Genomic DNA, 114077 nt, shown 5'->3' with positions numbered 1-114077 from the left:
GCGGCGGCGGAGCCGACCTTGGCGGTGGTGCCCAGGGTCAGCGGTGCGGCCAGGCCGACGGACGTGCCGGCGTAGCTGCCGTCGGGGGCGGTGTGGATGACGAAGTCACCGCCGTACACCCGCAGGCCGTGGTAGGTCCGGGTGTACCGGGTGTGCGCGGCGCCGCTGGCGTCCACCTTCGTGCGGACCGCCCGGTAGGCCTCCCCGCTGGCGCCCTGGACGGCGCCGGGGTTGGCGCGGAGCAGGTTGTCCGCGCGGGCTGCGGCCGAGGATTCCGGGGCGGGGGCGCTGGGGGTTGCCGCTTGCGCCGGGGTGGCGACGCAGGTCAGCACGCCGCTGGTGAGCAGAGCTGCGCCGAATGCGGCGAGGGGTCTTTTCACGGGCCCTCCTGACGGGGGAAAGTTGTGACGGGGGTAGTCACGGATGTAGATATAGCGATACATCGAGGAAAGGGGAAGAGGGCGAGCGCTTTCCTGCCGGGGACACTGGCCGTTCGGGTGAGGCGGTCCAGGTGATGGGAACCGGGCGGCACCGTCGCGCGTCCGATCGGCATGAGATCGACCCCCGCCGCTGCGGCCACCGTCGCCGCCCTGCTCGCCGTTCTGAGCGGTTGCACGTCGACCGACCCGACGGTCGCCGACCCCTCGCCCGCGGCCACCGCCACGCCGACCGTCGCGACGCCGACCACCGCCCCGGCCACGCCGACCACTGGGGCCTCCCCCACCACGGCGCCCCCGACGACCGCCGGCACCCCGGGCACCCCGGCCACCGCCACCCGCGTGGTGCTGGTCCGCACCGGCGGCATCGCCGGCATGCGGGACACGGTGACCGTCGAGCCCGACGGCCGCTGGACCCGCGCCGACCGGGCCGGCGGCACCCGGACGGGGCGGCTCAGCACGACCGACCTGAGTCGGCTGCGGCAGCTCCTGGCCGATCCGCGACTGACGGCCGAGACGACGGCCACCGCCGACCCGGGTGACTGTGCGGACGCCTTCGCCTACCGGCTCACCGCGAACGCCCGGACCACCGGCTACGTGGACTGCGACTCCGGCCCCGACCGTCCGCCGGCCACCGCCGCCGTCGTGCAACTGCTCACCCGCGTCACCGGCTGACCGTCGCCCCGGGATCGGGCCAGCTCACCAGCCGCCAGCTGCCCCCAGCAGGGCGCGGCGTACCGCCTGCACCTCGCGTCGGCCGGCGGTCGCCGGCCGCCCTGCGAGGAAGAGCGTGTTCAGCGGGGGCACCGGCGGCGCGAGCAGCTCACGCAACGCGCCGGAGGCCAGCTCACCGCGGCACAGGTACGTCGGCAACACGGTCGCCCCGGCACCGGCCCGCACCGCCGCCCGGACCGCCCGCAGGTCCGCGACGACCAGGCTCGGCGTACGGGTGAGCCGGGTGTCGAAGACGGTGCGCCAGTACCGGCGCAGGATCGGGGCCTCCTCGCCGTACGCGACGAGCGGCACCTCGCGCAGCGCCTGCGGGGTCACCGGCTCGGGCAGCCGGTCCGCCCAGACCGGCGCGGCGACCAGCGTGAACTCCTCGTCGTAGAGCGGCTCGACGGCGAGCCCGCGACGGCGTGGGCGCACGCTGCTGACGGCCAGGTCCAGCCGGCCGGCGGTCAGGTCGTCGAGAAGCTGCTCCGGCAGCCCCGCGGAGGCCCGCAGCTCAAGGCCCTCGGCGACCAGGCCGGAGAGCGTCGGCAGGACCCGCTCGGCGAGGAGCTCGGCCGGCCCGCCGAGGAAGACCGTCCGGGGGTACGGCGTGCCCGAGTCCTCGGCGAGCACGGCGGCCAGCCGGTCCAGCGGTTCGGCGACCCGGCGGGCCAGCTCGTCGCCGGCCGCGGTGGGCACCACTCCGCGGGGCAGCCGGTCGAACAGCGGCCGGCCGACGATCTCCTCCAGCGCGCGCAGCTGGGCGGTGACGGTCGGCTGGGCCAGCCCGAGCAGTTCGGCCGCCCCGGTCACCGACCCCGACCGGTGCACGGCGAGGAAGCTCCGGAGCAGGTCCAACGACGCCTTCACATCAGCAAACCTATCGCCGGTGTGCTATTCGCCTATTGGTCAGCTATGGATCCGCGAGCCAGAGTGGTCGACATGACTCGTGCACTCATCGCTCTGACCAGTCACAGCAAGCTCGGCGAGACCGGCCGGCAGACCGGCTTCTACGTGGGCGAGGCCGCGGAGCCGTGGGAGGTGTTCCGGGCCGCCGGCTACGACGTGGACCTCGTCTCGGTGGCCGGCGGGCGGCCGCCGCTGGACGGCCGGGACGAAAACGACAAGACCCAGAACGATTTCCTCGCCACCGCCGGGGTGGAGCACACCCCGAAGGCCGCCGACGTCGACCCGGCCGGGTACGACATCGTCGTGTTCGCGGGCGGCCACGGCACCATGTGGGACTTCCCGGACAACCCGGACCTGGCCCGGATCGCCGCCTCGATCTACGAGCGCGGCGGCGTGGTGGCCGCCGTGTGCCACGGCCCGTCCGCGCTGGTGAACCTGAAGCTCTCCGACGGCTCCCACCTGATCGCCGGCAAGCGGGTGGCCGGCTTCACCAACGACGAGGAGGCGGCGGTCGGCCTGACCGACCAGGTGCCGTTCCTGCTCGCCGACAAGCTCACCGAGGCCGGCGCCCAGCACGTCCCGGCACCGAACTTCACCGAGCACGTGGTCGTCGACGGCCGCCTGGTGACGGGCCAGAACCCGCAGTCCGCCCGCGCCATGGCCGAGGCCGTCGTCAAGACCGTCCAGTCCTGACCCCCACCGCCAACTAGACGACGTAGTCCGGCGGCAGGCCGGTGCCGCGCAGCTCCGGCGGCAGGTGGGCCACGTCGTTGACGGCGATCAGGTTCGGCGGTCCGCCCGAGCTGTAGCGGATGACGGTCAGCCCGCAGTGGTGGTGGTTCAGGCCCAACCAGCGCCGCTCCGGGGCGTCCAGCGCGTGCCGGACGAACCAGGCGATCAGGAAGTTGTGCGTGATCACCAGGTCGCGGACGTCCCCGTCGGCCGGCGGCGTCGCGAACCGGGCCACGGCCTCCGCCGTCCGGCGCGGCCCGTCCGTCCGCTCGCGCTCATCGAAGCCGGCCAGGAGGTTCGCGTACGCCGGCGGCAGGCCGGCCGGGTCCGTGTCGTGCGGCAGGTGGTCCCCGACGATCTCCGTGGCGTGTACCGGCACGCCGGGCAGCGCGGCGGTGACCAGCTCGGCGGTCTCCACGGCCCGACGCAGCGGTCCGTGGTGGACGGTGTCGAACGGCAGCCGGCGCAGCCGCTCGCCCAGCAGGGTCGCCTGCCGCCGGCCCCGGTCGGACAGCCCGGTGTCCGGCGCCTCGTCCTCCGCGCGGCGCTGGTCACCGTGCCGGGCCAGGTAGAGCAACCGGCTCGCCATCGGTCACCTCACAAGATCGGGAGGCGTGAGCCTAGCTCGCGCCTCCCGATCCCGCCGACCTCAGACGTTCCGGCGGTGCTCCACCCGCCACAGCGTCGCGGTGACCCAGGCCCAGCCGACCGCCACGGCGAGGCCGAAGCCGACCATGGTCAGCGGCCCCGGCCGGGCGATCATGGCCACCCACGCCGCCCCGAAGCAGACCCCACTCGCCAGGCTGTACGCGGCCCAGCCGCGCTCGCCCCGCCGGGCGCCCCGGCGGGCGGCGGCCACCGCGGCGACGATCAGCGCGACGAAGCCGATCGCCGCCGCCAGGAAGTGCAGCCCACCGTGCCAGCTGACCTGGCCGGGGCCGCTCGGCGTACCGGTCGGGAAGCCGTCCGCCGGGTCGGCCCGGAAGATCCCGGCGAGCACCAGCCCGGTCCCGTAGAGGGCGAGCAGCCTCGGCAGCCACCGGGCGCCGAGGTCCCGGCGCCCGAGCGCGGCGGCGGCGCCCAGCACGAGCAGCCCGCTGGCGAGGAAGGTGGCGATCTGCACCCAGCCCAGGTCACCGTTGCTCAGCACGCTCGCCGGGTGCCGGCGGAAGTCGAAGCCGTCCTGGGTGAAGCCCTGGGCCAGCACGGAGCCGGCGAAGAGCGGGCCGGCGAGGACGCCGCCGGCCAGCAGCGCGGGGTCCCGCCCGACCGCGGCCGGACGCGCCCGGAAGGGAAGCGCCTGGGTCATCGGTCCGCCCCCTCAGCCCTGCGGGAACATCTGGCCGATGCGGATCCGGTTGCCGAACGGGTCCCGGATGCCGAAGTCGATGCCGTACGGGCGCTCGGCCGGCTCGTCGGTGATGTCCACGCCCTTGGCCACCAGGTCCTCGTACGTCTTGCGGGCGTCGTCGGTGGTGAGGCAGAGCCAGCCGCCCATCGCGCCCTTGGTCAGCAGCTCCCGGACCTGCTCGGCGGTGGCCGGGTCGAGGGCCGGCGGGCCCGGCTTCTCCAGCAGGATCTCGTGCTCCGGCTCGCCGGGGACGTTGACCGTCAGCCAGCGCATGAAGCCGAGATCCTGGTCGGTGTTGATCTCCAGGCCGAGCTTGCCGACGTAGAAGTCGAGGGCCTCGTCCTGGTCGAGGACGTAGATCTGGGAGCGGGAAATCGAGTTCATCGTCATGCCAACGACGCTAGACCCCGGCCCTGAGCTGGTGCTTATCCAAAACTGCTCGGCTCGCGGCCGACCGTTTTGCCGCCGGGTGCGCCGCCGCTGACGGGCTCAGCGGGCGGCGCTCGGCCGCATCCACGACTTCATGAAGCAGCTCGGCACGGCGGCCGCACCGGCCTTGCGCCGGCGATAGTCCGACGGGGACTCGCCGACGATGTCGCGGAACGTACGGCTGAAGGTGCCGAGGCTGCCGAACCCGATCGCGTAGCAGATCTCGGTGACCGGCTGGTCGGTCTGCACGAGCAGGTACATCGCCCGCTCGACCCGGCGGCGCTGCAGGTAGCGGTGCGGGGTCTCGCCGAAGGTGGCGCGGAAGGTCCGGATGAAGTGCGCCTCGGAGACGTGCGCGATCCGGGCCAGCGCCGGCACGTCCAGCGGCTCGGCGTACGACCGGTCCATGGCGTCCCGGGCGCGCAGCATCGCCCGGTTGGACTCCTCCACGGCGCGGCTCATCGCCGCCAGGTTACCGCTCGGGCCGGCGTCGCCGGTCAGTCCACGACCACGTCGAGAGCGCGGAGCTGGTCCGGTTCGGCCACCACCTCGATGCCGATGATGCGGTCGGTGACGGCGAAGCTGATCGCGATGCGGGTACGCCCGTCGACGACCACGACGGCGCCGGGCGCCGCGTCGATGAACGCGGGCAGCGCGCCCTGGGCGCGCCCGGAGAAGAAGCCCGCCACGACGGACGACCCGTGCATCGTGCCGGCGGAGGAGCCCAGCCGGGCGGCGACGGCGTCCGCCCGCAGGACGACATGCGGGTCGAGCAGGGTGAGCAGGTCCTCGAAGCGGCCGTCCCGGGAGGCGGCGAGGAACGCCTCGACGATCCGGCGCTGGCGGGCGGGGTCCGTCTCGGGCGCGGCCGAGCCGCTCTGCACCCGGCGGCGGGCCCGGCTGGCGATCTGCCGCACGGCGGCGGGGTTCCGGTCGACCACGGGGGCGATCTCCTCGAAGGAGACCGCGAACATGTCGTGCAGCACGAACACCAGCCGCTCGGTGGGGGCGAGGGTGCGCAGCACCACGTGGAGCGCCTGTCCCAGCGACTCGGACAGCAGCGCCTGCCGCTCCGGATCGTCCGCGCCCGGGCCAGTCGTCGCCGGCTCGTCCCCGGTCACGTCGGCGAGCTGCTCGTGCCGGGCGGCGCTGGCGCGCAGCCGGTCCAGGCAGACCCGGCCGACCGTCGTGGTCAGCCAGCCGGGCAGGTTCTCGATGGCGTCGACGTCGGCCCGGCTGAGCCGTAACCAGGTGTCCTGCACGGCGTCGTCGGCCTCGACCCGGGAGCCCAGCATCCGCTGGGCCACCGCCCGGAGCCGGGGTCGCTGCCCCTCGAAGCGCCGGGCCAGCAGGTCGGTCTCGCTCATGACCTTTCCCCCCGGGACCGAGAAGTGAGCGCCGTCACATCTGTCACACGACCGTCCCGACCACCGACATCCAGGCGACGGACGAGGACGGTACGGCACGGCGGACGCCGGCCAGCCTAACAGGACAGAATGGATGGAACGATCATGAAGGCACGGATGCAGAACCCGGCCATGGTGCTCCCCGACGCCGTGAAGGCGATCAACCTGCTCTACAAGGCCGCGCACTCCGCCGGCGTACCCACCACGACGCTGGAACTGATCCACCTGCGGGCCAGCCAGATCAACGGGTGCAGCGCCTGCGTCGACTCGGGCGCCCGCAACGCCCGCAAGGCCGGCGAGACCGAGGACCGGCTCTTCGCGGTGGCCGCCTGGCGGGAGACGTCGTACTTCACCGACGCCGAGCGGGCCGCGCTGGCACTCGCCGAGGCGGCGACCCGACTCGCGGACCGGGCCGACCCGGTGCCGGACGAGATCTGGGACGCGGCCGCCCGGCACTTCGACGAGAAGGAACTCGCGGCGCTGGTGCTCTGGCTCGCCACCACCAACTTCTTCAACCGGCTCAACGCCACGACCCGCCAGCTGGCCCCGCAGAACTGGGGCTGAGCGAGGACGCCGGGCGGGGGCGGATCGACGCCCTCGCCCGCGTCGTACGTGGTCGGACCGCCGGCCTGCACCTCCGTGGCGGGCACCGGCTCGTGACCCCGCCGACCCGGATCTGCGAACTTGACAGCAGACGAAGAACGGGGGCGAGCTTCGAATGCAGCACACGGTCTGGGCGTTGGCGGGGTCAGCATCGTCGTTTCAAGCTGACCGCCACGGCGGCGCTGGTTGACGCTCCCAGTCGCGGACCACGTCGGCGACCGCGATCCCGGCCAGGACTGCGGTGGCGGCCAGGGCGGCCAGCAACGGCGGCCCGAGCAGCGTCGCCGGCGCCAGGGCTGCCAGCACGAGCAGCCCGAGTGGCCGGTCCGGGGACACGTGGCGGAAGACCGCGTACTCGAAGGCCACACGTCCGAGCACGAATAGCGCTGGCCCGCCGAGGATGACGGCGATGGAGGATGGTTGTGTGTGCCCGAAGGGATGGGCGACGAGGAGTTCGTCGCCGACGGCGGTGACGACGATGCCGGCCACCATCAGCAGGTGAGCCATGAGCGCCGATCGGGCGAGGCGTTTCGGGTTGGGAGCTGCTGCGATGGCGTCAGCCAGTGATTCTCCGGCTCGATGGAGGTAGACCCGCCACAGCAGCACGGTTGTGGCGATCGACACCAGGAACGCCATGGTGCGGTCGGCGGCGAAGCCGCGGCTGCTGAGCGCCAGCCCTGTCACCAGGATGTCCTCGCCGAGCGCGATGATGAATACCTGTCGGTAGCGCTCGGCGAGGTGTTCACCTGCGACCGTCCCCTGCCATTCGGGGGAGCGGCCGAGTCCCGGCGTGGGATAGCGCAGTAGGCCCGCCGTGTAGTCCACGGCCACCGCGAGCGCCCACAGGGCTCCACGCGCGGCGTCCTCGGCAACCGCCCCGATGATCCACGGCGCCGCGGACACGAGGGACCAGACCACCACCCGCACGGCGGTGAGACGCAGCTCGTGCTCACGCAGGATGACCAGGAGGGTGGCGCCGCGGCCGACCTGGATGGCGACATAGGCGCCCGCGAAGATCAGGCCGGTGTCGCCGAACGCGTCTGGCACCGCGACCGCCATCACCAGGCTACCGACCATGGTGGCGATGACCAGGGCCTGTATCGCAGGTTGCTGCGGGTTCAGCCGGTCGGTGATCATCGCAGTCGCCGACCACACCCACCAGGCGGCCAGCAGCAACACCAAGGTCTGGAAGGCGCCGCTCCAGCTGAGGTCGTCGATCAGCCGGTGCGAGAGCTGCGTGAGGGCGAAGACGAACGCCAGGTCGAAGAAGAGTTCCAGGAAGGCCGGCCGCTGCGGATCCCTGGGGCTTCGCAGCAGCTCGGTCGACCTGTTCCTGGTCATCGACTCGCCTGTTCTGTCGGCTCGGCCAGCGTTGGAGCAGTCGTACCACGGCCTGGCGGCTGTCAGTGCCGACTGAGCGCCAACTGGCATAGCACCTGCTGTAGCGGGTATACCGCGCCGGCTTCAGGTCGGACGGGGTGTCGCGCAACCGGGCACGGTGGCGGAGTTCCGGCTGCGGGCCGTCACGTTGCGCCGGAGACAGTAGGGAGCCGGGAGGAAGGGGCACCGTGCACGGGAGCGATGGTTCCGCTCGGCGTCCGAAACCGGTGGCTGGGGAGTCCGCTAGGCATCGGCGGGGCGGCGAATGCCGGTCAGGGTGACGGAGTTGCGGGTGCACGGCGTGTCCGGCGACGACGCCGATGCCATGCTCGACCGGCCCCTCGTCTTCCGCGTCGCCGGCGATCGGAACGCCGGCTTCTACCGACCCCGCCCCGAGTACGGGGCCACCACCGGGCCGGGCGGCGTGACGCTGGAGGCGTACCACTGGAGCAATCTGACGGCCGGCACAGCAGTGCGGACATTGTCGTTGGTGCTGCTGCTGCCGTTCATGCTCAGCAACCTCGCGATCTGGATGCTGCCGAACGCGCCCTCGTCCCGGTCCGGCGCAGCCGCGAAGGCCCTGTGCCGCGTGCTCGCGGCCACCATCACCGCGATGGTTGCTCTCGCGTTCGTCGGCGTCTCGCTCGATCTCGTCGCCTGGCAGTGCGCGTCGTATCCCCGATGCCTCCAAGGCCGCCCATACCTGTCCTGGCTCGGCGACCTACTGCCGGGACAGCGTCTCGCGCTCCTCGCCCTCGTACCGATCGCCGTGATCGGCCTCGCCTGGTGGCTCGGCTCGCGCTCCTGGCGGTCGGCCGAACCGTTGGCTCCGACGGTCGTACGCGCTGACGGCAACCGGCTCGACGCGCCCGGCTACTGGGCCGGCAAGCCTCTCCTCGTCCGGCTACGGTCGATCCACATCGCGGTCGCGCTCGCAACGGTGGACACGAGCCTGCTCGCGGCCCTCGCGCCCCTCGACGTCGCGGTGACGGGCCACGCCCTCCTCGCGGCTGCGCTGACGCTGCTGGTGGCGTGCATTGTGCTGCTCTGCCTGCCGGAAACCACCGATCGGGGCAGCCAAGGCGCACGAATGGAGACAACCGCCTGCGCGGTTCGCGCCGTAGCCGGTGGGCTGACCGCTCTGTGCCTCGGGTACGCGGCGACCCGGGCCGCCGAACCTCCGGTGACCGGGCCCCTGCCCGGGTACGAGTCCATGGTCGCATGGATCTTCCTCGGGCAGGCCGCCCTGCTGATCGCGCTCGGGGCGGTCGTGCTGTGGCAGTGCCGGGGTCGACCCACGGCCCCGACGTTGCTCGGCGACCTGGGCGCCCCGGCGGTGATCGCCGTCGCGATCGGCCTGGCGTTGGCGTTCACCGCCGGACTGGTCTACCGCGTTGCCGACTTCCTGGACCGCGGCTCCCTCCCCAGCCCGGTCCGGCCGTTGCCGACCTACGCCCCGCAGCTCCAGCCGCCGGTCTCGTACCGGTGGTTGGTGCTGGGCTTCGGCGCCGCGGTGCTGCTGGCCATCCTCGTGGAACTGTGCTGGAGTCGGCTGACGCTGCCCCGCCGACGCCGGGCGGCAGCAGAGGTCGTCGCGCACGACTTTCCGGACGCCCCCACGCAGGCGAAGCCCCGCCTACGAGACGTCCGCGACGCGGTCGCGAAGGGACGGGTCACCGAGGGGCTGAGGCCGATGCGCGCCGCCTACCCGTTGGTCGCCGTGCTCAGCCTCGGCTCGGCCGGCTTCGCGCTGGCCGGCATCGCACCAGGCCAACTCGCCGCCCGGCTGGCCGGCGATCGGGCGAGGGCGGTGGTGGACCTCGCCACCGACCTCGGCGCGTACCTCATCGGGTTGTTCGTCGTCGGCCTCGCGGTTGCCGGGCTGCTCGCCTACCGGTCCTCGGCCATGCGGCTCGTCGGCGTGCTATGGGACCTGGCCACATTCTGGCCCCGCGCCGCCCACCCGTTCGCACCGCCCTCTTACGCCGAACGCGTGGTTCCGGACCTGGTGCGGCGGACCCGCTACCTCGCCGATCAGGGCGGGGTCCTGCTGTCCGGGCACAGCCACGGCTCGGCGCTACTGGCCGCCACCATCCTGCAACTGCCGCCGGAGACGCTACGCCGGGTGGCCCTGCTGACCTACGGATCTCCGCTGCACCCCATCTACGCCCGGCTCTTCCCGGCCTACGTCAACGACGACACGCTGCGCGAGGTGGGAGATCGGGTGGGCTGGCGTTGGCTGAACCTGTGGCGCGACACCGATCCCATCGGCGGTTGGATCTTCTCCCCCCACCGTCTCGGCGCACAACCCGCGGTCAACGGTCCACCCGGAGGCGTGGACCGGCGTCTGCGGGACCCGCGCGACGTGACCCTGGCGCCATCCGACACCGTCCCTCCCCCGATCGAGGGGCACTCGCGGTACCAGGCGGACGACCGGTTCGACGCTGCCGTGCGCGAACAGGTGGCGCGGCTAGACGCGGTGTACCCGTAGGTGTTCCGCGAAGGATTGGGTGTGTCCGCCTGCACGACCTGCGGCACACGGTCGTGTCGCTGCTGATGGAGCTGGGTTCCGCCGCACGTCGTCCAGGCCATCGCCCGGCATGCTGATGTGAAGATCACGCTGTCTACGCTCACGCCAACCTTGACGCGATGCGTCAGGCGCTCGGCGGGCGGCGCTCATGAACCGCGTTGCTAATGCGGCCGTCTCGCGGCGGCCACCGCCCCGAAACGCCTGGTGGAATTGGAGCCCCCGGCCGGGATCGAACCGGCGACATCTCGCTTACAAGGCGAGTGCTCTGGCCAGCTGAGCTACAGGGGCGCGTGCTTCGAGGTCAGCATAGCGACTGACGTCCGGATTTCCCGCTCGGCGGGCCTCCCGAGCACGGGAAACGTCAATTTCCCGACCCCTGCACCGACGGATCGACGCCGGAGGCCGTCCGGGACCGTGGAGGTTGATACCCGGGAGTGCCCGGGTGACCGGAATGCGCAATGCCGTCCGTCCCAACCGGCGCCCCTCGTCTTGGCAGGGTCGGAAAACCCGTTTACCGTGCAGTCACACGGACGACAGTCCGGCTGGCCTCGGCTGCCCGGGCAACGCCCGCTGGCCGGCACCGCACGGCGCCGGTCGCTCCTTCACTCGGATCGTCCGGCACGTTCCTGCCGGTGAAAGGAAGCGCTTCACCATGGCTACGGTCACCTATTCGAAGGCGTCCCGGATCTACCCGGGCACCGAACGCCCCGCGGTCAACCAGCTCGACCTCCAGATCGGCGACGGGGAGTTCCTCGTCCTGGTCGGCCCGTCGGGCTGCGGTAAGTCCACCAGCCTGCGGATGCTCGCCGGCCTCGAGGACGTCGACGACGGCGCGATCTACATCGACGACCGCGACGTCACCCACCTGCCGCCGAAGGCCCGCGACATCGCGATGGTCTTCCAGAACTACGCCCTCTACCCGCACATGACGGTGTACGAGAACATGGCGTTCGCGCTCAAGCTGCGCAAGACCTCGAAGTCGGAGATCGACCGGCGGGTGAAGGAGGCGGCCGGGCTGCTCCAGCTGGAGGAGTTCCTCAACCGCAAGCCGAAGGCGCTCTCCGGTGGTCAGCGCCAGCGGGTGGCCATGGGCCGGGCGATCGTCCGCGAGCCGCAGGTCTTCCTCATGGACGAGCCGCTGTCGAACCTCGACGCCAAGCTCCGCGTCCAGACCCGTACCCAGATCGCCTCACTCCAGGCCAAGCTGGGCATCACCACGGTCTACGTCACCCACGACCAGGTCGAGGCCATGACCATGGGTCACCGGGTCGCGGTCATGCTCGACGGCGTGCTCCAGCAGGTGGACACCCCGCGGGCGCTCTACGACACCCCGGCGAACGTCTTCGTCGCCGGCTTCATCGGCTCCCCCGCGATGAACATCAAGACCGTCCCGCTGACCGAGCAGGGCGCCGCCTTCGCCGAGATGCACATCCCGCTCACCCGGGAGCAGATCGCCGCGGCCCAGGCCGAGGGCGGCAACGGCAAGGTGACCGTCGGCTTCCGTCCGGAGGACTGCGACATGGTCAGCCCGACCGAGGGCGGCATGCCGGTCGTGGTCGAGCTGGTCGAGGACCTCGGCTCCGACGCCAACGTCTACGGCCACGCCGCGCTCGAGGGCCACAACGAGCGTTTCGTCGTCCGCACCGACCGCCGCAGCATGCCGAACATGGGTGACACCATCTTCGTCAAGCCGCGGACCGGCCAGAGCCACGTCTTCCACGCCACCACCGGCACCCGGATCTGACGTACGCGACACAAAGGGGCGGTCCGCTTCGGCGGGTCGCCCCTTTCGTCGTACCGGCGGTCGACCCGCTGGTTCCTGGGAGCCAGCCGGAAAGTGGCTCTGCAGGGTGATCCGGGACGGCGTACCCGGCTCATAGCGTCACGGCAGTTCCTGACGCCCGAGGAGATGCCGTGACCACCGTGACCGACGACGCCACCCGCCACCCGACAATGCTTTCCCGGTCGTACCGGACGGTCCGCCTGGCCGGCCGCAGCCTGGTCTACTGCGCGGCGCTGGTCCCGGTCGCCGTCATCGCCCTGGTGGCCGCCCCGCTCGGCCGGGCCGACGCAGCCGCGGCCCGGTGGCGGGCCCTGCGCACCGGGCTGCTCGCAGCGCCGCCGGTCGCCGGCCCCGGACGGCGACCGGGCCCGGTCGCCGTCACCGGCCACGCCCTGCTGAGCCTGCTGCTCGGCGTCACGGCGCTGGTGCCGCTCGGCGTCGAACTGCTGATGGTGCTGCGCGGCGTCCTGTACGGCATCGTCGACCCGGGCCCGTACACGAACTCGTGGGGTGGTCCGACCCGGGCCGGCGCCTGGCTGGCGCACTTCCTCGTCGGCCTGCCGCTGGCCGCCGCCGGCCTGGCCGCGCTGGTGGGGATCGCCGCCGTGCACCAGCGCCTGACCCGGGGCCTGGACGGGGCCCGGCCGGCGCCCTGGCTGATCCCGGTCACGCTGCTGATCGCGGCGGCCGGGGCGCTGCTGTTCGTCGCCTGGACCCACCAGATCTAGGAACGGCGGAAGGCCCCTTCCCCGGTGGGGAAGGGGCCCTCCGCGACGTCCTTACAGCTCCAGGGCGCGGCGGCGGGCGACCTCGGCGAGGGTGACCGCGGCGGCGACGCTGGCGTTGAGCGACTCGACGTCGGTGACCATCGGGATGCTGACGGTCAGGTCGCAGGTCTCCCCGACCAGCCGGGACAGCCCGCGCCCCTCCGAGCCGACCACCACCACCAGCGGCCCGACCGCGGCCTCCAGGTCGTACAGGTCGGTGTCGCCGTCGGCGTCCAGGCCGACCACCATGAAGCCGGCGTCCTTGCAGGCCTTGAGCGCCCGGGTCAGGTTGGTGACCTGGCCGACCGGCACCCGCGCGGCCGCGCCGGCGCTGGTCCGCCACGCGGTCGCGGTGATCCCGGCGGCCCGCCGCTCGGGTACGAAGACACCCTGCGCGCCGAACGCGGCGGCGGACCGGATCACCGCGCCGAGGTTGCGCGGGTCGGTCACCCCGTCCAGCGCGACCAGCAGCGGGGCGGGCTGCTCCAGCGCGGCGGCCATCATGTCCTCGAACGGCTCGTACGCGAACGGCGGCACCTGCAGGCCGACGCCCTGGTGCAGCACGCCCCCGGTCATCCGGTCCAGCTCGGCGCGGCTGATCTCCAGGATGGCGATGCCCCGGTCGGCGGCGGTCCGGATGATCTCGTTGACCCGGTCGTCGATGTCGATGCCCTGGGCGGTGTAGAGGGCGGTCGCCGGCACCTGGGTGCGCAGCGCCTCCAGCACCGGGTTGCGGCCGACCAGCAGCTCCGGGCTGTCCTTGGCGGGGTTCGACTTGCGGCCCGGCGCGACCCGCGGGCCGGAGCGACCGGTGGGCTTGCCGCCCCGGCCGCCGGCGCCCCGGGCCGCCGGGACGCCCCGACCGCCGCCCTTGCCCCAGGTGGTGTCCTTGCTGCCCGGCTGGCCGATCTTGGGGGCCCGCCCCTCCTCGGCCGCCGCGCGGCGCTCCTTGTCCTGCTTCCAGGCGGTGCGCTGGGGCAGCTTCTCGGTGCCCGAGTACGCCTTGTGCCAGGGGCGCTCGTCGGCGGGCAGGGTCTTGCCCCGGCCGGCGAGGGAGTCCTTGTTCTTGCCGCCGGAGCCCTTCGGGGCGCCCGCCTTCGGGGACAGTCGCCGGCCACGGCGCTGCGAGTTGCCGGCCATCAGTCCTGCTCTCCAATAGTCCAACGCGGGCCCTGGGGGGTGTCCTCGACCACCACGCCGGCCTGCTTGAGCTGGTCGCGTACGGCGTCCGCGGCGGCCCAGTCCTTGCGGCTGCGGGCCTGTGCGCGCTGCTCGAGGGCGAGCGCGATCAGGGAGTCCACCACGCCGCGCAGGTCGTCCGTGCGGCCGCCGCCGGTCCAGGCCGGGTCCAGGGGGTCGACACCGAGGATATCCAGCATCGCCCGCGCGGCGGCCAGGGTCGTGCGGACGGTCACATCGTCACCGATGGTCAGCGCGCTGTTGCCGTCCCGCAGCGTCCCCTGGAGCACGGCGAGGGCGGCCGAGGTGTTGAGGTCGTCGTCCATCGCCGCGACGAACGCGGCCGGCAGCTCGCCGGGCTGGCCGCCGCCGACCCGCTCGGCGGCCCGCAGCACGAAGCCCTCGATCCGCCGGTACGCGACGGCGGCCACGCGCAGCGCGTCCTCGGAGTAGTCGATGCGGGACCGGTAGTGCGCGGCGGCGTAGTAGTAGCGCAGCTCGACCGGGCGCACCTCGAGCGAGTCCACGTACGCCAGGTCGAGGGCGTTGCCGAGCGACTTGCCCATCTTGGCGCCGCCGATGCTGAGCAGCCCGTGGTGCACCCAGTACCGGGCGAAGGGCAGGTCGGCGGCCTGCGACTGGGCGATCTCGTTCTCGTGGTGCGGGAAGGTCAGATCCAGCCCGCCGCCGTGGATGTCGAACTCCGCGCCCAGGTAGCGCCAGCACATCGCCGAGCACTCGATGTGCCAGCCGGGCCGGCCCCGCCCCCACGGCGACGGCCAGTAGGCGTCGGCCGGCTCGTCCGGTTTGGCACCCTTCCAGAGGGCGAAGTCGCGCGGGTCGCGCTTGCCCCGCTCGGGGGCGTCCCCGGCGGACTGCATGTCGTCCGGCGACTGCCCGGACAGCGACCCGTACGCCGGCCAGGAGGCCACGTCGAAGTAGACGTCGCCGGAGCCGTCGGTGGCCGGGTACGCGTGCCCGGTGTCGATCAGCCGGGTGATCAGCTCGTGCATCTCCGGGATGTGCCCGGTGGCCCGCGGCTCGTACGTCGGTGGCAGCACGTTCAGCGCCCGGTACGCCGCGGCGAGGATCAACTCGTTCTCGTACGCGATCGACCAGAACGGGCGGCCCTGCTCGACGGCCTTGACCAGGATCTTGTCGTCGATGTCGGTCACGTTGCGGATGAAGGTGACCTCGAAGCCGGCGGCCAGCAGCCAGCGGCGCAGCACGTCGTAGTTCACGCCGGAGCGAAGGTGACCGATGTGCGGCGGGGCCTGGAGGGTGAGACCACACAGGTAGACCCCCACCTTGCCGGCTTCCCGCGGGACGAAGTCCCGCACCGATCGGGTGGCGGTGTCATACAGGCGTAGCGTCACCGTACAAGGGTAGCCTTCCGTGCATTTACCGGTCGGGCGGAGCCGGTCGTACGCTGCGTGCTGTGGACAAGGTGGCAGGCGGGGGTGAGGCGGCGGCCCGGCCCGGGGAGACCGCGCAGACCCTGGACCGGGGCCTGCGCCTGCTGCACCTGGTCGCGGACGCGCCGGGCGGGCTGACCGTCACCGAGGCGGCGAACCGGCTGGGCATCGGCCGGGCCGCGGTCTACCGGCTGGTCGGGGCGCTGACCGGGCACGGCATGCTGCGCCGCGACGGCGACGGCCGGCTACGCCTCGGCGCCGGGGTGCTGCACCTGGCCCGGCGGGCGCAGCCGCTGCTCGCCGAGGGGGCACTGCCCGCGCTGCGCCGGCTGGCCGAGCAGGCCGGCGCGACCGCGCACCTCACCGTGGTCGAGGGCGGCGAGGGGGTCGCGCTGGCGGTGGTGGAGCCGAGCTGGACGTCGTTCCATGTGGCGTACCGGACGGGGTCCCGCCATCCGCTGGAACGCGGGGCGGCGGGGCGGGCCATCCTGGCCGGGCGGGCGGGCGCCGCGGGCCCGGTGAGCACCAGCGGGGAACTGCAGTCCGGGGCGTACGGGGTGGCCGCGCCGGTGCTCGGCGTCCCCGGGCTGGAGGCGAGCGTCGGGGTGGTGTCGCTGGCGCCGCTCGACGTCGACGTGGTCGGCGCCCAGGTCACCGCCGCCGCCACCACGATCGCCACCGCCCTGTCCTAGTGTTGATCCACCGCCGACGGCGGCCCGGTCGGATCCGCTCACCGCTCGGTGGCCAGGGCCGGCTCGGCCGGTTGCCCGGCCCGCTCCGGCTCGGGCGTCGCGCGCAGTTCGTCGACGCGGACCAGGGTGACGCCGGCGACGATCAGCGCACCGCCGACGAGTTGCACGGCGGTCGGCAGTTCGCCCAGCACCAGCCAGGCGATGAGCACCGCGAACATCACCTCGGTCAGCCCGACGAACGACGACAGCCGCGCCCCGAGCAGTCGCGCCCCGGCGATGCCGGTGAGGTACGCGACCACCGCGGCGATCAGCGACAGGCCGGCGATGGGCACCAGCCAGCTCATCCGGTGCCCGGCGAAGCTGACGTCGGCGCCGCCGGCCCGCAGCGGCAGTACCCGGACCGCGCCGAGCAGGAGCAGGGCCAGGGCGCCGACGGCCATGCCACCGCTGGCCATCACCACCGACGGCAGGCGGTCGTCGACCCGGCCGGCGATCACGAAGTAGCCGGCCAGGCCCACCCCGGCGCCCAGGCCCCAGAGCACCCCGACCGGGTCGAGCCGGCTCGCGCCGGTGAGGTCCAGCACGAACACCAGCCCGCACAGGGCGGTGACCGACCCCGCCACGGTGAGCGCCCGGGGTCGCTGGCCGTGCACCAGCCACATCCAGCCGACCACGAGGACGATGCCGAGGTATTCCAGCAGCAACGCGACGCCGACCGGCAGGTAGCGGACCGCGTTGAAGAAGCACGCCTGGGCGAGGGCCACGCCGAGCAGTCCGAACACGACGACGGTGCCGCCGTTGCGGCGCAGCACGTCCCACCGGCCGCGCAGGGCCAGCAGGGCCGGCACGGCGAGGACCAGCGCGGCGATGCCGACCCGGGCCACCACCACCGCCTCGGCCGACCAGTCCCCGGTGATCAGGGGGCGGGCGAAGGTGCCCGAGGTGGCGAAGGTGAGAGCGGAGAGCAGGGCCAGGCCGAGGCCGACTCCGGGCCGTTCACGCATCGATACGCTCCTCGCTCCGGCGGCGGGTCATGAGTCAACAGGGGCTATGCTGATGACGCTAGACCGGACCGCCGACAGGAGTCAAGTTGCTGTTCGCTCATGACACCGATTGCGGATTGACCGCCGCCGCCGCGCTCGTGAACACCGCCGGCCGCGACGGCGAGCTGCTGCCGGACGTCGCCGCCCTGGCCCGGTTCTTCACCACCTACGGTTGGACCGGACGCCACGAGCAGAGCGAGGCGGAGCTACGGTCCGTCCGGGAGCTGCGCCCCCGGCTGCGCCGGGTCTGGCACGCCGGCGAGGACGAAATCGTCGCCATCGTCAACGGGCTGCTCCGCGAGTCGCACGCCCTGCCGCAGCTCATCCGGCACGACGACCAGCCGTACCACCTGCACGCCGTGCCGCGCGACGCGCCGCTCGCGACCCGGATGGCGGTCGAGGCCGCGATGGCGCTGGCCGACCTGGTCCGCAGCAGCGAGCTGAGCCGGCTGCGCGTGTGCGACCACCCGGACTGCGACAACGTCCTGGTGGACCTGTCGAAGAACCGTTCCCGCCGGTTCTGCGACGCCGGCTGCGGCAACCGCGCGGCCGTCAGCGCCTACCGGGCCCGCAAGGCCGCGACCCGCACCTGACCACCCGCGCACACCATCCGTCCCGCAGCGACAGCGACGCGCGTCCTCGTCACCGTGCCCGGCCGCTCAGCAGCCAACGCGTCACACCCACCCTGAGCAGGACGTAAGGCCCGTCCGGTCCGTCCGCCGAGATGTCCCAACCGGCGTACCGGTCGCGAAACCCCGCCACGATGTCGGGCCGGAAGGGCGGGCGGACCACGGTCGCCACGCCCTCCGCGACCACCGGCGCGCAGGGATCCGGGAGCGCCAGCGAGACCCGGGAATCGGCCAGGACGTTGCGTACCTTGACGTTCCGCTCGGCCGTGCAGATCCACCACTCGCCCACAACGAAGAGGAACCAGACCGGGGTCAGGTGCGGGGACCCGCCCGGCCGCAGGGTGCACAGCCAGACGGCCCGCTCCCGGTCGAGCCGGTCGAGGACGTCCGCGCCGGGCAGGCTGGTCACGTCAGCGCGGCGGCGACGCGACAAAGACCCGCCAGGCGTACGGGGAAACGGTGAGCACCGGACCGGTCGGGTCCTTGCTGTCCCGCACCCCGACCACGCCCGGCAGGTTCGCCGCCACGCAGTCGTTGTTCTGGGCGCCACGGCTGCCCTGCCGCCAAGCAGCGGAACGCCGCCACGGTCATCCGCCCGGCCACCATCCTCAGCTGCCCTCCCGCCCCGCGATGATCGATTCCAGTGCCGCGCCAGCCGGAGGAACCAGGGACGCAGGCTGTCTCCCGCAACGGGCGCAGCCCTTCCGACCGTAGTCGTGTCCTCAGCAAACTGTGAAGCGCGGGGCTGACCGCCTCATCCCCCGAGCGTCGGCGGCACCGCGGTGGGACCGCCCGCTCCCCCGGTCGGGTCGCACCCGCCCCGGGGGTGATGACGCAGACGATTCAGCTCCACAGGGAGGTCGCACCTGTGCCCCGGCCCGCCTTCACGCCTTCGGACCGGCAGCGGTCCCGACGCCGCACATCTGCCGCTGCGCCCGCTCTGGCTCTGCCGGGGCCGCGCCGCGCCCTGGCCCCGCGCAACGCCGGTCCCCGTCAGGGGTGGGTCATCCGGAGCAGGTCGAGGGCCTCGTCGAGCTGGGTCTCGGAGAGCTTGCCGGAGTCGACGTGGCCGCGGGCGATCACCACCTCGCGGATGGAGATCTGCTTCGCCAGCGCCTCCTTGGCGATCGAGGCCGCCTCGTCGTACCCGAGGTGGCGGTTGAGCGGGGTGACGATCGACGGCGACCCCTCCGCGTACGCGAGACAGACCTCGGCGTCCGCGACCAGGCCGACCACCAGGCGGTCCGCGAATAGCCGGCTCGACGCGGCGATCAACTTGATCGACTCCAGCAGGTTGCGGCCCATTACCGGGAGCATCACGTTCAGCTCGAAGTCGCCCTGCGAACCGGCGAAGGCCACCGTCGCGTCGTTGCCGATCACCTGCGCGCAGACCTGCCGCACCGCCTCGGCGACCACCGGGTTCACCTTGCCCGGCATGATCGACGAGCCGGGCTGGAGGTCGGGGATGCGCAGCTCCCGCAGGCCGGCGCGGGGACCGGAGCCCATCCAGCGGATGTCGTTGGCCACCTTGTACAGCCCGACGGCGATGGTGCGCAGCTGGCCGGAGGTCTCGACCAGCGCGTCCCGGGCGCCCTGCGCCTCGAAGTGGTTGCGCGCCTCGGTCAACGGCAGGCCGGTCGAGGCGCGCAGCTTCTCGATCACCTTCGCAGCGAAGCCGAGCGGGGTGTTGATGCCGGTGCCCACGGCGGTGCCGCCGAGCGGCAGCTCGGCCAGCCGGGGCAGCACCCCCTCCAGCCGTTCCACGCCGTAGCGGACCTGGGCGGCGTACCCGCCGAACTCCTGGCCCAGGGTGACCGGGGTGGCGTCCATCAGGTGGGTCCGCCCGGCCTTCACCACGGTCTCGAACTCGGTGGCCTTCTCCTCCAGCGTCCCCGCCAGGTGCTTCAGCGAGGGGATCAGATCCTCCACCACGAACTGGGTGGCGGCCAGGTGGATCGACGACGGGAAGACGTCGTTGCTGGACTGCGAGGCGTTGACGTCGTCGTTCGGGTGCACGGGACGACCCAGCTCCCGGCTGGCCAGGGTGGCGATCACCTCGTTGGTGTTCATGTTGGACGAGGTGCCGGAGCCGGTCTGGAAGACGTCCACCGGGAACTGGTCGTCGTACCCGCCGTCGGCCACGTGCGCGGCAGCGGTGGCGATCGCCTCGGCCACATCCGCGCCGATCACCCCCAGCTCGCCGTTGACCTGGGCGGCGGCGCCCTTGATCTGGGCCAGCGCCTTGATCTGGGCCGGTTCCAGGCCCCGCCCGGAGATCGGGAAGTTCTGCACCGCGCGCTGGGTCTGCGCCCGCCACAGCGCCTCGGCGGGCACCTCCACCTCACCCATCGAGTCGCGTTCGATCCGGTAACCCGCTGCCTCTGGAGTCGTCACGCGTACCATCCTGCCGCGCCCGCCGTCGACTCGCAGATGATCGCTCAGTCCAGCTCGGTCAGCAGCCGTTCCACCTCGTGCCGGTCCGGCGACTCGACCTGCCGGAACAGCGCAAGGGCCCGGATCCGGTGCGACCGGGCCGCCACCGGGTCGGTGGGGGCCAGACAGCGGCCGATGCCGTCGAGCGCCCGGGCCTGCTCGTAGCGGGCACCCAGCCGGGTGGCGTCGGCGAGCACCCGGCGGTGCAGGTCGAGGGAGCTGGAGGCGTCCCCCTGGTCGAGGATCGCCCGGGCCAGCAGGTTGCGCGAGGCGCACTGCCCGATCCGGTCACCGGCGTCGCTCATCGCGACCAACGCCTCCCGGTGCAGGGCTGCGGCCCGCTCGGGACGGCCCTCCTCGCGCTCAATCACGCCGAGTTCGTTGAGCACCTCGCCCACGCCGACGCGGTTACCCGTCCTGCGCTTCAGGCCCAGAGCCGCCCGCAGCAGCCGGCGGGCCGGACCCACGTCGCCCATCCGGTGCCGGGTCATGCCCAGATTCGCGACGGCGTGCGCCAGCTGTCGGGGGTCGTCGGCCTGACGGGACAGCAGGAGCAGCTGCCGGCCGGTGCGCAGCGCCTCCTCGTACCGGCCCCAGCCGAGGAGGGCGAAGCAGACGTTGTTCAGCAGGTTGATCGCTTCGTTCAACTCGTCCGGACCGACGATCAGGGCCAGGGCGCCGTCGAAGTTCTCCTTGGCCCGACGGTAGTCACCGTTGGCGGCATAGGAGGCGCCGAGGTTCCACAGCGTGCTGCGTACCTCCCGACGTAGCCCGAGCCGGCGGCGCAGGCCGAGCGCCACCTCCATCAACCGGATCGCCTCCGGGAACCGGGCCAAGCGGTAGTACGCGGAGGAGAGGTAGTTCAACATCACGGCCACCGCCGCGTCGTCACCGAGCCCCTCCGCGACGCGGAGCCCGATCGTGTGCGTCTCGACCAGCTCGTCCAGGTGCCCGCCGTCGAAGTTGGCTCGCCAGCAGGCCCGCGCGAGTTGCCAGCAGTGCCGCGGCATGCCCTCCGCCTCGGCCAGCCGCACGAGAGCGGTGAGGGTGGCCCGGTTCTCCTCGAACCAACCGAGCCCTTCGGGGACGATGGCCGCAACCAGGTCCGGTCGGGCGGGTGCGGTGAGTCGTAGGGAGCTGCGGCTGGCCACCGACTCGATCGTCCAGGCGATCGCGGTGGCCGCGTCCAGGTGATGATCGAGCAGCGGCTCCAGCGCGGCCCGGCGCTCGTCCGCCCGCTCGGGGTCGGCCAGCAGCACGCGGGCGTACTCCCGGATCAGGTCGTGCAGCCGGTACCGGCCCGGCTCCACCTCCTCCGCCAGGTGCGCGTCGACCAGCTCCTCCAGCACGTCCTGCACCTCGGACAGGGAAAGCTCCGCGAGCGCGGCGGCCACGCGATTGTCGAACCGTACGCCCGGATGCAGGCTGAGCAGCCGGAACACCCGCTGCGCGGACGGCGAGACCTGGGCGTACGACAGGGCGAAGGCCTGCCCCACCGAGCGCTCCCCGGCCACGAACTCCGCCAGTTGGTCACGACTCGAGGCCAGCCGGTCGGCCAGGTCGGCGATCCGCCAGCGGGGCCGGTGCGCCAGCCTGGCACCGGCCAGCCGGATGGCCAGCGGAAGGTGACCGCAGCGACGGACCACCTCGGCGGCGGCCTCCGGCTCGGCGGCCACCCGTTCCTCGCCGGCGACCCGGCCCAGCAGCTGCACGGCCTCGGCGGCGTCGAGCACCGGCAGGGACGAGGGCCGGCCCTCGTCCAGTCCGACGAGTCGGCGCCGGCTCGTGATCAGGACCAGGCACTCCGGCCCGTTTGGCAGCAGCGGCACCACCTGTGCCGTGCTGGCCGCGTTGTCGAGCACCACCAACGCCCGCCGGCCGGCCAGCTCGGTACGCCACAGCGCCAGCCGGTCGTCCAGGTCCATCGGCACCCGCTCCGCCGGCACGCCGAGCTGGCGCAGCAGGGTCGCCGCCGCCGCGCCCGGCGTCAGCGGGGTGCGCTCGCTGTGGCCGTGCAGGTCGATGAAGAGCTGCGCGTCGGGGTAGCGCGGCGCCAGGGCGGTGGCCAGGTGCACCGCGAGGGTGGTCTTGCCGCTGCCCGCCATGCCGTCGATCAGCTGGATCCGGACCGCGTCGTCCTCGATCTCCTTCACCAGTCGCGCCACCGTCTGCTGCCGGCCGGTGAAGTCGCTGATCGCCCGGGGCAGGCAGCGGACCGGCGCGAGGGGCGCCTCCTCGGCGCCCGTCAGGGCCAGATCGCCGGCGAGCACCCGCTGGTGCAGCTCCTGCAACGCCCCGCCGGGCTCGATGCCCAGCTCCTCGGCGTAGAGCCGGCGGCCCTCCCGGTAGACGGCGAGCGCGTCGGCCTGCCGGCCGACGGCGGAGAGGGCGAGCATCAGCTGGCCGCGCAGCCGCTCCCGCAGCGGGTGCGCCTCGACGCTCTCGGTCAGCTCGTCGATCAGGTCGGCCGCCTGGCGCAGCCGCAGCTCGACGTCGACGCACTCCTCCAACGCCGTGAGGCGCTGCGCGTCGAGGGCCTGCGCCCGGCGGCGCACGCTGCGGCTGGCGATCCCGCTCAGCGCGGGGCCCCGCCACAGGGCCAAGGCGGACCGGTAGTGTCGGCGGGCCTCGGTGGGCCGACCGGCGGCGGCCTCGGCCCGGGCCGCTTCGACGCCGCGGGCGAAGACCTCGGCGTCCAGGTCGGCCGGCTCGACCCGGATGCCGTACCCGACCGGATCCGTGACGATGATTTCCGGCGGCAGCCCGAGGCGGCCGAGCCGCTGTCGCAATCGCGACACGCAGATCTGGAGCTGGGCGCGGGCGGTGGCCGGGGGGCGCTCCTCCCAGACCGCGTCGACCAGTTCCTCGGAGGAGACCAGCCGACCGACGCGCAGCAGCAGCATGGCGAGCACGACCCGGTCCCGGCCTGCGGTGACGGTGGCCTCACCGCCGCCGACCCGCAGGGGTCCCAGGATCCCGAACCGCATCTGCGCCTCCGCCGTCTTGTGCAACTTCCAGCAGGGTAACCCGCCGGTAACCGACCGCCCCGAGCGGACGATAGCGATGTGATAGCGGATCGACAGCGCTGGAGTCGACACTCGTGCCGGGTTGTCGGTGACGACATCCGACGGGGGCGGTGCGCCCGACCGGCACCGCCGGGCCGGGCGCACCGATGTCGAATGAGCACCGGACGACGGAGGGGCGTCGGGCCTGCGGCCCGGCGCCCCTTTCGCGTACGTCGAAGGTCAGCGCCGCCCGACGGTGAGCACCGGCTTGGTGACCTCGGCGAAGAAGTCGTTGCCCTTGTCGTCGACGACGATGAAGGCGGGGAAGTCCTCCACCTCGATCTTCCAGACCGCCTCCATGCCCAGCTCCGGGTATTCCAGGACCTCGACGTGCTTGATGCAGTCCTGGGCCAGCCGGGCGGCCGGGCCGCCGATCGAGCCGAGGTAGAAGCCGCCGTGCTGCTGGCAGGAGCGGGTCACCTGGGCGGACCGGTTGCCCTTGGCCAGCATCACCTGGGAGCCGCCGGCGGCCTGGAACTTCTCCACGTACGCGTCCATCCGGCCGGCGGTGGTCGGGCCGAACGAGCCGGAGGCGTACCCCTCGGGGGTCTTGGCCGGGCCGGCGTAGTAGACGGCGTGGTCGCGCAGGTACTGCGGCATCGGCTCGCCCGTGTCCAGCCGCTCGGCGATCTTGGCGTGGGCGATGTCCCGGGCGACCACGAGCGGGCCGGTCAGCGACAGCCGGGTCTTCACCGGGTACTTGGACAGCTCGGCGCGGATCTCGTCCATCGGCCGGTTCAGGTCGACCCGGACGACGGTCTCGGTGTCCAGCGTCTCGTCGGTGACGTCGGGCAGGAAGCGGGCCGGGTCGGTTTCGAGGCGCTCCAGCCACACGCCCGACGGGGTGATCTTGGCGACCGCCTGCCGGTCGGCGGAGCAGGAGACGGCGATCGCCACCGGGCAGGAGGCGCCGTGCCGGGGCAGCCGGACCACCCGCACGTCGTGGCAGAAGTACCGGCCGCCGAACTGCGCGCCGATGCCGAAGTTGCGGGTCAGCTCCAGCACCTCCGCCTCCAGCTCCAGGTCACGGAAGCCGTGCGCGGTCATCGAGCCGGAGGTGGGCAGGCTGTCCAGGTACTTCGCGGAGGCGTACTTGGCGGTCTTCAGCGCGTACTCGGCGGAGGTGCCGCCGATGACGATGGCCAGGTGGTACGGCGGGCAGGCCGAGGTGCCGATCAGCCGCAGCTTCTCCTCCAGGAACTGCATCATCCGCGTCGGGTTCAGCAGCGCCTTGGTCTCCTGGTAGAGGTACGACTTGTTGGCCGAGCCGCCACCCTTGGCCATGAAAAGGAACTTGTACGCGTCGGGGTGCCCGTCCGGGTCCTCGGCGTAGAGCTCCACCTGGGCGGGCAGGTTGCTGCCGGTGTTCCGCTCGTCCCACATGGTCAGCGGGGCGAGCTGCGAGTAGCGCAGGTTCAGCTTCGTGTACGCCTGATAGACACCGCGGGAGATGGCCTCCGCGTCGGCGCCGTCGGTGAGCACGTGCCGGCCGCGCTTGCCCATCACGATCGCGGTGCCGGTGTCCTGACACATCGGCAGCACCCCGCCGGCGGCGATGTTGGCGTTGCGCAGCAGATCCAGCGCGACGAACCGGTCGTTCGGCGAGGCCGCCGGGTCGTCGATGATCGACCGGAGCTGGGCCAGGTGGGCCGGACGGAGGAAATGGGCGATGTCGTGCATCGCCTCGGCGGTCAGCGCGGTCAGCGCGGACGGCTCCACGGTGAGGAAGCGACGGCCACCCGGGCCGTTGACGACATCGACGCCCTCGTCGGTGACCAGGCGATATTCGGTCTGGTCCGGACCGGTCGGCAGCAAGGGGGCGTACGAGAACGCGGCGGCACTGCTCATGGACGAAAAGCCTAGGGCAGGCCGGTCGATCGGTGGCACCCGCCGGGTGGGTCCTGGGACGCCGCTCTCACCCGGCGCCGTCGGCTCAGTCGCAGAGTTCCCGCTTCGGGCCGCAACTGACCTCGTCCGACGGGGGCTGCCAGGTGCTGCCGGGGTTCGGGCCGGGGATGCCGCCCTCCTCGGGCGGGGGCGGCAGGGAACTGCCGGCGCCCCAGCGGACGTACCCGATCTCCCGGCCCTCCCCGATGATCATGCCGTTCGGGCCGACGGCCAGGGCGTTCGCCGAGGTCCGCAGGACCGCCAGCTCCCGGCCGGTACGCGGGTCGACCGCGATCAGCCGGGACGGCTTCTCCTCGGCGATCACCGCCGCGTACGGGGTGAGCGCCGCGCCGCTCTTGCCACCGGCGGCCCGGGTCCACCTGGTCCGGTCCACCGACAGCTCCCGCCCGAGGACGGACCGCTTGTCGCCGCTGCGCACCAGCGCGTACCGGTCGTCGACGGCGAGCAGCTTCTCCCCGTCGCCCCCGACCTGGAGCAGCCGGCCGTCGTACCCGTCCAGCACGGCCTCGCGGCCGTCCGGGCCGACCCCGATCAGCACGTTGCGGGCGCCCTGCGGGTCCTCCCGCTGCACGCACCCGGCGTAGTCGGCGGTCCGCAGGTTCAGCCCGGTACGCCGCCACACCTCCTGCCCGGTGGCCGGGTCCTGGGCGGAGACGGTGAAATAGCAGGTGCCGTCGCGGGAGGTGGCGGTGATCCGGAGCAGCCGGCCGCCGATCACCGCCAGCCGTTCCTGCCGGCCGGGCTGGACGTTCTGCAGCACCCGGCCGGTGGCGGTGTCCACCACGTGCACCCGCCCGTCGACCGGGAAGCCGAGCAGCGGGGGCACGGGCTCCGGTCCGGCCACCCCGCCGTCGATGCGCGGCGTGCTGAGCCGGCGGGTGCCGAGCAGGTCCGGGTTGTCGGCGAGCAGGCCGCTGTGCACGCCGGGCAGGAAGGCGGTCCACAGTGGCCGGGTGCCACGCGGGTCCCAGGCGCTCAGCGTGCAGTCGGTGGCCTGGGCGCAGCGGACGTCGAGGATCGCGTTGCGGTACGTCCAGACGGCCACCGCGTCGTCGTCCCGGCGGCGGATCGCCCCGGTGGTGGGGTCGAGCAGCTCGTACCCCTTGACCAGCAGCTTGCCCACGGCGACGACCGGGTCCCGGTCGCCCCCGGCCACCGCCGACCAGTCCGCCTTGCGCTCCCACAGTTGGGTGCCGGTGGCCAGGCTGCGCGCCTCGACCCGGGTGCGCTGCTCGACGATGACCGTGTCGCCGGCGATGGTGACGCTCTTCGGGGTGCCGCCGACCCGCTGCTGCCAGACCACGTCCGGCTCGGAGATCGGCTGGCTCCGGTCCACCCAGTCCCACACGGTCGGGAACGGGTTCCACACGCCGGTGGCGGCGAGCACGACCACGGTGACGAGCCCCAGCAGCAACCAGCCGCGTACGCCAAGGCCCTTCACACCGCACACGGTAGCGACGATCACCGGCCCGCCCGGCCCTCGACCGTCCGTGTCGCCCCGCTTTCTTCGCCCGACGCCGTGTTATGCGCCGGACGGCCCGCCGCGCACGGCCGAGCGGACGAGGGGCAGGGTGCGGTACGGGATCTGCTCGGCCAGCGCGATGATCGTGGAGGCGCGGGTGATGCCCTCGGACGAGACGATCTGGTCGATCACGCGTTGCAGGTCGGTGTTCGACCTCGCCACGATGCGGCAGAGCAGGTCGCTGGAGCCGGTGATGGTGTGCGCCTCCAGCACCTCGGGGATGGCGGCCAGGTGCGCGGTGACCGGGTCGTGCCCGTGCCGCTGGCTGATCTCCAGGGTGACGAAGCTGGTCACCCCGAAGCCGATCGCGGCGGGCGAGATGTCCGGCCCGAAGCCGCCGATCACCCCCCGGTCGGCCAGCTTGTCCAGCCGGGCCTGGACGGTCCCCCGGGCCACCGCGAGCCGCCGGGAGCACTCCAGCACCCCGATCCGCGGCTCCGCCGCGAGCAGTTCGATCAACCGCACGTCGAGCTCGTCGAGCTGTACATCCTGACCAGTGTTCACGACTGAACACCGTACCGATTGCACAAGCTGACCAGCAATAATGCGAAGGGTTGCCCAACCCGGCGGGGCACCGCGATCCTCGCCACAAGAGCAACCAACGGCGGCCCACGAGGCCGGCCGGTACGCAAGGGAGACCACCATGACCCAGGCGATCGACCGACCGACCGACGACGTCGACGTCGACGCGCTCGTCGGCGCCGTCGACCACGACATCAGCCGCGACCCGTTCCCGGTCAAGGGCCTCGACCACGTGCACTTCCTGGTCGGCAACGCCAAGCAGGCCGCGCACTACTACTCCACCGCGTTCGGCATGACCTGCGTGGCGTACCGGGGGCCGGAGCAGGGCTACCGGGACCACGCCCAGTACGTGCTGACCAGCGGCTCGGCCCGGTTCGTGCTGACCGGCGCGGTCCGCCCCGACGCCGAGGGCGCCGAGCACGTCGCCAAGCACAGCGACGGCGTCTCCGACATCGCGCTGGAGGTGCCCGACGTCGACGCCGCGTACGCGCACGCGACCGCCCAGGGCGCGACCGGCCTGGTCGAGCCGCACGACGTGAGCGACGAACACGGCAACGTCCGGATGGCGGCCCTCGCCACGTACGGCGACACCCGGCACACCCTGGTCGACCGGTCCCGCTACACCGGCCCGTTCCTGCCCGGCTTCGTCGCCCGCGGCCCGATCGTGGACCGGCAGCCGATGATCGACGCCGGCATCCAGCCGAAGCGCTTCTTCCAGGCCGTCGACCACGTGGTCGGCAACGTCGAGCTCGGCAAGATGGACGAGTGGGTCGAGTTCTACAAGCGGGTCATGGGCTTCAGCAACATGGCGGAGTTCATCGGCGACGACATCGCCACCGACTACTCGGCGCTGATGAGCAAGGTCGTCGCCAGCGGCACCCGCAAGGTGAAGTTTCCGCTGAACGAGCCGGCCATCGCCCGCAAGAAGTCGCAGATCGACGAGTACCTGGAGTTCTACCAGGGCCCGGGTGCCCAGCACATCGCCGTGGCCACCAATGACATCCTGGCCAGCGTCGACGCGATGCGCGCCGCCGGCGTCGAGTTCCTGGACACCCCGGACTCGTACTACGACGACCCGGAGCTGCGCGCCCGGATCGGCAACGTCCGGGTGCCGATCGAGGAGCTGAAGGCCCGCAAGATCCTGGTCGACCGGGACGAGGACGGCTACCTGCTGCAGATCTTCACCAAGCCGGTGCAGGACCGCCCGACGGTCTTCTTCGAGCTGATCGAGCGGCACGGCTCGCTGGGCTTCGGCAAGGGCAACTTCAAGGCCCTGTTCGAGGCCATCGAGCGGGAGCAGGAAGCACGCGGCAACCTGTAACACTGTCGGCGTGACGCAGCTTCCCCCGAACAGCACGCCGCCGCCCGCCGGGCCCCCGCCCGCGGGCGGCGGCTTCGCGCCGCCCACCGCCCCGACCCCCCTGCGGTACGCGGCGCCGGCGCAGCACGTCCCACCGTCGTACGCCGGGCTGCCGCCCTACCCGGGCCCCGGGCCCGGCTGGGCGCCGCATCCCGGCTTCGTGCCGCCGCCGCTGGCGCCGAACGGCCAGCCCCTCGCCAGTTTCACCGACCGGCTGCTGGCCTGGCTGATCGACACCGCGGCGGCGAGCCTGCTGGCGATGGTGCTCTTCCTGCCGTTCTTCGCGTGGATCTGGTACCGCATGTTCACCGAGATGGTGCAGGTCAACCCGGGCGGGACGATGACCGAACCCGACCCGGCGCGGATGATGGCCGACTTCGTCGTCCCGCTGCTGCTCGCCGAGGCCGGACTGTTCCTGGTCCTGCTCGTCTTCTACTGGCTCTACCACGTCGAGTACGCCCGCCGGGGCGGCCAGACGCTCGGCAAGAAGGCGATGAAGATCCGGATCGTCCCCATCGACCCGGCCGGCACCCTCACCCGGGGCATGCTGGGCCGGCGGTACCTGATCGAGTTCGTCGCCGGCTCGCTGGTTCCCTTCCTCAACTACGCCGACGGGCTCTGGCAGCTCTGGGACAAGCCCTGGCAGCAGTGCCTGCACGACAAGTTCGCCGGCACCGTCGTCGTTAAGGTTGCTGGGTGACTGTGCAACCTGGCTGGTACGTCGACCCCGCCGAGCCCGAGACCAGACGGTACTGGGACGGCGAGGGGTGGATCGGCGCGCCGATCCCGGTCGACGCCACCCCGCCCGCGGGTCCGCCGCCGCCCGAACCGGCGCCGGCGCCCGCCCCCGCCGCCGTACCGGCCGGGCCCGGCCCGCACCCCGGGCCCCCCACCGCCGGCCCCGGCCACCCGACCGGCCCGAGTTACGGGCCGCCGGGCTACGGGCCGCCCGGCCCGGGCTACGGACCGCCACCGGGGTACGGGCCGCCCGGAGCGGGGCGCCCGCAGGGCCCGCCACCGGGCTGGCCGTACCCGACCTGGCCGGGACGGCTCCCCGAGCCCCGGCCGCACGGGCTGCGGCTCGCCTCGTACGGCGTCCGCCTGGTCGCCCGCCTGATCGACTTCGCGATCGTGTTCCTGCTCAACGTGGCGGTGAACGGCTGGTTCATCTGGCACTTCGCCCTCGGGTACGCCCCCGCCTGGCGGGAGGGGTGGCGGCGGGTCACCACCGGTGACACCACCACCGAGCCGCTGCCGCCCCCCGGGGAGCAGACCACCGGCCTCCTGATCGCCATCCTGCTGATCGCCACCGCGCTGTGGTTCGCCTACGAGGTGCCGTCGATGGCGGCCCGGGGGCAGACCTTCGGCAAGCGGGTGATGCGGGTCCGGGCGGTGCCGGTCGAGGCCGACCAGCCGCTCGGCTTCGGCCGGGCCACCCGGCGGTGGAGCACCCTCGGCCTGCCCACCCTGCTCTGGTACTGCTGCGGTCTCGGCCTGCTGCTCCAGCTCGTCGACGCGATCTCCCCGCTCTTCGACCACCCGCTGCGCCAGGCGCTGCACGACAAGCGCGCGCAGACCGTCGTGGTGCAGGTCCCCCGCGCCACGACCGACACCCGTACCGCCCCGCGCGACCGCGCCAACCCCCCGGGAGACACCCCATGACCGACACCGGACGTCACCAGCCGCCGCTGCGGCTGACCCGCGCCGACCTCGACGCGCTCCCCAACTACGTGCCCGGCCGCAGCCCGGCCGACCTGGCCCGCGAGCTGGGCCTGCCCGAGGCGATCAAGCTGGCCAGCAACGAGGTGCCCTACGGCCCGCTGCCCGGCGTGGTGGAGGCGGTCGCCGAGGCGGTGGCCAACTCGCACCGCTACCCGGACATGGGCGTGGTGGCGCTGCGCCAGGCGCTGGCCGAGCGGTACGGCGTGGACGCCGACCGGATCGCCACCGGCTGCGGCTCGGTGGCGCTGGCCGAGCACCTGGTCCGGGCCACCTGCCTCCCCGGCGACGAGCTGCTCTACTCGTGGCGGTCCTTCGAGGCGTACCCGATCATCGCGGCCACCAGCGGCGCGACCAGCGTGCGGGTGCCCAACGACGCCGGGCACGGCCACGACCTGGCCTCGATGGCCGCGGCGGTGACCGACCGGACCCGCATGATCCTGGTCTGCAACCCGAACAACCCGACCGGCACGGCGGTCCGCAAGGCCGAGCTGGACCGCTTCCTCGACGCCGTGCCGGACGACGTGCTGGTGGTGATCGACGAGGCGTACCGGGAGTTCGTCACCGACCCCGAGGTGCCGGACGGCCTGACCTACCTCGACCGGCCCAACGTCGTCGTGCTGCGCACCCTGTCCAAGGCGTGGGGCCTGGCCGGGCTGCGGATCGGCTTCCTCGTCGCCGAGCCGACCGTGGCCGCCGCGATCCGCAAGGTGGTCACCCCCTTCTCCACCAGCATGGCCGCCCAGGCCGGCGCGCTGGCCGCGCTGGCCCAGGCCGACGAGGTGGAGCGCCGGTGCGCGCTGGTCGTCGCCGAGCGGGACCGGGTCACCGAGGCGCTGCGCAAGTTCGTCCCCGACGTGCCGTCCAGCCAGGCCAACTTCGTCTGGCTGCCGCTCGCCGAACGGGCCGTCGAGTTCGGCAAGGCGTGCGAGGCGCGCGGCGTGATCGTCCGGCCGTTCGCCGGCGACGGGGTCCGGGTCACCATCGGCACCCCGGCCGAGAACGACGCCTTCCTCGCCGCGGCCGAGTCGGCGCTGGCCTGACCGCCGGCTGCTCGCCGCCCCCGGTTAGGTGGCGGCGAGCAGCACCGGCTCGGCCATCAGGAAGTACGCCTGGTCGTCGGAGTCCGTGGTGGCGTCCTCCCGGACCCGCTCCAGGGCCAGGTAGCCGTCCGCCGCGTACGCCCGCCCGGGAACCCAGGCGATGCCGTCGCGGCCGATGTCCATCGGGAAGCGGGACCGCTCCGCGCCGGTGCTCGGGTCAAGGGTGACCAGGTCGTTCCGCTCGGTCAGCAGGTGCACCCGCCCGGGCTGCGTCGCGATGATCCGCACCGGGCCGAGGTCGGCCCGCCGCCACAGCTCCTCACCGGTCCGCGCCGACCGGCCGGTCAGCACCCCGCCGGTGCTGCCGACGACCCGCTCGCCGGCCAGTTGGGCGTCGGCCCCGTTCAGGGCGGGCGCGGCAACCGGCTCACCGGCGCCGACCAGCCAGCCCTGGCCGGGGTCGTCGCCCTTCCCGTCGGTCCGCAGCCCCCGGCACTCCGAGTGCCCGTCGGCGCAGCCCAGCGGGGTCACCGCCAGCCCTCGGCCGCCGCCCGGCGGGAGCCAGTGGGCACGGACCGCCCCGGTCGCCGCGTCCCGGAACTCGACCGTCGTCGGCATGGCGCAGGCGTCGACCCCGATCAGCTCGCCGGTCGCGGTGGTCCCCACGTCGCTACGGCAGCCCTCCGGCACGTCGACCCGCCAGAGTTGCCGGCCGTCGGCCAGTGCGTACCCGCCCACCTGCCGCTCGCCGGCGGCCACCAGCACCGCACGACCGTCGGCGGTACGGGTGACGTGCAGCCCGGCGGGGTCCCAGACCGTCGAGGCGTAGGTGCGCCGGGGCTTCGGCACCGGCCCCGGCTCCGGTCCGTCCGCCCGCCAGGCGACCCGCCCGGTCCGGGCGTCCAGCGCCACCACGGTCCCGTCGGACCAGCGGCTGACCAGGGTGGCGCCGCTGGCCAGTACGCCGACCAGCTTGGCCGGCCAACGCCGGTACGACCAGAACGGGGTGACCCGGTGCTTCCCGTCGACCGGCTGGTCGGCGTACACCTGGCGGGTGCCGGCGTAGACCCGGAGCCGGCCGTCCACGAGCAGCGGGGCCACCGGCAGCCGCCCGATCACCCCGACCGGCGGGCTGGCCGCGGCCGGGTACGCGCCCCGGGCGACCGTGCTCACCTCGGCGGGGGCGAGGACGCGGTAGACGATCGCGGCGGCGACGCCGACGGCGAGCACCGCCGCGAGCGCCGTCACGACCCGCCGTCGTCCCGTGGGGAACCCCATGCCGCACCTCCGCCCGGCACCCTACCCAGCGGAACCCCGGACCCCCCGGTCAGGTGGAAGCGGGTCGGGTCAGGCGGCCTCGGCGGAGGAGGCGGGGGCGACCGCCCGGGCCAGGTCGGCCAGGTCACGACGCAGGGCGCCCTCGACCGCGCGGGCGGCGAGGCCGCCGAGGATCAGGGCCAGGACCCGGCCGTACGGGGCGGTCGGCACGGCCTCCTGCTCGACGGTGACCTGGGTGCAGCCGCGCCGGCGCCGCTCGACCGTCCGCAGCGTCCAGGTGATCCGGTAGTCCACGCCGGCCCCGGGTGAGCTGAGCACCAGCCGGTGCGGGGCGGCGGCCTCCACCACGAGGAACTCCTCGGACTGCTCGTCGCCGCCGGGGCGGACCCGGGCCTCCCGCCAGGCGGTGCCGGCGGCGAAGGCCCCGGGGGTGAGCACCTCCACCGCGCCGACGGCGGAGAGCCAGCCGGCCCGGGCGGAGAGGTCGGTGAGGAGCCGCCAGACGTCGACGTCCTGCGCTTCGATGAACTCGGTAACCGTCACCGTCGACATGACACCTCCCGTGTCCTCCACGGTACGGCGCGTGAACGGGAAACGGGGAGCCCTCCGTGACATTTCCGCCACCGATGCCCCGGGCGGGGCATCGGGGGACGGGTCGGTTCAGCGCCGGAACGCCCCGGCGCGGATCGCGGTGACGAACGCCGTCCAGCCCGGTGGGCTGACCGCGAGCGTCGGCCCGGGCCGGTCCTTCGAGGCGTCGGAATCCGCGGCGATCAACGCGGAAAGCGCGATCGCCGGTCGCACAGCGGGTGCGACCGGGGACCGGCGGACGGCGGGCCGCGTCAGCGCGCGGGCAGGATGCTGCCGGTGACCTCGCCCAGGGCGATGGTGGTGCCGTCCGGGCCGGGCGCGGTGGCCGTGATGGTGACCGTGTCGCCGTCCTCCAGGAACGTGCGGCTGCCGCCGTCGGCGAACTTGACCGGCTCGGCGCCGCCCCAGGTCAGCTCCAGGAACGAGCCGACCTGGCCGCGGTCCGGGCCGGAGACGGTGCCGGAGGCGTAGAGGTCCCCGGTGCGCAGCGACGCGCCGTTGACGGTGAGGTGGGCGAGCTGCTGGGCCGGCGTCCAGTACATGGTGGCGAAGGGCGGCTCGCTGACCCGCTCGCCGTTCCACTCGACCGACAGCCGCAGGTCCAGCCCGAGGTGCGGGGTGTCGTGCAGGTACCCCTGCACCGGCGGGTCCTGGTCCGGGGCCGGCACGAAGGCGTCGGCCAGCGCGTCCAGCGGCGTCACCCAGGCCGAGACCGAGGTGGCGAAGGACTTGCCGAGGAACGGGCCGAGGGGTTGGTACTCCCAGGCCTGGATGTCGCGGGCGGACCAGTCGTTGACCAGCACCACGCCGAAGACGTGGTCGGCGAAGTCGTCGACCGCGACCCGGTCGCCCATGGTGCTCGGCACCCCGACCACGAAGCCCACCTCGGCCTCGATGTCCAGGCGTACGGAGGCGCCGGTGGTCGGGCCCTGCGCGGTGGCCCGCTGCCCGCAGGGGCGGACGACCGGGGTGCCGGATACCACGACCGTGCCGGCCCGGCCGTGGTAGCCGATCGGCAGGTGCTTCCAGTTGGGCAGCAGCGGCGGCTGGCCGGGGCGGAAGATCTGCCCGACGTTGGCCGCGTGGTGCTCGGAGGAGTAGAAGTCGACGTAGTCGGCGACCTCGATCGGCAGCAGCAGCTCCACCTCGCGCAGCGGCGCCAGCAGCGGCTCCACCGCCGGCCGGTGGCCGGTGTCGGTGAGCAGCTCGGTGACCCGCTGCCGGACGGCCGTCCACTGCGGGCGGCCCAGCGCCATGAAGTCGTTCAGCGTGGGCCGGCCGAGCGTCCCGGCGGCCAGCACCAGACCGGCCGCCTCCGCGCCGGCCAGGTCCAGCACGAAGTCCCCGATCCGGACGCCGATCCGCGGCTCGTGCCCGGCGCGCCGGAACACCCCGTACGGCAGGTTGGTCACCCCGTACGGCGAACCGTCGGCACCCGTCACCCAGCTCATGCCGGCACTCCGCTTCGCTCCATGCCGCCATGCGGCACCACCGCACTGAACCTGCTGATTCGCTCGCTGCGCTCGCTCATTCCTCGTACCCCCCGTTCACCAGCCCCAGCCGGATCAGATCGGTCAGTGGTTCCTCGATGCTGCACGAGCCGTACCCGATCCAGAGCGGGCGCTCCGCATGGCGGTCGGTCCGGGCCTGCTCGACCAGCCGGACCGGGTCGGTGGCGGCGAGCAGCTCGGCAACCGCGTCCACCTCGGCACCCCCGGTGGCGGCGAGCGTGGCAGCGAGCACGTTGACGAAGCCGTGGTGGGTGAAGCCGGTCTCCGGGTCCCGGTGCCGCACCGCGTGGTGCAGCCCGGCGGTCAGCTTGAACGGCAGCTCCCGGTCGCGGCAGGCGCAGATCACCGCGGCCAGCTCGATCGGGGTCGGGAAGAGCTCGGCGGCCAGCCCGCCGGTGCGGAGCTTCGCCGCGACCGGCAGGCCGCCGGCCCGCGCCTCGGCGACCGCGTCCAGCGCCCCCATCAGGCCGAAGGTCAGCGGGATCTCGGCGTGGACGGGGACGCCGTCCAGCCGCTCGGCGAGCTTGACCAGCTCGGCCAGGCCTGGCTGCGGGTCCTCGCCGCGCTTGGCGACGGCCGCCTCGACCTGCCGGACCGTGATCCGGGGGTCGGCTCCGGCGAGCGCCGCGTCGAGCTGACCGACCGGCACGTCACCGATGACACCGACGGCCACCGGCTCGTCCGGGTGGAGCAGGTCGGGCAGCTCCGGCAGCGTGGAGGCGGGCAGCAGCAGCGGGCCGACCAGGTCGGCGTACCAGGCGGTGCGGTGCCGCCGGTGGGCCACCACGGCGTCCGGCAGCGCGGCGCTGCCGGGCGGGAAGACGGCGGCGTCGTCGACGAGACCGGCGAAGAGTCGGGGCACCTGCGTTGACACGAGACAAGAATTTACGGGACGCTACAAGGAACGGACAACAGCGTCCGATTATCGGACGCCACTGACCGGAGAACGGGACATATCGGGAGGCGAGATGCCGTACTACCGCAGCGTCGGTGAGGTGCCCCGCAAGCGCCACACCCAGTTCCGCCAGCCCGACGGCAGCCTCTACGCCGAGGAGCTGGTCGGTCAGGAAGGCTTCTCCTCCGACTCGTCCCTGCTCTACCACCGGCACACGCCGACCGCGATCGTCGCCGCCGAGGAGTTCACCCCGCCCGCCTTCACCCGGGTGCCCAACCTGCCGCTCAAGCCGCGCCACCTGCGCACCCACAAGCTCGACGGGGCCGGTGCCGACCCGGTGCTCGGCCGGCAGTACCTGCTCGCCAACGACGACGTCCGGATCGCGTACGTGCTGGCCGACCGGCCGTCCCCGCTGTTCCGCGACGCCACCGGCGACCACTGCCTCTACCTGGAGTCCGGCTCGCTGCGGGTCGAGTCGCCGTTCGGCGTGCTCGACGCGGTGGCCGGCGACTACGTCATCATCCCCACCTCGACCATCCACCGCCTCGTGCCCACCGGCGACGAGCCGACCCGGCTGCTCGCCGTCGAGGCGACCGGCCACATCGGCCCGCCCAAGCGCTACCTGTCGGTCCGCGGCCAGTTCCTGGAGCACTCGCCGTACTGCGAGCGGGACGTCCGGGGGCCGGACGCGCCGCTGCTGGTCGACGGCGAGGACGTCGAGGTGCTGGTCAAGCACCGCCGCGGCTGGACCCGCTACACCTACGCCCACCACCCGTTCGACGTGGTCGGCTGGGACGGGCACCTGTACCCGTGGGCGTTCTCCATCCACGACTTCGAGCCGATCACCGGCCGCATCCACCAGCCGCCGCCCGTGCACCAGACCTTCCAGGGCCCGAACTTCGTGATCTGCTCGTTCGTGCCGCGCAAGGTGGACTACCACCCGGACGCCATCCCGGTGCCGTACAACCACCACAACGTCGACTCCGACGAGATGCTCTTCTACACCGGCGGCAACTACGAGGCCCGGCGCGGTTCCGGCATCGAGCAGGGCTCGATCTCGCTGCACCCGTCCGGTTTCACCCACGGCCCCCAGCCGGGCGCCGCCGAGCGCTCGATCGGCGTCGACTTCTTCGACGAGCTGGCCGTCATGGTCGACACCTTCCGCCCCCTCGACCTCTGCGACGCGGCCTCCTCCAGCGAGGACCCCGGCTACGCCTGGACCTGGGCGCGGCACGGGTAGTTGCGCTGGGGTTTTCGCCGCCCGCGCGACCCTCTGGGGAAGATCGACGCCCACGGAGGGATCAAGCCTGACCGCCCGGAGTGGGGCGGGCTTCGGCGAAATCCTCACCGCGACCACGATCACCGCGAGGAACGGGGGAACACCGCGAACTCGGCCAACGCGGCGGCGGCGATCGCGGCGACCAGCGGCCACGGCGTCCCGACCAGCGCGTAGAGCAGGAGCAGCACCGGACCGGCGGCCACCGCGTAGAGCGCCAGCGCGAGGGTCCGGTCGGCGCGGAGCAGGCCGGGCAGGATCGTGCGGAGCAGCCCCGGCACCCGGGTCGAGTGGCGCCACACCAGCAGCGCCCCGCCGAGCGCGGCCAGCGCCGCGAAGACCCGGGAGAAGCCCGGCCCGGCCGGGGCCAGGAAGGCCACCAGCACGGTCGCGATCAGCGTCCAGCCGGCGCCGTAGAGCACCAGCCGGCGCAGACCGTCCGACATGGTACGCCCCGAGTCCGTCCCCGCCGGGTCCAACGCGGCCGCCTCGACCAGATGCTCCAGCGCCTCGGCGTAGCGGCGCTGCTCCAGCCGGATGACGCCCATGTCGTGCCGGGCCACGGCCAGTCCCGGGTCCAGCCGCAGCGCCTCCCGGTAGGCCCGCTCGGCCAGGTCGAACACCTCCAGCCGGGCCGACACCAGACCGAGCACCAGGTGCGACTGCGGCTCCTCCGGGGCCAGCTCAACGCCCCGCCAGGCGGCGTTGAGCGCCTGCTGCCCGTTGCGTGAGCCGGCCAGAATCGCGGCGGCGCTGCGCTGGGCGTACGCGTCGGTCGGGCCGAGCGCCAGGATCTCGTCGGCGGTCCCCGCGGCGGCCTTGAACTCCCTCAGGTCGGCCAGCGCGAACCCCCGCGCGACCAGCGGCGGTACGGCGCCCGGGGCGGCGGCGACGGCGGCCTCGGCGGCGGTGAGCGCCTCGGCGGACCGGTCGGCGGCCAGGTGCACCCGGGCGAGCATGGTCAACGCCCCGGCGTTCGCCGGGTCCATCGCGATGGCGAAACCCAGCTCACCGGCGGCCTCGTCGTAGCGACCCAGCTCGGCGAGGAGCTGCGCGCGCTGCAGGTAGCCGTCGGCGGCGGACTGGTCGGGGGCGGCGTCACTCGACATCCCGGCGAGCCTAGCCGCACTGCCCCGGGAAAGCCGACCACCGCCGCTCGGACCGGGCCGCGACCGGCCGGTCGACGGGAGTCCGGTCAGGCGCTGCGGCAGGGCAGCTGGGCGGGCTGGCGGCCACACGTGCCCAGGCTGCACCAGCGGCGCAGCCCGGTCTCGTCCAGGAAGAGCCAGCCGCACCGCTCGTCGGGGCAGGTCCGGACGGTGAGCCGGCGTGGATCGGCCAGCAGTTGGGCGGCGCTCCACGCGGCGGCGTGCAGGGGCAACCGGAGTCCAGCGGCGAGGTCGGGCCACCAGCGCCCGCGCCCGTCGGTGTCGCGCCGGAACACCAGCAGCTTCGCGGCGGCCTCCGCGTACCGGGCGACCACGTCGAACGCCCGCCGGTCGTCCGGGTCGGTCAGGCAGGCGTACAGCTCGGCCCGCAACCGTCGGGCCTCGACGAGCACCTCGGCCGCCTGGTCGGGGTCCCGCCCGGCCAGTTGCAGGAGCCGGCTCACCGACACGTCGTCGACGAGACCGACGTGGCCGGCCCACACGGCCAGGGTCGGGTAGCCACGCAGCCACTCCGCGCCGGGGATCGGCGGTTCGTGCCCCCAACCGGCGAACGTGTTGCAGAACTCCAGGGCGGGATGGCCACCGACGCTCCACGGCAGGCTCTGGTCGCGTACCCGCACCTCGTACACCGGGCGCCCGGGCCGGTCGAGTCGTTCGTCGCCGCGGAGAATCCGGCGGTGCACCTCACGCAGTTTCGGCCCCGGCCCGATCCCGAGCTCGTCCACGAGCGTCTCCCGGGTGGTCCGGTACAGCCGCAGCGCGTCGGCCTGCCGGCCGCCCCGGTACAGGGCGGTCATCAGGGTGGCGACCAGCTGCTCCCGGGTCGGGTACCGAGCGGCCAGCGGGACCAGTTCGGCGATCGCCCGGGCGTGCTGGCCCAGCGCGAGCTGCGCCTCGGCGCGCAGCTCGACGCCGACGAGCTGGAGTTCCTCGACCGTGCCGTGCAGCCGGTCCCGCAGCTCGTCGTCGGCCGCGTCGGCGAGCAGCGGGCCCCGCCACAACGCCAGCCCCAGATCGAGCAGCCGCACCCGCTCGGCGGGATCCGCGGCGGCGCTGGCCTGCCGGACCAGCTGGCCGAACTCGTCGACGTCGACCCGGTGCCCGTCCGCCTCGAAGAGGTACCCGTCGCCCCGGGTGCTGATCCGCACCCCGTACGGCGTCAGCGACCCCCGCAACCGGCCGATGTACGTCTGCACGGCGCCGCGCGCCGAACCCGGCGGCCGGCCGTTCCACAGCAGGTCGATGAGACGGTCGGTGGTGACCACGCGCCCCGAGTCGAGCAGCAGGACGCCGAGCAGGCAACGCTCCTGGCGTCGGCTGCCGACCTCGACGAGGTGGCCCTCGTGGCGGGCCTCGAAGGGTCCGAGCAGTCGGAACTCCATACCAGTCAGGACGGGCTGGCCCCCGCCGACGGTTGTCACGGCCGGTGAGCCGGTGGTGAGTGGTACGGCGACCGGCGCGGCGCGCGGGCGGATCGGGTGCGCGCCCCGGCGTCGCACGGTGAGCCGGTGGTGAGTGGGGCTGGCGATCCTGGTCCGGCCCTGATTCGACAGCACGGATGGAGTGATCATGCGGCTCAGGATGAGCGTGGCGATGGCCTCGGTGGTGGCCTCCCTCGTCGTGGCGGTTCCCGGCTCGGCGTCCGCCGCCAGTGGCGACATCGCCCCGGGCGCCTGGGAACCGGCGCCGCAGGCGGCGTTCGAGCAACCGGCCGGAGCGCGGTGCGACTTCGCCGTACGGGTGGAGCCGATCGTGGACGAGGTGCGGAAGCTGACCCTGGCGACGTACCCGGACGGCTCCCCGCAGCGGGAGCTGTACCGGGGCACCCTGATCGACCGGGTGACGAACCTGGAGACCGGGGCCACCTCCACGGCGGACGCGAGCGGCACCGCGCTGATCGAGTACGGCACCGACGGGTCGATGACCTGGTACGTGACCGGACCGGTGCTGATGGGCTTCCGGGCGAACGGGGGCTCGCTGCCGAAGGGGCTGTGGCTCATCGACGGCCAGTTCGTGGTGGAGTTCAGCCCGACCTTCGAGAAGACCCTCACGATGCTCCACGGCACGACGCACAACCTCTGCACCGACGTGGACTGAGCCGGGGGGAGCGGCGGGGGGCCGGCTGGCCGGGTGGCGGGGCTAGGCCGCCGGGGCCTCGTAGACCAGAGCAACCGCGATGCCGGTCAGCCCCTCGCCGCGGCCGGGGAAGCCGAGTCCGTCGGTGGTGGCGGCGGAGACGGTGACCGGGGCGCCGACGGCCTCGGAGAGCACCCGCTGCGCCTCCTCGCGGCGCGGACCGATCTTGGGGCGGTTGCCGATCACCTGCACCGAGACGTTGCCGATCCGGAAGCCGGCTGCGCGGACCCGCCGGGCGCTCTCGGTGAGCAGCACCACCCCGGACGCGCCGGCCCACTCGGGCTGGTCGACGCCGAAGTTGGCGCCCAGGTCACCGAGGCCGGCCGCGGAGAGCAGCGCGTTGCAGGCGGCGTGCGCGACCACGTCGGCGTCGGAGTGGCCGGCCAGCCCGTCCTGGCCCGGCCAGTGCAGGCCGGCGAGCCAGCAGGGCCGGCCGGCTTCGAAGGCGTGCACGTCCGTGCCGATGGCCACCCGAGGAACGATCACGAGCCGAGGGTACGCGTCAGGCTCCGGCTGCCAGCAGGTGCTCGGCGAGGGCCAGGTCGAACGGTCGAGTGATCTTGAGGGCGTGTTCGGAGCCGGGCACGCAGACCACCGGTACGCCCTGCTTCTCCACCAGGCCGGCGTCGTCGGTCAACGGGTCACCCGCGGCGGCGTGCGCGGCGGTCAGCACCGACCGGCGGAAGCCCTGCGGCGTCTGCACGGCCCGCAGCGCGGACCGGTCCACCGTGCCGAGGACCCGCTCACCGGCGTCGACCTCCTTGATCGTGTCGACCACCGGGAGGACCGGGATCACCGCGTCGTGGCCGGCGCGGACCGCCTCGGCCACCGCCTCGACCAGCTCGGGCGGAGTGAGCGCGCGGGCGGCGTCGTGGACCAGGACGATCTCCGGGCCGGCCGGCACGGCGGACAGCGCGGCGGCCACCGAGGCCTGCCGCTCCGCCCCGCCGGGCACCACCGTCACCGGCGCCACCGGGGCGAGCATCGACCGGACCGACTCGACGTCGGCCGCCGGGGCGGCCACCACGATGGTGTGCACGGACGGCGCGGCGGCGATCCGGCGTACCGCGTGCACCAGGAGCGGCTCGCCGGCGAGCGGCCGGAGCGCCTTCGGCGCGCCCGGGCCGAGGCGTACGCCGGCACCCGCGGCAGGAACGAGGACCGCGACGTCACCGCGCGGATTGAGCTGCGCGGTCACGTCGCGGTCCTCGGATTTCTTTGCTACGCGGTGGGTACGACGATGCTGTGGGGACTAGGCCTCGCCCAGCACCTTGTCGAGCAGCGACTCCGCCTCGTCCTTGGTGCTCTTCTCGGCCAGCGCGACCTCGCCGACGAGAATGTCGCGGGCCTTGGCGAGCATCCGCTTCTCGCCCGCCGACAGGCCTCGCTCCCGCTCCCGACGCCACAGGTCGCGCACGACCTCGGCGACCTTCAGCGGGTTACCGGAGGCCAGCTTCTCCAGATTCGCCTTGTAACGCCGCGACCAGTTGGTCGGCTCCTCGGTGTGCGGGGCGCGGAGCACGTCGAAGACCTTGCCCAGGCCCTCTTCGCCGACCACCTCGCGCACACCCACGATCTCGGCGTTCTCGGCGGGCACCCGGACCGTCAGGTCACCCTGCGCGACCCTCAGGACGAGGTACTGCTTAGGCTCGCCCTTGATGACCCGAGTCTCGATTGCCTCGATGAGTGCGGCCCCGTGGTGGGGGTAAACAACGGTCTCGCCGACACTGAAAACCATAGGTTCGAAACCCCTTTCGCTGTGTCTAGGGTAACACGCTCAGGCACCGATGTCTCACCGCTGTCCTGACCGTTGGCGCAGCTCAGGGGCCCTGTGAGAGGTATTTCTTCAGCTTGACAGGCGGTCAAACCGATGGTTTCAACACGCTCCGTGACCAACGGATGACAACCCGGTACGGGTGATCGGAGCGTCGATATCTAGGGCAATGCGCTCCTCCATGGTATCCCGCCGATTCGAGCTGCGCCCAGGTGTAGCGGTACGCCGATCGGTGCGGGACGCTGGAGGTGGACGCGACGTCCGCTCACCGCGACGGTTCCTGGGGGTCCGATGGGCAAGCCTGACGCAGAGGGCCACGGCCCACCGGACGGGCTGCCCGACCTGCCCCCGGAGTGGGGTCGGGTGGTCGTACCGGACGACGCCTCCGCGCTCGCCGAGGAGGCCCGCCAGCTCCGCCGCGAGCTGCGCCGGTCCCGGCGACAGGCCAGCTGGCACGGCCGGCTGGACCGCACCCGGCGCCCGGACGGCCTGCCCTCGCTCGGCCTGCCGGTGCTGATCCTGCTGGTCGCCGTGCTGACCACCCTCGGCGGGCTCGCCGCGGTCACCTGGCCCCGGTCGTCCCGCTCCGGCGGCAGCCCGACGGTGGTCCCCTACCCGGCCGCGACCCCGGCCCAGGTCGGGCCGCTACCCGCACTGGACCTGGTCGACGCCGGCGACTCCCCGGTGCCGCTACGCGCCCTGCTGCCGGCGGTGATCCTCCTCGTCGACGCCTGCGCGTGCCCCGACCGGGTGGCGGAGGCGGTCACCGCCGCGCCGCCGGGAGTGACCGTGGTCACCGTGACCGAAGGCCGGGCCGTCCGCCCCGCCCCGTCCACCGGGGCGCCGGTACGCGCGCTGGCCGACCCGGCCGGCGGCCTGCGCGCCTACCTGCACCTACCCGCCCGGCCCGGCGCCGCGACCGTGCTGCTGGTCGACCGGGACAGCACCCTGGTCCGGGTGGTGCCGGTGTTGAACAGCATCGAGGAGTACCGCCCCGACCTGGCCCGTCTCGCCGGCTGACCGGCGGCCTCAGGGCAGCGCGGACAGCTGGGCATCCAGCTCGAGCGGGCCGTCGTTCGCGGCGAACCGCACCTCGAGTGGTCCCCCCACGGCGGTCAACCGCAGCAGCGCCGGCGGCCCGGCGCAGTCGGCCCGCGCCGCCGGCTCGCCGTCGGCGCCGCTGACCAGGATGGTGACCGGTCCGCCGCCGACGCAGCTCGCCACCAGCAGGTAGCGCCCGCCCACCTCCGCGCCGGTCTGCCGGATCACGGGCGGGCCGCCCGGCGACAGGTGGGACCGGTCCGCCCAGACGATCTCCGGCCGCTCCGGCACCCCCGTCGCACCGGGCTCCTGGTGCAACACCAGCGGCTGGTCCGGGTCGGCCTCCGGCACCTCGATGACGCGCCCGTCCTTGGCATCGATGATCACCCGGTCGAGCAACTCCGTCGGGGCCGGCGTGGGTGGCGTCGAGCCGACCGCCGCCGGCACCGGGCCGGTGGCCGGCGCGGCCTGCCGCCACCACCAGGCCCCGGCGACCAGGGCGGCCACGGCCAGCCCGGCCAGCACGCCACCGCGCCACCGGTCGTCCACTGTCGCGCCCATGCGGCGAGCCTAGCCTCCGGTCGCCGCTACGGCCGGACCCGGACGGCGACCACGGTCGATCCCGTGCACCGCGGACCCGACGGCCGACCCCGACGCGGACCGGCCGCTGCCGCCCCGGGAAGCGGTGCGGCGGGCCGGGGCGGGGTCAGTTGCCGCGTTCGAGGAGTGCGGCGTAGAGGGTCAGGCCGGGGCCGAAGGCGAGCATCACGATCCGCTCCGGCGGCGTCGCCGCCCTCAGCAGCCGGTCCAGGATCAGCAGCACCGTCGGCGACGAGCAGTTGCCATGTTCGTCCAGGACGGCCCGGGAGGGGGCCAGCGCGTCCGGCGGCAGCGCCAGCTCCCGTTCGACCACGTTCAGGATGCGCGGGCCGCCCGGGTGCACCGCCCAGCCGTCCACCTCGGACGACGTCCGGCCGTGCCGGGCGAGCAGGCCGTCGACCAGGCCCCGGACGTGGCGGGAGAGCACCTGCGGGACCTTCGGCGACAGCCCCATCCGGAAGCCGGTGTCCGTCACGTCCCAGGTCATGTGGTCGGCGGTCGAGGTGTCGGTGACCGAGGCGACCTCCCGCAGCGCGTACCCCCGGCCGCCGGGGACGACCACCGCGGCGACCGCGGCGTCCGAGAAGAGCGCGTGCGAGACGATCTGCTGGGTGTCCACCCGCGCCCTGGCGGGCTGGATGTGCAGGCTGGTCAACTCGGCGCAGAGCAACAGCGCCGGCCGCCCCCGGGCGGCGACGAAGTCACTGGCCGCGCCGAGCCCCGGCAGGGCCGCGTAACAGCCCATGTGCCCGACGAACATCCGCTGGGTCTCCGGGGCCATGCCCAGGTCCCGGGCGAGCAGGATGTCCAGCCCCGGGGTGGCGTACCCGGTGCAGGAGCAGACCACGAAGAGCCCGACGTCCCCGGCGTCCAGGCCGGCCGAGGTGAGCGCCCGACCCACCGCCTCCTTGCCGAGCGGCAGCGCCTCCACCTGGTAACGCCGCATCCGGCGCTCGGTCGGCCAGTCCGAGACGTCCTCCAGCAGCGGGTTCACCGCCGCCTGCCGACGGGACACCCCCGAGTTGGCGAAGATCCGTTCGGCCAGCGCCCGGGTGGTGCCGGAGAAGTGCTTCGCAAAGAAGCCCTCCCAGAGCTCGTCCTGCGCGGCGGCCGGTGGCTGCGCCGCACCCAGACCCGCGATCACCGGCACGGCCATGTTCCCCACCCTCTCGTTCGCGATCCCCACGTCGTCACCGCACCGCTCGTCGTTGCCGACTGCGGGACTCGCCCCGGCTCATTCCGCACGCTTCACCAACGAGGGGTGGAGCTGTCGCGATCCGGGTCGCCGCCCAACGCCGCGATGCCGAGCCAGTCCGCGCAGACGTCCGAGGTCGCCGGGTGCAGCGAGCCGCACCGGGCGTCCCGGTAGAGCCGTTCCAGGGGGTGCCCCCGGCGGGTCGCCGAGGTGCCCGCCGCCTCCAGCACGGAGGCCGCCACGTCGGCGGCGGTGGTGCCGGCGAGCAGCTTCGCCCGCCACACCCAGCGGTTCGTCTCCGAGTCGCCGGGCGCCTCCTCGACCCGACGGGCCGCCTCGGCGACCACCAGCCCGGCCGCCGCCACCGCCGCGTCGGCCCGGCCCAACCGGGCCCGGACCGCCGGCAGGCCGGCGAGGCTACGGGCGTTCAGGTGCTCGACCGCGGCGTCGACCGCCGCCCGGGCCACCCCGACGTAGACGGCGGCGTAGCTGGCCACCAGCCAGTGCGGCATCAACTGGGCGACCACCAGGGCCAACCCCTCGACCCCGCCGAGCAGCCGGTCCGCCGGGACGGTGACGTCCAGGTGCAGGTCGTGCGACGAGGTGGCCCGCATGCCGAGGGAGTCCCAGGTCGACTCCACGGTCAGCCCGGCGCCGGCTGGCACCAGGAACTGGGAGACCACCGACTGGTCGGCGACGCTGCGGGCGGCCACCAGGTAGCCGTCGGCGTGCCCGGCGCCGGAACAGAACGTCTTGCTGCCCTTGATCCGCCAGCCGCCGTCGACCGGCTCGTAGACGGTGCTGAGCTGGGACAGCCGGGCGCCCGCGCCGCGTTCGCTCATCGCCACCGCGTACCAGGAGCCGTCGGCCGCCGCCCGGAGCAGCCGGTCCCGCGCCGCCAACGCCTCCTCCGGTACGCCCAGCGCCTCGGCCAGCTCCTCGGTCACCGCGCCGAGCGCCCCGGTGACCGAGGCGTGCATGTTGAACACCAGGGCCGTCGCGCCGTTGCCCCGGGCCAGCTCGGTGGCGACGGCGGCGTACACGGCGAAGGTGGCCCCCATCCCGCCCAGCTCCCGGGGCACCATCAGCCCGAAGAGCCCGGCCTGCCGCAGGTCGGCGAAGTCGTCGACCGGGAACGAGCCCTCCCGGTCGTGCTCCGCCGCGCGGGCGGCCAGTCGCGGCGCCAACCGGCGGGCCGCCTCCAGCGCGTGCACAGTCATCTAGCCGTTTCCTTTCATGATGCTTTGCGGAGCATGTGATCGGATGTCCCGCCTTGCGGTGGGACGGTCCCGGTCTTGCTCGCCGAAGCGATGCCGGGTTGACGCTTCACGGCCACCGGCCCGCCTTGGCGGGTCTTACGGTCGGCTCCACGTCCGGCCACCGGGCCACTCCCGGCGGTGCTCGCCTCAGCCGCGAGTGTGGCGAGGTTGCGTGCGGCGTTGAGGTCTCGGTCGAGGGTCAGGCCGCAGGTGGTGCACGTGTAGGTGCGCTCGGACAGGGCGAGCTTGGTTTTCACCGCGCCGCAGGCCGAGCAGGTTTTTGAGGACGGATACCAGCGGTTGGCCACGACCAGCCGCCCGCCGTTCCACGAGGTCTTGTACGCCAGTTGCCGGCGCAGTTCAGCGAAGCCGGGGTCGGCGATGTGCCGAGCCAGGCGCCGGTTGGCGAGCATCCCGGAAACATTGAGGTCTTCGACCACGACGGTGCCGTACTCGCGAGCGAGCCGGGTGGTGAGCTTGTGCAGGCCGTCGCGGCGCCGGTTCGCCACCCGGGCGTGCGCCCGGCCGAGCTGGGCGCTCGCCCGCTGCCACCGCTTCGACCCACGTCGGCCGGTACGCCTGTCAGGGCCGACCCGGCGCGAGGCGCACCGGGCGAGAGCGCGGATCCGGCGGGTGGCGGCGTCGAGGTAGCGCGGGTTGGGCTCCAGCTCGCCGGTGGACAGGACGGCCTCCTGCGCCGGGGTCAGGTCGAGGGCGAACCGGTACGCCTGCATGATCCTCATGCCGGCTCCTCCCCGGTAGCGGCTTCGACCGCCCGACAGGCTCGGTTCGCGGCGGCCCGCCGCCCGTAGAGGCGAGCGCACAGCGAGGTCAGGATCTCCGCCACGTCCCGCACCAGGTCATCGTCGACCTCGGCCGGGTCGACCACGAGCAGCCGGCGACCCTGCGCAGCCAAAACGGCTTCGACGTACTCGGCGCCGAAGCGGGCGAACCGCTCGCGGTGCTCCACCCGCCCCGGAGCCCACGGCCCTGGTACAGCACGGCGGTGGACCGGGTCGGCACGATCCGGGGTTCGCGGCCCGGATCCGTCCTCACCGGACGGCCAGCGAACCCGCCGCGCATCCGCCGCAGCAGCCAGCCGAGCGTGCCCCGCAACTCCGGGCGGACGCCCCGCAGCCGCAGCTCGACGCCGTGCTTCGCGCACTCGGCGACCAGCTCGCGGGCGTCCACGAACAACCGTGGATCGTGGATGCCGCGCGGCACGGTGGGCAGCCGCTCGCCGATTTCCACCGCGACGAGCCGGGCCAGCGCCGTGTCGTTGAGCGTGTCCAGCACCAGCAGGCCGCCCGGGCGCAGCAGGCGGCACGCCTCGGCGACCGCGCGCCGCCAGTCCGGCACATGCTCCAGCAGCTCACCGGCGGAGACCACGTCGGCGCAACCGTCGGCCAGCGGAACGGCGGTGACGTCGGCGTTGACCACCGTCACCCCGTGCGCGGCGGCCTGCGCCAGGGCGGTCCGGGTGAGGTCCAGCCCGATGTGCCGGTAGCCCTTGCCCGCCAGGTGCGGCGCGAGCAGGCCGGCGCCGCAGCCGAGGTCGACCAGGAGGGCGCCGGGCCGGGACGCCGGTGGGACGAGCGCGGCGCGCGCCCGGGCCAGCCAGTGCAGCATCGCGAAGGCGCCGTCCGGCCGCCACCACTCGTCGGCCAGGTCGTCGTACTGGCGGGGGTCGTTGGGCGGCAGCATCCGGGGCGGGGTGGACACCGGGGCCGCGTCTGGCATGGACCGAGCGTGGCACGACTGCTCGGTAACGACCAGACTTCCCTCATGTCGTCAACGGTGCTAGGGCTGTTCCGGGCGAGCCACCCGGAGCCGGCCGCGGCGGTGACCACGGTCGCCGGGCTGCTGGCCTGGGGGGTCGGGCACCGGCCGGCCGGGGTCGCCGCCGTGGTGCTCACCGTGCTGGCCAGCCAGCTCGCCGTCGGCTGGAGCAACGACGCGCTCGACGCCGACCGGGACGCCACGGTGGGGCGTACCGACAAGCCGGTCGCCACCGGCGCGCTGCGGCGGCGCACCGCGGGCCGGGCCGCGGTGCTGGCCGCGCTCGCCACCCCGGTGCTGGCGCTGACCACGAACCCGGTGGCGGCGGCGTGGGCCACGGTCGGCCTGCTCTCCGCCCTGCTCTACGACTGGCCGCTGAAGTCGACGCCGGTCTCGGTCCTGCCGTACGCGGTCTCCTTCGGGTCGCTGCCCGCCTTCGTGGTGCTGGCGCTGCCCGGCGCGCCGACCCCGCCGGTCTGGCTGGTCGCCGCCGCGGCCTGCCTCGGCGCGGGGGCGCACTTCGCCAACGTGCTGCCCGACCTGGCCGACGACGCCCGGACCGGGGTGCGCGGCCTGCCGCACCGGCTCGGCCCGGCGGGCAGCCGCGCGGCCGCCGCCGGGCTGCTCCTCGTGGCGACCGTCACGCTGGTCTTCGGGCCGCCCGGGCCGCCGTCGTGGGCCGGGCTCTCGGCGGTCGCCGCCGCCGTGCTGGCGCCGGTCGTCGGCGGGTACGGCGGACGCGCCGCGGCCCGGGCCGGTGGCCGGCCGGTGGCCGCCTTCCGGGCGGTCATGGTGGTGGCGCTCATCGACGTGGTGCTGCTGGTGGCGAGCGGCCGGGTGGTCTGACCGCTCCCCGCGAAGGTGGCATTACCGGGTCGGCGTGCGGCCGTCGATCAGCCCCAACTACCCTGGAGCGCGGTCTGCGCGGGTATGGCCACCGTGCCCGGGATACGGCCGGGTGGGGATCGTGACGAGGAGGACCGACGTGACGCGCTCGATCAGGGGTTCCGGACGGGCGGCCCTGCTGCTGGCCGGTACGGCGGCGGCGGCGAGCCTGCTGCTGTCCGGGTGCGGCGCCGGCCAGGTGGCCGAGACCGCCAAGAAGATCCCGTCGGTCCAGGGCGTGAACGTCCAGACCTCCGACAACCTGTACAAGGTGCGCGGCCTCTACGTGCAGTACCCGGGCGCCGGGGGCTACCAGGCGGGCGGCACCGCCCCGTTGAACGTCGTGATCTACAACGACAGCAAGACCCCGGTCACCGTCACCGTCACCACGGACAGCGCCCGCGAGATCGTGCTCGCCGGCTCGACCCAGGGCGGCGCCGAGGCGAGCCCGAGCGGGTCGCCGACCGAGCCGGCCTCCGCGTCGCCGACCGCGACCGACCCCAGCGCGTCGCCGAGCCAGTCGATCGGGGCCAGCGGGTCCGCCTCGGCCAGCCCGTCGGCCAGTGAGTCCGCCTCGGCCAGCCCGTCCGCCTCGGCGAGCGAGTCGGCCCCGTCCGGCCAGCCGGCCCGGCTGGAGATCCCGGCCCTCGGCTACGTCCAGCTCCTGGCCACCGGCCCTGGCCAGCGCCTCCAGCTCGTCGGCCTGAAGGACAAGCTGCTCCCCGGTCAGCAGGTCAACCTGGTCTTCGACTTCGGCAACGGCAAGACGGTCAAGGCCGCGGCCCCGATCGGCGTTCCGCTGACCCCGGGAGCGCCGGCCTCGCCGATCATCACCCGCGAGGGTGGCGCGGAGGGCGGCACCGAGGCCGGCCACGGCGGCTGACCCGACCCGGCACTGTCGACGGCACCGTCGGCGTGGTGACCACCACGCCGGCGGTGTTTTCGTTTCCGGCTGGGTTTTCGTCGTACCGCCCGGTTAGCGTCCTGGGGTGACCACGTCCCGTTCGACCTCCCCCCGCGGCGCGTCCACCGCCGGCCGGAGCCGGGCCTCGGCCCGCGAGCCGCGACCGGCCTACGAGTGCGACGCCTGCGGCCACCAGCCGCCCAAGTGGGTCGGGCGCTGCCCGGAGTGCGGCGAGTGGGGTTCGGTGGTCGAGTGCACGGTCAGCGGCCCGCTGGTCTCCGGCCGGGTGGTCAGCTCCCGGATGCCCGCCGAGCCGGCCCGGCCGATCGCCACCATCAGCGCCGCCCCGGCCCGGGCCCGCCCGACCGGGGTGAGCGAGCTGGACCGGGTGCTCGGCGGCGGCCTCGTCCCCGGCGCGGTGGTGCTGCTCGCCGGTGAGCCCGGCGTCGGCAAGTCCACGCTGCTGCTCGACGTCGCCCAGCAGTGGGCGGTCGGCGCGGGCAGCCCGTCGCTGGTGGTCAGCGGCGAGGAGTCGGTCAGCCAGGTGCGGCTGCGCGCCGAGCGGATGGGCACCCTGCACGACCAGCTCTATCTGGCCGCCGAGAGCGACCTGTCGGCAGTGCTCGGCCATCTCGACGCGGTGAAGCCGGGGCTGCTGGTGCTCGACTCGGTGCAGACCATCTCCACCACCGGCACCGAGGGCGTGCCCGGCGGGGTGACCCAGGTCCGCGCCGTCACCGCCGCGCTGGTCGCGGTCGCCAAGGAGCGCGGCATCGCCACCGTGCTGGTCGGCCACGTCACCAAGGACGGCCAGGTGGCCGGTCCCCGGGTGCTGGAGCACCTGGTCGACGTGGTGCTGCACTTCGAGGGCGACAAGCACTCCTCGCTGCGGATGGTCCGGGGCGTCAAGAACCGGTTCGGTGCCGCCGACGAGGTGGGCTGCTTCGAGATGCACGAGGGCGGCATCAGCAGCCTGGCCGATCCCTCCGGCCTCTTCCTCACCCGCTACTCCGAGCCGGTGCCGGGCACCTGCGTCACGGTGGCGATGGAGGGGCGGCGGGCCCTGGTCACCGAGGTGCAGGCGCTGATCGGCGCCACCGTGGCCGGCTCGCCCCGGCGGACGGTCTCCGGGCTGGACGGCGCCCGACTGGCGATGGTGCTGGCCGTGCTCCAGCGGCGCACCGAGCGGCTGACCCTGCACGACCGGGAGGTCTTCGCCGCGACGGTCGGCGGCATCCGGGTGGTGGAGCCGGCCGCGGACCTGTCCGTCGCCCTGGCGGTGGCGTCCGGCGGTCTCAACCTCGCCATCGCCCCGCACCTGGTGGTGATCGGCGAGGTCGGTCTCACCGGCGAGGTACGTCGGGTCGGCGCGGTCCCCCGCCGGCTCGCCGAGGCGGCCCGGCTCGGGTTCCGGCTGGCCCTGGTGCCGCCCGGCTGCGGTCCCGGCAGCAGCGGAGTCGCCCCGGAGAACATGCGGGTGATCGAGGTCACCGACGTACGAGCGGCGCTCCAGGCTGCCGCCCGCGCATCGGCGGAGTGACCCACGGTGACCACGCGACGGGACCGGCTGGGCGATATCGGACAGCTCACCCGACCCGCCGACGGCGACGGAAGCCGAACATCGTGACACATCACAGTAACCACGAGAGCACCCACCGCACCGCAGTCCGTAGACTGTGCCCGTGCCGATCGACCGCGATGCCACCAAGCCCGCCGCCGCGGCGACGCCGCACGCCCGCACCGGCGCGGTGGGCTCGCCCGCCCGTCCGATCAGCGTCAGCGTGACCGGGAGCGTCGGCGGGGCCGGCGGCGACCCGCTGCGGGCAAATCTCGCTCTCATGGCGCCGGGCACCGCGCTGCGCGACGGGCTCGAGCGGATCCTGCGCGGCCGCACCGGCGCGCTCATCGTCCTCGGCTACGACAAGGTGGTCGACCAGATCTGCACCGGCGGCTTCCCGATGGACGTGGAGTTCTCCGCCACCCGGGTCCGCGAGCTGTGCAAGATGGATGGCGCGGTGGTGCTGTCCAGCGACGGCACCCGGATCGTCCAGGCGGGCGTGCACCTGATGCCCGACCCGTCCATCCCCACCGAGGAATCCGGCACCCGGCACCGCACCGCCGAACGGGTGGCCCGGCAGACCGGCTACCCGGTCATCTCGGTCAGCCAGTCGATGCGGATCATCAGCCTCTACGTCAACGGCCAGCGGCACGTGCTGGACGACTCGGCGGCGATCCTCTCCCGCGCCAACCAGGCCCTGGCCACCCTGGAGCGGTACAAGCTCCGCCTCGACGAGGTCTCCGGCACCCTCTCCGCCCTGGAGATCGAGGACCTGGTCACCGTGCGCGACGCGGTCGCCGTGGTGCAGCGGCTGGAGATGGTCCGCCGGATCGCCGACGAGATCGCCGGCTACGTCGTCGAGCTGGGCACCGACGGTCGGCTCCTCGCCCTCCAGCTCGACGAGCTGATGGCCGGCGTGGACGCCGACCGCACCCTGGTCATCCGGGACTACCTCCCGGTGGGCCGCAAGTCGCGGACCCTCGACGAGGCGCTGGTCGAGCTGGACCTGCTCGGCGCCACCGAGCTGATCGACCTGGTGGCGGTCGCCAAGGCGATCGGCTATCCGTCCGCTTCCGACGCGCTCGACGCCGCGGTCAGCCCCCGCGGTTTCCGACTGCTGGCCAAGGTGCCGCGGCTCCCCGTCGCGGTGGTCGACCGGTTGGTCGTGCACTTCGGCAGCCTCCAGCGGCTGCTCGGCGCGACCGTCGAGGACCTCCAGGCCGTCGAGGGGGTGGGCGACGCCCGCGCCCGGGGCGTCCGGGAAGGCCTCTCCCGGCTCGCCGAGGCGTCCATCCTGGAGCGGTACGTCTGAGTAGCCGGCCGACCGGCCGGCCGCTCAGCCGGTGATGGTCAGCTTCACCGGCTGGCTGAGCTTCGTGCCCACCCGGGCGAACACCTGGTACGTCCCGATCGGCGCGTACGGGCCGGCGGCCAGCCCGGCGTTGCAGCGGCTGGTGTCGCGCCCGTTCCAACCCAGCTCGTAGAGGCGCTCGAACCCGGGCGTGAACGACTGCACGTCGGAACCCTTGCCGGTGCCGCAGGTGTCCGAGGACCACACCTTCTCCGCGCCGGACTTGATGAACAACTCCTGGAGGTCCGCCCCGACGTCCCGGCTGCAGGTGCGCTGGGACTTGTTCTTGATCTTCAGCTGGAGGTTCACCACGGTGCCCCGCTGCGCGGTCGCCGGCAGGGCCACCGGGGTCACCAGGATCTCCGCGTCCGTGCAAGTGCCGTCGTCGACCACCGGGGCCGCCGGCCCGGCCGGGGCGTCCGTCGTCGCGGTGCCGCCACCCGCCGGCCCACCCTCCGAGCCGCCACCGGAATCGTCCGGTGCGGCGGACGGATCGCTCGACTGCGGGGTCAGCACCGGTCCGGACGACTCCGCGGCCCCGGACGGGGCGGCGCCCGTCGGTGAGGACGTCGACGCCGGGGTCGCGCTGGTGTTGCGCGGGCCGTTGCAGGAGTAGAGCAGGACAATCAGGAAGAGAAGCCCCGCTCCGAGTACGACGGCGCGACGCCGCCAGTAAATGGCGGGTGGCAGGGGGCCGACCGTCAGACGCATGATGGTTCACCGTAGCGGCGTACCGCACGGGGTGGGGGTGCGACGCGCCGGGGCGGGCACGGGCACGCGACCGACGCTCCACAGTCGACAGCCGGACCGAGGCCGGCCGGTCACCGAGCGCCCCGGCACGCGCGCGCAGCGCCACGGACGAGCCGGCGGAGGACGTCGTGACGCCACGACGCTCCGATGGGTGTCAAAGGTAGGTTTTGCGCTGGTAGATGGCGTGCGCGCCGGCCACCCGGTCGAGGAAGAGCAGGCCGGCGCAGTGGTCGATCTCGTGCTGGAGCGCCCGCGACTCGAAGCCGTCGGTGACCAGCCGGACCGGTCGGCCCGTGCCGGGCAGGACGGCGTCGACCACCAGCCGGCTGGCCCGCTTCACGTCACCGGTCAGGTCCGGCACCGACATGCAGCCCTCCCGGCCGGCCTTCCACCGGCTGGCCTCCACCACCCTGGCGTTGCACAGCACGAAGGTCCCGTGCACGGTCACCGCCTTCGGATGGCCGGTGACGTCCACCGCGAACACCTGCGCGCTCACCCCGACCTGCGGCGCGGCGAGGCCGACGCAGCCCGGCGAGACGCGCATGGTGGCGACCAGGTCGGCGGCGAGGCGGACCACCTCGTCCGAGGTGGGGTCCACCTCCGGCCCCGGCCGGCTCAGCACCGGGTCGGGGGCGGAGACCACCGGGCGTACCTCGCCCGGGACGGTGAGCGCCTCGGGGGTCCAGCCGTCGAGGCCGACGTACTCCGCGGTCACAGCAGGTCCGTGTCCGCCGGGCGGAGGCTGACCCCGACGCCCAGCTCGGCGGCGGTACGCGCGAGCCGGCCGGCCACCTCGTCGGAGCTGCCCGGGGGCAACTCCACCTCGGCGACCACCACGTAGAGGGAACCGGTCAGCCGGGTGCTCAGGTCGGTGACGTTGCCACCGGCGTCCGCCAGTACCCGGGTCATCGCCGCGACGATGCCCATCCGGTCGGCGCCGTGCACCGCCAGCACGTACGGCTCACCGGCCGGTGCCGTCTCGCCGTCGGGGGTGACCGCCCGTACGGTGGCCAGCAGCTGGCCCTCGGCGGCGAGCGGGGCCAACGCGGCCTCGACGTCGGCGGCGGCCGGGCCCACGCAGATCAGCGTCATCGCGAAGTGTCCCCGCAACCGGGTCATCGTGGAGTCGGTGAGGTTCGCGCCGAGCCGGGCGAGCGCCTCGGCGACGTCGGCCACGATGCCCGGCCGGTCCCGGCCGATGACGGTGATCGCGAGCTCGTTCATCCGGACATTCTGCCCCGCCCGCCCGGGGCCGCCGCCGCCGCCCGGCCCGCCCGCCCATCCAGCGGGAATCCGGCCCGTGACATCATCGGCAGCGCGATGTCTGAGCCCACTTTCGCCGCCCTGGTCAGCCGGTGGTACCAGGAGAACGCCCGCGACCTGCCGTGGCGCAAGCCCGGCACCAGCGCCTGGGCCATCCTGGTCAGCGAGGTCATGCTCCAGCAGACGCCGGTGGTGCGGGTGCTGCCGGCCTGGGAGGCGTGGCTGGCCCGCTGGCCGGTGCCGGCCGCACTGGCCGAGGACACGCCGGCCGAGGCGATCCGGATGTGGGGACGGCTCGGCTACCCCCGCCGGGCGGTACGGCTGCGCGACTGCGCGGTGGCGATCGTGGAACGGCACGGCGGCGAGGTGCCGGACCGGCTGGACCAACTGCTCGCGCTCCCCGGCGTCGGGACGTACACGGCCCGGGCGGTCGCCGCGTTCGCGTACGGGCAGCGGCACCCCGTGGTCGACACGAACGTCCGCCGGGTGGTGTGTCGGGCGATCGCCGGGGAGCCGGACGCCGGACCGGCCACCCGCCCCGCCGATCTGGTCGCCACCGAGGAACTGCTCCCCGGCGAGCCGGCCGCGGCGGCGCTGGCCAGCGCGGCGTTCATGGAGCTCGGCGCGGTGATCTGCACCGCCCGCTCCCCACGCTGCGCGGGGTGCCCGGTGGAGCCGATCTGCGCCTGGCGGGCCTCCGGCCAGGCCGCGCCCGCCGGCCCGACCCGCCGCTCCCAGCGGTACGCCGGTACCGACCGGCAGGTCCGCGGCCTGCTCATGGCGGTGCTGCGGGAGGCCACCGGACCGGTGCCGCGGCAGCGCCTGGATCAGGTCTGGACCGACGACGTGCAGCGCTCCCGGGCGCTCGCCGGGCTGGTCACCGACGGCCTGGTCGAGCCGGTCGGCGAGGCGTCCTTCCGGCTGGCCGGCGACGGCCCCGCCCTCGCCGCCCCCACCCTCACCCCCTGACACCCGCCCCCGTCCGGGGCTGGAAAAGGGCGACGGCCCCGGTGGCTTTCGCCTACCGGGGCCGTCGCCCTTTTCAGATGGTGTCGCTTACTCGTCCGCGCCCGCGGTGGCGGCGCCACCGAGATCGGCCGGGACGGCGTCCGGGACCTCCACCGGCTTGTCCGCGCCCTTGAAAACGAGCTTGGACTTGTCGATGTTCTCCGGGTCGCCCTCGCAGTCCACCACCACGATCTGACCCGGGGTCAGCTCGTTGAAGAGGATCCGCTCGGAGAGGTTGTCCTCGATGTCGCGCTGGATCGTGCGACGCAGCGGCCGTGCGCCCAGCACCGGGTCGAAGCCCTTCTTCGCCAGGTACTTCTTGGCGTTGTCGGTCAGCTCCAGGCCCATGTCCTTGTTGCGCAGCTGGGTCTCGATCCGCTGGATCATGATGTCCACGATCGAGAGGATCTCGCTCTGACGCAGCTGGTGGAAGACGATGGTGTCGTCGATCCGGTTCAGGAACTCAGGCCGGAAGTGCTGCTTGAGCTCGTCGTTGACCTTCTGCTTCATCCGGTCGTAGTTGGACTCGGAGTCCTCCGACGCCTGGAAGCCCAGGGAGACCGCCTTGGCGACGTCCCGGGTGCCCAGGTTGGTGGTCAGGATGATGACCGTGTTCTTGAAGTCCACGATCCGACCCTGACCGTCGGTGAGCCGCCCGTCCTCCAGGATCTGGAGCAGCGTGTTGAACACGTCCGGGTGGGCCTTCTCGATCTCGTCGAAGAGGACCACCGAGAACGGCCGACGCCGCACCTTCTCGGTCAGCTGCCCGCCCTCGTCGTAGCCGACGTAGCCGGGAGGGGCACCCACCAGCCGGGACACCGTGTACCGGTCGTGGAACTCGGACATGTCCAGCTGGATGAGGGCGTCCTCGCTGCCGAAGAGGAACTCGGCGAGCGCCTTGGACAGCTCGGTCTTACCGACACCGGACGGGCCGGCGAAGATGAACGAGCCGGACGGGCGCTTCGGGTCCTTCAGGCCGGCCCGGGTACGCCGGATCGCCTTCGAGACCGCCTTGACCGCGTCCTCCTGGCCGATGACGCGCTTGTGCAGCTCGTCCTCCATGCGCAGCAGGCGCGAGGTCTCCTCCTCGGTCAGCTTGTAGACCGGGATGCCGGTCCAGTTGCCGAGCACCTCGGCGATCTGCTCGTCGTCGACCTCGCTGACGACGTCCAGGTCACCGGCCTTCCACTCCTTCTCGCGCTGCGCCTTCTGGCCGAGGAGCTGCTTCTCCTTGTCGCGGAGCTGGGCAGCCCGCTCGAAGTCCTGCGCGTCGATCGCGGACTCCTTGTCGCGGCGGACCTGGGCGATCCGCTCGTCGAAGTCACGCAGGTCTGGCGGCGCGGTCATCCGGCGGATGCGCATCCGGGCGCCGGCCTCGTCGATCAGGTCGATCGCCTTGTCCGGCAGGAAGCGGTCGGAGATGTACCGGTCGGCGAGCGTCGCCGCCGCGACCAGCGCGGCGTCGGTGATGCTCACCCGGTGGTGCGCCTCGTACCGGTCACGCAGGCCCTTGAGGATCTCGATGGTGTGGGCCAGCGACGGCTCACCCACCTGGATCGGCTGGAAGCGGCGCTCGAGAGCGGCGTCCTTCTCCAGGTGCTTGCGGTACTCGTCGAGGGTGGTCGCGCCGATGGTCTGCAGCTCGCCACGGGCCAGCATCGGCTTGAGGATGCTCGCCGCGTCGATCGCGCCCTCGGCGGCACCCGCACCCACCAGGGTGTGGATCTCGTCGATGAACAGGATGATGTCGCCGCGGGTGCGGATCTCCTTGAGCACCTTCTTCAGGCGCTCCTCGAAGTCACCGCGGTAGCGGGAACCGGCAACCAGGGCACCGAGGTCGAGCGTGTAGAGCTGCTTGTCCTTGAGGGTCTCGGGCACCTCGCCCTTGATGATCTTCTGGGACAGCCCCTCCACCACGGCGGTCTTACCGACGCCGGGCTCACCGATCAGGACCGGGTTGTTCTTGGTACGGCGGGAGAGCACCTGCATGACCCGCTCGATTTCCTTCTCGCGCCCGATGACCGGGTCGAGCTTGCCCTCGCGGGCGGCCTGGGTCAGGTTGCGGCCGAACTGGTCCAGCACGAGGCTGGTCGACGGCGCGGCCTCGCCCGGCGCGGCGCCCGCCGCGGCCGGCTCCTTGCCCTGGTAGCCGGAGAGCAGCTGGATCACCTGCTGGCGAACCCGGTTGAGGTCCGCACCGAGCTTGACCAGCACCTGGGCGGCGACGCCCTCACCCTCGCGGATCAGACCGAGCAGGATGTGCTCCGTGCCGATGTAGTTGTGGCCGAGCTGCAGCGCCTCGCGCAGGGACAGCTCCAGCACCTTCTTGGCCCGCGGCGTGAACGGGATGTGCCCGCTCGGCGCCTGCTGGCCCTGGCCGATGATCTCCTCGACCTGCTGGCGGACGCCCTCCAGGGAGATGCCGAGGCTCTCCAGGGCCTTGGCCGCGACGCCCTCACCCTCGTGGATCAGGCCCAGCAGGATGTGCTCCGTACCGATGTAGTTGTGGTTGAGCATCCGGGCCTCTTCTTGGGCCAGGACGACAACCCGTCGCGCTCGGTCGGTGAACCGCTCGAACATGCCCTCGTGCTCCTCACGTGCCGTGCGCCTTGATGGTCTAGATCTTGGCGGGGCCGGTGCGCGGACGTCCGGGACGGGCGTCCGTGCCTCCTTACTCTATCGCCGCGGACCGACTCCGCTGAGGTCCTGTGTCCCCGTGGAATGCCGTGTACGCGTCGTTTCTGACAACGGTCCGCGCTCAGGAGGTGTTCCGGTACCCCTACCTGTACGCGCAGAGCGAAATTCGTGGAGCCGTGCGGGACGGACGAAAGTGGTCCCGGCGGGCCCGGGTCACCCCGGAGCCCTCATCCACAGGCTGTGGACGGACTCTCCACTGGTTGTGGACAACGCCCGCCCCGACGGGATTCTTCCCCGGGCCAGCGGAGCCGGACAGACGGCGCGGAAGGGCGGAAACGGCGACGCCGGCCCGGAGTGGCACTCCGGTCCGGCGTCGGTGTCGCCCGGTGACGGGCAGCGGCTCAGTGGCCCGCCTTCGAGTGGTACTCGTCGACGATCTCCTGCGGGATCCGGCCCCGGTCCGAGATGTCCTTGCCGGACTTCTTGGCCCAGGCGCGGATGGCCTTGTTCTGCTCGCGGTCGGCGGTGGCGCCGCCCCGCCCGCGCGCGGCCCGCCCGCCGACGACGACGCCGCCCCGGCCGACCTTGGTGCCCGCCGCCACGTACGACGCGAATACGTCGCGCAATTTCTCCGCGTTCGAAGTCGAGAGGTCGATCTCGTACTGCACGCCGTCCAGCGCGAACTTGACGGTCTCGTCAGCGTCCCCGCCGTCCAGGTCATCGACCAGCTTGTGAATGATCTGCTTGGCCACGTCCCACATTCCTTTCGAGCAGGGTGTGCTCCTACAACAATCAAGGAGCACAATAACCCGTGCGATGCTTGCCGCGTCAATAGGATGCGGTAACGACCCGGAGAAGGTTGACGCCTACTCCGGGCGGACCAACGGGAAGAGGATGGTTTCCCGAATTCCGAGGCCGGTCAGCGCCATCAAGAGCCGGTCGATTCCCATTCCCATACCACCGGCCGGCGGCATTCCGTACTCCATCGCCCGGAGAAAGTCCTCATCCAGTCGCATGGCCTCGTCGTCGCCGCGGGCGGCGAGCTGCGCCTGGGCCACCAGCCGCTCCCGCTGCACCACCGGGTCGACCAGCTCCGAGTACGCGGTGCCCAGCTCGAAGCCGAGGACGTAGAGGTCCCACTTCTCGGCCAGGCCCGGCTCGCTGCGGTGCGCCCGGGTCAGCGGGCTGGTCTCCTCCGGGTAGTCCCGGACGAAGGTCGGCGCCTGCAACGACGGTACGACCAGTTCCTCGAAGAGCTCCTCGGCCAGCTTCCCCGGCCCCCACTTCGGGTCGACGGCCAGCCCGACCTTGTCCGCGTACTCGACCAGCCGGGACCGTTCGGTGCGCACGGTGACCTCCTCGCCGAGCGCCTCGGAAAGGACCCCGAACAGGGTCACCGAACGCCACTCGCCGCCCAGGTCGAACTCGCTGCCGTCGCCGTGGGTCACGACGGTCGACCCGCTCACCGCGATCGCCGCCCGCTGCACCAGATTGCGGGTCAACTCCGCCATCGTGTCGTAGTCGCCGTACGCCTGGTACGCCTCGAGCATCGCGAACTCCGGGGAGTGCGACGAGTCGACACCCTCGTTACGGAAGTTGCGGTTGATCTCGAAGACCCGGTCGACGCCGCCGACCACGGCGCGCTTGAGAAACAGTTCCGGTGCGATTCTCAGATACAGGTCGGTGCTCAGCGCATTGCTGTGGGTCACGAATGGGCGGGCCGCCGCGCCACCGTGCAGCAACTGGAGCATCGGGGTCTCGACCTCGATGAAGCCCTCCCCGTGCAGACAGTCGCGGAGGCTGCGCACCGCGGCCGCCCGGGTACGCACCATCTGCCGCGCCTGCGGGCGGACGATCAGGTCCACGTAGCGCTGGCGGACCCGGGCCTCCTCGCTCAGCGGCTTGTGTGCCACCGGCAGCGGGCGCAGCGCCTTGGCGGTGACCGCCCACTCGTCGGCCAGCACGGACAGCTCGCCGCGCCGGCTGGTGATCACCTCACCGGTCACGCCGACGTGGTCACCGAGGTCGACCAGGCGCTTCCAGTCGTCCAGCCGCTCCGCGCCGACCCGGTCCAGCGACAGCATCGCCTGGAGTTCGGTGCCGTCGCCGTCCCGCAGGGTGGCGAAGCAGAGCTTGCCGGTGTTCCGTACGAAGATCACCCGGCCGGTGACCGAGACCTTGTCGCCGGTGGCGGTGTCGATGGGTAGGTCGGCGTACTTCTCGCGGATCTCCGCCAGGGTGCTGGTGCGGGAGAATCCGACCGGGTACGGCTCGACGCCCTCGGCGAGCATCCGGTCCCGCTTCTCCCGGCGGACCTTCATCTGCTCGGGAAGGTCGTCGGCGGGGTCGACTGGCACGGCGTTCTGCTCGATCACGGCACGCTTCCTCGGAAAGGAGATATCGGCGGGGTCAGGCCCCGAGCGTACTCAAGGCCCCAGGCGGCCGTTACCGGATAACCTGCCCGCCATGACCGACCCCACTCAGGCGCTCTCATTCGGCGCCGCCGCCGCCGAGTACGACCGGTTCCGACCCCGCTATCCGCAGGAGGCGCTGCGCTGGGCGCTCGACGGGCTGGCCGCGCCCGCCCGGGTGGTCGACCTCGGCGCCGGCACCGGCATCCTCACCCGCGGCGTGCTCGCCCTCGGCCACGAGGTGACGCCGGTGGAGCCCGACCCGGGGATGCGCGCCCAGCTGGACGCCGTGACGCCCGGCGTCACCGCGCTGCCCGGCACCGCCGAGGAGCTGCCGCTGCCGGACGGGTCGGTGGACGCGGTGCTGGTGGGTCAGGCCTACCACTGGTTCGACAAGGAGCGCGCCCATGCCGAGGTCGGCCGGGTGATCCGGGCGGGCGGGACGTTCGCCCCGATCTGGAACACCCGGGACAGCGGCGTGGCCTGGGTCGCCGAGCTGGAGCGGATCGCCGACCTGCGGGACCACGCCGGCAACCTGGTGGAGAAGGTCACCGACTTCGGTCCCGACTTCGCCGCCGTCGAGCTGGCCCAGTTCACCCACCGGACCACACTCACGCCGGCCGAGGTGGTCGGCATGCTGCACACCCGCTCGTACTGGCTCACCGCCGAGCCCGAGGAGCGGGAGAAGGTTGACCGGGAGCTGCGGGAACTCTTCGCCACCCACCCGGACCTGGCCGGGCGGGAGAGCGTCGAGCTGCCGTACCGGACGCTGGTCTTCCGGGCCCGGCGGCGCTGAGCCCGCGTGGTCGCGGGGTGAGAAGGGAACCCTTCTCTACCGGAGGCGTTGAGAAGGGGCCCTTCCTTGCACCTCAGGTGTTGCGCTCGTAGACCATCCGCAGGCCGATCAGCGTGATCATCGGCTCGTGGTGGGTGATGGTGCGGCACTCGCCGATCACCACCGAGGCCAGCCCGCCGGTCGCGATGACCGCCTTCACCTCGCCCAACTCCTCGACCATCCGCTCGACGATCCGGTCCACCTGGCCGGCGAAGCCGAAGTAGAGGCCGGACTGGAGGCACTCCACGGTGTTCTTGCCGATCACCGAGCGGGGCTTGGTGGCCTCCACCTTGCGCAGCTGCGCCGCCCGGGCGGCGAGCGCGTCGAAGGAGATCTCGATGCCCGGCGCGAACGCGCCGCCGAGGAACTCCCCCCGACCGCTGATCACGTCGAAGTTGGTGGTGGTGCCGAAGTCCACCACGATCGACGGGCCGCCGTAGATGGTGTACGCGGCCAGGGTGTTGACCACCCGGTCCGAGCCGACCTCCTTGGGGTTGTCGATGGCGAGCTGCACCCCGGTCCGCACCCCGGGCTCGACGATCACGCTGGGCAGGTCGGCGTAGTAGCGGGCCAGCATGGTCCGCAGCGAGCGCAGCGCGGCCGGCACCGTCGAGCAGGCGGCCACCCCGGTGATCTCCACGGCGTCACCGGCCAGCAGCCCCCGGAACATCAGACCCAGCTCGTCCGCCGTCGAGCGGGCGTCGGTCTTGATCCGCCAGGAGTGCACCAGCCTGTCGCCGTCGAAGGTCGCCAGCACGGTGTTGGTGTTTCCGATGTCGATGCAGAGCAGCACGCACCGCAGCCTAGACGCCGCTGAACGCCGCGCTCACTCCTCCCGGAGGTCCAGGGCGATGTCCAGGATGGGCGAGGAGTGGGTCAGCGCGCCCACCGAGATGAAGTCCACGCCGGTCGCGCCGTACTCGGCGGCCACCGGCAGGGTCAGCCCGCCGGTCGCCTCCAGCTCGGCCCGGTCCCCCACCGCGGCGACCACCTCGCGCAGCCGCGCCGGGGTCATGTTGTCCAGCAGCAGGAAGCCGGCCCCCGCCTCGACGGCCTCCACCGCCTCCGCGAGGGTGTCCACCTCCACCTGGACCGGCACGTCGGGGAAGGTCTCCCGGACCCGGCGGTAGGCCGCGCCGATGCCGCCCGCCGCGACCTTGTGGTTGTCCTTGATCATCGCGACGTCGTGCAGGCCCATCCGCTTGTTGGTGCCGCCGCCGGCGCGGACCGCGTACTTCTCCAGGGCGCGCAGGCCCGGCGTGGTCTTCCGGGTGTCCAGCACCATCGCCTTCGTGCCGGTAAGGGCGTCCGCCCAGGCCCGGGTGTGGGTGGCCACCCCGGACATCCGGCAGAGCAGGTTCAGCGCCGTCCGCTCGGCGGTGAGCAGCAGCCGGGTCGGGCCGGTCACCGTCGCCAGCACGTCGCCGCGCGCCACCCGCTGCCCGTCGTGAGCCACCAGCGACACCTCGACCGTACGGTCCGCCCCGGTCACCTCGCCCACCAGCTCGAACACGGCGGCGGCCACCGCCAGCCCGGCCACCACGCCGTCGGCGCGGGCGACCAGGTCGGCGGTGTCGTTCTGCGCGTCCGGGATGGTGGCGACGCTGGTGACGTCGAGGAAGTCCGGACCCAGGTCCTCGGCGAGCGCGTCGACGATCACCCGCCGTACCCGCGCCGGGTCCAGCCCACCGGCCCGCAACGCCCGTTCCGTCGACTCCCTCATTTCGGTCCCTCCCACTGCTGTGTCAACCGGCCCTGCCCACCGACGGCCGCGACCAGGTGGCCCAGCCAGCGCTCGTCGGCCGTCGGGAAGTCCTCCCGCCAGTGGCACCCCCGGGTCTCCCGGCGGGCGTACGCGGCGGCGACCAGCGTCGACGCCACCGTGATCAGGTTCGTCGCCTCCCAGTCGGCGGTACGCGGCACACCGCGTCCCCCGCCCAGCTCGGTCAGCGCGCCGGCCGTCCCGACGAGCGTCTCCGCCGAGCGGAGCACGCCCGCGCCCCGGGTCATCGCCCGTTGCAGCGCCGGCGTGCCCTCGGCAGGCACCACCCAGCCCTCACCGCCCACCCAGGCGCCGGTCTCCGCCGGACGGGCCTGCTCGGGCAGGCCGGCGGCGATGTCCTCGGCGATCCGGCGGGAGAAGACCAGCCCCTCCAGCAGCGAGTTGCTGGCCAGCCGGTTCGCGCCGTGCACCCCAGTGCAGGCGACCTCGCCGCAGGCGTACAGGCCGGGGATGGAGGTGCGGCCGTGCAGGTCGGTGCGGACCCCGCCGGAGGCGTAGTGGGCGGCCGGGGCGACCGGGATCAGGTCGGTGGCCGGGTCGACGCCGATGGCCAGGCAGGACGCGACGATGGTGGGGAAGCGCCCGGCGAGGAAGTCCCCACCCAGGTGCCGGGCGTCCAGGTAGACGTGGTCCGCGCCGGTGGCCAGCAGCACCCGGTGGATGCCCTTGGCCACCACGTCGCGGGGGGCCAGCTCGGCCAGCTCGTGCTGCCCGACCATGAACCGCTTGCCGTCGCCGTCGACCAGGTGGGCGCCCTCGCCGCGCAACGCCTCGGAGACCAGCGGCTGCTGGGCCCGGGTCGCACCCGGCACGCCCGCACCGGCCGGGGTGATCAGCGCGGTCGGGTGGAACTGGACGAACTCCACGTCGGTGACCGCCGCGCCGGCCCGCAGGGCCAGGGCGACCCCGTCGCCGGTGGAGACCGCCGGGTTGGTGGTGGCCGCGAAGACCTGCCCCATGCCGCCGGTGGCCAGCACCACCGCGCGGGCCAGCAGCGCACCGACGCCGTCCTCGCTGCCCTCGCCCAGCACGTGCAGGGTGATCCCGCAGGCCGGGCCGAGCCCGTCCGGGCCGTCGCCGGGGGCGCGGAGCAGGTCCAGCACCAGGGCGTGCTCGACCAGCCGGATCCACGGGTCCCGCCGGACCGCCGCGTGCAGCGCCCGCTGCACCTCGGCGCCCGTGGCGTCGCCGCCGGCGTGCACGATCCGGTCGGCCCGGTGCCCGCCCTCCCGGGTGAGCATCAGCGAGCCGTCCGGGTTCCGGTCGAACTCGGCGCCGATCCGCATCAGCTCCCGCAGCCGGGTCGGCCCCTCCTCCACCAGCACCCGCACCGCCGCCGGGTCACAGAGGCCGACGCCGGCGACCTCCGTGTCGTACGCGTGGGCGGCCGGGGTGTCCGCCGGGTCGAGCACGGCGGCGATGCCGCCCTGCGCCCAGCGGGTCGAGCCGTCATCGATGTTGACCTTGGTGACCACGGTGACGTGCAGCCCCGCCTCGCGCAGGTGCAGCGCGGCGGTGAGGCCGGCGACCCCGGAGCCGACGACGATCACGTCGGTGGTCTCCACCCAGCCGGGTGCGGGCGCGGCCAGCAGCCTGGGCAGGGCCGGCAGGTCGACGGTCGGAAGGTCCATGAGCACAGTCAACCCGAACGCCCCTCATCCCGGGCGGCGGGGGCGGGACGAGTGGTTTCGGCTACCTCGTCCGGACCGGCAGGCCGGCCGGCCCGGCACCGGCGAGCGAGGCGGTCACCGTACGGTCGCTGAGCCACAGGTAGCAGCGGACACCGCGCGGGTACGGGCGGTCCGGTGCCTTCCAGACCCCGACGAACTCCGCGTCGTGGCTGGTGCCGCAGCCCACCGGGGTCAGGGTGCGCACCCTTCCGCCGCCCGCGGTCCCGGTCCGCTGGCAGCCCAGCCGCAGCGCGGACGCCCCCTTCAGCGCATCCCGCAGGCGGCCCGTCCGGCTGACCACCTCGGCCTTCGCCTCGACCGTGCTCAGCTCGGCCAGGTCGCACCGGTACCAGCGGGAGCCGGCGCTCCAGCCGGGCGCCGACGGCACCGCCACGGCCAGCCGCAGCCACCCGGCCCGCCAGTCGTCACCGACGTACGCGCTGGCCCGGGTGTCGCAGTCGGCGAAGGCGCCCGGCCAGCAGCCCTCCCGCGACCAACTCGGCGACCAGCGTCGTCATCGCACGGCGCATGGCGGCCTCCCCCAGCCGACGACCGTCACATCGACGGCGCGATCAGGGTAACCAGAAATGACCTTCCGGTGACAGACCGCAATCTGTCGGGGGTCAGCCCCGGGCGGCGGCGAGGGGGTTGGGGATGGGGTCGCCGGCGGTGCCGGGGGCGGCGGTGGTGGGGTCCGCGGTCAGGTCGACGACCTTGTTGTCGGCGTCCACGTGCACCACCCGGGGCCGGTAGGCGCGGGCCTCGACGTCGTCCATCTGGCCGTACGAGATGAGGATGACCAGGTCACCGGGGTGCACCAGGTGCGCGGCGGCACCGTTGATGCCGATCACGCCGCTGCCCCGCTCACCCGGGATGACGTACGTCTCCAGCCGGGCCCCGTTGGTGATGTCCACGATCGCCACCTGCTCCCCGGGGATCAGGTCGGCCGCGTCGAGCAGATCCTCGTCCACCGTCACCGAGCCGACGTAGTGCAGGTCGGCCTGGGTCACCGTGGCGCGGTGGATCTTCGACTTCAGCATGGTCCGGAACATCGGGTGCCTTTCAGCGGGGTGTGGTGGTGGGTGTTCAGGAATGGGCGGCGAGCGGGATCGACATGTTGTCGATCAGCCGGGTGGCGCCGACCCAGGCCGCGACCAGCAGCCGCGCCGGACCGGCCACCGGCCCCGGCTCCAGGTCGGCGTCGGTGAGCACCAGGTAGTCAAGCCGGGCGCCCGGCGTACCGGAGTCGAAGGCCCGGTGGGCGGCGGCCAGCACCGCGCCGGCATCCCCGCCCTGCTCGGCGGCGGCGACCCCGGCGCGCAGGGCGGCCGAGAGGCTCAGCGCCGCCGCCCGCTCCGGCGCGGACAGGTAGCGGTTCCGGCTGGACAGGGCCAGGCCGTCCGGCTCCCGCACCGTCGGCACGCCGACGATCTCGACCGGCACGTCCAGGTCCCGGACCATCCGCCGCACGAGGGTCAGCTGCTGGTAGTCCTTCTCGCCGAAGAAGGCCAGGTCGGGGCGGGTGAGCTGGAGCAGCTTCAGGACCACGGTCAGCACGCCGTGGAAGAAGCCGGGCCGGCTCAGCCCCTCCAGGTCCTCGCCGAGCGGGCCCGGGTTGAGCCGCACCTTCGGCTCGCCGTCCGGGTACATGTCGGCCACCGAGGGGGCGAAGACCACGTCCGCGCCGGCCCGCCGGCAGATCTCCAGGTCCGCGTCGAGGGTGCGCGGGTACCGGTCGAAGTCCTCGTTCGGGCCGAACTGGAGCGGATTCACGAAGATCGTGACGATGACGTGGTCGGCCCGCTCCCGGGCGGCCCGCAGCAGGGTCTCGTGCCCGGAGTGCAGCGCGCCCATGGTCATCACCACGCCGACCGTGCCGGTCAGCCCGTCCCGCGCCGCCGCCAGCTCCTTGCGCGTGTGCACCAGCTCGGTCATGCCGCCACCCCCCGATGAGTTCCGCTCAGCACGTCCAGCAGCGACTCGGCGTCCGCCGGGCGCAGCCGGCCCGCGGCGATGGCCCGATCCGCGGTCCGTCTGGCCAACGCCAGGTAGGGGGCCACGGATTCCGGCGCGGTCGCCGCCAGCCGCTCCAGGTGTCGGCGTACGGTGCCCGCGTCGCCCCGGGACACCGGGCCGGTCAGCGCGTCGTCGCCGAGCCGCAGGGCGTTCTCCAGCGCCGCCCGCAGCAGCGGGGCGAGCACCTTCTCCGGCCGGTCCACCCCGGCGTCGCGCAGCCGGTCGGCCGCCTCGTTGACCAGGGTGACCAGGTGGTTCGCGCCGTGCGCCAGGGCCGCGTGGTACAGGGGCCGGTCCGCCTCCGCCACCCACTCCGGTACGCCGCCGAGGTCCGCCACCAGCCGGGCGGCGAACGGGCGCAGCTCCGCCGGGGCGGTCACCCCGTACGAGATGCCGGGCAGGCGGGTCAGGTCGTCCGGCGTACCGGTGAAGGTCATCGCCGGGTGCAGCGCGAGCGGCCGGGCGCCGACGGCGGCGGCCTGGGCGAGGACGGCCAGCCCGTGCGCGCCGGAGGTGTGCGCGACCACCTGGCCGGGGCGCAGCGTCCCGGTCTCGGCCAGCCCGGCGACCACGCCCGCGAGGGCGTCGTCCGGCACCGCCACGATCAGCAGGTCGGTGGCGGCACGGGCGACGGAGGTCGCGGAGCGGTTCGGGGTCTCCGGGAGCAGCAGCGCCATCCGGGCCTTCGCGGCGCCGGAGATGCCGGAGGCGGCGACCACCCGGTGGCCGGCGGCGGCGAGGGCCGCGCCGAGCACGGCACCCACCCGACCGGCGCCGATCACGCCGACGGTGAGGGTGCGGGGAAAGACCAGCGGGGCGCCGGCGGAGGCGCCACCCGACGACACGGCGGGCCCCTGCGGGGCGGCCGTACGCGGGCGCAGCGGTGCGCTCATGGCAATCGATCCAGTCCTACGTGTGGGTACCGGTCGACCGCAAGTATGCGCCGGGGTTACGGAACGAAAACAAGCATGTGTGAAAACCTTCACCGGGCGTGGCAAAGGGGTTTCAACGGTCACTCCGGGGCGCCGCCCGGCGGCTACTCTGCGGCCCGTGACAGAGCGGATCTTCGTCGACAGATACGGCATCTGGACCGAGGGCGTCCACGGCGTCGTCGGGTACGCCTGGGCGGAGATCACTGACGTCGGGGTGTGCGTCCTGGTGCTCCCGCCAGACGATCAACGGTTCCTCTACCTGGACGTCAACCACTCCTCCGGGGAGTTCCTGGAACTGAACGAAAACCTCGACGGGTTCCCGGACGCGGTGCGAGCAGTAACAGCCCGCGCCGGCCGACCGGCTCCCGAACTCGCCGAGTTCCGGGCGTCGGACGGCTGCGTCGAGATCTACCGAGCCCGTACGGTCGGCGGGTGACCTTCGAGGACCGGCTGCCCTGGCGGGTGGCGATGGACCGGGCGCTCTACCGGCCCGGCGGCTTCTTCGTCTCCGGGGCCGGGCCGGCCGCCCACTTCCGCACCAGCGTGCACGCCTCCCCGGTCTTCGCCGCCGCCCTGTTCCGCCTCCTCACCAGGGTCGACGCGGCCCTCGGGCACCCTGCTCGACTGGATGTCGTGGACGTGGGGGCTGGTCGGGGTGAACTCCTCCGGGCGTTGTCGGCCGTGGCCGCTTCCGGGTCCGCAGTGGGGGTTTCCGGGGAGCCGCCCCTCACCGCCCGGCTTCGACTCACTGCCGTCGAGCAGGCAGCCCAGCCCGAGGACCTGCCAGAAGAGATCGAATGGTCGGATCAGATCCCGAGCGGGATCACCGGGATGCTGATCGCCACCGAGTGGCTCGACAACGTCCCGCTGGACGTCGCCGTCCGGACCAGGGACGGCTGGCGCTACCTGCTGGTGGACCCGGCCACCGGCGAGGAGTCGGTCGGCGACCGGGTAAGCCTCGCCGACGGGGACTGGCTGGCCAGGTGGTGGCCGACCGCAACGGGCGAAGCCGGCTCGACCGGGTCGGGCGGTCCGGAACCCCCCGCCGCAATCAGTGCGCGGGCCGAGATCGGCCGGACCCGGGACGAAGCCTGGGCCGATGCCGTCAAGCACGTCGACCGGGGACTGGCGTTGGCCGTCGACTACGGGCACCTCCGGGAGGAGCGGCCGGTGGACGGGACACTCACCGGTTACCGGGGCGGGCGGCAGGTTCCGCCGGTGCCGGACGGATCGTGTGACATCACCGCGCACGTGGCCGTGGACTCGGTCGCCTTCGCCGGTGAGCGGGTCGCCCGGTGTGCGTACTCCTTGATCTCGCAGCGGGAGGGGCTGCGGGCGTTCGGGGCCGACGGCGGGCGACCGCCGCTGAGGCTGGCCGCAGAGGATCCCGCCGGGTACGTTCGCGCGCTCGCCGCCGCCTCAACGGTGGCCGAGCTGACCGACCCGGCCGGGCTCGGCGGGCACTGGTGGCTGCGCCAACCGGTCAGCGTCGAACCGGACGCATTCACGGCGCGATGACTGGTGCAAGAGCCATCCGGAACTAGAGCACACGCCCTGGCCGCCGCCGCGACAGACGCGGCCCGACCTGCCGCAGGTTCTGCGTCTCCGAGTACAACGCCGCGTTGATCGCACCGAACGCCACCTCGGGAGCGCGCTTCGCCCGGTCGAGGTCCTCGGTCACCCGGGCGATCAACGCCATCCGGCAGCGCATGTCCAGCAGCTCACGCCGCGAGCACTGGAGCGCGGTCTCCAGCCCCTTGACCCGCTCGCGCAGCCATTCCAACTCGGTCGCCTGCTCCACCCGATGTTCCCTCCGGTCGGTGAGGTGGGCGACCGCCCGCCGGGTTCGGGTCCTCCACCAGACGGCCACCACGGAATCACTCTGGGCCACTCGAACGGTCTGCGCAAGTAGGTAGACCCAATTCGACACTGCCGGATCGGCCTACGGTCGCCGTGTGGGTGACGTCCCGGGTCCGCTGGTCGGCCCGCACGAGCTGCAAGAGCTGCTCGGCGTGAGCCGCACCCGGATGCGCCAGCTCGTCCGCTACCCGACCTTCCCCGAGCCGTTCCAACGCCTGCACGGCACAACGGTCTGGCTGCGCGCCGACGTTGAGGCGTGGATCGCCGAGCACCGCCCGCCCCGGGTCACCGACGGCGACGAAGCCGACTAACCAACCCGACGCGCCCCGGAAGCCCTCCTCCGCCTCCCGGGCCTCCACCCCGCCCTGACCCCCGGCGGAGCGCCGCGAGGTCGCCGAGAGCCACGGGAGACCCACGACGACCCCGCCGCAGTACGGACCGGCCCCACCCCGGAGCAGTGTGGGGTGGGGCCGGAGTCTCTGCCCGTCAGTACGTCGTGTGCTGCGACCCCGACCTGCCGCCGCCCTCACCCCGTGGCAGCGCAAGACCGGCTGAGCAGCCCGGACCCCAACAACACCCCAAGCCAGAGGCCCTGCCGGGACCACCGGCAGGGCCTCTGGCTTGGGCGGGGACTGTTATCGACCCCCGCCTCTCATGACACGATGACCGGCATGACCACGAGCGATCTCCGCGAACTGACCGTCGGCACCGGCGCGGGCGGCGAGCAGCTCGGCACCGACATGGTGCTCAACATCGGGCCGCAGCACCCGTCCACGCACGGTGTGCTCCGGTTGAAGCTGGTGCTCGACGGCGAGCGGGTGGTCTCCGCCGAACCGATCGTCGGCTACATGCACCGAGGCGCGGAGAAGCTCTTCGAGGTCCGCGACTACCGGCAGATCATCGTGCTGGCCAACCGGCACGACTGGCTGTCGGCGTTCTCCAACGAGCTGGGTGTGGTGCTCGCCGTCGAACGGCTGATGGGCATGGAGGTGCCGGAGCGGGCCACCTGGCTGCGGATGGCGCTCGCCGAACTGAACCGGGTGCTCAACCACCTGATGTTCCTCGGCTCGTACCCGCTGGAGATCGGCGCGATCACCCCGGTCTTCTACGCGTTCCGCGAGCGGGAGACCATCCAGGCGGTGATGGAGGAGGTTTCCGGCGGCCGGATCCACTACATGTTCAACCGGGTCGGCGGCCTCAAGGAGGAGGTGCCGGCGGGCTGGACCGGGCGGGCCCGCGCCGCGATCGGCGAGGTGCGCCGGCGGCTGCCCGACCTCGACCACCTCATCCGGCGCAACGAGATCTTCCTGGCCCGCACCGTCGGGGTGGGGGTGCTCTCCGCCGCCGACGCCGCCGCGTTCGGCGCGTCCGGGCCGGTCGCCCGGGCCTCCGGACTCGACCTGGACCTGCGCCGCGATGAGCCCTACCTGGCGTACGACCAGCTCGACGTGCCCGTGGTCGCCAAGACCGCCGGGGACTGCCACGCCCGCTTCGAGGTGCTGCTCGACCAGGTGTACGTCTCGCTCGACCTCGCCGAACAGTGCCTGGACCGGGTCGACCGGCTCACCGGGCCGGTGAACACCCGGCTGCCCAAGGTGGTCAAGGCGCCCGAGGGGCACACCTACGCCTGGACCGAGAACCCGCTCGGCATCAACGGCTACTACCTGGTGTCCCGGGGCGAGAAGACCCCGTGGCGGCTCAAGCTGCGCACCGCCTCGTACGCCAACGTGCAGGCGCTGGCCACGCTGCTCCCCGGCTGCCTGGTGCCGGACCTGATCGCCATCCTCGGCTCGATGTTCTTCGTGGTCGGCGACATCGACAAGTAGCCGGTCCGGCTCGACCGTTGCGGGCTCCGCCTCGACGGGCGGTCAGCGCCAGCGGTCGGCGGACCGCGCCCCACCGGCGCGCGGCACGTCGTCCTGCGGCGGGTAGCCGTACCGCTGCTCGCCGCGCGGCCGGCCGTACCGGACCGGCTCGGGCTCGGCCGCCCGCCACTCGCCCGCCGACTGCGCGGTGCGCTGCGTCGGGGGACGCCACTCCTCGGGTACGGGCATCCCGCCGACCGGGAGCGCCGGACGACTCTCCTCGGCCCAACCGCCACCCCAGCCGGCCTCGGCGTCCCGGTCCTGGTCGCGGCGCGGCTCACCACGGCGTACCGACGCCCAGCGGTCCTCGACCCGGAACTCGGTGCCGGCGCCGTCGGCGTGCACCGCCGCTCGCCGCTCACCGACCCGCACCTCCTGGCCGTGCTCGTCGTCGCGGACCGAGGCCCACCGGTCCCCGGCGCGCAACTCCGACCAGTAGTCGCCGTCCGGGTCGTCCGACGCCGCGACGGCGGCCCGGCCGGGTTGCTCCGACGACGCCCAGGACCGGTCGTCACCCGCGCCGCCCTGACCGGCCCAGGACCGGTCGTCCCGGGGCCCACCCTGCCCGGCCGGCCAGCCCCGGTCGTCGCGCGGCGCGCCGGCACCCGCATGGTCATCCTGGGCCGCGCCGGCCCAGCGGTGGTCGTCGGCCGGGTCACCCGACCACGGCCGATCGTCCCGGTCGGCTCCCGGACCGGACCAGGCCCGGTCGTCGCGGGCACCCGGCTGGCCGGCCCGGTACCGGTCGTCGGCCGACCAGCCCCGGTCGTCCTCCTGCTCCCGGTGACCGGCCCACGAGCGCTCCTCCGACTCCGCGCCGCCCCAGGCCCGCTCCTCCGGAGCCGGGGACCACCGGCCGGCGTACCCGCCACCGTAGCGGTTGCCGGCCGCCGGGTCGGCGCCGTCCACGATGGTGTGCCGGGTGGTGACGTGCACGGTCTCGGTGTGGTGCACCACCCCGACCTGGCGCGGGGCCGGCTCCGGGCGGGCGTCCGGCTCGGCGGCGCGCGCGGCGCCGTACACGCCGGGCTGGGGGCGCTCAGCGCCGTAGGCCGCGGGGCGTTCGGCGCCGTAGCCGGCGGGGCGTTCGGCGGCGTACCCGGCGGGGCGCTCGGCGCCGTAGCCGGCGGGGCGCTCGGCGGCGTACCGGCCAACGGGCTGGGGGCGGCGGGTCGCCTCGTCCTCGTCCCGGCGGTCGGCGGCGGGCTGTCCCCAGCTCGTCGAGGCCGCGTCCTGGGCGGCGTAGCGGCCCCGGCCCGGCGCCTCGCCGTACGTCTCGACGGCCGGCACCCGGGCGCGGCCACCGGCCTGCTCGTCCGCGGCCGGGGCGGTGATGCCCGCGGCGGCGGCGATGCCGGCCGCCGCGGTGTCCAGTCGGCGCCGCAGCGCGGTGACCGACTCCTGGGCGCGCTGGGCCTGGTCGAGTGCGTGGTTGCCGCGCTGCGCGGCGGCCACGATCTCGCCGCGCAACTCCCGGCGCAGCTGCTCGATCTCGTCGAGCAGGTGCTCGGAGCCCGCCGACTCGCCGCTCTCGGCGCGCAGCGCGATGGAGAGGCCGATCAGCACGACGGCCAGGATGGCCAGCACGGCGCCGAAGCGCAGCGGACCGTTGCCGTCGGACACGAGGAGGATCAGCGCCGCCATGGGCGCAAGCCCCACACCGATCCAGAACAGGACGGTCAGCAGTGCGGAAGGGCGCTTCTCGGCGGGCGCAACCGGGGCGGGCATGGCTGTGCAGACTACCGAGAGTTCCGGCGGCAGGGAACCGGCTGAGCGCACCGATCTAGCAGGGACGGCGCGCCCGTGACGCGGCCGCGGGCGGTCGCCGACGGGCCACCGGGCCCGTCGGCGACCGGTGGGTCAGCTGGCGGCGAGCGCCCCGTCCGACGAGAAGACCAGGCCCACGCTCGCCTGGCCGGTCTTCAGGGCGTTCTTGGTCTGCGGACCACCGGCGTCCAGCGAGCTGAACGAGCCGGCCTTGAAGTTGTAGACCTGCACCAGGCCGGCCTGGCACTTCGGCCGCTGCGGGCACTCCGGCGGGCCGGCCAGCACGGTGGCCTGGCCGGAGCACTTGCTCGCCAGGTCGGAGAGCGTGGCCACCTTGTACTTGTCGGCGAAGGCCTTGGTGACGGCGAAGGCGTTCTGGTCCTGCGCGGCGGACGGCTTGCCGAAGGTGATTCCGGCCTTGTCGCCCTCCGTCTTCAGCGCGCTGACCGTCTTGTCCAGCTCGGGCGCGGAGACCGGCTGGGCGTCCTTGCCGTTGGCCTTGGTGTTCAGGAACTCGGCCATGGTGGCCGCGTACTCCGGGACGACCTGGATCTCACCCTTGGCCAGGGCGGGCTCGTAGAGCTCCCGGTTGCCGATCGTCTGCACCTTGACCTGGTAACCGGCCGCGGTCAGCGCGATCTTGTAGAGCTCGGCGATGGTCTGGCTCTCGCTGAAGTTGCCCGCGCCGACCGTGACCGCGCCGCCCGGGCCCTTCTCGATGCCCTCGGTCAGGTCGTTGGAGTCGGCGAACTCCTTCGCCGCGACCTGCGGAGTCTGCCGCTCGACGTCGACGGCCTTGTTCAGCTCGATCAGCTTCGGCGTGTCCAGCTTCTCGGAGACCTTGTCCAGCGCGGCGACGAGCTGCGGGCTGGCGGCCTTCGCGTTGATCGCCGGAATGACGTTGTCGGTGTTCTGGAGCTTCTTGTCGTCGGTCAGGACGACCAGCTGGTCACCCTTGACCGGGGCGCAACCAGCCCCGGAGGCGCCCTTGTCGGGCGCTTCGGTGCCGGACGAACCGCCCTTGCCGCACCCGGTGAGGAGCCCGGCCGCGGCCAGGGCGCCGACCGCCCCGATGGCCAGCCTTGTACGTGCGCGCATCAAAGCCCGCCTTCCGTGTCCCGGCGCGGCCCTTCCGGGCCGGCCGCGTGTCCGACGGGCGATCGGTCCACTGATGCGCCCGCGAGGTCCACCCAACATCTTGCCCGGGGGGGCCGACAACATGTGGCGACCTTCGTCACTGGATCGTCGCCGGATCACCGGCGGGCGCCCGTCGGGGCGTACCGGCGGGTCAGCCGCCACCGGTGACGGCGTCCGCGGCCCGGCGGTCCGCGCCGCCGCGCGCCCGGCGCAGCGGGCGCGGCGTGACCACCCGCTCGACCAGCGCGAGGAGCAGCTCCACCAGCACGGCGAGCCCGGCCACCAGCACGCCGCCGGCGATGATCTGACCGCCGCCGGCCGCGATGTCCAGCCCGAAGCCGGCCCGGATGATCTGCCCCAGCCCGCCGCCGTTGACGAAGGACGCCAGCGCCGCCGTGGCGACCACCTGCACCGCTGCGGTCCGGAAGCCGGCGGCCAGGTACGGCACGGCCAGCGGCAGCTCCACCCGGCGCAGCAACTGGCCGCCGGAGAGCCCCATCCCCCGCGCCGCGTCCCGGGCCTCCGGATCGGCCTGCCGCACCCCGGTGTACGCGTTCGCCAGCAGCGGTGGCACCGCGAACACGGCCAGCGCGACCACCACCGACGGCCGGCCGAAACCGAGGAAGGTCAACGGCAGGATGGTCAGCAGGGCCAGGGTCGGGACCGCCAGGGTGACGTTGGAGATCAGCAGCACCGCGCCGCCGCCCCGGCCGGTGTGCCCCAGCCAGAGCCCGATCGGCCAGGCCACCAGGCAGCCCAGCAGCACCGCCGCGGCGGAGATGCTGAGGTGCTCGCCCAGCCGGTCCAGGACGCCGCCCGGGTTCGTCCAGTTCAGCGGGTCGTTCAGCCAGCGCACGGCCTGCTCGATCGCGTTCACCGGGCCGACCTTCCGTTCGCGACTGCGGGGCTCCGCTCCGCTGCACTCCTCGCGCTCACGAGACCCGCCCGCGCAGCCACGGGGTGAGCAGCAGGCCGATCCCGGCCAGGACCAGGTCCAGCACCAGCGCGAGCAGGACGCAGAGGAGGGTGCCGGTCATGATCTGCGCCTTGTAGAAGTTGTTCTGGAAGCCGGCGAAGATCAACTGCCCAAGGCCGCCGCGACCGACCACCACCCCGACCGTGACCAGCGCCACCGTGGAGACGGTGGCCAGCCGCAGCCCGGTGAGGATGCCGGGCAGGGCCAACGGCAACTCGATCCGGAACAGCCGGCCCCAGCGGCCGTACCCCATCCCCTCGGCGGCCTCCCGGACCTCGGGAGGCACCTGGTTCAGCCCGGCCACCGCGTTGCGGACGATCACCAGCAGGGCGTAGAGCACCACCACGCTGAGCACGGTCACCACGCCGATGCCCAGATAGGGCGCGAGGAAGGCGAACAGCGCCAGCGAGGGGATCGTGTAGAGCACGCCGGTGAGCGCCAGGATCGGCCCGGCGAGGGACCGGAACCAGTAGGCCGCCACCGCCAGCGGCAGCGCCACCACCGCGGCGATCAGCACCGCCCGGGCGGTCAGCGAGGCGTGCTCGCGCAGCGCGGCGACAATCGTGTCAGAGTTGTCCCGCACGTACTGCCAGGAGAACCACGGGTTCTCCGGCTCGGCCCGGTAGGTCAGGTGGAGGGACACAGGTGGACGTTACCCCGGGGACCACCGGCGACGCCGGACACGGCGCTGCCTCCATCACGCTCGAGCGCATCCGCAAGCGCTACCCGGACGGTACGGAGGCGGTGCGGGAGCTGAGCCTGGAGGTGAAGGCCGGCGAGCTGGCCGTGCTGATCGGCCCGTCGGGCTGTGGCAAGTCCACCGTGCTGCGGATGATCAACCGGCTGATCGAGCCGACCGACGGCCGGATCCTGCTCGGCGACGACGACGTCACCCGGGTCGACCCGGTCGGGCTGCGCCGCCGCATCGGATACGTGATCCAGAACGTCGGCCTCTTTCCACACCAGACCGTCAGCGCGAACGTGGCGACCGTGCCCGGCCTGCTCGGCTGGCCCCGGGAGCGGACCCGCCGGCGGGTCGACGAGCTGCTGGAACTGGTCGGCCTCGACCCGGCCCAGTTCGGCCGCCGCTACCCGCACGAGCTCTCCGGCGGCCAGCGGCAGCGGGTCGGGGTGGCCCGGGCCCTCGCCGCCGACCCGGTGGTGCTGCTGATGGACGAGCCGTTCTCCGCCGTCGACCCGATCGTCCGGACCCGCCTGCAGGAGGAGTTCCTCCGGCTCCAGGCCGAGGTCCGCAAGACCATCGTGCTGGTCACCCACGACCTGGACGAGGCGGTCCGGCTGGGCGACCGGATCGCGGTGCTCTCCCAGGGCGGCCACCTGGAGCAGTACGACAGTCCGGCCGCCATCCTCGGCTCGCCCGCCTCGCCGTTCGTCCGCGAGTTCGTCGGCGCCGACCGGGGCATCCGCCGGCTGGCCGTCACCCCGGTCACCCGGGAGGTGCTCGACCCGCTCCCGGCGGCCGACGGGGCGGACCTGCCCGCGGTGCCGCTGGGCGGGTCGGCGTACGACGCGTTGGGCGTGCTGCTCACCTCGGCCGCCGAGCACGCCGTGGTCACCGAGGACGGACGCCCGGTCGGGCTGCTCAGCCGGGACCGGGTGCTCGGCCTGGGGGCCGTGGCGGGCTGACCCGGCCGCCGACCGGCCGACGTCGGGCCCGGCCGGGCGCGCTCCGCGTCAGGCCCGGCCCCGGCGCCGGGGCCGGGCTCAGGCGCGGCCGCCGAGGCTGGCGGTGCCGACGATCCAGCCGGCGAAGAAGCCGTACGTGGCGCCGGTGCTCGCCGCCTGGAAGGCCGCGAGCAGCGACCCGTCCGGCCCGAGCAGGGCGGCGAGCAGCCCGGTGAACCCACCCGCCAGGACGTACGCCGCCCAGCCGGAGAAGAACTGGCTGACCGAACCCTGCACCCGGGCCACCTGCGCGGCGGGCAGCAGGTAGAGCAGCGCCGCCGCGACGACCACCATCAGCACGGCCCGCAGGTCGGTGGCGAACACCCCCTGCGCCGGGTCGTCGGAGTGCAGCCGCCAGGCCGGCCAGGCCAGCAGCCGCAGGAACCAGCCGCCCGCGCCGTTCGGGTCCGTGTGGTCCTGGACCCACCCCCCGTACGCGGGGCTGCCGCCGACCCCTACCAGGAGCAGCGCGGCCAGGGTGCCGGTGCCCGCGGCGGTGCCGTAGCCGCTGACGGTCCGGGGGCGGTTGGTGAGGGCCATGGGGCGGTCAGTTCCCGGCCCGCGCCGCCGGGCAAACCTGCGCGTACGCGCGACCGCCGCGGGCCGGCGGACAGCCATCAGGGGAGTCAGTGCTTCATCAGGTAGTCGATGAAGGCGGCCCGCAGCAGCGGCTCCGACTCCTCGTAGCCGTGCCCGGTCAGCTCCCGCCACAGGGCGTTGGCCTCGTCGATGATCGGCCCGACCGAGTTGGGCGCGCCGTCCAGCGCGGCGGCCTCGTCCGCGTTCGGCAGGTGCCGCAGCACCGACCAGAAGAAGCCCGCGTCGCGGCGCTCCCGGGCCAGGGCGAACGCCTGCTCGCGCAGCTCCTCCGTGGAGAGCTGGTCGAGCTGGTCGAAGGTACGGCCGCCGGTGGCAGGAGTCTCGGTCATGCCGCCGAGCCTAACCGGCGGGATCACGCCCGGCCCGCCGGACGCGGTCGCTCTCGCCGACCGGCCCCGACCGGTCAGCGGTCGTCGGCGTCCCAACGCTGCGGGCCGGTCTCCCAGCGGTGCGCCTCCCACGGGTCGACCGTGGTCTCGGTGGCCCGTACGGGCAGCACGCCCGGCCAGGTGTCGACCGGGGCGGACCGGGTCAGCGCCCAGCCCGTGCTGATCGTGCCGTCCCCGGCCGGCATCCGCTCGGCCGCCTCGCCGCCGGCCGTACGCGGTCGGCCCATCGCCTCGACCAGCCGGGTGACCAGCAGCCCGCCGCCGAGCGCCGCCCCGCCGACCGCCCACCGGCTGACCGTCCAGCCGCGGGCCTGCGCCCAGGCGAGGAAGACCACGACCAGGCTGACCGCGAGCAGGGTGCCGAGGACTCCGCCGCGCCGGCCGTACGCGCTGGTGCCGGCGAGCATCGCCGTGCCGACGGCCAGGATCGACCAGTCCAGCCCGGAGGTGGGCGCCACCGGGCCGGTGCCGTTGGTCGCGATCAGCACCCCGGCGAGCATGGCCAGCACGGTGGAGCCGACCAGCGCCAGGGCGGTCACCATCGCGGCGACGGTGCCACGGCGCCGGGCCGGGTCGACGACCGGCCGGAACCGGCCCACCAGCCGCCGGATCGCCTTGATCGCGCCGAACAGGCCGCCGAGGACGGCCACCGCGGCGAAACCGGCGAAGAGGTTGACGGCGGCGCCCCGGGGGTCGTACGTGCCCTGCACCACGACCGGGCCGGTGCGTCGCTCGATGTAAACGATCACCCCGGCCGCGCCCGCCAGGCTGGCCGCCCAGCCGGGCACGTGCAGCACCACCACCGCCAGGGCGAGGGCGGTGCCGCCCAGGGCGGCCACCGCCAGCGCCGGGAGGAGCGCCTCCCGCAGGCCCCGGTCGCCCTGCTCGGCGACGTGCAGTGCGGCGGCCACCGCGACCGGGCCGACCGCCAGGTTGACCGCGGCGGCGCGCAGGCTCAGCCCGGCGGCGAGGGCCAGCAGGCCCAGCGCGACCACGTCGACCAGCAGCGACTTCAGGCCGTCGCCGCGCAGCGCGTCCGCGTTCTCCCGCCAGAGCAGGTACGCCATCCCGGCCAGGCCGGCCAGCAGCACGAACTCCCAGACCACATGGACGGCGATCCGGTCCCGCCCGGGCTCCCCGTGCAGCGGGTCGTCGAAGACGTTCTCCAGCAGCGCGGCGGGCACGCCCGACGACGGCTCCGTCGGCGCGTCCCGGCCCGTTTCGTCGTACGCCATGAGCCGCGCCTCCCACGTCGCCGGCCGTCCGTCCCGACGCCCGGGCGGACCGGCGGCGGCCATTGCTTCCGGTCGCCAGGCACGGTACCTCCGGGCCGGGGTGGGGGGAAGCCCCTGATCAACGCTGGCCGGGGCGGCTCTCCCGGTCGCCGGGCTGGCGGTCCTCGTCGTCCTCCTGCTCCGGCACCCGGCAGGCCCGCTCCAGCCAGAGCGCGGCGGCGACCAGGGCGAGCGACGCGAGCAGCCCGGCGGCCGCGGCCGGCCGGTCGCCGACGGCGGCGTTGGTCCGCTCGATGAAGAGCCACCCGGTCAGCCCCGCATAGAAGCCGGTGAAGATCGCCGCGACCAGTGCGGACGCCTTGGCCAGCACCACGAACCGGGCGACCAGCAGCGGGTTGAGCGGCTCCCGGCCCGGCTTGCCGTCGATCTTGCCGCGGGTGTTCACCGCCGCGTAGGCCTCCAGCACCGCGAGCCCGGCCAGCGTGACCACCGGCAGCCAGGGCAGGTTCGGCGCGACGTCGTAGTAGAAGCTGCTGATCAGCAGCCAGGCCACCGCGGCGGCGGCGAGGGCGGCCACGACCAGCGTGGAGATCCGGGTCGGACCCATCCGGAAGCGGTCGGGGTCGCGCGGGGACCGTGCCTGGCTCATGCCGTCCGGCTCCAGTGGGTCATGTGTCCGACTCTAACGCCAGATCCGCCCGGGGACTGAGTTCCAGCGCGTCGGAGGCGAGCGGCTCGGCGTTGAGCAGGTCGGTCAGCCAGCCGTGGCCGGGCAGCCGCCCGTGCGGCTCGATGTCGATCCACGGCCGGAGCACGAAGGCCCGCAGGTGGGCGCGGGGGTGCGGCAGGGTCAGCTCCGCCTCGTCGCTGAGCACCGGCTCGCCCGCCTCGTCCCAGACCGCGATCACGTCGACGTCGAGGGTGCGCGGCCCGAACCGGCGTTCCGGGTCGCGGACCCGGCCGGCCGCCGCCTCGGCGGTTCGGGCGCGCTCCAGCCAGTCCCGCGCGGTCGCCGCCGGGTCCACGGCCAGCACCACCGCGTTCAGGTACGCCGGCTGTGCGGTGTCCCCCCACGGTGGAGTCTCGTACACGCCGGAGACCACCCGCACCGCGTCACCGAGCGTGCCCACCGCCGAGCGCAGGTGGTCGAGCCGGTCGCCGAGGTTGCTGCCGATCGACAGCACGGCCCGGGTCACCGGGTGCGCCGCATCGTGACGGCCACGTCGGCGAAGGCGTGCGGGATCGGGGCCTCGGGCTTGTGCACGGTGACCGTGGCGGCGCCGACCAGCGGTTCGGCGAGGCAGACGGCGAGCAGCCGGTCGGCGAGCGTCTCGATCAGGTTCACCGGCTCCCCGGTGACCACCGCGACCAGCCGCTCGGCCAGCTCGCCGTAGTGCACCGTGTCGGTCACCTCGTCGGAGCGGGCGGCCGGGGCCAGGTCGAGTTCGAGCACCGCGTCGACCACGAACTCCTGCCCCTGGGCGCGCTCGAAGTCGTAGACGCCGTGCCGGCCGCGCGCCCGCAGCCCGGTCAGCTCGATCCGGTCGGTCATGCTCCCTCTCCCTTCGCCGCTCCCGCCGGCCGGCCCGCTCGGCCTCCGCCCTTCCCGGCGGCTTGGTCGGCCGGTCCGGCGGTCAGGCGCGGGCGGCCGGTGGCGGCCCAGACGGCGAGCGCGTCGGCGGTGGCGCGGACGTCGTGCACGCGGACCCCCCAGGCGCCGGCGGCGACGGCGAGCACGCTGGTCGCGACGGTGGCGGCCTCCCGTTCGGCGGTCGGGCGGGGGGTGCCGTCCGGGCCGGCCAGCAGCCGACCCAGGTACGACTTGCGGCTCGCGCCGAAGAGCAGCGGGAAACCGAGTTCGAGCAGCTCGGGCAGGCGGGCGCTGAGCTCCCAGTTGTGCGCGGCGGTCTTGGCGAAGCCCAGCCCGGGGTCGACGATGATCCGGTCGGCGGCCACCCCGACGGCCAGCGCCTCGTCCACCCGCCGGCCCAGCTCGGCCCGGACGTCGGCGACCACGTCGGTGTAGCTGGCCAGGTCGCGCATCTCGCGGGAGTGCCCCCGCCAGTGCATCAGCACCCAGGGGCAGCCGGCGTCGCGGACCACCCGGGCCATGTCCGGGTCGGCGAGGCCGCCGGAGACGTCGTTGACCACGTCGGCCCCGGCGGCGAGGGCCGCCTCGGCCACCCGGGCCCGACTGGTGTCGATGCTGACCGGGATGCCGGCGGCGGCCAGCTCGCGGACCACGGGCAGCACCCGGGCCGTCTCGGTCTCCGCGTCGACCCGGTCGGCGCCGGGACGGGTCGACTCCCCGCCCACGTCCACCAGGTCCGCGCCAGCCTCCCGCAGTCGCACTCCGTGTCCGACGGCGGCGTCGAGATCGGCGTATCTGCCGCCGTCGGAGAAGGAGTCGGGCGTGACGTTGAGGACGCCCATCACCACCGGGGCCTGCGCCCGCACCAGATCGGTCACGACTAGACCGTACCGGTCGCCAGCAGGGCCTCCGGCGACCCCGCCCCGGACCGACGGCAACGGCCCTGACATGCCGATTGGAACAGGTGTACGATCGGTCGTCCGGGTCCGATCGGGGCGACTCTTCGCGGGTTGTCGCAAAGGTGGCCGGGCCGTACGCTTTGGAATTGGCCAGCATCGAGATGGCGAAGCCCTGGAGGGAGGGCCGAAGCGGGAGTAATTCCCCCAAATCTCACCACTCTCCGTGGTGGGTAACGAACCCAGCGTTGCTGACGCTGCGCACAGTGAGCACCGATCCCGCCAGGCTTGACTACTGCACCACCGCGGCGTCGCCGGCCGCGACATGGGGAGGTTTCCAGTGATCGCCATCGAGCTCATGGGGACGGCGTCGGCCGCCGTCGACCACGCGCTCCACGCCCTGGCGTCGACTCCACTCGCCGAGCCGGCGCCCAAGGGCATCGACACCGAGGGTGTCGTCACCTTCTTCGCCAGCAAGATCGCGCCGATCCTGCTCGCGGTGCTCGGCGTCATCTTCATCGGCCGCGCCAGCCGCGGCGAGATCTCGAAGGTGTTGACCAGCTCGGCCATCGCCATCGTCGGCCTGGCCTTCATCGCCGGCGCCGCCACCCTCTTCTTCGTCGGCGACTACCTGATCAACCTGATCTTCGAATAGGCGCGGGCGACCATGCGGCTGCGCACCGACGACGACATCTACCGGGCCCGTCTCGTCTACCTCGGGCCGCCCGGCTACACCCTTCCCGTGCACCTGCCGTACGCCCAGTACGGCCTGTTCATGCTGCTCGTACCCCTCTACATGTTCATCCACTGGCTGTTCACGCTGCAGGTCGAGCTCTTCCCCGCGTGGGAGATCTCGCTGGCCATCGTGACCACCTCGTTCATCTTCCGGTACGTCGACCCGGACCGGCCGGCGCGCATGGTCATCCGCACCGCGCTGACCGACTGGCGACGCACCCGGGAGCCGGCCGCCGAGCTGCGCGACCCGCGCCTGGTGGCGAGCCGGATCAGGATCCGGGAGGAACTGGCATGACCGGGCGTACGCCGATCGGGCAGAAGAACGACGCGGGTGAGGCGGTCGCATGAGTCGCTCTTCCACGCCGGGTTCCCCGGCCGGGCGGCACGCCGGTCCGCACGGTAACCGTGCGCGATCGTTCGACTACCCTGAGGCCGACGAGCGGGACGAGGTCGCCCTCGACCCGGCCCTGGTGACCAGCCCCGGGCACGGTCGGGTCGGCGTCTTCCAGCCACCCCGGCCCGCCCCGCCGCGCGGCCAGTCAGCCGGCGAGCAGCCCGCGTCCACGATCGGCGACGGCGGCGACATCGATTCGCCGTTCCTCGACCTGTTCGGCGGCGCGCAGCCCGGCGGGCGACACCCGGCACCGCCCGCGCTGACCCGCACCCCGGAACCGCCGGCCACCGAGCCGGCACCCGTGGTCGCGCCGCCCCGCCGCGGCGTCGGGCGGGAGACGCTTCCGATCCCGCACCAGCACGTCGCCCCCGCCGAGCCCGCGCCGCCGGCCGAGCGCCGGCCCGCTGCCGACCGGTCCACCGCCCGGCTGCGAACGGCGACCGCCGGCACCCCGCCGGTCGACCGCCCCGGCGACGCCGTGGACGTCGTGCGGTCGACACCCCGCGCTCCGGAGCTGCCGGACGACGCCGCCGACCGGGTGCCCGCCCTCGACCCGGCGCCCTCGCCGCCCGGCCGCAACCGGGTGCCGCACCAACCCGGCGACCGGCTCCCCGCGCTGCGGCCGACCGCCGACCCGGAGCAGACCGACCCCGGCGCCGAGCCTCCGCTGGAGCGTCCGGCCCGCCACGAACCGCATCCCGCCGACCGGGCGGAGCGCCGCGCCGACGCGGAGCGGCTCGCCGCGCCGGGCGTCCGCGAGGTCGCCGCGCCCACCACCCGGGAGGTGGCGACGCCACCCGCCCGCGAGGTGGCCACGCCCCGGCAGCGCTCCGCCGCCGAGCGGAACACCCGGCCCGCCAAGCCGGTCCGGGTCCGCCCCCCGAAGATCAAGTTCGGCGACCGCGACCCGTCGGTCGAGCTGGCGATCACCGAGATCGCCGGTCACCTGACCTTCACCCCGAACACCGTCACCGCCTGGTACTGGCTGCCCGAGGTGCGCTGGGCGTTCCGCCCGGACGCCGAGCGGGAGGCGCTGCTCTCCGCCATCTCCGAGCAGTACGCCGGCCTGGCCGGCTTCCGGCTGCACCTGCGCCGCACCACCCGGCCGTTCCCCGCCGACGAGTGGGCCCGCACCATCGACGCGCACACCGCGTCCCCGCTGCCCGACGTGCCCGGCACGGCCGGCTGGGCCGACCACCTGGTCGCCGCGCAGCGGCACCTGATGGCGGTCAACCACGCCGAGGGGCAGACCTACCTGGGGGTCACCTTCGCCCGCCGGTCGCTCGGCGACTCGCTCACCGAGCGACTGCTGCGTACCTTCGGCCGGGGCACCGCCGACGGCGAGCGCCGCAAGCTTGGCCGGACGGTCGAGCAGTTCGACGAGGTGCTCGGCGCGTTCGGCATGCGCGGTCGCCGGGTCACCGCGCAGGAGCTGGAATGGCTGCTCTACCGCTCCGTCGCGCTCTGCATGTCGCCCCCGGGCGCCCTCTCCCCGATCACCAACGGGCGGTGGGAGCGCGGCGACCTGCTCGCGCTCACCGAGCAGGTGGAGCGCTACCGCACCCCGTACGGCTCGACGGTCAAGCTGGTGAACCGGATGACCGGCGAGGAACGGCACGTCGCCGTGCTCGCCGTCGGCCGGATGGAGCCGCTGGAGATCCCCGAGCGGCACGAACCCTGGCTGCACTTCCACGAGCGGCTGCCCTGGCCGATGGAGATCTCCACCCGGGTGGACATCCTCGGCTCGGCTGACTCCTTCCGCAACCTCGAGCACCGACTCCGGATGATCCGGTCCCAGCAGCTCGACTACGCGGAGCACGGCATCGACGCCCCGCCCGAGCTGGAACGCCTGGCCAAGCGGGCGCTGGTGATCGGCGACGAGATGACCACCGGCCTGCCGGTGGACTCGGCCCGCGCGCACGGCTGGCACCGGATCGCGGTCGGCGGCCGGACCCGCGAGGAGTGCCTGGAGCGGGCCCGCCGGCTCATCCAGCTCTACTCCCGCGAGTTGCGCATCTCGCTGCAGCATCCGAAGAACCAGGACTGGCTGGCCCGCGAGTTCATCCCCGGCGAGCCGATCGCCAACACCGGCTACGTCCGGCGGATGCCGGTCCCGCTGCTCGCCGCCGCGCTGCCGCAGGCCGCCTCCACCGTCGGCGACCGGCGCGGCGACCTGATCGGGCGGACCGCCGGCACCTGCCGCCGACCCGTCTTCCTCGACCTGCACTTCCCGATGGAGGTCCGGGAGCGCTCCGGGCTCGCGGTCTTCGTCGCCGAACCGGGCGGTGGCAAGTCCACCCTGCTCGGCGCGCTCGGCTACCTGGCCGCCCGGCGCGGTGTGCAGGTCACCCTGCTCGACCCGTCCGGCCCGCTGGCCCGGCTCTGCGCCATGCCCGAGCTGCGGCCGTACTCCCGTGTGCTCAACCTGACCGGCTCTGAGCAGGGGACGCTGGCGCCGTACGCGCTGATCCCGACGCCGCTGCGCACCGAGTTCGGGGCGGGCTCGGCCGGCGACCGGGAGTTCGAGATCGCCGTCTCCAACGCCCGCGCCGAACGCCGGATGCTGGTGCAGGACATCTGCATGATGCTGGTGCCGCCGCAGGTCGCCCGCGAGGCCTCCACCGCCACGTTGTTCCGGCACGCCGTACGCCAGGTGCCGGCGGAGGAGACCTCCACCCTGGACGACGTGGTCGCCTGCCTGCAGGGGCTCGACGACGACGCCGGCCGGGAACTGGCCAACCTGCTGCTGGACACCGCCGAGATGCCGCTCGCCATGCTCTTCTTCGGCCGGCCGCCGGAGGGGCTGCTCGGCGCCGACGCGGCGCTCACCGTGATCACGATGGCCGGCCTGCGGCTGCCCGACCTCAAGATCGAACGCGAGTACTGGTCGGCCGAGGAGGCCCTCGCCCTGCCGATGCTGCACACCGCGCACCGGCTCGCCGTCCGCCGCTGCTACGGCGGGTCGATGTCGTCGCGGAAGCTGGTCGGCCTGGACGAGGCGCACTTCATGGAGGGCTGGCGCTCGGGGCGCTCGTTCCTGGTCCGCCTCGCCCGAGACTCCCGCAAGTGGAACCTCGCCGCCCTGGTCGCCTCGCAGAACCCGAAGGACATCCTCGGCCTCGACGTGCAGAACCTCGTCTCCACCGTCTTCGTCGGCCGGATCGCCGAGGACACCGAGATCGCCTCCGAGGCGCTGCGACTGCTCCGGGTGCCGGTCAACGACGGCTACGAGGCGACCCTCGCCTCGCTCTCCCAGGCCGACGCCGGCTCCGCCGCCCGGCTGGGCTTCCGCGAGTTCGTGATGCGCGACGTCGACGGTCGGGTGCAGAAGGTCCGGGTCGACGTGTCGTACGTCGACGGGCTGCTCGAGCACCTGGACACCACCCCCGCCGCGGTCACCCAGGCCGCCGGTGCGCTGCCGACCGTCCTGGCTGATCTGGAGGCGTGACGTGACTCCTCCGACGCTTGAAGGCGCCAGCTTCTCAGGTCGCGGTTGCGGCCTGACGGGCAAGCCCTGCCCGGAGTACGTTGCTGGCGCCGACCACGTCCGAATGCGCGCTGTACGCGCAGCGCACGCACTGGAAGTCGGCTTGGGTGACGCGGTTCTCCTTCGCACAGTGCCCGCATCGCGGGCAGGTGCGGGAGGTGTTGCGGGGGTCCACTGCGATGATCGTCCGTCCGGCGCTTTCAGCCTTGGCGGACAGGATCGCGAGGAACATCCCCCAACCCGCGTCGAGAACCGAACGGTTCAGCCCAGCCTTCGCGGCCACGTTGACGCCGGGAGCGCCGATCGTGCCGCGCGCCGAGCGGGTCATGTTGGCGATGCGCAGGTCTTCATGCGCGATCACGTCATGCTGTCTGACCAGCCACAGCGCGGTCTTGTGGGCGTGGTCGCGCCGCTGCCGACGTACCTTGGCGTGCAGCGCTGCGACCTGCGCACGGGCCTTGCAGCGGCGGTTGGAGCCACGCCTGCGCCGAGCCAGGGCCCGCTGCGCCTGGGCCAGTCGGTCGGCGGACGCGGCGAGGTGGCGGGGGTTGCCGACCTGGACACCGTCGTTGGTGGTGAGAAAGGACGCCACACCCATGTCGATCCCGACCGCCGACCCGGTGGCCGTCAGCGGTTCGGCGGGTACGTCGTCGCAGGCCAGGACCGCGTACCAGCGGCGCCCCTCCCGCTTGACACTGATCGTCTTCACCCGGCCGTCGACCTTGCGGTGGGCGTGTACCCGGATGTGGCCGACGCCCTGCAGGTACACCCGTGTCTGCCCGGAGTCGGGGATGGAGTCCCAGCGGCAGCCGTCGCCGTCCTTCGGCCACTGCACGGTGTCGAACCAACCGGCGCCCTTGAACCGCGGATATCCCGGAGTCTGGCCTGCCTTGACCCGACCGAAGAACGCGGCAAACGCCTTGTCGAGGCGGCGCAGGGTGGCCTGCTGAGAGGAGAACGACCAGCGGCCCTGGTCGGGATCGGCGCGGCGGATGTCCTTGAGCTGGGCGGACTGGTCACCGTAGCGCACGCTCACCCGGGAGCGGCGGTACGCCTCGCGCCGCTCGGCGAGGGCGGCGTTGTACAGCTGCCGGTGGTCCTCGACGCACGCGGCCAGCGCCGCCGCCTGACGTGCGGTGGGGCGCAACAGAAACGCGTACGCCCGGATCACGACGACCCCTCCCTGCGCCACGGCCTCTCGTACTGGGAGTCGAGATACCGGCGCACCGCCATGGCGGACACCGCGCCCACGGTCACGGCGAAGAACGACCGGGACCACAGTGTGGGCAGCCGCGAGCGCAGCGACGGGAACTCCTGCCGCAGCACCCGCGACGTGAAGCCCTTGAGCTGGTTCGCGATATGGGCCGGCGAGTCGGCGGGGTGCGCCTTGACGAACAGGCGCACGTGGTCCGGCATGACCTCCAGGGCGACAACCCGCCAGTCCCGCTCGTCGCACCTAGTGCGAATCAACTCGTCGCAGCGGCGACCGATCTCACCAGTGAGCACAGGCCGGCGGTACTTCGGGCACCACACCACGTGGTACCCGAGGTCGTACGCAACCCCCGCGGAAACCTGCACCTCACCCGCCACGCCACAAGTATATAGGGATGCTGCATCTATCATTGGAGGGAGGGAGCGCGGATTGCCCCGCCGCCTGAAGGCGGCGGCCCCCTCCGCGCGACTCTGATGGCGACGGCCCGGGCACGGATCGCGGCGCTCCTCCTCGCGCTCGGCGTACTCGCCGTGGCCACCGTCGCCTGGCCGGTGGTCGGGGCGACACCCGCGTACGCCGCGACACCGGTCGCCCAGGCCCGGGCCGAGCTGTGCAGCACCAAGGAGTGGCAGGCCGACTTCCGGGCCTGCGTCGCGAAGCTCAAGGAGGTCAGCCAGGACCAGGTCGAGTGCCGCAACGCCCCGGTCCCGGGTGCGCCGGACTCCGGCCTGGCCGGCTGGTTCGCCGCCCGCCCGGACTCCGCCAAGCTGCCCGGCCCGAAGGGCCTCTACAGCGACTACGGCTACGCCGGATACAGCTACACGACATACGACGTCGACGGCGGCTGTGCGTCGTCCGTGCTCCATCCGGACTACCGCTTCACCACCATGGTGGCCAACGGCGAGTTCATGTTCGCGAACGCCGTGATCGGCGCCTCGAACGCGCTGCGCGAGCGGGCCTGGGATCCCCGCTCGATGTGGGGTTGGGCGGATCCGCTGGTGGACCAGGCCACCAAGGCCGTCTACCAGAAGGTGTTCAGCGTCTTCGGCATCATCACGCTCTGCGTGGTCGGCCTATACCTGCTCTGGCGCTCCCGCCAGTCGGACATGAGCAACGCCATGACGACGGCCGGCTGGGCCCTGCTGGTGATGGTGGCGGTCACCGCCCTGGCGGCCTGGCCGGTGAAGTCGGCGAACATCGCCGACAACACCCTGGTCACTTCGCTCAGCGTCGTGCACGACGCGATCGGCCCGGCCTCCAGGGACACCCCAGCGGGGCAGTGCGACGATCCGAACCCCGAGGCGTGCAAGGATCACCGTCCCCCGGCGGTGCGGGCCAGTGACACGGCCACCGAGACGATGCTCTACCGGAACTGGCTGCGCGGCGTGCTCGGCTCGGCCGACAGCGAAACCGCGAAAAAGTACGGTCCGGCGCTCTACGACGCCAAGTCGCTTTCCTGGGAGGAGGCGGAGAAGCTCCGCCAGAACCCGGCCACCCGGGAGGCGACCATCAAGGCGAAGCAGCAGCAGTGGGCCCGGGTCGCCGAGCAGATCAAGACGGAGGACCCGGAGGCGTACGAGTATCTCCAGGGCGTCCGGGACATGGACCGGATCGGGGCCGGCTTCATCGCGGTGTTGGCCTCGCTGCTCTTCGCGATGTTCGACCTGACCGCCTCGCTGCTGGTGCTGCTGGGCTTCCTGATCTTCCGATGGGCCGTGATCGCCGCACCGATCCTCGGCACGGTCGGTCTGATGCGTCCGGCCAGCGCCGGGCTGCGCCGGCTGGCGAACGCGGTGGTCGCGGCGGTCTTCAACATCGCCATCTTCGGCACCGGCGCGGCCATCTACCTCTTCGCGGTCGACCTCATCATGAACACGCCCACCCTGCCCGGCTGGCTCCAGGTGGTGCTGGTCTGGCTCTGCGGGGTGGTGGGCTGGCTGCTGCTGCGTCCGTACCGCCGGATCACCCAGCTCGGTGGCAAGGACAGCAGCGAGGCGATCAGCTCGGCCGGGTCGTGGCACCGCCGCTTCTTCCGGGACGTCCGGGTCGCGGCCCGGCTGGACGTGGTCGAGCCGGGCGGCACGGCGGAGCCGGCGCTCGGCCGGCGGCGGGGTGTGCTGCTCGACCAGGGCAGCCTGCGGCCGGAGGCCCGGCACGAGGATCCGTCGCACGCCGCCGCCGACCGGCAACGGCCGGACGGACGGGAACGGACGGAGGATGCGCTTGCACCGGAGCAGCCGGGCGGCGGCCGGACCGCACCGCGTCCCCGACGCCGGCAGCCGGCCACCTGGACCGAACCTGACGTGCCGGAGGAGGCCCCGGCGTTCGCGATCTACCGTCCGGGCTCGGCCGAGCCCGCGCCGGCCAGCAAGCCGATGCCGCGGGTGCGCTCCGAGGCACGGTGAGCACGATGCGACGAGCGCTGGAATTCCTGCTCACCCGGGTACTGCGGTCCCGGCTCGGCGTCGCGGTGGTGATCGCCGTCCTGGTCTTCGGCGTGATCGGGGCGGCGCGCCTGATATCCGGCCCCGTCGACCCGGCCACCGGCCTCAGCAACCGGCCGCGGGAGCCGATCAGCACGGTGGACCCGGCGGCCGGTGACGACGGGGTGCTGTCGAGCGCGGCGCCCGCCAAGCCGAAGACCTGGCCGGGCGAGCTGACCCCCGAGCAGGCCGCCGGCCGGTTCACCAACGTCTGGCTGGCCGGACCGGGCAGCAGCGGGGACGAATGGCAGGCGCGCCTGCGCCCCATGTCGACCTCAGCACTGACCGAGAAGCTCACCGGCGCGGATCCGGAGACCGTCCCCGCCCGGCGGGTGACGGGTCAGGTCACGCTCCGTCCCCGGACGGAGTCCTTCGTGGAGGCCCTCGTCCCGCTGGACAACGGCCGGCTCCGGCTGGAGCTGGTGGCCCCCGACGGCCGGTGGCTGGTGGACGCGGTGGACTGGGAACGCGAATGAGCGAGCAGTGGGAGAACGGCGGACCCCCGCCCCGCAGCCGGAAGCTCCGGCTCGGCGTCGTGGCCGCCGCCGTGACGACCGCGCTCACCCTGCTCTGCTGCGTGGGCGGCGCCGCGGCGTTCTTCCTCACCGAGCTGGGCGGCGAGGAGCAGGACGACGCGACCGTGGCCGGGCTGGCCTGCGACGCGGCCCACCGGGTCAGCATCACCGGCGACATGCCCCGCTTCGCCGAGTACGGCGAGGGGCAGCTCCGCAACGCCGCCGTCATCATCAAGGTCGGTCAGGACATGAAGGTGCCGGCCCGGGGCTGGGTCATCGCCGTAGCCACCGCGATGCAGGAGTCCACGCTGCGGAACCTCGCCAACACTGCCGAGCCGGCCTCCCTGGCGCTCCCGAACGAGGGGGTCGGCTCCGACCACGACTCACTCGGCCTGTTCCAGCAGCGACCCGGCTGGGGCAGCGTCGCGCAACGCATGACGCCCACCTATGCGGCCCGCAAGTTCTACGAGAAGTTGGTCAAGGTCCGGGACTGGGACCACCGGCCGTTGACCGTCGTGGCCCAGCGAGTGCAGGTCAGCGCGATCCCGGACGGGTACGCCAAGCACGAGGAACTGGCCGGCCGGATCGTCGACGCGCTGGCCGGCGGTGCCGCGCGGACGGTCCAGATCGCCGGCAAGGCGGTCTGTGACGCGGCCGCCGGCGCGCGGATCGCCGCGTCGGGCTGGACCGCGCCGATCCCGGGTCGCGCCGGCTCCGGCTTCCGCACCGCCGACCGGCCCAGCCACAACGGGGTGGACATCGCCGCGGACAAGCGGACGGAGATCCACGCCGCGTCCGCCGGCCGGGTGCTGGTCGCCCGCTGCGACCCGGACCACTCCGGACGACGCGACTGCGACCGCGACGGGTGGCCGGGCAAGGGCGGCTGCGGCTGGTTCGTGGACATCCTGCACGCCGGCGGGTACATCACCCGCTACTGCCACATGGTCGAGCGCCCGCAGGTGGTTCCCGGGCAGGCGGTGGCGGCCGGCGAGGTGATCGGCCTCTCCGGCAGCAGCGGCAACTCCTCCGGGCCGCACCTGCACTTCGAGGTGCACATCGAGAGCGACCGGTCCAGCCGCGGCGCCATCAATCCCGTGCCGTTCATGCGGGAACACGGGGCGCCGCTGGGCGGCGACACGTGAGGCCCACCGACGGATGACCGGCCCCCTTCCCGACCCGTTCGCGGACCAGCCCGACTGGGCGCCGCTGCCGCCCCGACCGCTCAAGATCGTCCCCGCCGCCGGCCGGGTCGAGCTACGCGGCCGGCGGGTGCTGGTCGGGCTGCCCGGCCTGGGCTGGCGGGGTGACCTGCGCTCCGACGAACGGGTAGTGCAGGGCAGCCGGACCTACGTGCCGGTCATCCCCGAACACGAGTGGTACCGCGCCGAATCCGAGCAGGTGGAGGTCTTCGCGCCGCTGGTACCGGTCGAGCGGGTCTGGGTGGAGACGGTGGGCGAGCGGCAGGGCGGCGCAGCCACGTCCCGCGAGTCCGGCATCAGGCTCGCCTCCCTCGACGCGCCGGCACCCCGGGCGCCGACCCCGGCCTTCGAGGCCGACGCGGTGGCGGGCCGGCGGGTGGTGCACGTCGTCGGACCGACCGAGCACCGCGACCTGCGGGCGGTGACCGAGACCTACTCCGGAGCCGAGGGAGACATCTGCGTCCGGGTCACCTCCGAGCTGGAGTGGTACCGCTGGGCCTGGCGCGGCCAGGCACCCACCACCCTCGAGGTTCCGGTCCACCTACTGTGGGTCGAGTAGCGGCCCTCAACCGACCTTGCGGCCCTCACAGACCCGCCACCCGTCATTGTCGATCACTTTGAACTGCCAGTCCTCTCGACGGCTACTCCGCGTCTGGCCGTCTGCGGAGCTGGAAATAGTCAAGGTCGTGGTGACCAACTCCCCATCGCCACTTTTTGCTCTGGCGAGTGCACCCCAACCGACGCGGACAACGACGTTGAAGTTCGCTTCGCGCCGTTCCAGCTCGTCTCGGAGGCCTCGAACGGCGTCGAGGTCGCCCCCGCCCCCGCAGGCGAACCCGCTGGCCTTCGTGTCGTTGCGGTCCACCAGGAACGCACGGAGGTAGTTGTCCACCACGACGTCGGGGGCGCTGCGGTCCGGCGCGGTTGCGCGGTCGTACAGGATGAAGCCGGTGATCCCGCCGCCGACACAGAGCACCGCGAGCACCCCGGCGACCACCGAGAGCACCGTGCGCAGCCGCCGCCGGGGACGCTGCGGCGCCGGAGCCGGCGCGGGGGGCGCCAACTGCTCGGGCGGGGTCCGCTGCGCCGGTACCCGGGAGACCTGGGAACCGGTGGGGGGCTGCACTGATTCCACCCCTTGAGGCTATCGGCTACGCGCCGCGTACCCAATGCCCCAGATTCACCGATCGCGCCCGCCTGCTGGCAGGAGGCGGGACAATGCCCGACCGGCCGCGGTGAGCTGGCTCGCAAAGACCGCGCAGCGCCGGTCGACATCCCGGAGTCGGGCCACCGGCTGGGATACCGTCACTGCGCGGGGAGGAGATGTCGGCCTCGGGAAGAGAGGTGGACGCGGTGGGCAGTCCGAAGGCGAGAGCCGGCCGGGCCGCCGCCCTGCACCGGCGGGCCGCGGCCGCCGCGACTGCCGCCGCCGGCATCCTGGACGAGATCCGACCCGCCCCGGCCGACCACCACCGGCAGTACGAGCTGGCGGAACGGCTACGAACGGCCGCCGCGCTGGCCGCGCTGGGTTGGGCCGGCGCCGCCCTGGAGACGTTGACCGCGGCCACCCCGCCCGGCGACCGACCGCCGCCCTTCGTCCGGGTCGGCACCGCCGCGCCGCTGGACGACGCCCGGTTCCCGGCGCTGGTGCCGCTGCTGGGCAGCGGTCACCTGAGCGTCGACACCGACGCCGCCGATCCCAGGGTGGCCGGGCTGCTGCGGGCCCTCCTGCTCCGGCTGCTCGCCGCCGCGCCGGCCGGCGCGATTCTGGTCCGCGCGGTGGACGGCACCGTCGAGTGGGATCCGACCGGCGGCGTCTTCGGGGGATTCGCGGGGTTGGCCGACGCGGGGCTGCTGCCGCCGCCGGCCGTGGACGTGGCGGGGCTACGGGCGGTGCTCACCGAGGCGGAGCAGTGGGTGGCCGCCGGCACCGCCCGGCAGCGTGGGCACGATCGCACGCTGCTGCTGGTGGTGGCCGCGTTCCCCGCCGGGACCGGCGCGACCGACCTGGGTCGGATCGAGGAGCTGGCTGCCCGGGGGCACCGGGCCGGCCTGCACCTGGTCGTCGCGGGCTGGTCGCCCGACACCACACTGCCCCAGGCCACCCCTGTCGCGGTACGCAACGCGTACGCGCTGGTCGGTGATCCGCCGGAGCAGGCGCTGAGCGGCCCGGGCCCCGAGACGGGCGGTGGGCTCAACTCCCCCGTCTTCGTCGAGGAGGACCCGCCCGACGAACTGGTGGCCGGGGTCTGTCACCGGCTGGCCCGACAGATCGAGGACGGTTCCCGGCTCTCCCTGACCGACCTGCTGCCCGCCGGGGAGCTGTGGGCGTCGAGTTCCGTCGACGGGCTATCGACCGTGGTGGGTGACGCCGCCGGGCGCCCGGTCAGCCTCGGCTTCACCGAGCTCACCCCGCACTGGCTGCTCAGCGGCCGGTCCGGCGCCGGGCGTTCGGCGTTCCTGACCAACGTGCTGTTCGGACTGACCGCCCGGTACGGCCCGGACGAGCTGGTGCTCTACCTGGCCGACCTGGACGACGGTGAGTCCTTCGTGGAGTTCCTGCAGACCGAGCGGGACCGCACCTGGGTCCCGCAGGTCCGGGCCGCCGGGATGGCCGCCGACCGGGAGTACGTGGCGGACCTCGTCGGCCAGCTCGAGGCGGAGCTGCGCCGCCGGGAGGAGGCTGGCCGGCGGGCCGGCGGGCAGCGGTACGCGGAGCTGCGCGAGCACCAGGCGCTGCCTCGGATCGTCTGCGTGATCGACAACTTCCCCCTGCTGCTGCGGGACCGCGACCGGCTCGCCACGGACCTGCTGACCCGGCTGGACGTGCTGGCCCGCGCCGCCCGGGCGTACGGCATCCACCTGGTCCTGGCCGGCGAGGGCGACCTTGGCATCGGTGGCCCGCGCGATCCCCTGCTGGGCCAGTTCCCGGTGCGGGTCGCGCTGCCCGGCGGGTCGGCGGTGCTGGAGCCGGCGAACGACGCCGCGGCCGGGCTGCCCGTGGGCAGCGCGGTGGTGAACACCGCGGGTGGCCTGGGTGGGCCGCGCGGCGCCACCCGGGGGCACGAGCGGATGATCCGCTTCCCCTATCCGCACGAGGATCCGGAGACTCTGGCCGTGCTGCGGCACCGGCTCTGGGCGGCCCGGCCGGAGGGCTCCGGCCCGCCGGTGGTCTTCGCCGGGTACGCGCGCCCGCTGCTCGCCAACGATCCACGACACCGGGCGGCGCTGGCCGGCCGGGCGCATGCGCCGGCCGCGCTGCTCGGTCGGGCGGTGGATGTGCACCGTTCCACGGTGGCGGTGCCGCTCGGCGCGGCCGCCGGCCGGAACCTCGCCGTGCTGGGCCGCGACGAGGAGGCGAGCCAGCTGCTGGTCACCGCGGCGCGGAGCACGGCGGCGCACCACCCGTCCGCCCGGTTCGTGCTGGCTCCACTGGCGAACGGGTCGGCCGAAGCGGCCGCCGAGCTGGCCGCGGAGCTGGCCGAGCGGCACCGGGTGGAGACGGTCGACGTGGCCGGGCTGCGCGCCGCGATGGACGCGGGCGAGCCGGGCTACCTGGTGGTGTTCGGGCTGGACGTGCCGGACGCGACGGAGCTGCCGGTGGAGCGGCTGCGGTCGCTGCTGCGGGAAGGGCCGCCGACGGGGCTGCACCTGCTCGGCTGGTGGCGTTCGGTGGGGCCGCTGGCCGGGTTGCTCGGCCCGGAGGGCGAGGTCGACAAGCTGACCGCCGTGGCGGTCACCGACGTGCCGGGCGCCCGGTTGGAGTCGCTCTTCGACCGGCCGGTGCTGTGGCGGCCGCGTCCGGGCCGGGCGGTGCTCTGGGACGGCCCGGGTGAGCTGGGCACGGTGCTGGTGCCCTTCGGGGCGGAGCCGGCGACGTGAGCGAGAACGGAACGGCCGTGCCCGCCCCCCGGCCGGGCCGCCCGCCGGCCGACACCCCGGATCCGGCCGCGGCGGCCTGGGCGGACTACGTCGCCGCCGCCCGCCAGCTCGACGGGGTGCGCCGGGCCGCGACGACCGCCGCCAGCGAGCAGGCCCGCTCGGTGCAGGCCGCCCGGGAGGAGCTGACCGTGGTCCGGGCCCGGCTGGCCCCGCAGCAGGCGCAACTGCGGGAGCTCGGGGTGCCGGCGATCTCGTTGCAGCCGACGCCGCCGGAGCTCACCGAGGCGGCGAGGTCGATGGTGGCCGGGCCGGCGGCGGTGCTGACCTCGCTGCAGGCCGCCGGGCGCTGGGCCGACGGCGCGGACGACACGCTGGCCGCGCGGGGGCTCCCCCGCCTGGCGCGCTGGCCGTCCCGGCCCCGCAACCTGCTGGTGTACGGGCCGCTGGCGCTGGTGGTCCCGTTGATCCAGCTGCTGGTGCTGCTCGGGACCGGCACCGGCCCGGCGAGCATCCTGGCGCTGGTGGTCGGGCTGCCGATGCCGGCGGTGGCCTTCATGGCGGGTTGGCTGGCGGTCGGCCGGCTGTTCCGGCCCCGGCCGGAGGACCGGGTGGACCGGACACCCCGGTTCGGGGCGCTGGTCTGCCTGGTCCCGGCGGTGGCGACCACCGCCGGGATCGTCCTGACGATGCTGGCCGGCTGAGGCGGCCGACGGGCTCCGTCGGCCGCACCGGTCAGCGGATGATCAGCGACATCGCTTCGGCGCGGGACTTCGCGTCGCGCTGCAGTACACCGCGGACGGCCGAGGTGATGGTCTTGGCGCCGCTCTTCTGGATGCCGCGCATCGCCATGCACATGTGCTCGCACTCGAGCACGACGATGACGCCACGGGGTTCCAGCTTGCTCATCAGCAGGTCGGCGATCTGCGACGTGAGCCGCTCCTGCACCTGGGGGCGGCGGGCGAAGACCTCGACCAGCCGGGCCAGCTTGGACAGACCGGTGATCCGGCCGTCCGGCCCGGGGATGTAGCCGATGTGCGCGCTGCCCCGGAACGGCAGCAGGTGGTGCTCGCAGAGGCTCATCACGTCGATGTCCCGGACGAGCACCAACTCCTCGTGGTTGGCCTCGAAGGTGGTGCTGAGCACCTGGGCCGGGTCGACCCGGAGGCCGGCGAAGAGCTCGGCGTACGCGCGGGCGACCCGGGCCGGCGTCTGCTGGAGGCCGTCGCGGTCCGGGTCCTCGCCGACCGCGATGAGGATCTCGCGGACGGCCTTCTCGATCCGAGCCAGGTCCATGGTCTCCTCGACCGGACGACCGGTGAGCTTGCCGCTGATCAGTCGCGCGGCGACGTAGTCGAGGGCCTCGTCACCGTCGGGCTCGGTCGACGAGGCGGCCAGCCCCTTGTCGGGGCTGGCCGCGGCGTCCGTGTTCAGTGGGTACCGTCCGAGTTGTTCGAGGCGCCGCCGACCGAGGCGCCGTCGGCCTCCGCCTGGGCCTTGAGCTTGTCCTTCTCGGCCGGGGTGAGGACCGGCGGCTCGGTGGAGGGCTGGCGCTTGCCGAAGCCGTGGTACGGGGCCATCGGCGGGCGCTTCACCACCCGGGCGCAGATCCGGGCCATGTCGGCGGTGGAGAGGGTTTCCTTCTCCATCAGCTCCAGGACCATGTTGTCCAGCACGTCCCGGTACTCCACCAGGATCTCCCAGGCCTCGTCGTGGGCCAGTTCGATCAGCGCCCGCATCTCGCCGTCGATCTCGGCGGCCACCGAGTCGGAGTAGTCCCGCTCGTGGCCCATGTTGCGGCCGAGGAACGGCTCGTCGCCGCTGGTGCCGTACTTGATCGCACCGAGCTTGGAGCTCATGCCGTACTGGGTGATCATCGCGCGGGCCAGCTGGGTGGCCTTCTCGATGTCGTTGCCGGCACCGGTGGTGGGCTCGTGGAAGACCAGCTCCTCGGCGGCCCGGCCGCCCAGCGCGTACGCCAGGGTGTCGATCATCTCGGCCCGGGTCTGGGTGTACTTGTCCTCGGTCGGCAGGACCAGGGTGTGGCCCAGCGAGCGGCCACGGGACAGGATCGTCACCTTGTGCACCGGCGCGGCGTGCGGCAACGCCCAGGCGACCAGCGCGTGCCCACCCTCGTGGTACGCGGTGATCTTCTTCTCCTGGTCGCTCATCACCCGGGTCCGGCGCTGCGGGCCGGCGATCACCCGGTCGATCGACTCCTCCAGGGAGTCGTTGGAGATCGCCCGCTGCTCCTTGCGCGCGGTGAGCAGCGCGGACTCGTTGATCACGTTGGCCAGGTCGGCGCCGCTGAAGCCCGGGGTCCGCCGGGCGACCGCGTCGAGGTCGACGTCGGGCGTGAACGGCTTGCCCTTGGCGTGCACCCGCAGAATCGCCTTGCGGCCCTCCATGTCGGGAGCGTCCACCGGGATCTGCCGGTCGAAGCGGCCCGGGCGCAGCAGCGCCGGGTCGAGGATGTCCGGCCGGTTGGTGGCGGCGATCAGGATGACGCCGCCCTTGACGTCGAAGCCGTCCATCTCGACGAGGAGCTGGTTGAGCGTCTGCTCGCGCTCGTCGTGGCCGCCGCCCATGCCGGCGCCACGGTGCCGGCCGACGGCGTCGATCTCGTCGACGAAGACGATCGCCGGCGCGTTCGACTTGGCCTGCTCGAAGAGGTCGCGGACCCGGCTGGCGCCGACACCGACGAACATCTCGACGAAGTCCGAGCCGGAGATCGAGTAGAACGGCACGCCGGCCTCGCCGGCGACCGCGCGGGCGAGCAGGGTCTTACCGGTACCGGGCGGGCCGAACAGCAGCACGCCCTTCGGGATCTTGGCGCCCAGGGCCTGGTACTTCGCCGGGTTCTGCAGGAAGTCCTTGATCTCGTGCAGCTCCTCGACGGCCTCGTCCGCCCCCGCCACGTCCGCGAAGGTGGTCTTCGGCGTGTCCTTGGTGATCATCTTCGCCTTGGACTTGCCGAAGTTGAGCACCCGGGAGCCGCCGCCCTGCATCTGCGACATGAAGAAGAGCAGCAGGAGCACCAGCAGGGCGATGGGGAGCAGGTTGACCAGCAGGCTCACCCAGACGCTGTCGGACGACACCTTGGTGTCGGCCGGCCCGGTGATCTTGTTGTCCGCCTTGGCCTTGAGGACCTCGTTCCAGACCTGGTCGCCGGCCTGGTACGGGAACTGCGCCTCGATCTTGTCGGTGGTGGTGTCACCGAACTTGGTCTTCTGGGCCAGCTCGAGCTGGAGCGTCTGCTCCTTGTCCTGGAAGACCGCCTTGTTGATCTTGGCGGTGTGGAGCTGGTCGAGCGCAACGGAAGTGTCCACCCGGTGGTAGCTGGGACCAGCGGTGAACAGCTGACTGAGCACAACGGCGCCGAGGATGACCAGGATGATCCAGACCACCGGTCGGCGGAAGAAACGCGTACGTTCCATACTGTTGTCGAGCGCCGAGACGCCCGCATCCTCCTGATCGACGTCCTGACCGTCTGAATGGTGTCGCCGCCTCGGGCGGCGGCCGGAGCCGCCGTGCGGGCCGGCCTCGACCCCGAAGCGCGCGAATTGCCGCGCCGCGGTCATTCGACGGTACACCGTTCGTGCCAGATGTGAGCTTGCGAGCCCAGCACTTACGCGGACGGCGAACCGGGTTTTGGGCCGGCGCGACGGGGAGGGGTGCCTCCTCGTCACCGACCCCTACCGTAGTCCGATCAGCTGAGAGCCCGCTGAACGTCCGCTCGATGAGCGCCGATACGCGCAGCTCGGCGGGGCGGCTCAGGCGCGGGCGTAGACCTCGGGCTTGAGCACGCCGACGTAGGGCAGCTCCCGGTACCGCTCGCCGAAGTCGAGGCCGTAGCCGACGACGAACTCGGTCGGGATGTCGAAGCCGACGTACTTGACCGGGACCGGCACCTTGACCGCGTCCGGCTTGCGGAACAGGGCGACCACCTCGACGCTCGCCGCCGAGCGGGACTCCAGGTAGCGCAGCAGCCAGGAGAGGGTCAGGCCGGAGTCGACGATGTCCTCGACGACCACGACGTGCCGGCCGGCGATGTCCCGGTCCAGGTCCTTGAGGATCCGGACCACGCCGGAGGAGGTGGTGCCCTGGCCGTACGAGGAGACGGCCATGAACTCCAGCTCGGCGGGGGGACCCTGTCGACCGAGCGCCCGGGCGAAGTCGGCCATGAACATGACCGCGCCCTTGAGCACGCAGACGAGCATGAGTCCGTCTTCGACGTGCGCGTAGTCCGCCGAGACCTGCTTGGCCAGTTCCGCGGTCTTCTCGCGGATCTGCGCCTCGGAAATGATCACGTGGTCGATGTCGGCGTCGTACCAGGAGCCGTCAGCCATGCTCCTAGCCTGCCGTACGCCGGATGGCCCCCGTCGGCGGGGCCGCGCCTTTTGGTGCGGTCCCGCCGCGGATTTTCTGCGCGGAAGGTGCAAATCACCTCAGCAGGTGCTGGAGCGCCAGCGCCGGCCGTCGGCGGTGGGCTTCCAGTCGGCCGAGTCGCGGGTGTCCACACCCAGCCCGGCGGCCGCCGCGACGGCGAGGGCGAGGAGGAAGAGAAGGAGCAGCAGGAGTTCCATGGCGGCGCTCGCTTTCGCGTGGTTGAGGTGGGTTTCGCCGCCGGTGCGCACCGGACTGAGACCAGTCTCCGACCGCCTGGGCGGATCGAAAAGTGGCAGGCATGCCAGTGGGCATCGATTTCCTGCCACTCCTTCGGTTACCCTCGTCACATGCTGCGTTCGGCCGCCGTCATCGCGCTGGAACAGGTCGCCCCCTTCGAGCTCGGCGTCCTGGCGGAGGTCTTCGGCACCGACCGGACCGCCGACGGCTTCCCGGGCTACCGCTTCAGCGTCTGCACCGCCGACGGCGGCCCGGTGCGCACCGGCTCCGGTTTTCTGCTCACCCCGCACGCCGACCTCACCCCGGTCGAGGAGGCCGACCTGGTCGCGGTGCCGGCGCACGCGGGGCAGACGACCGTCCCCGCCCCGGTGCTCGACGCGCTGCGCCGGGCCGCCGACCGGGGCGCCTGGCTGCTCAGCGTCTGCTCCGGCGCGTTCGTGCTGGGCGAGGCGGGGCTGCTCGACGGGCGGGACTGCACCACCCACTGGCGGTACGTCGACGAGCTGCAACGTCGGTACCCGGCCGCCCGGGTCCGGTGCAACTCGCTCTACGTGCAGGACGGCAAGCTGCTCACCAGCGCCGGCACCGCCGCCGGGATCGACGCCTGCCTGCACCTGGTCCGGCAGGAGCACGGCTCCGCGACGGCCACCCGGCTGGCCCGGCGGATGGTCGTCCCCCCGCACCGCGACGGCGGCCAGTCCCAGTACGTCGAGGCGCCGATCCCGAAGGCGCCGGAGGCGCCCACCCTGGAGCCGGTGCTGGAATGGCTGATGGGTCACCTGGACCGGACGGTCACCGTGGAGGAGCTGGCCGCGCGGGCCGGGATGGCGCCGCGTACCTTCGCCCGCCGGTTCCGGGCCGAAACCGGCACCACCCCGCACGACTGGCTGACCAACCAGCGGGTGCTGCTGGCCCGACGGCTGCTCGAGGAGACCCGGCTGAGCGTGGAGACGGTGGCCGACCAGGCCGGCTTCGGCGACGCGGCGGCGCTGCGGCACCACTTCACCCGCCGGCTGGGCACCACCCCGCACGCCTACCGGACGACCTTCCGGGAACGCGCCGAGGTCTGATCACCAGCCCAGCATCGCCCCGTCCACGCGGGACTCCGAGCCGGCCACGTACCCGCCGGCCGGGTGCCGCCAGATCGCCTGCCCGTACCCGAAGACGGCCGGCTCCGCCGCGACGGTGACCTCGTGCCCCCGGGCCCGCAGGCCGGCGACCAGGCTCTGCTCCGCCGCCAGCGCCGGCTCGACGAGCACCGAACGCCCGGCGTGCCAGTACCAGCGCGGGGTGTCCAGGGCGGCCTGCGGATCCCGCCCGGCGTCCAGGGTGGCCGAGACCAGTTGCACGTGCCCCTGCGGCTGCATGTGCCCGCCCATCACCCCGAACGGCCCGACCGGCGCGCCGTCCCGGGTCAGGAAGCCCGGGATGATCGTGTGGAACGGACGCTTCGCCGGGGCCACCACGTTCGGGTGTGGCGGGTCGAGGCGGAAGCCGGTGCCCCGGTTCTGCAGGGCGAAGCCGTGGCCGGGCAGCACCACCCGCGAGCCGAAGGCCAGGTAGGTCGACTGGATCAGGCCGACCATCATGCCGCCGGAGTCGGCGGTGCAGAGGTAGACGGTGCCGCCCCGCTCCGGGTCACCGGCCACCGGGTCACCGGCCCGGTCCGTGATCAGGGCCCGCCGGGCCGCCGCGTACCCCGGGTCGAGCAGTGCCGCCGTCGGCACCGGCGTCCGCTCCGGGTCGGCGACGTACGCGTGCGCGTCGGCGAAGCCGAGCTTCACCGCCTCGATCTGCCAGTGCAGCCGCTCCTGGGGCGACAGCGCCGCCAGGTCGACCCCGTCGAGGACGTTCAGCGCCAGCAGCGCCGCCACCCCCTGCCCGTTCGGCGGCAGCTCCCACACCTCGTGCCCCCGGTACCGGACGCTCACCGGGTCCACCCAGGTGGAGGTGTGCCGGGCCAGGTCGTCGCCGGTGATCAGGCCGCCGGTCCGGGCGGCGTGCGCGTCGATCGCCGCCGCGATGCTCCCCCGGTAGAAGTCGGCCCCGCCGGTCGCCGCGATCCGCCGCAGCGTCCCGGCCGCGTCCGGGTTGCGCCACCGCTCGCCCGGGCGGGGCGCTCGCCCGTCCACGGTGAACACCCGGTCGAACTCGGCGTACTCGGGCCCCGCCGGACCGCCCGCGGCGACCGCGCGGGCCCACGTCGCGGCGGTGCCGGCGGCGACCGGGTAGCCGTGCTCGGCGTAGCCGATCGCCTCGGTGAAGAGGTCGGCGAAGGGCAGCGAGCCGAAGCGGTCGTGCAGGTCCCGCCAGCCGGCCGGCGCGCCCGGCACGGTCACCGGCAGCCAGCCCCGGGCCGGCATGGCCGGCCCCTCGGCCTGCGCGCCGCCGAGGGCGTCGACCGGCGTCGCGCCCCGCCGGTCGGTCGCGGCGAGGACCATCTCCCGGGTCAGCGCGGCCGGCGACCGCCCGGAGGCGTTCAGCCCGTGCAGCCGCTCGCCGTCCCAGACGATCGCGAAGAGGTCGCCGCCGATGTCGTTCGACGGCGGCTGCACGACGGTCAGGGTGATCGCGGTGGCCAGCGCGGCGTCGACGGCGTTGCCGCCGCGCCGCAGCACGGCCAGGCCCGCGGCCGCCGCGAGCGGCTGGCTGGTCGCGACGGCACCGTTCGGGGCGAAGAGCGGCTGTCGGGGGTACGCCATCCGCCATGTCTACCGCCTCCGGCGGCACCCGGCGAGAGCGCGGGCGCCTCTGCCGGCGCCCTCCGCCCTCCGCCGGCACCCGGCGCACCGGCCGGCTGCTGGCTGCCGGCTACCGGCTGCCGGCTGCCGGTCGACAGGTGTCACCGCGTGTCCTTTGCTCTGCTTCACCCCAGGCAACACGTGGCCGAGCAGGTGTTGCCTCCGCTGCAGCAGAGCAAAGGACGTGCCGAGGTATGTCCGCCCGGCGGCTCGGCGCGGCTCAGCGGGGATCGGCGAGGTGGAGCCGGCCCTCGTGACGGGCCACCCGCAGGCCGCCCGGCAGGTGGACCGCGCCCTGCCCGTGCCACTGCGTCACCAGGGCGTCCAGCGCGGCTACGTGCCGATGCGACAGCGCGGCCGGTTGGGCGCCCAGTTCCCGGGCCCAGGCGTGCAGCACCCGGGTCCGCACCGCCGCCGGCAGCGCGGCCAGCGCCGCGACGGAGAGGCCATCCCCGGCGGCCCGCACCCCGGCCCCCACGGGCCCGGCGGCCGGCGGAGCTGCGGGACCCGACCCGGTTGGGTGGCGGTCCGACGAGCCGGTGTCGGCGGGAGCGGCGAGCGCGGCGGCGGCGAGGGCGTCCAGGGCGGCGGTGTCCGCCGCGACGAGCCGGGCGGTCCGCGCCAGGTTGTCGAGTACCCCCGGGCCGAGCGCCCGGACCAGCGCCGGCAGCACGTCGGCGCGGACCCGGGCCCGCGCGTACGCCGGGTCGGCGTTGTGCGGGTCCTCCCACGGGTTGAGCCCCAGCGCGGCGCAGGCCTTGCGGGTGTCGTCCCTGCCGAGGTCCAGCAGCGGGCGGAGCAGCGGCACACCGTGCAGGTCACGGCGCTCCGGCATCGCGGCCAGCCCTCTCGGGCCGGCACCCCGGGCCAGCGCGAGCAGCACGGTCTCGGCCTGGTCGTCGCGGGTGTGACCGAGCAGCAGCGCGGCAGCGTGGCGCCGGCGGGCGGTGGCGACGAGGGCCTGGTAGCGCGCCTCCCGGGCGGCCGCCTCGGGGCCACCCGGTCGGCCGGCGACGGTCACCGGGACCGCGTCGACCGGGTCGAGGCCGATCCCGACGGCCCACCGGGCCACCGCGTCGGCCCGCTCGGCCGAGCCCGGTTGCAGGCCGTGGTCCACGGTCACCAGGCCGGCCCGACGACCCAGCCGGGGGGCGACGAAGGCGGTGGCCGCCGCCAGGGCGAGCGAGTCGGCGCCGCCCGAGCAGGCCACCAGCACCGGCCCGTCCCCGGTCAGCCCGGTCAGCGCCCGACGGACCGCGACCCGGACCGCGGCGACCGCCGGGGCGAGCTCGGCCACGGTGCCGATCTTCGTTCGCGACTGCGGGGCTCGCAAACCCGGCTCACTCCTCGCGCTCACGGATGGCCGGCTCAGCCGGCGGTCGGGGTCGTGGCGGCCGGCCCGTGCACCCGGGCCACCCAGGCGTCCGGGTCGCCCAACTCCTCCAGCCGGGGCAGGGTCAGCGGGGAGCCGAAGATCTTGTTGAAGCCCTCCATGCCGACCCGCTCGACCACGCCGTGGACGAACTTGCGGCCCTCGGCGTACTGGCGCATCTTGACCTCGATGCCGAGCAGCCGGCGGATCGCCTTCTCCAGCGGGTTGCCGGACTCCCGGCGCCGGTTGAACGCGGCGCGGATCTCCTCGACGCTCGGGATCACCTGCGGGCCGACGCCGTCCATCACGAACTCGGCGTGCCCTTCCAGCAGGGTCATCAGCGCGGTGAGCCGGTCGAGCACCGCCCGCTGGGCGGGGGTCTGCACGATGTCCAGCACGCTGGCCCGGCTCTCCGGGTCCTTCACCGCGTCGGAGAGGGTGGCCACGCCCCGCCGCAGCCGCTCCAGCAGGTGCTCGCCGCCCTGCGAGGCGTCGACGAACGCCTGCACCTCGCCGAGGAAGTACGCGCGCATCCACGGCACGGCGGTGAACTGGGTCCGGTGGGTCACCTCGTGCAGGCACACCCAGAGCCGGAAGTCCCGCGGGTCGGCCCCCAGCTTCCGTTCCACCTCGACGATGTTCGGCGCCACCAGCAGCAGTTGGCCGGGGTCGCCCGAGAAGACCTCGTACTGACCCAGGACCCGGCCGGAGAGGTAGGCCAGCACGCTGCCGGCCTGCACCCCGGTCAGCCGGGAGCCGATCGCCTCGGTCAGCGGCCCGGGGCGCTTGTCCCCGGAGAGCCGGTTCACCAGCGGGGTGATCACCTCACGCAGGCCGGCGATGTTGGCGGCCGCCCAGTCCCGGCGGTCCACCACCTGCACCGGCGGGTGGGCGACCTGCGAGCGCAGCCCGGTGTAGTCGGCGACGTGCCCGGCTGCCTCCCCGGTCAGGCGCCGCAGCTCGGCGACCACGTCGGTGGCCTCGGCGTACGACACCCGGGGGCCCGACTTGCCCAGCGCCCCCGCGGTCGCGGCGGCCAGATCCCAGTCCACGAACTGCGCCATGCACCCACCGTACCCGCGCCGGAACACCCCGGCCCGGGGTCGCGTTCGGCGATCGACGTCGGTCGCACCGCCGCCCAGCTCAGCGGCAGCCGCAGCCGGCCAGCGCCGAGGTGATCCGGTCGAGAGCCTGCCGGGTGCCGTCGGTGTCCGACGGCGTCCGGTCGGTCAGCACCGCGAAGGTCAGCAGCCGGCCGTCGGCGGTGGTGACCAGCCCGGCGATGGCGTTGACCCCGGTCAGCGTGCCGGTCTTGGCGCGAACCACGCCGGCCCCGGCCTTCGTCACCACCGCCTGGTAGCGGTCGTCGAGGGTGCCGGACCAGCCGCCGACCGGCAGACCGCCGAAGATCGCCGTCAGCTCGGGATGGCTGCCGTTGCCGGCGAGGGTGATCAGGTCGGTCAGCAGCGAGGGGCTGATCCGGTTGGTCCGGGAAAGGCCGCTGCCGTCGGCGAGACTGATCTCGTTGGCGGGCAGCCCCAGCTCGTCGATCACCTGATCGGTCGCGGCGGCGCCGCCCGGGAAGGAGGCCGGCTTGCCCTTGGCCAGCGCCACCTGCCGGGCCATGGTTTCCGCGATCACGTTGTCGCTGTCGCTGATCATGATGTCGACCAGCCGGATCAACGGCAGCGACTCGACCTTGCCCAGCTCGGTGCCGGGTGCCGGCGCCCCGGCCGCCGCGCTCGCCCCGGAAACGGCGGGAGCCTTGCCCCGCTTCACCTCGGCGGCGTCTCCGGAGAGCCCGAGCAGCCGGGCGAACTGCCGGCCGGCGGTCAGGTCCGGCTGGGGCACCCGCTCGGCGGCGTGGTTCGTCTCCTCGGCGGTCTTCCGGGCCGTCTCGGGATCCCGGCGGGCGCCGTCGGTCATCAGCGCGGTGATCGCCGCGCCGAAACCGCCGGTCGGAATGTCCGAATCCCAGCCCGGCTCGTACACCGGGCCGCTGAACAGGGACGAGTCGACGGTGACCCGGGTCGGCGCGGTGCCGCCCAACGCCTTGCGTACCTGCGCGGCCAGGTCGTCCAGCCGGGCCGCGCCCGGGTAGAAGCCGTTCTTGTCCATGGCGAGGGTCGGGTCGCCGCCGCCGACGATGACCACCTCGCCGGAGGTCGCGCCGGCCACCGCGCGGGTGGGGATCCGGTACCCGGGCCCCCGAGCGGCCAGCACGGTCACCGCGGTCGCCAGCTTGGTCACCGAGGCGGGCACCGTGGGCGCGTCCTGGCCGCTGCCGTAGAGCGCCTTGCCGGTGGTCACGTCGGCCACCGACACGTTGACCCGGTCGCCGAGGGCCGCGGCGCGGACCAGCGGGTCGAGCGCGGCGCGCACGCCGTCGTCGGACGGGATCGGGGCGTTGGCGTCCGGACCGGCGAGCACCGCCTTCGGGTCGGGCTCGGCGGGCCGCGCGTCGGCCGACGGCGCGGCGGTCCCGCTGCCCAGCCAGCCGGCCACCGGCCCGGGCCGCACCACGGCCAACCCGGCCGCGGCCAGCACGACCACCAGCACGACGCCGAGCACGGCCAGCGGCAGCTGCCGCCGGCGCCGGACCGGCGGGGGCTCGGGAGCGGCCGGCGGGGCGGCGCGGCCCACCGGGCCACCGCCCGGACCGTCCGGGTCGGGCCAGCGCGCCGGGCCACCGCCCGGGCCGGGCTGGTCCGTCCAGCGGGCCGCGCCACCGCCGTACGGGGCGGGGTCGGCCCGGCCGGCGAACTGCTCAGGGCGTGCCCGACCGACCGGGTCGGGGCCGTACGACCGGGGGTTGGCCCGACCGACCGGCTCGGGGCCGTACCGCTGCGGGGTGGCCCGGCCGACCGGCGCGGAGCCGGCGTCCGGGCGACGGCCGGGGTCGCCGGGGGTACGGGGGAACTGGGCGTCGGGGACCGGGACCCGCCCGGTGGCGCCCCCGGAACCGGGACCGCCGAACTTCCGCCCGTCAACCCCCTCCGGGCGGTAGTGTGAATCTTCCCTCCCCACGACCCCCTCCTCCCCCGTCGAAAAGCACCTTGGGTGACACTACTTCGGTCCGAACACTATGCGGCGGCCGGAGCCGGCGGGTGGGCATTCGCCCGTCCGGGAGCGGCGCCACTGGTTTCCGTTAGCCAGCGTGGGCAAACGAGGGAGCGTGGAAGATGGATTTCGACGTCACGGTTGAGATCCCGAAGGGTCACCGCAACAAGTACGAGGTCGACCACGCGACCGGCCGGATCCGGCTGGACCGCACCCTCTTCACGTCCACGCAGTACCCGGCCGACTACGGCTTCATCGAGGGCACCCTGGGCGAGGACGGCGACCCGCTGGACGCCCTCGTGCTGGTCCCCGAGCCCACCTTCCCGGGCTGCCTGATCCGCTGCCGCACCATCGGGATGTTCCGGATGACGGACGAGAAGGGCGGCGACGACAAGGTCCTCTGCGTGCCCTACGAGGACCCGCGCCAGGAGCACCTGCGCGACATCCACCACCTCGGCGAGTTCGACCGGCTGGAGATCCAGCACTTCTTCGAGGTGTACAAGGACCTCGAACCCGGCAAGTCGGTCGAGGGTGCCACCTGGGTGGGGCGGACCGAGGCGGAGGCCGAGATCGTCGCCTCGTACCAGCGCGCCAAGGATGCCGAGGAGCGTGGCGGCGCGCACTGATCCTCCGCACGCGTGACAGGCCCGGGTCGCTCGGCGACCCGGGCCTTCGCGTTCAGCCGAGCAGGCCGCGGGCCCGGTCGTAGAGGTCCAGCACCGCGCAGGCCACCGGCACCACGGAGACCACCAGCGCGGTGTCGGTGAGGTCGGCCAGCCGGCCGAGGTACGGGGAGACCGGCCGCCGGGCGTACGTGGTGCCGGCCGCCACCGCGACCAGGGCCAGGGCGAGCCCGCCGACGGTCAGCGCGAGCAGGGCGGCGGGGCCGGCCCGGCCGGCGAGCACCCCGCCGAGCACGGCGGACCCGGCCAGCCCGGCGGCGACCGTCGGCACCCGGTGCCGCACGGCGACGAAGAGCCGGGACCGCAGCAGCAGCACGGCCGACCCGACGGCGACCAGGAGCCGCTCGGGCACCCCGCCCGCCGCGGCGAGCACCGCCGCGGCGGCGACCGCGAGGACGGCGTGCCCGAGCAGCATCCCGGTCAGCATCTCCTCGGTACGGGCCACCGCCGCGTGGACCCGGCCCCGGTCCGGCAGGTCCCGGACCCCGGTGCCGTCCCCGCCCGGCGCGGCGGCCGGCAGGGTGATCGGCGCCAGCGGCAGCTTGCCCAGCCGGATGGCCAGCAGCGGCAGCGCGCCGAGCGTGAAGACCAGCGCGCAGAGCAGCACCGCAGCGGTGGCCGCCGGGGCGAGGAAGAGCCCGCCGAGCGCGGCGAGCCCGCCGACCGAGCCGACGGTCGCGCCGGCGGAGAAGACCCGGGATCGGGTGGCCACGCCGAGCAGGCCGAGCACCGACAGCAGCAGCAGCGCCACCGAGCCGGCCAGCAGCTCGGGGACGCCCAGCCAGCGCAGCGGCCCGAACGGGCCGACCGGGTCGCCGGAGGCTCACCGCGAGCGCGCCGGCCGCGGCGGCGTACGGCAGCGCGTACCCGCCGAGGGTGGCGCCGGCCGGGCCGTCCCCGTACGCCCGGGAGGCGGCCGTGCCGGCGAGGACGAGCAGCAGCGCCACGGCGGCGGCGACCGGGGCGCCGGTGCGCTGCCCGGGACCGCCGGCGAGCACGGCGAGCAGCCCGACGGCGAGCGGCACCGCCGCGCCGGCCAGCGCGGCGGTCCGGGTGGCGGCGGGCGACCAGGCACTGCCCCGGCGGCGGGCACCGTCGGCGATCGCCTCGACCACGTCGTCGTACTCCAGCTCGGGCCACTGCGCGCGGGCCGGCACCAGGTGCAGCACCTCGCCGTCGCGCACCCCCTGCGGCAGCAGCGCCTGCGCGGTCGCCAGCACCGCCCCGTCGGTACGCCGGAGCACCCAGCCGCCGTGCCGCTCCCCGTCGTCGGCCAGCCCCTCGCCGGCGTGCCGCAGCACCTCCGGCAGCAGCTCGGCCAGGGGGACCTGCTCCGGCAGGGCCACGTCCACCCGCCGCTGGGGAGCGCTGATGGTGACCCGCGCCAGGCCGATTGTCATCGACATATCTCCATATCGAGCGGGAACGGTGGCTGACGGACGACAGGACTTTACCTACGATGAGCCAGGCTCGGGTTACCGAGAGCCATGGGAGGCTCCGTGTCCACTGTCGTCATCAAGCGGCCGCCGCGGCGTCCCGCGCCGGAGATTCCGGTCGGTGAGCTGCCCGTGGAGGCGCCGCCGGAGATCCCCGTCGCCGCCGGCGGACGCTGGCAGCAGGCGCTGATGGTGCTGCCCATGCTCGGCGGCACCGTCGCGATGGCGATGATGTTCGGCCGGGGCGGCGGGGCCTACTCGTACGTGGTGGGCGGCATGTTCGGGCTCTCCTCGGTGGCCATGCTGGTCACCTCGTGGGGCAGCGCCGCCGGCACCCCGAAGAAGTCGGAGATGATGGCCGCCCGGCGGGAGTACCTGCGCCACCTGACCGCGCTGCGCCGCCGGGTCCGGCAGACCGCCGGGGCGCAGCGGGCCGGGCTCTACTACCGGCATCCCGACCCCGGCCGGCTCTGGTCCACGGTGGACAGCCACCGGGTCTGGGAACGGCGGCCGGGCGACCCCGACTTCGCGGTGGTCCGGGTGGGGGTCGGCCCGCAGACCCTGGCCACCCCGCTCGTCCCGCCGGTCACCCGGCCGCTGGAGGAGCTGGAACCGATGACCGCGGGCGCGCTGCGGCGCTTCCTCGACGCGTACTCGGTGGTGCCGGACCTGCCGGTGGCGCTCTCGCTGCGCAGCTTCACCCGGGTCTTCGTCCGCGGCCCCGCCGACGCGCGGGGGGCCGGCTCGCCGGCCGCGCAGGCCCTCGCCCGGGCGGTGCTCGCCCAGCTCGCCGTCTTCCACGCCCCCGACGAGCTGCTGATCGCGGTCTGCGCCGGCCCGGAACGGCGGGCGCTCTGGGACTGGGTCAAGTGGCTGCCGCACGCCCAGCACCCGGCCCGCACCGACGCGCTCGGCCCGGTCCGCCTGGTCACCAGCTCCGCCGCCGAGCTGGAACGGCTCCTCGACGACGTGCTGGCCAGCCGGTCCCGGTTCAGCCCGGCCGGGCCGGCCACCGACGGGCCGCACGTGGTGGTGGTGCTCGACGGCGGCGACCTGACCGGGGCCACCGACCTGGCCGGCGACGGCGGCATCGACGCGGTCACCGTGCTCGACCTGGACACCCCGCCGCCCCGGCTGCTCGACCGGTACGCCCTCCTGCTCGACCTGGCCGACGGCCGGCTGCGCTCGCACTCCGCCGAGGGGGCCGCCGAGGTCGGCGCCGCCGACGCGCTGGAACTCGCCGACGCGGAGGCGGTCGCCCGCCGGCTCGCCCCGCTGCGGCTCGCCGGCACCGTACGCGGGCCGGACGCCCCGCCCGGCGCCGAGCCGGGCCTGCCCGAGCTGCTCGGCCTCGGCGACCCGGGGAGCTTCACCGCCGAGCAGGGCTGGGCGCCCCGGCCGGCCCGGGACCGGCTGCGGGTGCCGATCGGGGTCAGCGCCGACGGCGGCGCCATCGAGTTGGACCTCAAGGAGTCGGCGCAGGACGGGATGGGCCCGCACGGCCTGCTCATCGGGGCCACCGGCTCCGGCAAGTCGGAGCTGCTCCGCACCCTGGTGCTCGGGCTGGCCGCCACGCACAGCTCCGAGCAGCTCAACTTCGTGCTGGTCGACTTCAAGGGCGGCGCGACCTTCGCCTCGTTCGACCGGCTGCCGCACACCGCCGCGGTGATCACCAACCTGGCCGACGCGCTGCCGCTGGTCGACCGGATGGTGGACGCGATCAACGGCGAGCTGGTCCGCCGGCAGGAGCTGCTGCGCCGGGCCGGCAACTTCGCCAGCCTCCGTGACTACGAGCGGGCCCGCGCGGCGGGCACCCCGCTCGCCCCGCTGCCGTCGCTGCTGCTGATCTGCGACGAGTTCTCCGAGCTGCTGTCGGCCAAGCCCGACTTCATCGACCTCTTCGTGCAGATCGGCCGGCTGGGCCGGTCCCTCGGCGTGCACCTGCTGCTGGCCAGCCAGCGGCTGGAGGAGGGGCGGCTGCGCGGGCTCGACACCCACCTGTCGTACCGGATCGGGTTGCGGACCTTCTCGGCGCTGGAGTCGCGGACGGTGCTCGGAGTACCCGACGCGCACGAGCTGCCCCGCTCCCCCGGCCACGGCTACCTGCGCGCCGGCACCGACCCCCTGATCCGTTTCAAGGCCGCGTACGTCTCCGGCGCGGTCCGCCGCCGGGGCGGCCCGGCGGGCGCGGCCGGGGCCGGCGCGCCCCGGCTGCTCGCCTTCTCCACCCACCTGGTGCCGGCGCCGGAGCCGGCCACCCCGGCCGCGCTGCCCGCCGCCGAGCAGGACGCCCCCACCGAGTCCCTGCTCGACCTGCTGGTCGGCCGGCTGGCCGGGCAGGGCCCGCCGGCCCACCAGGTGTGGCTGCCACCGCTGGACCATTCCCCGACCCTGGACGAGCTGCTCGGCCCGGTCGGCGCCGACCCGGCGCGCGGGCTCACCGTCGGCAATCCCGAGCTGCACGGCGCCCTCCAGGTGCCGGTGGCGATCGTCGACAAGCCGTACGAGCAGCGCCGGGACCTGTTCTGGCTGGCGTTGGACGGCGCCGCCGGGCACGTCGCGGTGGTCGGGCAGCCGCAGAGCGGCAAGTCCAGCCTGCTGCGCACCCTGATCTGCGCGCTGGCGCTCACCCACACCCCGGCCGAGGCCCAGGTCTACTGCCTCGACTTCGGCGGCGGTGCGCTCGGCGTGCTGCGCGACCTGCCGCACGTCGGCGGGGTGGCCGGCCGGTCCGACCCGACCGCGGTGCGCCGCACCGTCGGGGAGATCGCCGCCCTGGTGGCCGAGCGGGAACGCCGCTTCGCCGAGCTGGGCGTGGAGTCGATGGCGGCATGGCGCCGGCGGCGGGCGGCGGCGCGGGCCACCGGGCAGCCGGGGACCGACCCCTTCGGCGACGTGTTCCTCGTGGTGGACGGCTGGGGCACCCTGCGCAACGACTACGAGGACCTGGAGCCGCTGGTCACCGACCTGGCCACCCGCGGCCTGTCGTACGGCGTGCACGTGGTGGCGGCCTCCGTGCGCTGGACCGACTTCCGGCCGGCGATCCGCGACCTGTTCGGTTCCCGGCTCGAGCTGCGCCTCGGCGACCCGGCGGACTCGGCGGTGGTGAAGCGGGCGGTGGCGGCGAACGTGCCGGAGCAGGCCGGTCGGGGGATCACCGCGGAGGGGCTGCACTTCCTGGGCGCCCTGCCCCGGGTCGCCGGGCTGAGCGGGGAGACGGTGGACCTGGTGAAGGCGGTCGTCGACGCCTGGGCCGGGCCGGCCGCGCCCCGGATCCGGCTGCTCCCACCGGTGCTGCCGTACGCGGAGCTGGACCTCGCGGCGACCATCGGCCTGGCCTTCCCGGTCGGGGTGGCCGAGGCGGACCTGCGCCCGGTGGTGCTGGACTTCGCGACCGAGCCGCACTTCGTGGTCTTCGGCGACGCCGAGTGCGGCAAGTCGTCGTTCCTACGGGCGCTGGCCACCTCGATCATCACCCGGTTCGCCCCGGAGCAGGCCCGGGTGATCCTGGTGGACTACCGGCGCAGCCTGGTGGGCACGATCGAGACGCCGCACCTGATCGGGTACGGCACCGCCGCCCCGCACACCGCCGAGCTGATCGAGTCGGCGGCCGGCTACCTGCAGGGCCGCATCCCCGGGCCCGAGGTGACCCCGGCCCAGCTGCGCAGCCGGTCCTGGTGGTCGGGGCCGGAGCTGTTCGTGCTGGTGGACGACTACGACCTGGTGGCCGGCGGACCGAGCAACCCGCTGCGCGCCCTGGAGGAGCACCTGCCGCACGCCCGCGACGTCGGACTGCACCTGGTGCTGGCTCGCCGGTCCGGCGGCGCCGGCCGGACCCAGTTCGAGCCGATCATCCAGCGGTTGCGCGAGCTCTCCACGGCCGGCCTGGTGATGTCGGGCGGCCCGGAGGAGGGACCGCTCGTGGGTCAGGTGAAGGCGGGCCCGCTGCCCCCGGGCCGGGGCCGGCTGGTGACCCGCCGGGAGGGGGTCCGGTTGGTGCAACTGGCCCACCTGCCGCCGGCGTGATCGGAGTCACCGACTTGCACCGTGACGCACGGGAAACCCGGTAATCTCCGAGCAGCATGTTTCTGTCGCGATGAAATGGCTGGGGAATGTGACCAGGGATCGGCACGGAGCTCCGACCTCGACCCCGCATCTCGTCGGACGCACGCTG

105 protein-coding genes, 1 tRNA gene and 5 pseudogenes (2 of these 111 only partly in view) are annotated in these 114077 nt (G+C 73.8%); 39 read left to right on the top strand and 72 right to left on the bottom strand.

Annotated features, from left to right (window positions below; translation table 11 throughout):
- Positions 1-380, bottom strand: the 5' portion of a protein-coding gene (locus OG799_RS30970) for a M4 family metallopeptidase (RefSeq protein WP_406040170.1). The gene continues 2026 nt to the left of window position 1, outside the view; only the first 380 of its 2406 coding nucleotides appear in the window; the start codon lies at positions 378-380; its stop codon lies beyond the left edge, outside the window.
- Between the two features lie 171 nt (positions 381-551).
- Here OG799_RS30970 and OG799_RS30965 point away from each other — a divergent pair, with 171 nt between their 5' ends.
- Positions 552-1112, top strand: a complete 561-nt coding sequence (locus tag OG799_RS30965; protein WP_406040168.1) for a hypothetical protein — start codon at positions 552-554, stop codon at positions 1110-1112.
- Between the two features lie 24 nt (positions 1113-1136).
- Here the strand turns inward: OG799_RS30965 and OG799_RS30960 are convergent, their stop codons facing one another.
- The gene (locus OG799_RS30960) at positions 1137-2021 is read right to left on the bottom strand and encodes a LysR family transcriptional regulator (protein WP_406040166.1); all 885 of its coding nucleotides are present in this window, start codon (positions 2019-2021) and stop codon (positions 1137-1139) included.
- A gap of 72 nt (positions 2022-2093) precedes the next feature.
- On the opposite strand from OG799_RS30960, the gene OG799_RS30955 reads away from it, so the two are divergent.
- Positions 2094-2753, top strand: coding sequence for a type 1 glutamine amidotransferase domain-containing protein (locus OG799_RS30955; RefSeq protein WP_406040164.1), 660 nt, complete (start codon positions 2094-2096; stop codon positions 2751-2753).
- 13 nt (positions 2754-2766) lie between these two features.
- On the opposite strand, the gene OG799_RS30950 is transcribed toward OG799_RS30955, so the two are convergent.
- The 5 genes from OG799_RS30950 to OG799_RS30930 form a co-directional block, all read right to left on the bottom strand.
- A complete protein-coding gene (locus tag OG799_RS30950; protein ID WP_406040162.1) occupies positions 2767-3381 on the bottom strand; it encodes a histidine phosphatase family protein in 615 nt (204 codons plus the stop codon).
- Positions 3382-3441: 60 nt separating this feature from the next.
- Positions 3442-4101, bottom strand: a complete 660-nt coding sequence (locus OG799_RS30945; RefSeq protein ID WP_406040160.1) for a DUF998 domain-containing protein — start codon at positions 4099-4101, stop codon at positions 3442-3444.
- 12 nt (positions 4102-4113) lie between these two features.
- Positions 4114-4533: a VOC family protein gene (locus OG799_RS30940; protein WP_406040158.1), complete on the bottom strand. Its 420-nt coding sequence runs from the start codon at positions 4531-4533 to the stop codon at positions 4114-4116.
- Positions 4534-4632: 99 nt separating this feature from the next.
- Positions 4633-5034 (bottom strand): helix-turn-helix domain-containing protein, encoded by a 402-nt coding sequence (locus OG799_RS30935; RefSeq protein ID WP_406040156.1) that lies wholly within the window; start codon positions 5032-5034, stop codon positions 4633-4635.
- A 35-nt stretch (positions 5035-5069) separates the two neighbouring features.
- Complete coding sequence (locus OG799_RS30930) at positions 5070-5939, bottom strand: sigma-70 family RNA polymerase sigma factor (protein WP_406040154.1); 870 nt, start codon at positions 5937-5939, stop codon at positions 5070-5072.
- 144 nt (positions 5940-6083) lie between these two features.
- On the opposite strand from OG799_RS30930, the gene OG799_RS30925 reads away from it, so the two are divergent.
- Entirely contained in the window at positions 6084-6542 is a 459-nt protein-coding gene (locus OG799_RS30925; RefSeq protein ID WP_406040152.1) for a carboxymuconolactone decarboxylase family protein, read from the top strand.
- Between the two features lie 198 nt (positions 6543-6740).
- Here the strand turns inward: OG799_RS30925 and OG799_RS30920 are convergent, their stop codons facing one another.
- On the bottom strand, positions 6741-7922 hold the full coding sequence (locus tag OG799_RS30920) for a low temperature requirement protein A (RefSeq protein ID WP_406040150.1): 1182 nt from the start codon (positions 7920-7922) through the stop codon (positions 6741-6743).
- A gap of 316 nt (positions 7923-8238) precedes the next feature.
- Here OG799_RS30920 and OG799_RS30915 point away from each other — a divergent pair, with 316 nt between their 5' ends.
- The gene (locus tag OG799_RS30915; RefSeq protein WP_406040148.1) at positions 8239-10452 is read left to right on the top strand and encodes a hypothetical protein; all 2214 of its coding nucleotides are present in this window, start codon (positions 8239-8241) and stop codon (positions 10450-10452) included.
- A 250-nt stretch (positions 10453-10702) separates the two neighbouring features.
- Here OG799_RS30915 and OG799_RS30910 read toward each other — a convergent pair.
- Positions 10703-10779, bottom strand: a tRNA-Thr gene (locus OG799_RS30910).
- A gap of 364 nt (positions 10780-11143) precedes the next feature.
- On the opposite strand from OG799_RS30910, the gene OG799_RS30905 reads away from it, so the two are divergent.
- Together OG799_RS30905 and OG799_RS30900 are read left to right on the top strand one after the other, a co-directional pair.
- Positions 11144-12235, top strand: a complete 1092-nt coding sequence (locus OG799_RS30905; protein ID WP_406040146.1) for an ABC transporter ATP-binding protein — start codon at positions 11144-11146, stop codon at positions 12233-12235.
- Between the two features lie 170 nt (positions 12236-12405).
- Positions 12406-13002 (top strand): hypothetical protein, encoded by a 597-nt coding sequence (locus tag OG799_RS30900; protein WP_406040144.1) that lies wholly within the window; start codon positions 12406-12408, stop codon positions 13000-13002.
- Between the two features lie 51 nt (positions 13003-13053).
- On the opposite strand, the gene rlmB is transcribed toward OG799_RS30900, so the two are convergent.
- Positions 13054-14181 carry a 23S rRNA (guanosine(2251)-2'-O)-methyltransferase RlmB gene (rlmB, locus tag OG799_RS30895; protein WP_406040142.1) on the bottom strand — a complete coding sequence of 376 codons (1128 nt, stop codon included), beginning with the start codon at positions 14179-14181 and terminating at the stop codon, positions 13054-13056.
- Entirely contained in the window at positions 14181-15596 is a 1416-nt protein-coding gene (gene cysS, locus OG799_RS30890; RefSeq protein ID WP_406040140.1) for a cysteine--tRNA ligase, read from the bottom strand. The genes rlmB and cysS overlap by 1 nt, the downstream gene beginning before the upstream one ends.
- A gap of 62 nt (positions 15597-15658) precedes the next feature.
- Between cysS and OG799_RS30885 the strand changes: the two genes are divergently transcribed.
- Complete coding sequence (locus tag OG799_RS30885; protein WP_406040138.1) at positions 15659-16327, top strand: IclR family transcriptional regulator; 669 nt, start codon at positions 15659-15661, stop codon at positions 16325-16327.
- A 38-nt stretch (positions 16328-16365) separates the two neighbouring features.
- On the opposite strand, the gene OG799_RS30880 is transcribed toward OG799_RS30885, so the two are convergent.
- The gene (locus tag OG799_RS30880) at positions 16366-17331 is read right to left on the bottom strand and encodes an EamA family transporter (RefSeq protein WP_406040136.1); all 966 of its coding nucleotides are present in this window, start codon (positions 17329-17331) and stop codon (positions 16366-16368) included.
- Between the two features lie 86 nt (positions 17332-17417).
- On the opposite strand from OG799_RS30880, the gene OG799_RS30875 reads away from it, so the two are divergent.
- Complete coding sequence (locus OG799_RS30875) at positions 17418-17963, top strand: CGNR zinc finger domain-containing protein (protein ID WP_406040134.1); 546 nt, start codon at positions 17418-17420, stop codon at positions 17961-17963.
- Between the two features lie 49 nt (positions 17964-18012).
- Here OG799_RS30875 and OG799_RS30870 read toward each other — a convergent pair whose 3' ends face one another.
- From OG799_RS30870 to OG799_RS30840, 7 genes and pseudogenes are all read right to left on the bottom strand, one after another.
- Positions 18013-18408 (bottom strand): pyridoxamine 5'-phosphate oxidase family protein, encoded by a 396-nt coding sequence (locus tag OG799_RS30870; RefSeq protein WP_406040132.1) that lies wholly within the window; start codon positions 18406-18408, stop codon positions 18013-18015.
- Position 18409: 1 nt separating this feature from the next.
- A pseudogene (locus tag OG799_RS30865) lies at positions 18410-18571 on the bottom strand (DUF397 domain-containing protein); the annotation flags it as partial.
- Positions 18572-18992: 421 nt separating this feature from the next.
- Entirely contained in the window at positions 18993-20402 is a 1410-nt protein-coding gene (locus tag OG799_RS30860; RefSeq protein WP_406040130.1) for a class II fumarate hydratase, read from the bottom strand.
- A 35-nt stretch (positions 20403-20437) separates the two neighbouring features.
- Complete coding sequence (locus OG799_RS30855; protein WP_406046458.1) at positions 20438-23419, bottom strand: BTAD domain-containing putative transcriptional regulator; 2982 nt, start codon at positions 23417-23419, stop codon at positions 20438-20440.
- 258 nt (positions 23420-23677) lie between these two features.
- The gene (locus OG799_RS30850; protein ID WP_406040128.1) at positions 23678-25345 is read right to left on the bottom strand and encodes a fumarate hydratase; all 1668 of its coding nucleotides are present in this window, start codon (positions 25343-25345) and stop codon (positions 23678-23680) included.
- An 85-nt stretch (positions 25346-25430) separates the two neighbouring features.
- Entirely contained in the window at positions 25431-26855 is a 1425-nt protein-coding gene (locus OG799_RS30845) for a PQQ-binding-like beta-propeller repeat protein (protein WP_406040126.1), read from the bottom strand.
- Positions 26856-26927: 72 nt separating this feature from the next.
- A complete protein-coding gene (locus tag OG799_RS30840; RefSeq protein WP_406040124.1) occupies positions 26928-27431 on the bottom strand; it encodes an Lrp/AsnC family transcriptional regulator in 504 nt (167 codons plus the stop codon).
- Between the two features lie 139 nt (positions 27432-27570).
- On the opposite strand from OG799_RS30840, the gene hppD reads away from it, so the two are divergent.
- The 4 genes from hppD to hisC are packed head-to-tail and all read left to right on the top strand — an operon-like array spanning position 27571 to position 31571.
- Positions 27571-28770: a 4-hydroxyphenylpyruvate dioxygenase gene (gene hppD / locus OG799_RS30835; RefSeq protein WP_406040122.1), complete on the top strand. Its 1200-nt coding sequence runs from the start codon at positions 27571-27573 to the stop codon at positions 28768-28770.
- A gap of 10 nt (positions 28771-28780) precedes the next feature.
- A complete protein-coding gene (locus tag OG799_RS30830) occupies positions 28781-29509 on the top strand; it encodes an RDD family protein (protein WP_406040120.1) in 729 nt (242 codons plus the stop codon).
- The gene (locus OG799_RS30825) at positions 29506-30471 is read left to right on the top strand and encodes an RDD family protein (protein ID WP_406040118.1); all 966 of its coding nucleotides are present in this window, start codon (positions 29506-29508) and stop codon (positions 30469-30471) included. Before OG799_RS30830 ends, OG799_RS30825 begins: the two co-directional genes overlap by 4 nt.
- Positions 30468-31571: a histidinol-phosphate transaminase gene (hisC, locus tag OG799_RS30820; RefSeq protein WP_406040116.1), complete on the top strand. Its 1104-nt coding sequence runs from the start codon at positions 30468-30470 to the stop codon at positions 31569-31571. The genes OG799_RS30825 and hisC overlap by 4 nt, the downstream gene beginning before the upstream one ends.
- A 24-nt stretch (positions 31572-31595) precedes the next feature.
- Here hisC and OG799_RS30815 read toward each other — a convergent pair whose 3' ends face one another.
- The 5 genes from OG799_RS30815 to OG799_RS30795 all read right to left on the bottom strand — a co-directional run bounded on the left by OG799_RS30815 (position 31596) and on the right by OG799_RS30795 (position 35825).
- Entirely contained in the window at positions 31596-32849 is a 1254-nt protein-coding gene (locus tag OG799_RS30815; RefSeq protein WP_406040114.1) for a PQQ-binding-like beta-propeller repeat protein, read from the bottom strand.
- Between the two features lie 69 nt (positions 32850-32918).
- Positions 32919-33401 (bottom strand): SRPBCC family protein, encoded by a 483-nt coding sequence (locus OG799_RS30810; protein ID WP_406040112.1) that lies wholly within the window; start codon positions 33399-33401, stop codon positions 32919-32921.
- 108 nt (positions 33402-33509) lie between these two features.
- Positions 33510-33626: a DUF397 domain-containing protein gene (locus OG799_RS30805; RefSeq protein WP_406040110.1), complete on the bottom strand. Its 117-nt coding sequence runs from the start codon at positions 33624-33626 to the stop codon at positions 33510-33512.
- A 65-nt stretch (positions 33627-33691) separates the two neighbouring features.
- A complete protein-coding gene (fahA, locus tag OG799_RS30800) occupies positions 33692-34891 on the bottom strand; it encodes a fumarylacetoacetase (protein WP_406040108.1) in 1200 nt (399 codons plus the stop codon).
- Between the two features lie 76 nt (positions 34892-34967).
- Complete coding sequence (locus tag OG799_RS30795) at positions 34968-35825, bottom strand: hypothetical protein (RefSeq protein ID WP_406040106.1); 858 nt, start codon at positions 35823-35825, stop codon at positions 34968-34970.
- 94 nt (positions 35826-35919) lie between these two features.
- Between OG799_RS30795 and OG799_RS30790 the strand changes: the two genes are divergently transcribed.
- The gene (locus OG799_RS30790) at positions 35920-37086 is read left to right on the top strand and encodes a homogentisate 1,2-dioxygenase (protein WP_406040104.1); all 1167 of its coding nucleotides are present in this window, start codon (positions 35920-35922) and stop codon (positions 37084-37086) included.
- Positions 37087-37205: 119 nt separating this feature from the next.
- Here the strand turns inward: OG799_RS30790 and OG799_RS30785 are convergent, their stop codons facing one another.
- Both OG799_RS30785 and OG799_RS30780 read right to left on the bottom strand, forming a co-directional pair.
- The gene (locus OG799_RS30785; RefSeq protein ID WP_406040102.1) at positions 37206-38231 is read right to left on the bottom strand and encodes a tetratricopeptide repeat protein; all 1026 of its coding nucleotides are present in this window, start codon (positions 38229-38231) and stop codon (positions 37206-37208) included.
- A gap of 86 nt (positions 38232-38317) precedes the next feature.
- Positions 38318-39862, bottom strand: a complete 1545-nt coding sequence (locus OG799_RS30780) for a BTAD domain-containing putative transcriptional regulator (RefSeq protein WP_406040100.1) — start codon at positions 39860-39862, stop codon at positions 38318-38320.
- Here OG799_RS30780 and OG799_RS30775 point away from each other — a divergent pair.
- Complete coding sequence (locus tag OG799_RS30775; RefSeq protein ID WP_406040098.1) at positions 39861-40388, top strand: hypothetical protein; 528 nt, start codon at positions 39861-39863, stop codon at positions 40386-40388. The two genes, OG799_RS30780 and OG799_RS30775, sit on opposite strands and share 2 nt — an antisense overlap.
- A 42-nt stretch (positions 40389-40430) precedes the next feature.
- Here OG799_RS30775 and ispF read toward each other — a convergent pair whose 3' ends face one another.
- From ispF to OG799_RS30760, 3 genes are read right to left on the bottom strand one after another with little or no spacing between them, the layout of a single operon-like run.
- On the bottom strand, positions 40431-40913 hold the full coding sequence (gene ispF, locus OG799_RS30770; protein WP_406040096.1) for a 2-C-methyl-D-erythritol 2,4-cyclodiphosphate synthase: 483 nt from the start codon (positions 40911-40913) through the stop codon (positions 40431-40433).
- A gap of 16 nt (positions 40914-40929) precedes the next feature.
- Positions 40930-41625 carry a 2-C-methyl-D-erythritol 4-phosphate cytidylyltransferase gene (gene ispD, locus OG799_RS30765; RefSeq protein WP_406040094.1) on the bottom strand — a complete coding sequence of 232 codons (696 nt, stop codon included), beginning with the start codon at positions 41623-41625 and terminating at the stop codon, positions 40930-40932.
- Between the two features lie 54 nt (positions 41626-41679).
- Entirely contained in the window at positions 41680-42165 is a 486-nt protein-coding gene (locus tag OG799_RS30760; protein ID WP_089012187.1) for a CarD family transcriptional regulator, read from the bottom strand.
- Positions 42166-42492: 327 nt separating this feature from the next.
- Here OG799_RS30760 and OG799_RS30755 point away from each other — a divergent pair, with 327 nt between their 5' ends.
- Entirely contained in the window at positions 42493-43221 is a 729-nt protein-coding gene (locus OG799_RS30755; protein ID WP_406040092.1) for a hypothetical protein, read from the top strand.
- 9 nt (positions 43222-43230) lie between these two features.
- Here the strand turns inward: OG799_RS30755 and OG799_RS30750 are convergent, their stop codons facing one another.
- The 6 genes and pseudogenes from OG799_RS30750 to OG799_RS30725 all read right to left on the bottom strand — a co-directional run.
- Complete coding sequence (locus OG799_RS30750; protein ID WP_406040090.1) at positions 43231-43803, bottom strand: hypothetical protein; 573 nt, start codon at positions 43801-43803, stop codon at positions 43231-43233.
- A gap of 145 nt (positions 43804-43948) precedes the next feature.
- Complete coding sequence (locus tag OG799_RS30745; RefSeq protein WP_406046457.1) at positions 43949-45007, bottom strand: type III polyketide synthase; 1059 nt, start codon at positions 45005-45007, stop codon at positions 43949-43951.
- 83 nt (positions 45008-45090) lie between these two features.
- Positions 45091-46257: an acyl-CoA dehydrogenase family protein gene (locus tag OG799_RS30740; RefSeq protein ID WP_406040088.1), complete on the bottom strand. Its 1167-nt coding sequence runs from the start codon at positions 46255-46257 to the stop codon at positions 45091-45093.
- A gap of 14 nt (positions 46258-46271) precedes the next feature.
- The gene (locus OG799_RS30735) at positions 46272-47039 is read right to left on the bottom strand and encodes an RNA-guided endonuclease InsQ/TnpB family protein (RefSeq protein ID WP_406040086.1); all 768 of its coding nucleotides are present in this window, start codon (positions 47037-47039) and stop codon (positions 46272-46274) included.
- Positions 47036-47266: pseudogene (locus OG799_RS30730) on the bottom strand (IS607 family transposase); the annotation flags it as partial. The pseudogene OG799_RS30730 and the gene OG799_RS30735, both read right to left, overlap by 4 nt.
- Positions 47266-48036, bottom strand: a pseudogene (locus OG799_RS30725) (methyltransferase domain-containing protein); the annotation flags it as partial. The pseudogenes OG799_RS30725 and OG799_RS30730, both read right to left, overlap by 1 nt.
- Positions 48037-48081: 45 nt before the next feature.
- Between OG799_RS30725 and OG799_RS30720 the strand changes: the two are divergent.
- From OG799_RS30720 to disA, 4 genes are all read left to right on the top strand, one after another.
- Positions 48082-48921, top strand: coding sequence for a UbiA family prenyltransferase (locus tag OG799_RS30720; RefSeq protein ID WP_406040084.1), 840 nt, complete (start codon positions 48082-48084; stop codon positions 48919-48921).
- Positions 48922-49060: 139 nt separating this feature from the next.
- Complete coding sequence (locus OG799_RS30715; RefSeq protein ID WP_406040082.1) at positions 49061-49843, top strand: hypothetical protein; 783 nt, start codon at positions 49061-49063, stop codon at positions 49841-49843.
- Positions 49844-49949: 106 nt separating this feature from the next.
- Positions 49950-51404 carry a DNA repair protein RadA gene (gene radA / locus OG799_RS30710; protein ID WP_406040080.1) on the top strand — a complete coding sequence of 485 codons (1455 nt, stop codon included), beginning with the start codon at positions 49950-49952 and terminating at the stop codon, positions 51402-51404.
- Positions 51405-51546: 142 nt separating this feature from the next.
- Positions 51547-52734: a DNA integrity scanning diadenylate cyclase DisA gene (gene disA / locus OG799_RS30705; protein ID WP_406040078.1), complete on the top strand. Its 1188-nt coding sequence runs from the start codon at positions 51547-51549 to the stop codon at positions 52732-52734.
- 24 nt (positions 52735-52758) lie between these two features.
- On the opposite strand, the gene OG799_RS30700 is transcribed toward disA, so the two are convergent.
- The 3 genes from OG799_RS30700 to OG799_RS30690 all read right to left on the bottom strand — a co-directional run bounded on the left by OG799_RS30700 (position 52759) and on the right by OG799_RS30690 (position 54747).
- Positions 52759-53484, bottom strand: coding sequence for a hypothetical protein (locus tag OG799_RS30700; RefSeq protein WP_406040076.1), 726 nt, complete (start codon positions 53482-53484; stop codon positions 52759-52761).
- Positions 53485-53677: 193 nt separating this feature from the next.
- Positions 53678-54238, bottom strand: a complete 561-nt coding sequence (locus OG799_RS30695) for a peptide deformylase (RefSeq protein WP_406040074.1) — start codon at positions 54236-54238, stop codon at positions 53678-53680.
- Positions 54235-54747, bottom strand: coding sequence for a glycine cleavage system protein R (locus OG799_RS30690; RefSeq protein WP_406040072.1), 513 nt, complete (start codon positions 54745-54747; stop codon positions 54235-54237). The genes OG799_RS30695 and OG799_RS30690 overlap by 4 nt, the downstream gene beginning before the upstream one ends.
- 96 nt (positions 54748-54843) lie before the next feature.
- On the opposite strand from OG799_RS30690, the gene OG799_RS30685 reads away from it, so the two are divergent.
- Positions 54844-55755 carry an A/G-specific adenine glycosylase gene (locus OG799_RS30685; protein ID WP_406040070.1) on the top strand — a complete coding sequence of 304 codons (912 nt, stop codon included), beginning with the start codon at positions 54844-54846 and terminating at the stop codon, positions 55753-55755.
- Between the two features lie 87 nt (positions 55756-55842).
- Here OG799_RS30685 and OG799_RS30680 read toward each other — a convergent pair whose 3' ends face one another.
- The 3 genes from OG799_RS30680 to lysS all read right to left on the bottom strand — a co-directional run bounded on the left by OG799_RS30680 (position 55843) and on the right by lysS (position 60806).
- Positions 55843-58374, bottom strand: coding sequence for an ATP-dependent Clp protease ATP-binding subunit (locus OG799_RS30680; protein ID WP_406040068.1), 2532 nt, complete (start codon positions 58372-58374; stop codon positions 55843-55845).
- A 458-nt stretch (positions 58375-58832) separates the two neighbouring features.
- Positions 58833-59183 (bottom strand): Lsr2 family protein, encoded by a 351-nt coding sequence (locus OG799_RS30675; RefSeq protein WP_406040066.1) that lies wholly within the window; start codon positions 59181-59183, stop codon positions 58833-58835.
- 114 nt (positions 59184-59297) lie between these two features.
- Complete coding sequence (gene lysS / locus OG799_RS30670) at positions 59298-60806, bottom strand: lysine--tRNA ligase (protein ID WP_406040064.1); 1509 nt, start codon at positions 60804-60806, stop codon at positions 59298-59300.
- Positions 60807-60897: 91 nt separating this feature from the next.
- On the opposite strand from lysS, the gene OG799_RS30665 reads away from it, so the two are divergent.
- A complete protein-coding gene (locus OG799_RS30665; protein ID WP_406040062.1) occupies positions 60898-61638 on the top strand; it encodes a class I SAM-dependent methyltransferase in 741 nt (246 codons plus the stop codon).
- A gap of 73 nt (positions 61639-61711) precedes the next feature.
- Here the strand turns inward: OG799_RS30665 and OG799_RS30660 are convergent, their stop codons facing one another.
- The 7 genes and pseudogenes from OG799_RS30660 to OG799_RS30630 all read right to left on the bottom strand — a co-directional run bounded on the left by OG799_RS30660 (position 61712) and on the right by OG799_RS30630 (position 68039).
- The gene (locus tag OG799_RS30660) at positions 61712-62470 is read right to left on the bottom strand and encodes a type III pantothenate kinase (protein WP_406040060.1); all 759 of its coding nucleotides are present in this window, start codon (positions 62468-62470) and stop codon (positions 61712-61714) included.
- A gap of 33 nt (positions 62471-62503) precedes the next feature.
- A complete protein-coding gene (gene nadC / locus OG799_RS30655; RefSeq protein ID WP_406040058.1) occupies positions 62504-63400 on the bottom strand; it encodes a carboxylating nicotinate-nucleotide diphosphorylase in 897 nt (298 codons plus the stop codon).
- Positions 63397-65091 carry an L-aspartate oxidase gene (locus tag OG799_RS30650; RefSeq protein WP_406040056.1) on the bottom strand — a complete coding sequence of 565 codons (1695 nt, stop codon included), beginning with the start codon at positions 65089-65091 and terminating at the stop codon, positions 63397-63399. The genes nadC and OG799_RS30650 overlap by 4 nt, the downstream gene beginning before the upstream one ends.
- 61 nt (positions 65092-65152) lie before the next feature.
- Positions 65153-65602: pseudogene (locus OG799_RS30645) on the bottom strand (septum formation family protein); the annotation flags it as partial.
- Positions 65603-65753: 151 nt separating this feature from the next.
- On the bottom strand, positions 65754-66182 hold the full coding sequence (panD, locus tag OG799_RS30640) for an aspartate 1-decarboxylase (RefSeq protein WP_406040054.1): 429 nt from the start codon (positions 66180-66182) through the stop codon (positions 65754-65756).
- A gap of 34 nt (positions 66183-66216) precedes the next feature.
- Positions 66217-67065 carry a pantoate--beta-alanine ligase gene (gene panC / locus OG799_RS30635; RefSeq protein WP_406040052.1) on the bottom strand — a complete coding sequence of 283 codons (849 nt, stop codon included), beginning with the start codon at positions 67063-67065 and terminating at the stop codon, positions 66217-66219.
- Complete coding sequence (locus OG799_RS30630; RefSeq protein ID WP_406040050.1) at positions 67062-68039, bottom strand: Rossmann-like and DUF2520 domain-containing protein; 978 nt, start codon at positions 68037-68039, stop codon at positions 67062-67064. Before OG799_RS30630 ends, panC begins: the two co-directional genes overlap by 4 nt.
- A 157-nt stretch (positions 68040-68196) precedes the next feature.
- Here OG799_RS30630 and OG799_RS30625 point away from each other — a divergent pair, with 157 nt between their 5' ends.
- A complete protein-coding gene (locus tag OG799_RS30625; RefSeq protein WP_406040048.1) occupies positions 68197-68514 on the top strand; it encodes a hypothetical protein in 318 nt (105 codons plus the stop codon).
- A 32-nt stretch (positions 68515-68546) separates the two neighbouring features.
- The gene (locus tag OG799_RS30620; protein WP_406046456.1) at positions 68547-69596 is read left to right on the top strand and encodes an SAM-dependent methyltransferase; all 1050 of its coding nucleotides are present in this window, start codon (positions 68547-68549) and stop codon (positions 69594-69596) included.
- 22 nt (positions 69597-69618) lie between these two features.
- Here the strand turns inward: OG799_RS30620 and OG799_RS30615 are convergent, their stop codons facing one another.
- A complete protein-coding gene (locus OG799_RS30615) occupies positions 69619-69879 on the bottom strand; it encodes a hypothetical protein (RefSeq protein WP_406040046.1) in 261 nt (86 codons plus the stop codon).
- A gap of 154 nt (positions 69880-70033) precedes the next feature.
- Here OG799_RS30615 and OG799_RS30610 point away from each other — a divergent pair, with 154 nt between their 5' ends.
- Both OG799_RS30610 and OG799_RS30605 read left to right on the top strand, forming a co-directional pair.
- The gene (locus OG799_RS30610; protein WP_406040044.1) at positions 70034-70249 is read left to right on the top strand and encodes a helix-turn-helix transcriptional regulator; all 216 of its coding nucleotides are present in this window, start codon (positions 70034-70036) and stop codon (positions 70247-70249) included.
- 351 nt (positions 70250-70600) lie between these two features.
- The gene (locus OG799_RS30605) at positions 70601-71764 is read left to right on the top strand and encodes an NADH-quinone oxidoreductase subunit D (RefSeq protein ID WP_406040042.1); all 1164 of its coding nucleotides are present in this window, start codon (positions 70601-70603) and stop codon (positions 71762-71764) included.
- A gap of 42 nt (positions 71765-71806) precedes the next feature.
- Here the strand turns inward: OG799_RS30605 and OG799_RS30600 are convergent, their stop codons facing one another.
- The 4 genes from OG799_RS30600 to OG799_RS30585 all read right to left on the bottom strand — a co-directional run bounded on the left by OG799_RS30600 (position 71807) and on the right by OG799_RS30585 (position 76326).
- Positions 71807-73531: a hypothetical protein gene (locus OG799_RS30600; RefSeq protein WP_406040040.1), complete on the bottom strand. Its 1725-nt coding sequence runs from the start codon at positions 73529-73531 to the stop codon at positions 71807-71809.
- Positions 73532-73663: 132 nt separating this feature from the next.
- Complete coding sequence (locus OG799_RS30595) at positions 73664-74668, bottom strand: glycine betaine ABC transporter substrate-binding protein (protein WP_406040038.1); 1005 nt, start codon at positions 74666-74668, stop codon at positions 73664-73666.
- Between the two features lie 190 nt (positions 74669-74858).
- A complete protein-coding gene (locus tag OG799_RS30590) occupies positions 74859-75584 on the bottom strand; it encodes an ABC transporter permease (protein WP_406040036.1) in 726 nt (241 codons plus the stop codon).
- A 55-nt stretch (positions 75585-75639) separates the two neighbouring features.
- Complete coding sequence (locus OG799_RS30585; RefSeq protein WP_406040034.1) at positions 75640-76326, bottom strand: ABC transporter permease; 687 nt, start codon at positions 76324-76326, stop codon at positions 75640-75642.
- A 2-nt stretch (positions 76327-76328) separates the two neighbouring features.
- Here OG799_RS30585 and OG799_RS30580 point away from each other — a divergent pair, with 2 nt between their 5' ends.
- Positions 76329-77330 (top strand): ABC transporter ATP-binding protein, encoded by a 1002-nt coding sequence (locus OG799_RS30580; protein ID WP_406040032.1) that lies wholly within the window; start codon positions 76329-76331, stop codon positions 77328-77330.
- Between the two features lie 78 nt (positions 77331-77408).
- On the opposite strand, the gene OG799_RS30575 is transcribed toward OG799_RS30580, so the two are convergent.
- The 7 genes from OG799_RS30575 to folP form a co-directional block, all read right to left on the bottom strand.
- Entirely contained in the window at positions 77409-77909 is a 501-nt protein-coding gene (locus tag OG799_RS30575) for a hypothetical protein (RefSeq protein WP_406040030.1), read from the bottom strand.
- 86 nt (positions 77910-77995) lie between these two features.
- Complete coding sequence (locus OG799_RS30570; protein ID WP_406040028.1) at positions 77996-78298, bottom strand: hypothetical protein; 303 nt, start codon at positions 78296-78298, stop codon at positions 77996-77998.
- A gap of 74 nt (positions 78299-78372) precedes the next feature.
- Positions 78373-79593 (bottom strand): ABC transporter permease, encoded by a 1221-nt coding sequence (locus OG799_RS30565; protein ID WP_406040026.1) that lies wholly within the window; start codon positions 79591-79593, stop codon positions 78373-78375.
- 118 nt (positions 79594-79711) lie between these two features.
- Entirely contained in the window at positions 79712-80242 is a 531-nt protein-coding gene (locus OG799_RS30560; protein ID WP_406040024.1) for a DUF3180 domain-containing protein, read from the bottom strand.
- Positions 80243-80261: 19 nt separating this feature from the next.
- Complete coding sequence (gene folK, locus OG799_RS30555) at positions 80262-80789, bottom strand: 2-amino-4-hydroxy-6-hydroxymethyldihydropteridine diphosphokinase (protein ID WP_406040022.1); 528 nt, start codon at positions 80787-80789, stop codon at positions 80262-80264.
- A complete protein-coding gene (gene folB, locus OG799_RS30550) occupies positions 80786-81145 on the bottom strand; it encodes a dihydroneopterin aldolase (protein ID WP_406040020.1) in 360 nt (119 codons plus the stop codon). Before folB ends, folK begins: the two co-directional genes overlap by 4 nt.
- Entirely contained in the window at positions 81142-82062 is a 921-nt protein-coding gene (gene folP, locus OG799_RS30545) for a dihydropteroate synthase (RefSeq protein WP_406040018.1), read from the bottom strand. The genes folB and folP overlap by 4 nt, the downstream gene beginning before the upstream one ends.
- 358 nt (positions 82063-82420) lie before the next feature.
- Between folP and OG799_RS30540 the strand changes: the two genes are divergently transcribed.
- Genes OG799_RS30540 through OG799_RS30530 form a run of 3 tightly spaced genes read left to right on the top strand, consistent with a single transcriptional unit; the run spans position 82421 to position 86657 of the window.
- Complete coding sequence (locus OG799_RS30540; protein WP_406040016.1) at positions 82421-82735, top strand: hypothetical protein; 315 nt, start codon at positions 82421-82423, stop codon at positions 82733-82735.
- A 12-nt stretch (positions 82736-82747) separates the two neighbouring features.
- The gene (locus OG799_RS30535) at positions 82748-83110 is read left to right on the top strand and encodes a hypothetical protein (protein WP_091317037.1); all 363 of its coding nucleotides are present in this window, start codon (positions 82748-82750) and stop codon (positions 83108-83110) included.
- 49 nt (positions 83111-83159) lie between these two features.
- Positions 83160-86657 (top strand): ATP-binding protein, encoded by a 3498-nt coding sequence (locus tag OG799_RS30530; RefSeq protein WP_406040014.1) that lies wholly within the window; start codon positions 83160-83162, stop codon positions 86655-86657.
- Positions 86658-86691: 34 nt separating this feature from the next.
- On the opposite strand, the gene OG799_RS30525 is transcribed toward OG799_RS30530, so the two are convergent.
- Positions 86692-87867 (bottom strand): RNA-guided endonuclease InsQ/TnpB family protein, encoded by a 1176-nt coding sequence (locus OG799_RS30525; protein ID WP_406040012.1) that lies wholly within the window; start codon positions 87865-87867, stop codon positions 86692-86694.
- Entirely contained in the window at positions 87864-88286 is a 423-nt protein-coding gene (gene tnpA, locus OG799_RS30520) for an IS200/IS605 family transposase (RefSeq protein WP_406040010.1), read from the bottom strand. The genes OG799_RS30525 and tnpA overlap by 4 nt, the downstream gene beginning before the upstream one ends.
- Positions 88287-88382: 96 nt before the next feature.
- Between tnpA and OG799_RS30515 the strand changes: the two genes are divergently transcribed.
- Genes OG799_RS30515 through OG799_RS30500 form a run of 4 tightly spaced genes read left to right on the top strand, consistent with a single transcriptional unit; the run spans position 88383 to position 92665 of the window.
- Entirely contained in the window at positions 88383-90314 is a 1932-nt protein-coding gene (locus OG799_RS30515) for an MFS transporter (RefSeq protein ID WP_406040008.1), read from the top strand.
- On the top strand, positions 90311-90868 hold the full coding sequence (locus OG799_RS30510; RefSeq protein ID WP_406040006.1) for a hypothetical protein: 558 nt from the start codon (positions 90311-90313) through the stop codon (positions 90866-90868). The genes OG799_RS30515 and OG799_RS30510 overlap by 4 nt, the downstream gene beginning before the upstream one ends.
- Positions 90865-92049: a M23 family metallopeptidase gene (locus OG799_RS30505; RefSeq protein ID WP_406040004.1), complete on the top strand. Its 1185-nt coding sequence runs from the start codon at positions 90865-90867 to the stop codon at positions 92047-92049. The genes OG799_RS30510 and OG799_RS30505 overlap by 4 nt, the downstream gene beginning before the upstream one ends.
- Positions 92050-92062: 13 nt before the next feature.
- Positions 92063-92665, top strand: coding sequence for a hypothetical protein (locus OG799_RS30500; RefSeq protein ID WP_406040002.1), 603 nt, complete (start codon positions 92063-92065; stop codon positions 92663-92665).
- A gap of 6 nt (positions 92666-92671) precedes the next feature.
- Here OG799_RS30500 and OG799_RS30495 read toward each other — a convergent pair whose 3' ends face one another.
- Positions 92672-93232: a hypothetical protein gene (locus OG799_RS30495; protein WP_406046455.1), complete on the bottom strand. Its 561-nt coding sequence runs from the start codon at positions 93230-93232 to the stop codon at positions 92672-92674.
- Positions 93233-93450: 218 nt separating this feature from the next.
- Here OG799_RS30495 and OG799_RS30490 point away from each other — a divergent pair, with 218 nt between their 5' ends.
- The gene (locus tag OG799_RS30490; RefSeq protein WP_406040000.1) at positions 93451-95988 is read left to right on the top strand and encodes an FtsK/SpoIIIE domain-containing protein; all 2538 of its coding nucleotides are present in this window, start codon (positions 93451-93453) and stop codon (positions 95986-95988) included.
- On the top strand, positions 95985-96689 hold the full coding sequence (locus OG799_RS30485) for a hypothetical protein (protein ID WP_406039998.1): 705 nt from the start codon (positions 95985-95987) through the stop codon (positions 96687-96689). Before OG799_RS30490 ends, OG799_RS30485 begins: the two co-directional genes overlap by 4 nt.
- 31 nt (positions 96690-96720) lie before the next feature.
- On the opposite strand, the gene folE is transcribed toward OG799_RS30485, so the two are convergent.
- From folE to OG799_RS30465, 4 genes are all read right to left on the bottom strand, one after another.
- Positions 96721-97383, bottom strand: coding sequence for a GTP cyclohydrolase I FolE (gene folE / locus OG799_RS30480; protein ID WP_406046454.1), 663 nt, complete (start codon positions 97381-97383; stop codon positions 96721-96723).
- 32 nt (positions 97384-97415) lie between these two features.
- Positions 97416-99422, bottom strand: coding sequence for an ATP-dependent zinc metalloprotease FtsH (gene ftsH, locus OG799_RS30475; protein ID WP_406039996.1), 2007 nt, complete (start codon positions 99420-99422; stop codon positions 97416-97418).
- A 336-nt stretch (positions 99423-99758) separates the two neighbouring features.
- Complete coding sequence (gene hpt / locus OG799_RS30470) at positions 99759-100334, bottom strand: hypoxanthine phosphoribosyltransferase (protein WP_346116807.1); 576 nt, start codon at positions 100332-100334, stop codon at positions 99759-99761.
- Between the two features lie 99 nt (positions 100335-100433).
- Complete coding sequence (locus OG799_RS30465) at positions 100434-100571, bottom strand: hypothetical protein (RefSeq protein ID WP_406039994.1); 138 nt, start codon at positions 100569-100571, stop codon at positions 100434-100436.
- 150 nt (positions 100572-100721) lie between these two features.
- Between OG799_RS30465 and OG799_RS30460 the strand changes: the two genes are divergently transcribed.
- Positions 100722-101681: a GlxA family transcriptional regulator gene (locus OG799_RS30460; RefSeq protein WP_406039992.1), complete on the top strand. Its 960-nt coding sequence runs from the start codon at positions 100722-100724 to the stop codon at positions 101679-101681.
- Here the strand turns inward: OG799_RS30460 and OG799_RS30455 are convergent, their stop codons facing one another.
- The 4 genes from OG799_RS30455 to dacB all read right to left on the bottom strand — a co-directional run bounded on the left by OG799_RS30455 (position 101682) and on the right by dacB (position 107751).
- Positions 101682-103313 carry a gamma-glutamyltransferase family protein gene (locus tag OG799_RS30455; protein WP_406039990.1) on the bottom strand — a complete coding sequence of 544 codons (1632 nt, stop codon included), beginning with the start codon at positions 103311-103313 and terminating at the stop codon, positions 101682-101684.
- A 259-nt stretch (positions 103314-103572) separates the two neighbouring features.
- Positions 103573-104649, bottom strand: coding sequence for a tRNA lysidine(34) synthetase TilS (gene tilS, locus OG799_RS30450; RefSeq protein WP_406039988.1), 1077 nt, complete (start codon positions 104647-104649; stop codon positions 103573-103575).
- Between the two features lie 71 nt (positions 104650-104720).
- On the bottom strand, positions 104721-105788 hold the full coding sequence (locus tag OG799_RS30445) for a zinc-dependent metalloprotease (RefSeq protein ID WP_406039986.1): 1068 nt from the start codon (positions 105786-105788) through the stop codon (positions 104721-104723).
- 79 nt (positions 105789-105867) lie between these two features.
- Positions 105868-107751 (bottom strand): D-alanyl-D-alanine carboxypeptidase/D-alanyl-D-alanine-endopeptidase, encoded by a 1884-nt coding sequence (gene dacB / locus OG799_RS30440; RefSeq protein ID WP_406039984.1) that lies wholly within the window; start codon positions 107749-107751, stop codon positions 105868-105870.
- Between the two features lie 155 nt (positions 107752-107906).
- On the opposite strand from dacB, the gene OG799_RS30435 reads away from it, so the two are divergent.
- Entirely contained in the window at positions 107907-108410 is a 504-nt protein-coding gene (locus tag OG799_RS30435) for an inorganic diphosphatase (RefSeq protein WP_406039982.1), read from the top strand.
- 52 nt (positions 108411-108462) lie between these two features.
- On the opposite strand, the pseudogene eccD reads toward OG799_RS30435, so the two are convergent.
- A pseudogene (gene eccD, locus OG799_RS30430) lies at positions 108463-109867 on the bottom strand (type VII secretion integral membrane protein EccD).
- Between the two features lie 99 nt (positions 109868-109966).
- Between eccD and eccCa the strand changes: the two are divergent.
- Both eccCa and mycP read left to right on the top strand, forming a co-directional pair.
- Positions 109967-113929 (top strand): type VII secretion protein EccCa, encoded by a 3963-nt coding sequence (gene eccCa, locus OG799_RS30425; protein WP_406039980.1) that lies wholly within the window; start codon positions 109967-109969, stop codon positions 113927-113929.
- Positions 113930-113999: 70 nt separating this feature from the next.
- Positions 114000-114077, top strand: partial view of a type VII secretion-associated serine protease mycosin gene (gene mycP / locus OG799_RS30420; RefSeq protein WP_406039978.1) — the start only. It continues 1305 nt past the right edge of the window; the window shows 78 of its 1383 coding nt (coding positions 1-78); the start codon lies at positions 114000-114002; the stop codon falls past the right edge of the window.

The organism is Micromonospora sp. NBC_00898 (assembly GCF_045207895.1).
Taxonomy (GTDB): Bacteria; Actinomycetota; Actinomycetes; order Mycobacteriales; family Micromonosporaceae; genus Micromonospora.
This window is presented reverse-complemented; position numbering and strand designations above follow the sequence as displayed.

Coding starts and splice junctions, on each gene's coding strand:
- OG799_RS30595 (WP_406040038.1), bottom strand. CDS start 74,668: ATGCGCGCACGTACAAGGCTGGCCATCGGGGCGGTCGGCGCCCTGGCC.
- OG799_RS30665 (WP_406040062.1), top strand. CDS start 60,898: ATGACCGACCCCACTCAGGCGCTCTCATTCGGCGCCGCCGCCGCCGAG.
- OG799_RS30515 (WP_406040008.1), top strand. CDS start 88,383: ATGGCGACGGCCCGGGCACGGATCGCGGCGCTCCTCCTCGCGCTCGGC.
- OG799_RS30850 (WP_406040128.1), bottom strand. CDS start 25,345: ATGAGCAGTGCCGCCGCGTTCTCGTACGCCCCCTTGCTGCCGACCGGT.
- hpt (WP_346116807.1), bottom strand. CDS start 100,334: ATGGCTGACGGCTCCTGGTACGACGCCGACATCGACCACGTGATCATT.
- folB (WP_406040020.1), bottom strand. CDS start 81,145: ATGACCGACCGGATCGAGCTGACCGGGCTGCGGGCGCGCGGCCGGCAC.
- OG799_RS30815 (WP_406040114.1), bottom strand. CDS start 32,849: ATGGGGTTCCCCACGGGACGACGGCGGGTCGTGACGGCGCTCGCGGCG.
- nadC (WP_406040058.1), bottom strand. CDS start 63,400: ATGAGGGAGTCGACGGAACGGGCGTTGCGGGCCGGTGGGCTGGACCCG.
- OG799_RS30785 (WP_406040102.1), bottom strand. CDS start 38,231: ATGTCGAGTGACGCCGCCCCCGACCAGTCCGCCGCCGACGGCTACCTG.
- OG799_RS30735 (WP_406040086.1), bottom strand. CDS start 47,039: ATGAGGATCATGCAGGCGTACCGGTTCGCCCTCGACCTGACCCCGGCG.
- OG799_RS30775 (WP_406040098.1), top strand. CDS start 39,861: ATGCGGCTCAGGATGAGCGTGGCGATGGCCTCGGTGGTGGCCTCCCTC.
- panD (WP_406040054.1), bottom strand. CDS start 66,182: ATGTTCCGGACCATGCTGAAGTCGAAGATCCACCGCGCCACGGTGACC.
- OG799_RS30560 (WP_406040024.1), bottom strand. CDS start 80,242: ATGAGCCAGGCACGGTCCCCGCGCGACCCCGACCGCTTCCGGATGGGT.
- panC (WP_406040052.1), bottom strand. CDS start 67,065: ATGACCGAGCTGGTGCACACGCGCAAGGAGCTGGCGGCGGCGCGGGAC.
- OG799_RS30575 (WP_406040030.1), bottom strand. CDS start 77,909: ATGGCCCTCACCAACCGCCCCCGGACCGTCAGCGGCTACGGCACCGCC.
- OG799_RS30860 (WP_406040130.1), bottom strand. CDS start 20,402: ATGGTACGCGTGACGACTCCAGAGGCAGCGGGTTACCGGATCGAACGC.
- OG799_RS30565 (WP_406040026.1), bottom strand. CDS start 79,593: ATGGCGTACGACGAAACGGGCCGGGACGCGCCGACGGAGCCGTCGTCG.
- OG799_RS30920 (WP_406040150.1), bottom strand. CDS start 7,922: ATGACCAGGAACAGGTCGACCGAGCTGCTGCGAAGCCCCAGGGATCCG.
- OG799_RS30965 (WP_406040168.1), top strand. CDS start 552: ATGAGATCGACCCCCGCCGCTGCGGCCACCGTCGCCGCCCTGCTCGCC.
- OG799_RS30945 (WP_406040160.1), bottom strand. CDS start 4,101: ATGACCCAGGCGCTTCCCTTCCGGGCGCGTCCGGCCGCGGTCGGGCGG.
- OG799_RS30750 (WP_406040090.1), bottom strand. CDS start 43,803: ATGGGCGCGACAGTGGACGACCGGTGGCGCGGTGGCGTGCTGGCCGGG.
- OG799_RS30685 (WP_406040070.1), top strand. CDS start 54,844: ATGTCTGAGCCCACTTTCGCCGCCCTGGTCAGCCGGTGGTACCAGGAG.
- OG799_RS30925 (WP_406040152.1), top strand. CDS start 6,084: ATGAAGGCACGGATGCAGAACCCGGCCATGGTGCTCCCCGACGCCGTG.
- OG799_RS30600 (WP_406040040.1), bottom strand. CDS start 73,531: ATGCCCGCCCCGGTTGCGCCCGCCGAGAAGCGCCCTTCCGCACTGCTG.
- OG799_RS30605 (WP_406040042.1), top strand. CDS start 70,601: ATGACCGGCATGACCACGAGCGATCTCCGCGAACTGACCGTCGGCACC.
- OG799_RS30460 (WP_406039992.1), top strand. CDS start 100,722: ATGCTGCGTTCGGCCGCCGTCATCGCGCTGGAACAGGTCGCCCCCTTC.
- OG799_RS30760 (WP_089012187.1), bottom strand. CDS start 42,165: ATGGTTTTCAGTGTCGGCGAGACCGTTGTTTACCCCCACCACGGGGCC.
- OG799_RS30855 (WP_406046458.1), bottom strand. CDS start 23,419: ATGCGGTTCGGGATCCTGGGACCCCTGCGGGTCGGCGGCGGTGAGGCC.
- OG799_RS30790 (WP_406040104.1), top strand. CDS start 35,920: ATGCCGTACTACCGCAGCGTCGGTGAGGTGCCCCGCAAGCGCCACACC.
- OG799_RS30445 (WP_406039986.1), bottom strand. CDS start 105,788: ATGGCGCAGTTCGTGGACTGGGATCTGGCCGCCGCGACCGCGGGGGCG.
- rlmB (WP_406040142.1), bottom strand. CDS start 14,181: ATGGCCGGCAACTCGCAGCGCCGTGGCCGGCGACTGTCCCCGAAGGCG.
- OG799_RS30935 (WP_406040156.1), bottom strand. CDS start 5,034: ATGAGCCGCGCCGTGGAGGAGTCCAACCGGGCGATGCTGCGCGCCCGG.
- OG799_RS30535 (WP_091317037.1), top strand. CDS start 82,748: ATGCGGCTGCGCACCGACGACGACATCTACCGGGCCCGTCTCGTCTAC.
- OG799_RS30880 (WP_406040136.1), bottom strand. CDS start 17,331: ATGCGTGAACGGCCCGGAGTCGGCCTCGGCCTGGCCCTGCTCTCCGCT.
- OG799_RS30700 (WP_406040076.1), bottom strand. CDS start 53,484: ATGCGTCTGACGGTCGGCCCCCTGCCACCCGCCATTTACTGGCGGCGT.
- OG799_RS30455 (WP_406039990.1), bottom strand. CDS start 103,313: ATGGCGTACCCCCGACAGCCGCTCTTCGCCCCGAACGGTGCCGTCGCG.
- OG799_RS30930 (WP_406040154.1), bottom strand. CDS start 5,939: ATGAGCGAGACCGACCTGCTGGCCCGGCGCTTCGAGGGGCAGCGACCC.
- OG799_RS30720 (WP_406040084.1), top strand. CDS start 48,082: ATGTCGTCAACGGTGCTAGGGCTGTTCCGGGCGAGCCACCCGGAGCCG.
- OG799_RS30950 (WP_406040162.1), bottom strand. CDS start 3,381: ATGGCGAGCCGGTTGCTCTACCTGGCCCGGCACGGTGACCAGCGCCGC.
- OG799_RS30500 (WP_406040002.1), top strand. CDS start 92,063: ATGACCGGCCCCCTTCCCGACCCGTTCGCGGACCAGCCCGACTGGGCG.
- OG799_RS30905 (WP_406040146.1), top strand. CDS start 11,144: ATGGCTACGGTCACCTATTCGAAGGCGTCCCGGATCTACCCGGGCACC.
- OG799_RS30810 (WP_406040112.1), bottom strand. CDS start 33,401: ATGTCGACGGTGACGGTTACCGAGTTCATCGAAGCGCAGGACGTCGAC.
- OG799_RS30465 (WP_406039994.1), bottom strand. CDS start 100,571: ATGGAACTCCTGCTGCTCCTTCTCTTCCTCCTCGCCCTCGCCGTCGCG.
- OG799_RS30570 (WP_406040028.1), bottom strand. CDS start 78,298: ATGACCGAGACTCCTGCCACCGGCGGCCGTACCTTCGACCAGCTCGAC.
- OG799_RS30620 (WP_406046456.1), top strand. CDS start 68,547: ATGGACCGGGCGCTCTACCGGCCCGGCGGCTTCTTCGTCTCCGGGGCC.
- OG799_RS30435 (WP_406039982.1), top strand. CDS start 107,907: ATGGATTTCGACGTCACGGTTGAGATCCCGAAGGGTCACCGCAACAAG.
- OG799_RS30505 (WP_406040004.1), top strand. CDS start 90,865: ATGAGCGAGCAGTGGGAGAACGGCGGACCCCCGCCCCGCAGCCGGAAG.
- OG799_RS30780 (WP_406040100.1), bottom strand. CDS start 39,862: ATGATCACTCCATCCGTGCTGTCGAATCAGGGCCGGACCAGGATCGCC.
- hisC (WP_406040116.1), top strand. CDS start 30,468: ATGACCGACACCGGACGTCACCAGCCGCCGCTGCGGCTGACCCGCGCC.
- OG799_RS30680 (WP_406040068.1), bottom strand. CDS start 58,374: ATGTTCGAGCGGTTCACCGACCGAGCGCGACGGGTTGTCGTCCTGGCC.
- OG799_RS30740 (WP_406040088.1), bottom strand. CDS start 46,257: ATGACTGTGCACGCGCTGGAGGCGGCCCGCCGGTTGGCGCCGCGACTG.
- OG799_RS30690 (WP_406040072.1), bottom strand. CDS start 54,747: ATGAACGAGCTCGCGATCACCGTCATCGGCCGGGACCGGCCGGGCATC.
- OG799_RS30755 (WP_406040092.1), top strand. CDS start 42,493: ATGGGCAAGCCTGACGCAGAGGGCCACGGCCCACCGGACGGGCTGCCC.
- fahA (WP_406040108.1), bottom strand. CDS start 34,891: ATGAGCTGGGTGACGGGTGCCGACGGTTCGCCGTACGGGGTGACCAAC.
- OG799_RS30530 (WP_406040014.1), top strand. CDS start 83,160: ATGAGTCGCTCTTCCACGCCGGGTTCCCCGGCCGGGCGGCACGCCGGT.
- OG799_RS30650 (WP_406040056.1), bottom strand. CDS start 65,091: ATGGACCTTCCGACCGTCGACCTGCCGGCCCTGCCCAGGCTGCTGGCC.
- OG799_RS30940 (WP_406040158.1), bottom strand. CDS start 4,533: ATGACGATGAACTCGATTTCCCGCTCCCAGATCTACGTCCTCGACCAG.
- ftsH (WP_406039996.1), bottom strand. CDS start 99,422: ATGGAACGTACGCGTTTCTTCCGCCGACCGGTGGTCTGGATCATCCTG.
- OG799_RS30955 (WP_406040164.1), top strand. CDS start 2,094: ATGACTCGTGCACTCATCGCTCTGACCAGTCACAGCAAGCTCGGCGAG.
- OG799_RS30630 (WP_406040050.1), bottom strand. CDS start 68,039: ATGAGCGCACCGCTGCGCCCGCGTACGGCCGCCCCGCAGGGGCCCGCC.
- hppD (WP_406040122.1), top strand. CDS start 27,571: ATGACCCAGGCGATCGACCGACCGACCGACGACGTCGACGTCGACGCG.